Here is a 115,343-nt window from a genome sequence, read left to right as displayed (position 1 = left end):
CACTTCTATAGACTCCAGCGACTCCTTGGAATCGATAATAATGAAATCCTCTTCTTTAACATTAGTGGCTACTACCTCGTCGTAGAAAACATTAAAGTTCCGGATATAGTTAGTGGTTGGGATCAGGTCCATCTCGTCCTCCTTGCTGGCTTTAGGCTGCTGCCTTTGTGCCGGCTTCTGAACGATCTCTTCATCTTCCAGTACGTGAACTACTTGTTCCTGGGTAAGGTTACGGGTTGCCTTTTGTTCATCCTCCAGCGTATGGATGATCTTTTTGGACTCGGTATTTACGATCTCATCCTGCTGGTCTATATTAAAACCCGTGGCGATCACCGTTACAGCGATGGCTTCACCAAGGTTTTCATCTTCCCCTACACCCATAATGATATTAGCACCATGACCGGCTTCGATCTGGATGTGATCATTGATCTCTCCGATCTCATCTATGGTAATCTCCTGGGCGCCGGATACGATCAACAGCAGCACGTTTTTAGCTCCTGTAATCTTATTGTCATTCAGCAATGGCGAATCCAGTGCTTTCATAATGGCCTCGTTGGCCCTGTTAGACCCGGAGGATACCGCAGACCCCATAATGGCGGTACCGCTGTTAGACAATACGGTCTTTGCATCCCTGAGGTCAATATTCTGGGTGTAATGATGGGTAATTACCTCGGCTATCCCCCTTGCCGCAGTTGCCAGCACTTCATCTGCTTTGGAGAACCCGGCTTTAAACCCAAGGTTACCGTATACTTCTCTTAGCTTGTTATTATTGATCACGATCAGGGAATCCACATTGGCACGTAATTTTTCGATCCCTATCTGCGCTTGCTTACAACGACTCTTTCCTTCAAACTGGAATGGCATGGTAACGATCCCCACCGTTAAAACATCCATTTCCATGGCTAGTTTCGCGATGACAGGAGCAGCTCCTGTACCGGTTCCTCCACCCATCCCCGCGGTGATAAATATCATCTTGGTCGTGGTGTCAAGCATCTGCTTGATCTCTTCCATACTTTCCAGTGCGGCTTGTTCGCCCACTTCCGGGTTAGCCCCTGCTCCTAATCCTTCTGTCAGGGAAACTCCTAGCTGGATCTTATTGGGAACCGGGCTGTTCTGCAATGCCTGAGCATCGGTATTACAGATTACAAAGTCCACGCCGTTAATACCGGCCTGGAACATGTGGTTGATGGCGTTGCTTCCGCCTCCACCTACTCCGATCACTTTTATTACGTTGCTCTGATTCTTGGGCAAATCAAAGGCGATGTTGTCAAATTCGGTGTTGCTGCTCATGATCAATAATTTTGAGGTTTTTATGTGCTTCTGTGTATTCTGATTATTCTGCGTTATCTAAGAAATCTTTTAATTTCTCAGACCAACGATCAAAGACCGATTTCCTTTCCTTCCGGACTTCGGTCTGGGTACCTGATTCCATCGAGGTCTCCAGTACCATTTCTGTATCGAGCTCCTGCTGGGCCTCTTCAGCCTCCTGCTTCTTACGCCCCTGGTTTTTGACAGCATTCATCAGTAATCCGACGGCAGTGGCGTAAAGCGGACTTGCGATCTCCTCGTCAGAGTCGCCTGCCAGGTGCTCGTTCGGGTACCCGATGCGGGTATCCATCCCGGTGATATACTCTACCAGTTGTTTCAGGTGCTTTAACTGGCTGCCTCCCCCTGTGAGGACAATACCAGCAATTAATTTTTTCTTTTGTTCTTCGTGCCCGTAGTTCTTGATCTCCACGTAGACCTGCTCGATGATCTCCACTACCCTGGCATGAATGATCTTAGACAAATTCTTCAGGGTGATCTCTTTTGGCTCCCTGCCTCTAAGGCCGGGTATACTTACGATCTCGTTATCCTTGTTTTCTCCTGGCCATGCTGATCCAAATTTGATCTTCAGTAATTCGGCCTGCTTCTCAATTATAGAACATCCTTCCTTGATATCTTCGGTAATGACGTTCCCTCCAAATGGAATAACCGCGGTATGCCTGATGATCCCATCCTTGAAGATGGCGAGGTCCGTGGTTCCGCCTCCTATATCGATCAGTGCCACACCGGCTTCTTTTTCTTCCTGGCTAAGTACAGCGTCAGAAGATGCCAGGGGTTCCAGGGTGATATTTCCCAGGTCCAGACCTGCACTCTTGATACAGCGACCTACATTTTTTATCGAAGAAACCTGGCCTACCACTACATGGAAATTAGCTTCCAGCCTGCCTCCGTACATCCCCATAGGTTGCTTGATCTCTCCCTGCCCGTCTATGCGGTATTCCTGCGGAAGCACATGGATGATCTCTTCCCCGGGTAACATCACCAGCTTATAGACCTGGTTACAGAGTTTGTCCAGGTCGTCCTCGTTGATCACTTCTTCAGAGTTAGCCCTGGTGATATAGTCACTGTGCTGTAAGCTGCGGATATGCTGCCCGGCTATGCCCACCACTACAGAACCTATTTTTAAACCGGAATTAGCTTCGGCCTGTTCCACGGCCTGCTGGATAGATTGTATCGTCTGGGTGATATTATTGACCACCCCGCGATGAACCCCCAGGCTCTTAGACCTGCCGATCCCAACCACTTCAATCTTGCCATATTCATTTTCTTTTCCAATGATGGCAACGATCTTGGTGGTCCCAATGTCGAGTCCGACTGAATAATTCCCTTGTTCCATATGTTCTATATTTTGGTGCACACTACTTGATTGTTAAACTCCAGGCTTACGATATCGTATTCCTTTAATGTCCTGTCCTTAGCAGCCTTTGCATAAAAGGCCTTGAAATTGTTAAACTTCTTCTGAAGGTCCTCTACACCCCCCAGGTTAACTACAAAATTCTCCACCCTGAACTTCAGCTGGTAATTCCCTTCCTCGAGGATATGGATACCTATGACGTTCTTTCGCAGAAAGTCGTCCGTGTTAATGTATTTCAGGATTACATAGGCATCTTCTAAAGCTTTGCCTGTGATCTTACCTGTTATAATTGGTACGCGGGCTGAATGGTTATTCGATAAAGGCATACGCTTTCCCTCCTCATCAAGGTAATATTTGGTATATCCCTCTATGCGACCTATGGGTTGCCTTTGTTCGATCTTGGTTGTGAGTTCACCGTTTACGGTCAGAAAAACCTGGGCGTCTTTCACCATTTCGTTAGTCTCGATGACCTCCTCAATAGTATTCAAAGCTATATTTTCTTTAGGGACGTTTGAGAGACGGCCGAATTTTTGTATTAACAATTTATTAACCGTTTCTTCAGTGACATACAAGTTATCACTGCCGACAAAAGAGATCCGGATCCCCTCTACATTACGAGCAGCACTTCTGATCGAGGAAAAAGCGAAAAGACCTGTAACACAGATCATTAATCCAGCAAGCTTGAGGTAGTTCAGTTTAGCCTTCATATTCCAGTTCTTTTTGAATTTTTACAACTTCCAGTCCAATATCCCCGGCACCCATGGTGATCAGTATTTCGGGTTGCCTTTTCTTAATTTCAGTGATCAGGTCCTCCTTTTTAACCAGGCTTTTTTCATCCGTATCTACCTGTTCCAGTAACCAGGAAGAGGTGATACCGGGGATGGGTAATTCCCGGGCAGGGTAGATATCCAGCAAGAGCAGACTGTCAAACCTGGACAGGCTCTGCGCAAACCCCTCTGCAAAGTCGCGCGTACGGGAAAACAAATGGGGCTGAAATACCACCAATGTCTTCTTTCCCGGGTGCATTTCTGTCACCGCCTGGTAAACCGCATCGATCTCGCCCGGGTGATGGGCATAATCATCGATAAAAACCAGGTTGTCTCGCTTGATCCTGTAAGAGAACCGCCTGGAAACTCCTTTAAAAGTCTCCAGGGCTTTAGCCAGATCTTCCGCGGTCGGTCCCGCTTCAAGGGCCATGGCAAATGCCACCAGTGCATTGAGCAGGTTATGCCTGCCGGGCAGGTTGAAGGTGACCCCGGGAACCTCTGTATCAGGGGTATGGATATCAAAGTGATACCGCCCTTCTGAGATCTTTAAATTTTGTATGCTGTAATCGGCAGGCTCTTCAATTCCATAGGTAAGCCCTTTCATGGAGAGACCTTTCCTGACGAAAAGTTTTCCTCCCGGTTTCAGCTTCCCGGCGAATTCGTGGAACGATTGCACCAGTTGTTCCCCATCGCCATAAATATCTAAATGATCTGCCTCCATAGAGGTAACACAGGCTACATCAGGACTTAACCTCAGGAAAGACCGGTCGTATTCGTCTGCCTCTACCACGGAATAAGTTGTGCCTTCCAGGATGAAGTTGCTGTGAAAATCTTCGGATATTCCTCCTAAAAATGCCATCAACGGAACCTTGGTCTCCTTTAGTAAATGCGCCAGTATAGTGGAGGTAGTCGTTTTCCCGTGGGTACCTGCAACCGCAAAACAAAATGAATCCCTGGTCACCGCCCCGAGTACATCGGATCGTTTTTTTACATTGAACCCCCGGGCGGTAAAATATGCCAGCTCCTTGTGATCCTTTGGTACAGCCGGAGTATAAACCACCAGGGTAGTAGCCGCATCCCTGAATCTACCCTTGATCTCGGAAACCTCGTCTGTATAATGAATGATCATCCCCATCTCCTCCAACTCCCTGGTCAACGGGGAAGGAGTCTTATCATAACCCCCGACTTCTTTCCCGATAAAATGGAAATACCTCGCAAGGGCAGACATACCTATCCCCCCGATACCAATGAAATAGACGTTATGTATTTCCTTTAAATTCATATTGCTGTCGGCAGTAATTTTTCTATTTCGTCTGCTATTCTTCTTGTGGCATCCGGCATTGCCATCTTCCTGATATTATTCCCCAGCCTATGACGGTCTTCAGGGGAGCTCGCCAGCTTCCTGAATACGGCTTCAAACCTGCTGTCCAGCTCGCTTTCCCTGAGCATGATTGCGGCATCCTTATCCACCATGGCCTGTGCATTCTTGGTCTGGTGATCCTCTGCCACGTGGGGAGAGGGTATAAGAATCACCGGTTTTCCTACCAGTGACAATTCTGAGACTGCCCCTGCACCGGCCCGGGAAATGATCATGTCTGCCATGGCATATGCCAGGTCCATCCGGTTCAGGAAATCATAAACTTTTATATGCTCCGTTCCCAGGTCTTTATATGTTTCGTAATATCCTTTCCCGCATTGCCACACCAGCTGTATCCCCAATTCTTCTATGAGCCCCAGGTTATCAGCCAGAAGTTCGTTGATCCGCTTTGACCCCAGGCTGCCACCGAGCACTACCAGGGTGGTCCTTTCTGCTTCCAGGTTAAAGTACGCGGCTGCTTCCTGCTTGGAACCCGCTTCCCGGATCAATGATTCACGAACAGGGTTGCCGGTCTTTACAACTTTATCCGCGGGGAAGAATTTCTCCATCCCATCATAAGCAACGCAGATCTTTTCAGCCTTCTTGGCCAGCAACTTATTAGTTATCCCTGCAAAGGAATTCTGTTCCTGCAGCACACAAGGTATTCCCTTCCTGGAAGCCACCTGTAATACTGGACCACTGGCAAATCCACCCGTGCCAATAGCGACGTGCGGTTTAAATTCAGCTACTATGTTACCTGCTTTGATCAAGCTCTGTATCAGTTTTACCGGAAACATTAAATTCTTCAGACTGAGTTTCCGTTGCAGTCCTGTGATCCACAACCCCTTTATCTCGTAACCGGCCTGTGGCACTTTTTCCATTTCCATTCTCCCCTTGGCTCCTACGAAAAGGAACCGGGCATCCGGGTACCTCTTTTTCAACTCGTTGGCAATCGCGATGGCCGGGTAAATATGACCCCCTGTTCCTCCCCCTGATAATATGAATCTATAATTGCCCACTCAATATCTCTAAAGGGTTCGTCTCATCATTCTCTACGGTCTCTTCTGCCTTTTTCTCCCGTTTGATACTGGCGCTTAATATGATCCCTATGGCCAGGCAGGTCATCCAGATAGAGGTTCCCCCGCTACTGATCAGCGGGAGGGTCTGTCCCGTCACCGGGAACAGCTCAACCGCTACAGCCATATTGATCAGGGCCTGGAATACAATAGGAATGCCTACTCCTACTACGAGTAACTTCCCGAAAATACTTTCGTGCGCATTGGCAACCACTACTATCCTGAAAAGCAGCAGCATATAAAAGAACAAAAGGGCCAGTCCTCCCAATAATCCATATTCCTCAATGATGATCGCATAGATAAAATCCGAGGAACTCTGCGGCAGGAAATTCTTCATCACACTCTTCCCCGCGCCGTTACCCATGATACCGCCGGTGGCAATAGCTATCTTGGCTTTTTCGATCTGGTAATCCGACTCGGTATCCGCCGGGTCCCAGAAACTTTCTATCCTGCTGACCCAGGTATCGATCCGGTTCGGGATAAGATCCGGAACAGCTTTGGCCAGCAAAATGAATATGCACAACATCGCGATCCCGGCCCCTACCATTCCCAGCAGGTATTTAATTGGGTACCCGCCCATAAAACAGAGCACCATTACCATGAAAAATATGATGGCTGCAGTTGAAAAGTTTGCAGGTAGTATCAGCATGATCACCAGGAACACGGGGACCCACAGTGGCAAAAGGCTTTCCTTAAAGCTCACCACTTTATCTTTTACCTTGGTCAGGTACCGGGCCACATAGATCATCAGTACCACGGCTGCAAGGTTGGATGTCTGGAACGATATCCCCACCACGGGAAGGCGGATCCAGCGACTGGCATTGGCACCGTCAATAGTAGTTCCTTGCGCAAGGGTATAGACCAGGAGCACCAGTACTACCGGCATAGCGATAATAGATAGCCCTTTAAAGAAATGTGTTGGAATCTTATGGACCGCGAAGATAATTCCAAACCCAAGAAATAAGAGCATAGCGTGTTTCAGCAGGTATCCAATGGTGGTACCGGTTCCTACTACGTACACCAGGTTACTACTGGCACTGTACACAGGCAGGAACGAAAACAAGGCCAGCAGGGCCACCACGGCCCATATTACCTTATCTCCTTTTATGTTCTGGAATAATCCGGTCATGGTATTATAAATTCTTTACAGCTTCTTTAAATTGGTCTCCCCTGTCTTCGTAATTGTTAAAAAGGTCGAAGCTCGCACAGGCCGGAGATAACAAAACGGTATCTCCCCTTTCAGAGATTTTGTATGCCACTTTTACTGCTTCCTGCATGGCAAAGGTCTCCACCACCAGGTCTACGGCATTTCCGAAGGTCTCCACGATCTTTGAATTGTCCACTCCTAAGCAGATGATCGCTTTGACTTTTTCACGCACCAGCGGCATCAGTGACTTATAATCATTTCCCTTATCAATACCCCCGACGATCCAGATCGTAGGCCCGGTCATACTGTCCAGGGCGTAATAGGTAGCATTGACGTTCGTCGCTTTGGAGTCATTGATGTACTGCACATGGTGAATTTTCAACACCTTTTCCAGGCGATGCGGGGCTCCCTGGAAATTCTGAATACTCTGGCGGATAGTCTCCTTCCGGATACTTACCAGCTTAGCAACCGTAGCTGCAGCCATAGTATTCTTTAAGTTATGCTTGCCTTCCAGGGCCAATGCTTCGTTTTTCATATCAATAGTGTTTTCATTTGTCTTAATCCGTATGTTCTCTTTGTCCAGCCAGGCTCCCTGTTCCAGTTCCTTTTCAATGGAAAAAGGAAGTACAGTTGCCCGTACCGGGTGGTTTTCCAGCCAATTCACCGATACTTCGTCATCGGCGTCGTAGATGAAATAATCCTCTTCTTGTTGATTTTCGGTTATCCGGAATTTAGAGGCGATATAATTCTCAAACTTGTAATCGTACCTGTCCAGGTGGTCTTCCGAGATATTTGTGATCATGGCTATATGCGGCCTGAAATCTCTTATCCCGTCTAACTGGAAGCTGCTGATCTCTAATACGTAATAATCGTATTGTTCTTCAGCGACCATTTTTGCGAAACTATCCCCGATGTTACCTGCCATCCCGACATTTAAACCAGCCTCTTTCAGGATATGGTAGGTAAGCATGGTGGTAGTGGTTTTTCCATTACTACCCGTTATTCCGATCAGGGTCGCATCCGTGAACCTTGCCGCAAACTCGATCTCTGATATCACCGGGATCCCTTTAGCCACCAACGCTTTTACCAGCGGCACCTTATCCGGTATACCGGGACTCTTCATTACCAGGTCTGCCTCCAGGATCCTGTTTTCCGAATGTCTCTCCTCTTCCCAATCAACTCCAAGATGTATAAGAACGTCCTTATATTTTTTTGCTATCCTGCCCTTGTCGGATACAAATACCTCGAATCCTTGCTGCTTTCCCAGGATGGCGGTTCCCACACCACTTTCTCCTCCGCCAAGTACCACCAGTTTCTGCATCAGCGGACTTTTAGGGTCACAATGGTGACAATGGCCAGGAGTATTCCTATAATCCAGAACCTGGTCACGATCTTACTCTCGTGGTATCCTTTCTTCTGGTAGTGGTGATGCAGCGGAGACATCAGGAAGATTCTCCTCCCCTCCCCGAACTTCCGCTTGGTATATTTAAAATAGCTCACCTGTATCATCACCGAGAGCGACTCGGCAAAGAAGATCCCGCATAAAAGAGGGATCAGTAATTCTTTCCTTACGATCAGGGCAATTACCGCGATCACACCCCCAATAGTAAGGCTGCCCGTATCACCCATAAACACCTGGGCAGGGAATGCATTATACCAGAGGAATCCTACCAGGGCCCCCACGAAGGCAGCAATAAATACTACCAATTCTCCCGCTCGCGGGATAAAGAAGATGTCCAGGTAATCAGAGAAAATGATGTTACCCGAGACCCATGCAAATATTCCAAGGGTAAGTACGATTATGGCCGAGGTACCTGCTGCCAGCCCATCTATTCCATCGGTAAGGTTCGCCCCGTTAGAGACTGCCGTGACAATAAAGATCACGATGGGAATAAACAGTAACCAGGCATAATCCGTAGCTCCTTCACCCATCCAGCCCAGCAGCTCACTGTAATCCAATTCGTTGTCCTTGAAAAAAGGAACATTCGTCTTGATCGATTTGATCTCTTTTCCTTCAACCTGTTCTACGGTAAACCGTTCCGTGATCCGGCTGCTGTCATTATCTTTCATGGTCACCTCCGGGTGAAAGTAGAGGGTTGCCCCCACCATCAGCCCGAGCATCACCTGCCCCATCACTTTGAACCGCCCTTTAAGTCCCTGCTTGTTCTTCTTGAATATCTTGATGTAATCGTCGATAAAACCTATGGCCCCCATCCAGAGGGTAGTGACGATCAGGAGCAGGATATAGACATTATCCAGCTTTGTGAACAGTAAGACCGGCACCAGGGTAGACATGATGATGATGAGCCCTCCCATAGTAGGAGTCCCTGCTTTCTGCTCCTGGCCTTCAAGTCCAAGATCCCTTACGGTTTCACCGATCTGTTTACGCCGCAGCAAAAGGATGATCCGCTTTCCATAGACCGTTGCGAGGACAAGGGAAAGCAATACCGACATTGCCGCACGGAACGAGAGGAACTGGAACAGCGTAGCCCCGGGGAACTGGTATTGTTTTTCTAAGTATTCGAACAGATAATACAGCATCTTGTCAGTTATCTAGGTAACCGGGCTACAAGGAGCACCGGCCTGGTTTTTTATTTTTGCAATTCGGTCAGCATATCCCTGACCTTCTTAAAATCATCAAAGTCTACCCGGGTTCCTTTTGTCTCCTGGTAGGTTTCATGCCCCTTCCCGGCTATCAGGATTATGTCCAGTTCACTTGCCATCTTACAGGCTGTTTTAATAGCCTGCTCCCTGCTTTCAATAGCCAACACCTTGCGGGTATTCTGGGGCTCCACCCCGGCTTCCATGTCCTCGATGATCTTGGAGGGATCTTCTGACCGGGGATTGTCAGAGGTGAATATCACCTGGGTGCTTAATTCGGTTGCGATATGACCCATAACCGGACGCTTAGACTTGTCACGATCACCACCGCACCCCACTACGGTAATGACGTTTTCATTTCCAGTCCTCAATGCATTGATAGTAATCAATACATTTTTAAGTGCATCCGGTGTATGGGCATAATCAACTATCGCTGTAATCTTCTTATCGGATATAAAATACTGGAACCTCCCGTCCACGGTTTCCAGTTCACTGATCAGTCTCAGTATCTCCAGGGTCTCAAGCCCGAGAAGTTCCGCCGCGGCGTAAATGGCCAGAACGTTATATGCATTAAAGTGACCGATCAAACGGGTCCAGAATTCGTTTTCCCCGATTTTAAGCAACTGCCCACTGAATTGATTCTCCAGGATCTGCGCCCTGAAGTCGGCATAGGTTTTAAGGGCGTATGTGTGTTTTTTTGCACGGGTATTCTGCAACATGACAAAGCCGTTCTTATCGTCAATGTTGGATAAAGCGAATGCCGTCTTAGGCAGGTTGTCGAAGAGTAGTTTCTTGGTGTCCCGGTATTCTGCGAATGTCTTGTGGTAATCCAGGTGATCATGAGACAAATTGGTGAAAATTGCCCCCGCAAAATAAAGTCCCTCTGTCCTTTTCTGGGCGATCCCGTGAGAACTCACCTCCATAAAACAGAACTCCACCCCGGCTTCGTTCATCATAGCCAGGTGCTTGTTGATGACCAGCGCATCCGGGGTCGTATGGCGGGTAGCGTGTTCCTGGTCGTCTACCATGATCTTTATGGTAGAAATTAGGCCGACTTTAAAACCGGCCTTTTTGAAGAGTTGATAGAGCAGGCTGCTGACCGTCGTTTTACCATTGGTGCCGGTTACCCCGACCAGTTTCAGGTTTCTCGAGGGATTCCCATAATAATTGGCCGCCATCACGGCGAGAGCCGATTGCGTATTTTCTACCTGCACATAGGTCACCTCGTTCACCAGGTTCCCCGGTAATTCTTCGCAAACCACGGTGTTTGCTCCAGAGCTGATTGCCTTGTCGATAAATTCGTGACCATCTGCCTGTGTTCCCCGTATAGCCACGAATACATCGTCCATACCTACAGCCCTGCTGTCAAAACAAATGGCGTTCACCATTTTGGCCGTAGAACCGGTCACTGCCGAGAGGCGTACTCCGTATAGTATGTCCTTTAATGACTTCATGAAAGTTCCAGTACAATTTTTTTAACCTGCTTAAGGTCTGTCCCTTTGTTGACCGATTGTCTCCTAACTTTTCCATTACCCCTGACCTCTACCTCCAGCCCGAGGTTTTCCAGGATAGAGATAGCGTCCATACCACTCATTCCCTTTACATCAGGGACCTGGTTGTAGTCTTTCTGGACCTTGGCATAATAGGCCTCGTATTCTTCTTCCAGTTCCTTGGTAGTAGGATCCAGGGATTCCACTTCATCCACCATGGGGTTATTGGCATAGATCTTTTGAGCAACCGATTTAAATACCGGGCCGGAAACATCTGCTCCATAGTACCCTACACTTTTATCAGGTTCGTGGATCACTACGATACAGGAATATTTTGGGTTTTCAACAGGGAAGAAACCGGCAAACGTGGAGATGTATTTCAGTTTATCCGGGTCCTTGGAAACATAATTCTTCTGGGCGGTTCCTGTTTTCCCAGCCATTGAGAACTGGGAGGAGTACAGACCATGCCCGGTACCGTGTTTCTTGGAAACCACGTTACTTAAAAGTTGTTTTACCTTGGCTGCAGTTTCCTCGGAACAGATGGCAGGATTCAGCACTTCCTTTTCAAATACCTGTATGGTACGGTCCCACTCCCTTACTTCCTTTATTAACCTTGGCCTCAGCAACTCTCCCCCATTCGCAATGGCATTGTAAAATGCAAGGGTCTGCAAAGGAGTAAGAGAAACTTCATAGCCGTGCGACATCCAGGCAAGAGAAATTCCTGACCATCCTTTATCACCCGGCATACGAATCACCGGCTCGCCCTCCCCTTTAATAGGAAGACCCAGTTTTTCATGAAGACCCATACTGCGAAGACGGTTCACATAGGCTTTTGGGTTGTCCTTATAACCGTAATGAATCATTTTTGCGAAAGCCGTATTCGAAGAAACTTCGAATGCCTTTCCCATACTGATCTTACCATAGCCGCCGTGCTTAGAATCCCGGACAGTCCTGTCAAAAATTCTCCACCGGCCTTTTTCGGTATCGATTACGGTACTGGTATCAACCACCCCGTCTTCCAGGGCAGCGACCAGTGACATTAATTTAAAGGTAGAACCCGGCTCATGGGATTCCCCAATAGCGTAATTTAAACGCTCGTAATATTTTCCTTCTTCTGTTCTCCCAAGGTTAGAGATCGCTTTGATCTCCCCTGTTTCCGTCTCCATCACGATAACACTGCCGTGTTCTGCTTTATATTTTTCTAATTGCGAGAGCAGGGCGTGATGGGCGATGTCCTGTATGTTGATGTCGATGGTGGAGATAACGTCATAACCATCTTTCGGCTCAACCAGGTTATCAAAACCGATCGGCTTCCACTGGCCTTTGGCGATCTTTTGCTTCATCCGCTTACCCTCAACTCCTCTCAGGTATTGCCCGAAAGCACCCTCGAGTCCCACCCTGGTAGCGTAGCCGTTCTCATCAAAGCGTTCATATCCCACACTTCGTTCTGCGATCTTACCTAAGGGATGCTCGCGAACGGTCTTCTGCTCCACGATCACCCCTCCTTTATAGGGGCCCATATTGAACAATGGGAATTCACGGAGTTCCATATAGTCCGAATAATCCAGGTTCCTGGCGATTAAAGCATAACGGTTCTTATTGATCTTCGCCTTGCGAAGCAACCTTTCGTAATGAGCTGTTGGTTTACCCAGTAAGCCGGAAAGCGCCTTGGATAAAGGCTTTACCTGGGCCTCGAAATCGGAGTCTTTCACTGTAACCGCGTCAAAACGGATGGTATAGCGCGAAACCGATGTAGCCAGCAAACTCCCGTCATCAGAATACAGGTTACCCCGGTTAGGGGCAATCGTGAACATCTTCTCCGTGCGCTGCATGGCGAGGTCGCGGTATTTATCACCGTCCACCATCTGTATAGTGACCAGCTTAAATACCACGGCCAAGGCAAACAGGAAAAGGCTTCCTGCCACCAGGTACATACGGTTTAATATTTTTTTCTCCGTAACAGCCATTTAGCTCTTTTTAGCTTTTACCTTGATCTTCTTTGGAGGATTCTCAGAAGGCAATAACCCGTCTTCTTTTACGCTTTCGCGTATAGTGGATTCCAGCTTTAGTTTCTGCACATCAGAACGCATATCCACGAACTGGCTTCTCAATTCTTTTACTTCTTCGTTTAGGGCTGCCACCTTGTGCACTTTCCTGTCTGCGCTGTGCGCACTGGCAATCATGACGGTCGCCAGGAAAGATGTGAAAATGATGAATGTCCAGTTCTTGGGTGCATCACTGCTGATCAGGAATTTCCCCCTTAAAATGTCTACAATTCCCTTTTTCATGGTCAGTTATCCTTAAGATTCTATACTTACCGACAGCACCTATATATTAAGGTATAGCTGCTGTGCTTCCCGCCTATAATTTTTCCGCGATCCGGAGCTTTGCACTCCTGGCCCGGCTATTCTGCCTGATCTCCTCTGCCGAAGGAACGATCAGCCCTCCAACTTTCTTCATAGGAACACTAATATTCCCGTAGAAATCCTTTTCTGCCTCGCCCTCGAATTTCCCCGTCCGGATAAACCGCTTTACCAACCGGTCTTCCAGGGAGTGATAGCTGATAACAGACAGCCTGCCTCCCTGGATCAGTAATTCAGGGCACTGCAACAGGAACTCCCGAATGACCGCGATCTCCTGGTTTACCTCTATCCTTACCGCCTGGTAGACCTGCGCCAGGATCTTATGCTCTTTGTGCCCCGGGAGAAATCGCTTTAATACCTCCTTCAGGGCAGCAGTTGTCTTGATTGGCCCGGTTTCCCTGGCAACAACTATCGCCTTTGCCATTGCCCCGGCATTCCGTAACTCTCCATATTGAAAAAGCACATCACGGATAGCTCCTTCTTCGTAATCGTTGATCACCTCATAGGCCGACAGCGAACTGCGCTGACTCATCCGCATATCCAGGTCGGCATCAAAGCGGGTTGAAAATCCACGCTCCGGAATATCGAACTGGTGAGATGAAACCCCGAAATCGGCCAGGATCCCATTCACCTGCCGCACCCCGTAAAACTTCAGGAATTGCCTTATATGCCTGAAGTTCTCATGGATCAGCGTAAACCGCTCATCATCGATCTTGTTCTGCAAGGCATCCTCATCCTGGTCAAATGCGTATAATTTTCCACCAGGTCCTAACCTCTTCAGTATTTCCCGGGAATGCCCGCCGCCACCAAAGGTGACATCCACATAGACGCCATCAGGCACGATATCGAGACCATCAACAGAGGCCTCCAGCAAAACCGGGTTATGATAATTCATCTCCATCGTCACCCATTACTTCTTCGGCCAGGTCCGCAAAGTCCTCTGCAGTTTCCTCAATGACCTTTTCATAACTATCTTTGTCCCAGATCTCGATGATATTGATCGCCGAGCTCAGCACAACCTCTTTTTCTATCCCCGCAATAGACACCAGGTTCTTTGGAATCAATAACCTCCCGGTAGCATCTATTTCTACCGGCTTCACCCCTGCAGAAAACCTGCGGATGAAATCATTGTTCTTCTTCTTGAACCTGTTTTTCTTGTTCATTTTCTGCATGAGCTTCTGCCACTCTTCCATAGGGTAGAGCTCAAGGCAAGGATGAAAAACGGATCTTTTGATGACGAACCCCTGGTTGATAAGAGGGGCCAATTGGTTTTTCAGGGTAACAGGAATCATGACACGCCCTTTGGCATCGGCCTTACACTCATATGTCCCTATGAATCCTATCACTGAATTGGTTGGTTTACTAATTCTTAACTCAAAAATATGAAATTTATTACCACAATTTACCACTTATTACCACTTTGTTGATAAATTTCTGGCTCCCGGGCCTTCATCGACGTGATAATTCATGCAAAAAAGTTGGCGGAGAACTCTGGAAATTTTCGTTATTTTAAGGCAAGCGCAATCCCCAGTATTGCTTTTGAGAATAATTTGAGACAATTCGCATTACATGGAATTGCCTATATTTGCCAACTGACGCCAAGCTGACCTGCATGAAAGACAATTTTATTACCGATGGAAAATACAGGTATATAGAAATAGGGGAAGGTACCCCTATAATCATATTACACGGGCTCATGGGCGGACTGAGCAATTTCCACGGTGTAACTGACTTCTTTCCTGAAAAAGGCTACAAAGTCTTGATCCCGGAACTCCCTATTTACGAGATGCCGGTCCTGAAGACTAATGTCAAGAACTTCGCCAAATTCCTCGAGGGATTCCTGGAATACAAGAATCTACACGATGTTATCCTGTTGGGTAATTCCCTCGGCGGACATATCGGGCTGCTGCACACCAAGTTGTACCCGGAAATGGTCCGGGCGCTCTGTATCACTGGCAGTTCGGGACTCTATGAAAGCGCCATGGGGGACGGGTACCCGAGACGGGGAGATTACGAGTTCATCAAGAAGAAAGCTGAAAATGTCTTTTATGATCCGGCCATAGCCACCAAAGAGATCGTAGACGAGGTCTTTGCCACGGTAAACGACCGGAATAAGATCATACGGACCCTTGCCATAGCCAAAAGCGCAATTCGTCACAATATGGCAAAGGATCTTCCCAAGATGAAAACACCGACCTGTATCATCTGGGGTGAGAACGATTCCGTGACCCCGCCAAATGTGGCAAAGGAATTCCACGAGCTATTGCCTGATTCAGACCTGTACTGGATCGAAAAATGCGGACATGCACCCATGATGGAGCATCCCGATCAATTCAACGAGCTGCTGTACAGCTGGCTCAGGAAAAGGAATTTCTAAACTCCTTAAAAAAGTATATGAAGATCAAGTCGGCCGACTTTGTAATGAGTAACTCCAACGTGCTCAAATGTCCCAATGAACCCCTGCCGGAGTACGCTTTTATCGGGCGTTCCAATGTAGGGAAGTCGTCATTGATCAATATGCTCACCGAACGTAAATCACTGGCAAAAACTTCTGGCAGACCTGGGAAGACCCAGCTGATCAACCATTTCAAGATCAACAACAACTGGTTCCTGGTAGACCTTCCTGGTTATGGATATGCACGGGTTTCCAAGAAATCCAAAAATACCTTCCAGAAGTATATCACCGATTATTTCAGGAAACGCAAACAACTGGTGAACGCCTTTGTTCTGGTTGATATCCGCCATGAGCCACAAAAGATCGATACAGAATTCATGAGCTGGTTAGGCCTGGAGGGCATCCCTTTCTCCATCATTTTCACCAAGGCAGATAAACTTAAACCAAGTGAAAAGGAAACTAAAGTTGCTGCCTACCTGGATCATCTTTTACAAGAGGCCTGGGAAGAGGCACCGGTCTATTTTATCACCTCCTCCAGCAGCTACGAAGGCAGGGAAGAGTTGCTGCAATACATAGACAGTATCAACAAAGCTTTTTACGAGCAGACTTCATCAAACTAAGCCTTTATTTCAGCAATAGCTCATAGGCAGATTCGATTGTCTGGCTTTCCACACCCACCCGGATTTCCGTAATTTTATATAAAGGATTCAGCGAACGCACAACGCCTGGATCGCAATAAAATAAGGAGATATGAAAAAGGATCTACATACTGCCGCCAGCCGAGGACACGCAAACCACGGATGGCTCAACAGTTATCACACCTTCAGTTTTGCCAGTTATTACAACCCGGAGCGAATGAATTTCGGGGTACTACGGGTGCTTAACGATGATGAAGTGGCCCCGGGCATGGGTTTTGGCACCCATCCCCATAAGAATATGGAGATCATTTCTATCCCGCTCCAGGGGGACCTGGAACATAAAGACAGTATGGGCAACACCGAAGTGATCCGGGAAGGAGATATACAGGTGATGAGTGCCGGCACCGGCGTTCGTCACAGCGAATACAACAGGAACAAGGACAAACCGGTGAAATTCCTGCAGATATGGATAATCCCTAAAGCAGAGGATGTTGTGCCCAGGTATGACCAGATCACGCTCCGGCAAGAAAAATTAAAAAACCGTTTTTACCAGGTCTTGTCCCCTACTCCCGATGATGGCGGGGTCTGGATCCACCAGGACGCCTGGTTTCATATTGGGCATTTTGAAGCCGGGCAGGATGCCCGGTACGACCTCAAGAAAAAGGATAACGGCCTTTACGTCTTCGTTCTGGAGGGAAATACTGCTGTCGGTGACACCCGGCTCTCCAGTCGTGATGGGCTCGCGATACAGGAGACAGACAGCGTGGATTTCAGCTTTCCCGGGGCTGCAAAGATCCTCCTGATGGAAGTACCTATGAAATTGTAGGCTTATTTCTTCAGTTCAAGCTTTTCCGCAAAATAATCACAGAAATCCTTCATGGTTGCGGTCATCTTATCGTCCTGTGTTGCTTTCATGAACGTATCCGCCATAGAAACAAGGGTCTGGTGAAAGAACACCTTCATCTCGTCTACCGGCATATCTTTGGTCCACAGATCTATTTTCAGGGACTCCTGGTTCTTGCTATCCCAGACAGACAATAACATTGCCTTTGCCTCTTCATTGGTTATTCCTCCGTCTTCGGCAGACCAGGTAAGGGTTTCCGGAACCCTGTTCTCATCTAACCCCACTTTAAGCGTGATTTCAGAGGTGTGTAACTTTCCCATGCTTTATTTCTTTGGTTTATAATTGGATTCTTTAAAAATCTGCTCTCCCGGGAGCGATAACATCGTTTGGAGATCCAGCTTTTCTTTCTCCATGAATGCCCTTACGATCTGCCAGCCAATATACCTGCCCAGCCGACCCGGTGATTCATTATCCAGCTCCAGCCGGAACTTGGAGAAAGGTGCCGGGTCCAGGAAACGCGGACCGAGCTTGGGGTCTGTGCTGTAAAGCAGTTCTCTCTCTATAAAGTATCTCCAGATCTGCTCTTCATTAGCCCTGGCCCACTCCATTTCTTCAGAACTATACCCGATCTTTTCCTCATCTGAGGACATTGGCATCATCCGGTCCTTAAGGTAGAGTTCTTTCCCGTAATACACCATCCTGGAAAGAAAAGACCGGTCGCGGGGGCGTGGCACTACACGTTTCGCAAAGGCAGCAGCTACATCACTGACCAGGTATTCCTTATCCAAACTTTCCGCAATATAACGATCTATCCCGCCGTAGAACCTGTGCTCCTCCCCCAGGTAATTATCCAGACCCAGTAATAACAGGCTGTCTGTCAAAATGACCCGGTTAGCATAGTCCACATCCGAAATCACGGTGACCACCTGGGGCACCGTGAACCCGGGAAAATAATAAACCGCATGCTTGAAAAACAATTCCAGTTCCTCTTCAATGGGTTCAAAATTCCGGAATGCCAGGTCTACCTCACTGAGCAATTCGCGCTGCAGGGTATCGCTCATTTTGGCGATCCAAACAGAATCTGTGTACTGCACAGGAAAAAGATAAGGGTATTTGGCTTTCAGTGTCGGTAACTCCCCGGCACTTGCTGCGGCGAATTCCCGATCAAAACGATGTACCACAAGATCTACCGGGATCTCTTGCACCTCTTGCTTCACATGTGCTTTATCGGTTTTGCAGCTATGCATGAAACATATCAAAGCAAGAAGAGACAATAAGGTTCTATACATCTAAACTATTCTGTTTTAAGTTTTAATATTAAGCGTGCAGGGGTTATTTTTACGGGGGTAAAGTTAATTGTTTTCACTGTAAAACCGACCTCAATGCAAACCAAAAAAGTAGTTGACCATATAACCGACTGGCTGCGATCCTATGCCGAGCAAGCCGGAATGAAAGGATTCGTTATCGGCGTGTCAGGAGGAATAGATTCTGCCGTCACCTCAACGCTTTGCGCCAGAACGGGATTAGACCTCCTCTGTGTAGAAATGCCCATCCACCAGGGAGAAAACCAGGTTACCCGTGCCGATGACCATATCAACTGGTTGCAAAAGAATTTTCCGAATGTCAGGCGTCAAAAAGTGGAGCTGACCCCGATCTTTGACGAACTCGTCGACGCCCTGCCCGACGTGGAAAAGGAAGAGGATCGGTTTATGTCCCTGGCCAATACACGGGCTCGCCTCCGCATGACAACTTTATACTATTTCGCTGCTTTGGAAAAATACCTGGTTGCCGGTACAGGGAATAAAGTAGAGGATTTTGGGATCGGTTTCTTCACTAAGTACGGGGATGGCGGTGTGGATCTGAGCCCTATTGCCGATCTCCTGAAAACCGAAGTATATGCCCTGGGCGAGGAACTTGGGATCATTGAATCTATCATGACAGCCGCACCCACAGACGGGCTTTGGGGAGACGACAGAACCGACGAAGATCAGATCGGTGCAAGCTACCCGGAACTGGAGTGGGCCATGAGAATGAAGGACGAAGGGAAAAATTCATCGGATTTTTCGGGCAGAGAAAAGGAAGTTTTTCTTATATTTAACAGGTTTCATTCGGCCAACAAACATAAGATGGTTCCCATCCCTATTTGTAAGATTCCGGATGAGCTAAAATGACCGCTCACCTAAGAATCAAGTGTTTAAAACGAATAAACCACCTGAAATTGGAGAGGTTTGGGAAAAAAATTACAATTTTACTGAAGAAACCAGGGAATTTAACGCCAAATCGTGTATTTCTGAACACCGTGAAGACGAGACGTTAAATTTTGCAAACACACCAAACATGATCAACGTATTAGTTGCTGACAATCATCCAATAGTACGTATGGGGATCAGGCAAATTCTTAGCGATGCCACTGACATCAGGGTCATCGAAGACGCTGCCACAACCACCGAACTTTTTGAAAAATTAGACGAACTGTCCCCCGACGTTCTTATCCTAGAAATGGATATTCCTGAAATTAACGGTATCGCCACGCTCCGTAAGATGAAACAGGAGCACCCGGACGTAAAGGTCCTGATCTACAGTGGTCAATCTGAAGATGTTTACGCCTTAAGTACCATCAGGGCAGGCGCCTATGGATACCTGTCCAAAACAGCCGAGCTGGAATATCTAACCAAGGCCGTAAGAAGGGTCAGTTCAGGAAGTATGTTCATCACCAACGAACTTGCCCAGAGGCTTGCTTTTGATGAAGGCACTCAAAAACCCCGGAGATTCTTCAGGAAACTCTCTACACGGGAAGTGGAAGTCCTTAAACTACTTGCCAGCGGTAAGAGAAATAAGGAAGTCGCCCAGGGGCTGAACCTCAACGAAAAGACTGTGAGCACCTATAAGGCGCGTTTAATGAAGAAGCTGAATGTAGATAATATGGTAGACCTGCTGCAACAGGCCAAAGCATTAGAACTATACTAAACCAAACATGCCAAAACTGGAAACCCGGTCTGTGACCGGGTTTTTTTATGGTAAAGATCCTCGTCAGGCTATAACCCTGTTGAGCTTCTTGTTCAGTAGTTTTGTCAGTTGAAGGTAATTGATGATCTCTTCCAGGATCTCGCGATGATCTTCCTCCCCCGATTCTGTATCCTTCTGCAGGGCAGCAATCCTTTTCTTGATCAGGTAACACCGAAGGGTAAGAATGGTTTCACTGACCAATTGGGCCACCCCGTTCTCCTTTTCCTTGGGATAGATATCTTTCCGCTCCCAGTCGTGCAGCATATATTTTTCTTCTTCCATCAGTATGGACGATATTTCTGCACTGAGGTTCTGGTCCAGCGTATTCAGGAAACTGTTCAGGGAGAATTCCTCGTTTTCATTCATTTCAGTGATCAGCCGGGCATAGATCTTCCGGAATTGCTCATGCGCCAGTTCGATCTCGTCGTCCTGCAGGTCCAGGTAGATCTTCTCAAAAACCCTCGCCTTATACTGCTCGGGTTCCAGGACCAGGTCACCTTCTTCATTTTCCTTAAGCACCAGGTCTTCAAATTCCTGCTGTTGCTTCCCGTACAGGAGTAAAACTTCTATGATCTTCCGCTCCAGTTCGTACTGCACATCTACCTTATCTGCCGGGGCATCGTCCCTGACTACCTGGAAGGATTTTTGTTCTTCCCTGGCTTTCTTAGCCGCATCCGCCCCGTGTTTCTTTCCCATCTGTGCCAGGGTGTTGAACAAGACCGCTTCGGAAATGTTCATCATAGACGCACATTCCTGGATGTAAATTTCGCGCTGTATGCGGTCGGGAATCCTGGAAATACTCTGTACGATCTCCCTGACCGTGTCTGCCTTCTTAATCGGGTCATTAGCTGCTTCTTTCGCCAGGAGCGAGGTCTTAAACTGTATAAAATCCTTAGCTTCTGACTTCAGGTAATCCTTCAGTTCATCATCTGAGTGCCCCCGTGCAAAACTATCCGGATCTTCTCCATCCGGGAAGGTGACCACCTTTACATTCATCCCCTGCTCCAGGATCAGGTCTATACCCCGCAGGGAGGCCCGCTGTCCTGCTGCATCCCCGTCAAATAGTACGGTGATGTTCCTGGTCAGCCGGTTGACCAGGCGTATCTGCTCCGGGGTAAGGGCGGTACCGCTGGAAGACACTACGTTCTCTACCCCGCTTTGGTAAAGCTGGATCACATCCGTATATCCTTCCACCAGGTAGCAGTTATCTTCCCTGGCTATAGCCTGTTTTGCGAAGTTAATACCGTAAAGTACCTTGCTTTTGTGATAGATATCGCTCTCCGGGGAGTTCAGATATTTCGCGGCTTTTTTATCGTTTCCTAAGATCCGCCCCCCGAACCCGAGGACACGTCCACTCATGGAGTGGATGGGGAACATCACTCTCCCTTTGAACCGGTCAAAGGTCTTCTTCTCCCCCGATACGCCATCCTTCACGATCGTAAGACCGGTCTTTTCCAGGTATTCCAGTTTGTAGCCGTCGCCCAAGGCCGTCTTAGTAAAAGCTTCCCACTGGTCCGGGCTGTAGCCCAGGCCAAACTTCCTGATCGTATCATCAGAGAACCCGCGCTCTTTGAAATAGCTCAACCCTATGGCTTTGCCCGTTTCGGTCTTCCACAGCACCTTCTCAAAATACTGCTGGGCATAGGTGGTAACCAGGAACATGCTTTCCCGCTCGTCTGCCTGTTCCCGTTGCTCATCTGTCTGCTCGGTTTCCTCTATCTCTATCCCGTATTTCTTTGCGAGGTATCTTATGGCTTCGGGATAAGTGAAATGTTCGTGTTCCATAAGAAACGCGACGACGTTCCCCCCTTTCCCGCTACTGAAATCCTTCCAGATCTGTTTCACCGGGGAAACCATGAAACTCGGGGTGCGCTCATCCGTAAAGGGACTCAGTCCCTTGAAATTGGAACCCGATTTTTTAAGATTGACAAAATCACCGATCACCTCCTCTACCCGGGCGGTTTCATATACATTATCTATGGTGGTCTTTGAAATCAAATCTCGGCGTTTATGGGTATGGTAAAAATATAAAAACTGCTTCTAAGGCAGCTTTCCTTTGGAGGAATAAAATTATCCGTACAATATCTTAATTTCGCATTAACCATTGTAAAAATTCATTAGAAATGATCCTGTTCCTTGGGGTACGTCCCGGCAAAAGTGAGATCATCCAGCTCCAGGGTGTTTCCTGCCCGCATTGCGGCAATACGCAAACCATGGCATTACACAACACCCCGCATTATTTCCACCTTTTCTGGATCAAGATCTTTCCCGTATATACAAGTCGTCTCGTTGAATGCAGCCATTGTAAACGGGTGTATTACAAAGAGGAATTCACAGAAGAAATGAAACAGGCTCTCCCATAAGACCGGAGCTGCTATTTTTTTCGATCCACCACGTAATTCACCATCAGCTCCAGCGCAGACCTGTAGGGAGATTCGGGATATGCAGACAACAGTTCTAACGCCTCCTCCTTAAAACCGTTCATTTTCTCCTCCGCGTAGGCCAGGCCACCGTTTGCTTTTACAAAGGCTATCACTTCCTTTACCCTTTTCTTATCCTTGTTATATTTTTTAACCGAGTTGATCAGCCACTTCCGGTCCTTATCATCACAGGTATTGAGCACGTAGATCAGCGGGAGGGTCATTTTCTGTTCCTTGATGTCTATTCCCGTGGGCTTTCCGATCTTTTCTTCCCCGTAGTCGAACAGGTCGTCCTTGATCTGGAAAGCCATCCCGCAGAGCTCCCCGAATTTCCGGAAGGTTTCCACGTGTGAAGTACCCGGTTGCACGGAACAGGCGCCCAGGCTACAACAGGCAGCAATCAGGGTAGCAGTCTTCTGCCGGATGATCTCGTAATATACTTCTTCGGTAATGTCCAGTCTCCTGGCTTTTTCTATCTGCAGTAATTCCCCTTCACTGATCTCCCTGATAGCTACGGAAATGATCTTTAAGAGGTCAAAGTCATCGTGGTCCACGGATAGGAGCATGCCTTTAGACAACAGGTAATCCCCGACCAACACGGCGATCTTGTTCTTCCAGAGGGCGTTGATAGAGAAGAATCCCCTGCGTTTATTGGAATCGTCAACAACATCGTCATGAACCAGCGAAGCCGTATGGATAAGCTCTATGACCGATGCTCCCCGGTAGGTACGTTCGTTGACCTGGCCATCGTTCAGCAGTTTTGCGGTAAGAAAGACAAACATGGGGCGCATCTGTTTCCCCTTGCGGTTCACGATATAATAGGTGATCCGGTTCAGTAAGGCCACCTTGGAGGACATGGAATCATAGAACTTCTTTTCAAAAAGTTCCATCTCCTTGTTTACCGGCTCCTTGATTTGCTCTACGACGTTCAACAGACTTGTTTTATGAACTCAAAAGTAGGTAAAAATAAAAAGGTTCCGGGCATTGCAGAAGGGCTTAGGATTTATTGGCAAGTTGACCACATGCCGCATCGATATCCTTCCCGCGGGACCGCCTCACCGTGACCGTGATCCCGTTGCGTTCAAGGGTATGCACATAAAGGTCTATGGCGGCATTGGATGCCTGCCGGAAATCGTCCCCGTCCTCTATGGGGTTATATTCTATCAGGTTAACCTTAGAGGGTGCGAACTTACAAAAGGCCACCAATGCATCGGCGTCTTCCTGCCGGTCGTTGATGCCTTCCCAGACCACATACTCATAGGTGATCCTGCTTTTTGTCTTGGCATACCAGTATTCCAGCGCTTCCCTGAGATCTGCCAGGGGAAAAGTGGAATTGAAGGGCATGATACTGGTGCGGATACTGTCTATGGCTGAATGCAGGGAAACCGCCAGTTTAAATTTCACCTCCTCATCGGCCAGTTTCCTGATCATCTTTGGCACTCCCGAGGTGGAAACCGTGATACGTTTCGGGGACATCCCAAGACCTTCAGGAGAGGTGATCTTATCTATTGCCTTCAGCACGTTATTGTAGTTCATCAGGGGTTCTCCCATTCCCATGAAAACGATGTTGCTGAGCGGCCGGTCAAAATACAGCCTGCTTTCATTGTCGATGGCCACCACCTGGTCATAGATCTCATCCGGGTTCAGGTTACGCATCCGCTTCAGCTTTGCCGTAGCACAAAACCTGCAGTCCAGGCTGCAACCCACCTGGCTGGACACACAGGCGGTAGTCCTGCTGCTGGTGGGAATAAGAACCGACTCCACCACAAGGTCATCATGCAGCCTGATCGCGTTCTTGATGGTGCCATCATTACTGCGCTGCATCTTATCTACCTTGATATGGTTGATCACGAAATTATCGGCCAGCATTTCCCTCGTCGCTTTGGAGAGGTTCGTCATCGCTTCGAAGGAGTGAGCCGATTTCTGCCACAGCCATTCATATACCTGGTCTCCCCTGTAAGTATGGTCTCCCTGGTCCTTAAAAAAGGTCCTTAACTGATCCCTTGTCAGCGCCCGTATGTCTTTCTTCACTTGTGTGTCCACTTCATTGGCTTTTTCAGACCAGGGAAGGCCTGTTCAGGGGGGCGTTCCCCCGGTATTATTAATCGATAATAAGCATGGCATCCCCGTAGGAATAGAACCGGTATCCTTCCAGGATAGCCTCCTTGTACGCCCGCTTCATAAGGTCGTGCCCCATAAAGGCTGAAACCATCATCAGGAGGGTAGATTTTGGCAGGTGGAAGTTGGTCACCATGGCGTTGGCGATACTGAAATCATAAGGAGGGAATATGAATTTATTGGTCCATCCTTCAAAAGTATTCAGCATATGCTCAGAAGATACAGCACTTTCCAATCCTCGCATTGCGGTGGTACCCACGGCACAGATTCGGCGTTTATTCTTCTTTGCGTTGTTGACGATCTCTGTCGCTTTCTCATCGATCACCAGCTCCTCGCTGTCCATCTTGTGCTTGGAAAGGTCTTCTACCTCAACAGGGTTAAATGTCCCCAAACCAACGTGGAGGGTAAGCTCAGCGAAGTCGATCCCTTTGATCTCCAAACGTTTCAACAGGTGTTTGGAGAAATGCAATCCGGCCGTTGGGGCAGCTACAGCTCCTTCGTATTTGGCATAAATGGTCTGGTAGCGATTTTCATCTTCCGGTTCAACTTCCCTTTTGATATACTTAGGCAGCGGGGTTTCACCCAGCTCCCTGAGTTTACGCCTGAAATCGGTATACGATCCATCGTAAAGGAAACGCAGGGTTCTTCCCCTGGAAGTGGTATTGTCTATCACCTCGGCCACAAGGCTTTCATCTTCCCCGAAGTACAGTTTGTTACCAATCCGGATCTTCCTTGCAGGGTCTACCAGCACATCCCATAATCTTTGCTCTTCGTTCAGTTCGCGCAACAGGAATACCTCGATCCGCGCTCCTGTCTTTTCCTTGTTTCCATATAACCTGGCAGGAAACACCTTGGTGTTGTTCAGCACCATTACATCACCCTCGTCAAAATAATCGATCAGGTCTTTGAACATCTTGTGCTCAATTTTACCGCTTTTTCGATGCACTACCATCAGTTTGGATTCATCCCTGTTCTCTGATGGATATTCCGCCAGTAATTCTTTAGGCAACTCGAAGTTAAAATGTGATAATTTCATAGATGTTTTCTGAAATAGGGTTATGGAAACTATTCAAATGGCAAAATGCGCCCGACCCCGTGAACTAATTTAATTCCCGGAGTGGAGGCCGACATGCTGAAGCCTTAATATTTCCTGTACAAATTTTGATAATGATTATAGCGGCTGCAAATATACGACCCGGGAACAGGGGTTGTCAAGTAAATAGCCATTTAAATCTGAATCATAACTCACGGAGACCGAATCCTAATGCCTGCAAATCACTCCAGTAATCCGGGTACGACTTCTCTACCACCCCCGCATCTGCTATTTGTATCCGGGTTTTCAGAGCAAGGGGAGCAAAGGCCATGGCCATACGATGGTCGTTATAGGTAGCTATGCTTACATCGGCTTTAATTCCGGAAGAAGGCTTCAGATCAAGGCTGTCCCCGGTTATTTCCACTTCAGCTCCCAGTTTCCCGAGTTCGTTCTGTAGGGCTACCAGCCTGTCGGTTTCCTTGATCTTGAGCGTATGAAGGCCCGTGAGCCTGCAACCCAGTCCCAGGCCAAAACAGGTCACCGCTATGGTCTGGGCGATATCAGGTGCATTCGCCAGGTCGTATTCCAGCACCTCTGCTGGCTTTTGCTCCGTCCGCATTAAACGCAGGGAGTGGCCTTTAAAACGGGTTTCCACGCCAAAATCCCTGTAGATCTCTTTCAGGACGCTGTCGCCCTGTAAACTCTTTTCATGGTAAGAGGACAGCACCAGTGCCGATCCCGGTTCCGCCAACGCAACAATGCTGTAAAAGTAAGAGGCCGAACTCCAGTCCGACTCTACCACCATCTTTTTAGAATTCACGCTTGATGCGGCGCCAACCGTTATGGTTGAACCCTCGAATTTATTCGGAATACCCAGATGATCCAGGAGCGAAAGGGTCATCCGGATGTAAGGGACCGATGTGATCTTACCTACGAGCTCCAGTTCCAGGCCATCTTGCAGGGAGGGTGCGATCAGCAGCAGGGCAGATATATACTGGCTGCTGATATTTGCGGGCAGGCTGGTTGCTTTTCCCTCCAACTTTTTGCCTTTGATGTGTAAGGGGGGAAATCCCTCCTTTTCGGCATAACTGATATCGGCTCCCAGGGATCGCAGCGCATCTACCAGGATCCCGATCGGTCTTTCGGTCATCCGTTGGGAGCCGGTAAGCAGAACATCTGTCCCGGGTTGGGAGGCAAAATAGGCTGTCAGGAACCGCATGGCGGTACCGGCGTGATGGATATCCACTGTCCCGTTCTTTTTCCGCAGGCCTTCCTGCATTACCGTGGTATCGGCAGAATTTGAAAGATTCACGATCTGCAGCCCGGGGAACAAGGCCCCGAGCAGCAGCAGCCGGTTCGATTCACTTTTGGAGCCGGTAATACTGACCTGGGCTTTCAGGAGGTGGTTATCGGGTCCGGTTAATGCTATGTCCAAAGCAGATTTTTTTATTGGATTAATCAATGGTGTATAGATACAAACTAAAAACCACTACCTCTTCCGGGGTAGTGGTTCGTAAAATGTATTTATTTCAATTTCTCGTTATTCTGGTGACGGTCGTGGTCGCGTTTGGTTTTCAGGTCCAGCTTTTTATCAAATGCTTGTTGCAGGTCTATCCCCGTCTGGTTGGCAAGGCAGAGCACTACGAATAGTACATCCGCCAATTCTTCCCCCAGGTCCTTTTCCTTATCGCTGGGCTTTTCACTTTGTTCGCCGTAACGCCTTGCAATGATCCTGGCCACTTCCCCTACCTCCTCGGTAAGTTGGGCCATATTGGTGAGCTCGTTAAAATATCGCACCCCATGGGCCTGGATCCATTTATCTACCGCCAGCTGCGCTCCCTGTATGTTCATCCGAAGTAATTTTAGTTAAAACTACTTGTTCTGCCTCTTTTTCGATAATATTTTTAAAGAATTTTTTGATAACAGCGTATTCCATGGACGGAATTACTACCCGGTTTATTTTTATATCGGCGACTACCTGCAAATGATTGTCTGAAATCTTCCCCACCCGGTATATAAAACTGCCTGTATCATTTGGTAAGGCGTACTTAACACTCTCCGGGTAGCTACTGATCTCGAATCCTTCAGGAATACTGATATTTAACATGTATTTCTCCTGCCAGGGATAATTAAAGTCGATTGGATAATTCCTCTCCTCTCTTTTGAACGGGTTGGTGGTCAGGGCATGATAGAACAGAGGGGCAAAATAGATCTTATCCCCGGCGACATTAGCCTGGTTCTCCATTATGAACTCCAGGTTTTCCATGACGGGCTTCCCTACTGCCTTACTGTTCTTCACATCGTATTCGACCACCTCCAGGCCTTCCTGTTCGTTTTCAAAATCCTCCAGGTATTCCTCTTCACTTAAGCTGTTGTTTGAATTCCTGAAGCCATAAGCCCTGTATTCCGTATGAACGATACGCATCTTCCCACTGATGTCTCCACCAGCATCCATTTCCACGTTAATATTGTAGATATCCGCAGACGGCCTGGTTGGAAAAAGGGATACGGAGAGAATAGTTCCGTCCTCCTTCACCAGTTTTCCATCCCAGTTCAGTGCAGGGGTGCGAATAAGGTTGGGTTTGGTATAGGAGTTAGCGGCATCTAACAGTATCCTGGCCCCATCCACTTCGGCTGCGGCGATCACGTAATTAAAACCATCCACTGTAGGAAACAAGGGTATCCCATTATCCCGGGTACTGACAAGGACAGGGTTGGCCTCTATCCCTGCCGACCTCAGCATGGAAATTAGCATCAGGTTAATATCCGCGATGTTACCGCTTTTCTCCTCGTAGGCCTCTTTTACGCCTTTATCTGTAAAATATCCATTATAACTATTCCAGGTCATATGCTCTTGCACGTGCTTAAAAACAGCAGCCATCTTTTCCTTTTCGGAAGATGCATCTGCGATCAACCCGGGAAGTACATCCTTGTAATAGCGGTCTATCTTCATCTGACGACCAAAATTGTCACTGTCATAGATGGTTTTAACGACTTTTTCCCAGGAAGTAGAGAAGTCTTCCATGGCGGAGCCAGGGAATCGAACCTGCTGCAGCTCGTAGCTAATTACACTTCGATAATTATCCATGTCGTTCACGAAAGGTTCTTCCTCCAATGCCGGCACCTCCTTCATACTGAAAGTGGTAGTATTAATAAAGTAATCGACAGAATTATTCCTCATTGTAGAACCACCGGGGTTCATTCCACCCCTAGTTGTTGTGGTAGTCGTGAAATTTATTTTCCCGGATTCCTTGCCATAAGACGGATTGATTCCCAAGTATCCTTTCATCTTAGTCTTGAAAGAATAATATTCCGGGATTGCGATCTTGATATGCTGTTCCCGGATGGGAATATCATACTGCAAAACAATATCATCCAAGCTATAGGAATAGGGGGAAATAACGTTGTACTGGTATTCTATAACACTCCCCTCTTTTACCTGGGGCATGGTAAAAGTTTCCTCTTTATAATACTTATTGACATCCCGGGAAAAGGTATCGGACCCTTTAAGCTTGGTTTTCTCTACCTCGCCATTTACAAGGTTATAGGTGTATCCCTTGAGTTTCGAGAGCGACTCTTCCTTGCTTTTACCCTGGTATAGCCTTTGAGCAATGGTTGCATAATCAAAGCCTTCCTGGTCATAGATCTTAATTCGCTCATGCACAGCGGTAATTACCTGGAAACCGGTAGCTTCATTGTAATGATATCGAACGTCCAGGTCACGATAAAGTACAGCGGCAGGGGCAGTAGAATCATTCGGGTAAATTTTTTCTTCTAATTCTTCACTGGTTATTTTCCCGAACTTAATATCCTGGGCATACCCGAAGGCGGCACACAACATGGCCAGGGTAAGAAAAAACTGCTGTCTGGGTCTCATAAATAATGGTTTTGGTTGGATTGATTATATTTTTTTCAATACAAGATGCGCACTGTCATTCCGGGCGACTTTTTTCCTGAATTCACGGTAAGTATTATATTTAGCGGGTTCATAGGAACCTTCCTTCACAAGCAGTTTTCGTCGGTACTGTAGCTGGTGTTTAGTTTTATCGTATTCGATTTGTGCTTCATATTCACCAAACTCATTACGGATGGATTCAAATTCCGGCATAGCTTCAATTTCAAAACCGGGAGGTAGTTGAATGCTGAAGACATCTTCATCCAGGTAACCCCTGGAAATTTGGAAGGGCAGTTTTCGGTTCCTGACCCGGTCCGGTACATTGGTATTCCTGTTAAATGCATTGGGATTCAGGAATAACAGCTGCCCACTCTGGTTAGCATAATTTTCAGCCTTAAGGGTAACTTTCTCCTTAAAGACAATAGTCTCCTTATCGTTACTCATTACTATATCAGTGACGGAAAGGTTGTTGATATACGACCAGTATTTCTTATAATATTTCTGCTGCTCATCATAGGCCTCGTTCTCCAGGGTGAAATGGTTATCGTACTGTATACCCCTGGTTGTTATCTCAACATTGCCAATAATATTTCCCTGCGAATCCAGAGTATAATCTGCTTCGGTATTTTGATAATTATCTTCGTTCCTGTACACCGGGGTACGCGTAAGTTCTCCTCCTTCAGGTTTCATTACCAACACGGTCCGGTCGTCGGTGAAATCACCCAGGAACCCAAAAGGATGTACCTGTGAGGTACAGTCTATCCAATGGTATCCCGATTCGTCCGGAATTGCAAGGATCACGTGGTTACCTTGTTTCAGGTCGGCAAAATCCTCCATAAAATCAATTTTCTCAGGGCCGGCTTCCACATGGGTGTAATATGCCGGGACTCCTACGGCTGCCAGGAGTGCCATAGTATAATTGGAGAGACCCTTACAATCTCCATACTTAAGTCGGTCAACCTCTGAAGCACTTATCGGTTGTATTCCCCCGATCCCTACCTGCACGCTGATGTAGCGGGTATTCCTCTGCACAAAATCATATATGATCTTCGCTTTTTCAACAGGGTCATTTTTACCCTTAGTCAGTGTTCTTACCTGGGTGAGTGTGGCGTCTGAAAGTTGATCACGACCTTGCAGTATGGTGTTATACATCCACGCACCTACTTCTTTCCAATCCCTCATCTGCCCGAGGTAGTCTTCATACTGAAAGGATTCCATACGCACTTGTACCATAGGCATCCACTCCAAGGTGGGAGGAGTAAAGGGTTCCTCTTTAATTGCTTTAATCCCCGTAGCCGTGAATGCAATACTGCCCGGGTTTTCTGTCCGCTCAACTTCTATCCCCTCAAGATTCAGTTCCTTCAGTATTGGTTTTAATTCAGGGGAAGCATAATTGATCTTAAAATGACTTTTCTCTATACTCTGATGAAATAAATGAAAGAAGGTCCAGGTAGGAATAAAAGCCGTGTTCTTCGTAGCAAGTTCGTAAGTGAATTCTATAGTATAAGGGTACTGGGTGGGGGTGTATCTCAGGTATTTAACGCGATTGTCTGAATATAATGTTCCCCCGGGAACTGCACTTACATCCATAAAATCCTTCTCTTTTACCTTCTCGATCTCTTTGCCGTAAGCATCATAGATAATTGCCTGTATATGCTTGATCTTTGTAGAATTATCGTAGCCCGCATACGCCATCACCTGTTCATTTCCATGCTTATTTTTAACGGTTATGACCCGCTTTTCTTCAATGGTCATCTCGTCCAGAGCATTGATATTCACTATCCTTTCTTCCAGCCGGACAATTGAATGGGCATTTTCAGCAAGATCAGCTTTTAATAAAAGAGATTGGTATTCAGAGGTCTGGGCCTGCAGATACAGGCAACTTCCGATGAGAAGCAGGGATAAATAGAGGCGCATTAAGGTGGGTTTGGTTGGCTTTGCAGGGCACAATATGAATATTTTCCTACAAAAAACCCAAAAAAAATCGATTAAATACGCTATTCTCGTTGTCTGGTGTCGATTATTATCGTGACAGGACCGTCATTAAGTAATTCCACTTTCATATCCGCCCCGAAGCTGCCCGTGCCTACTTTTTTACCCAGATCATCCTCGAGCTGGCGAACGAATTGTTCATACAGGGGGATGGCTGTATCCGGTTTGGCCGCCCTGGTGTAAGAGGGTCGGTTTCCTTTCTTGGTCGAGGCGTGCAGGGTGAATTGGCTGACCACTATGGCATCCCCATCCTCCTCTAACAAGGACCTGTTCATCACCCCATCCTCATCATTAAATATCCTGAGGTTAGCAATCTTTCGGGACAACCAGGTGATATCTTCCCGGGTGTCTGCTTCCTCTACCCCCAGCAGGATCAATAGCCCCCCTGAGATAGCAGAAATCTGTTCTCCTTCTACCGTTACCCCGGCACGGGAAACGCGCTGCACTACTGCCCTCATACTCCCTGGTAATTATCCTGCCGGTGGGTGTCTTCTTCCCCGGTGACCATGGCGACATAACTCTTATAACGACTCCATGCCAGTTCATCATTATCCAGAGCCTCTTTAACCGCACACTGGGGTTCATCGAGGTGCAGGCAATTATTGAACTTACAGTGTTCTTTCAATTCGAAGAATTCCGGGAAATAGTCCCCGATCTCTTCTTTCTCCATATCCACAAGTCCGAAACCTTTTATCCCCGGGGTATCTATGATACGGATGTCGTCTTCCAGGTCGAACATTTCGGCGAAGGTAGTGGTATGTTGTCCCTGCATGTGCTGGGCGGAGATTTCAGCAGTTTTGAGCGCCAGGTCCGGTGCTATATAATTTATGAGGGTGGATTTCCCTACCCCGGAATGGCCGGCAAACATACTGGTCTTTCCTTTCATCATCTCGCGTACTTTATCCACGTTCTTACCGGTCTTCGCAGAGATCCCGATACAGGTGTAGCCGATATCGCGGTAGAGGGCTGCCAGGTATTTAATCTCCCCCAATTCTTCAGGGTCATAGACATCAACCTTGTTGAATAATAACACGGCAGGCACATCATAGGCCTCTGAAGTGGCCAGGAAGCGGTCTATAAAGTTCGTATAGGTCTTTGGATTGTTCAGGGTCACCACCAGGAAGACCTGGTCCAGGTTTGCGGCGATTATATGGGTCTGCTTAGAGAGGTTTACAGACTTCCGGATAATATAATTCTTACGGTCCTCTATTTCTGTGATGATCCCGAAAGTCTCGTCCCCGGCATCTTCAAGCATAAAGGAAACTTCATCGCCTACAGCCACAGGATTGGTACTCTTGATCCCCTGTATCCGGAACTTTCCCTTGATGCGGCAATCATAGGTTTCACCCTCCCTGGTTTTGACGGTGTACCAACTGCCGGTCGACTTGTAAACGGTCCCTTTCATGTTCTTATATTTCTCTGCAAAGAAACAATTTTAGCATTAAACTATGGAGTATATTTGACTGTAAATAAGCTCATTCACTTATAATCTGACAAGCCAATGAAAAAATTAATGTTAATCAGTTGCCTGTTCCTGTTGGCTGGCGTAGATGCCATGGCCCAGCAGTACAAGGTCATCACCAGTGTAGAGTCTATCATTCCCAGCGGCCTTGGCCGATCGCGGATCATCAACGCCCAGGAAGAGAAAGACTACAAGGAGTTCACCAGCGTCCAGACCGAAGATGACAACTCGCGGAACAAATCTGACCGGGATGAGATCCGGGTCCGGAATTTCGAGGAAACCAAGCTGCTGAACTTCTTCAACATCGGTGGTATCCGTTTCCAGAACATCGCAGCTAATGACGCAATGCTGAGCTCTATGATCAACAGTATGGTAGCTGACGGATGGGAGCTCGCCTTTGTGACCAGCGCCGTGGAAAGCGACGCAGGAAAAGAGGACGGGCAGGGGATCTTTATCACCCGCTACATCTTCCGCAAGTAAACCCATAGAATCCCTTCCCCGGGAACACCCGGGGAAGCATGGGATCCAATTAGCACCACCTGCAGGAAACCATATCTATTTCTGCACTACCTCTGCTTTGGCAGCATTGACGATCTTCTCCTGGTGGTTGATGGATTCCTGGTGGATTGCCTTGAACATTTTTAAAACAAATTCTTCACTAAGCCCCTTACTCTCGCCTTCCAGGATCATTTTACCCAGGATGGCATTCCAGCGGTTGGTCTGCAGTACGGCGACATTCCGCTGTTTCTTCAGTTCCCCGATCTGGTCTGCTACCTTCATCCTTTTTCCAAGGGTCTCGATCAGCTGGTTATCCAGGATATCGATCTGGGCGCGGCAGTTGCTCAGGCTGTTCTTGTATTCGGTTTCTTCGTCAGTCTCTTTACGGATACGGAGGTCTTTCATGATCTGTACCAGTTTCTGTGGCGTAACTTGTTGTGCAGCATCGCTCCAGGCATTGTCCGGATCGTGATGGGTCTCTATCATCAGCCCGTCGAAATTGAGATCGAGCGCGGTCTGGGATACATCAAAGATCATGTCTCTCTTCCCCGTGATGTGTGATGGGTCATTGATCAAAGGCAGGTCCGGGAAGCGCGTCTGCAATTCGATCGCCAGCTGCCATTCCGGGATATTCCTGTATTTGGTCTTTTCATAGGTAGAGAAGCCGCGGTGGATCACCCCAAGTTTCTTTATTCCCGCCTTATGAAGCCTTTCTACAGCCCCAAGCCAAAGGGAAAGGTCAGGGTTTACAGGGTTCTTCACCAGGACGATCTTATCCGTTCCCTCAAGGGCGTCGGCGATCTCCTGAATGATAAACGGGCTCACGGTAGAACGGGCCCCTATCCACAGCAGGTCCACATCGTGCTCCAGGGCCAGGTCTACATGGGTCTTATTGGCAACCTCCGTAGCGGTCTTCAACCCTGTCTCTTCCTTGACCTTCTTCAGCCACTTTAAGCCGATGGCGCCTACCCCTTCAAAGTTCCCGGGACGGGTACGCGGTTTCCAGATACCTGCACGGTAATAATTAACATCGGTATCCTTGAGCTCATGTGCAATGCGCAACACCTGCTCTTCTGTTTCCGCGCTGCATGGTCCTGCGATTACCAGGGGATGGGATAATGCCATCTCATCTAACCATGATCTTAACTCTTTTGAATTTTCCACTACATCTGATTTTAAATTGTAATTCCGTTATATGTTGATCTCCTCCCGGAGCAAATTCCATTATTTCACTTTGTTCAGGGGTATCCCGTCCAGGATCTCCCTGATCTTATTCGTATTGTCCATCTCCCGGTAAATGCCATCAAAATCGTCGGCCAGCATCTGGGCCTTGAACCCTTCCAGGTTGGCTATATATTCATTCAGTATTTCCAGGACGTATTCCTTGTTCTGCCGGAATATTGGCGTCCACATGGCCGGGGAACTCTTCGCCAGCCGCACTGTACTTTCAAATCCACTGCCTGCCATATCAAAGATGTCCCGTTCGTTCTTCTCCTTTTCGATTACCGTCTTCCCAAGCATAAATGAACTGATATGGGAGAGGTGGGAAACATAAGCAATATGCTTATCATGGGCATCGGGGTTCATGTACCGTATTCTCATTCCCAGGTCCCTGAACAGGTCCAGTGCTCTCTCCTGTAATTTGAAGGCCGTTTTCTCAACTTCGCAGATGATATTGGTCTTCCCCTGGTACAGACCGGAGATGGCTGCGGAGGGCCCGCTGAACTCTGTACCGGCAATTGGATGACAGGCCAGGAAGTTCCTCCTGTTGTCATGATCTTCCACCGCCTTGCAGACCAGGTTCTTGGTAGAACCTGCATCCAGTACCAGGGTCTGTTCCCCTATGGAATCCAGGATAACCGGTAACTCGCGGACCAGGGCATCTACCGGTATACTGACCAATACCAGGTCTGCCTTCACCAGGTCCCCGTAGGTGGCAGCTTCGTCTATCAGGTCCATGGACAATGCCTGCTGCAGGTGTTCAGGATCAGCATCGATCCCAAAGATACGACAGCCAGGCCTTATCTGCCTGATATCCCGGGCGTAAGACCCCCCGATCAGTCCAATTCCTATGATGAATACATTCATGTTTTCTCTTTCTCTATATTCTTTTTATTGCTTCTCTGATCTTTTCTTCTGGGACGCACAGTGAGAAACGGATATAGCCCTCCCCGCAACTTCCGAAAATGGTTCCCGGTGCGATGAACAGGTGCTTTTCCAGAAGTATCTTGTCTATGAATGCTTCTGAATTACCTGCCCCTTCGGGCAATCGCGCCCAGATGAACATGCCCACGGCTTCAGGGTCATACGTACACCCTAATTTATCCGCCAGCTGGCATAGCAGCTGCCTGCGCTTCTGGTAAATGGCATCCAGCTGTTCAAACCAAATTTTTCCACTGTTCAGTGCAGCAATTGCTCCTTTCTGTATCCCGTAGAACATCCCTGAATCCATATTGCTTTTCACCTTGAGAATTGCATTGATATGCTTATCGTTCCCCAGGACCATTCCTACTCTCCACCCGGCCATATTAAAGGTTTTACTCAGGGAATTCAGTTCCAGGGAGATTTCTTTAGCCCCTTTTACAGACAAAAGGCTCAGCGGATCTTTCCCCAGCACAAAACTGTAAGGATTATCATTGACCAGCAAGATGCGGTTCCTTTTGGCAAATTCGACCAGGGCTTCAAATTGCTCCCTGCTCGCCATGGCCCCGGTAGGCATATGGGGATAGCTCACCCACATCAGTTTTACCTTTTGCAGGTCCTGCTTTTCCAGGGCCTCTAAGTCCGGGAACCATCCCCGTGACTCGGACAACTCGTAGGTCCGGGCCACCGCCCCTACCAACCTGGTGACAGAACTGTATGTCGGGTAACCCGGGTTAGGGATCAAAACCTCGTCTCCTGCATTCAGGAAAGCGAGACTGATGTGCATGATCCCTTCCTTAGACCCCATAAGGGGCAGGATCTCTTTGGCAGGATCCATATCGACCCCAAATTTCTCGGTATAGAATCGCGCTACTGCCTCCCTCAGTTCCGGGAGCCCCTGGTAACTCTGGTACTGGTGGGCACCGGGTTCTGTCATGGCCGTGGTAAGGGTTTGCAACACTTCCGGCGAGGGAGCAAGATCCGGGCTGCCGATCCCCATATTGATGATAGGTTTACCTTCACTGATCAATTCCCTGACCTCCCGCAGTTTCCTGGAGAAGTAGTATTCCTCTACGGTATGTAAACGATCTGCAGTACTAATCATGGTTTTGCATTTTTATATTCTCCAAGTACCCTGAAATCCTCGGACATGATTCCCAATAAGGCCTTGGCCTTTTCAAAATTCCTGTACTCTTCAAAGGTTACATCCACGAAAAAGGCGTATTTCCACGGGGATTCAATAACCGGGAGGGATTGGATCTTGGTCAGGTTCAGGTTGCAATCGCTCATAACGTTCAGCACCGTTGCAAGACTTCCTCTTTTATGATCTGTAATGAACCTCAGGGAAGCCTTGTTGATCTCTTCCTTAGGCCATTCCTTGTTCCTTGTTTTGACGATGATAAAGCGCGTAGCGTTATTCTTGATGGTCTGTATCTCGTCTTCAATAATCGATAGCCCATACAATTCTGCTGCCATCCTGGGGGCTATTGCGGCGATCCCTTTCAGCTGTCCCTGCTGGATGCGACGGGCCGTTTCGGCCGTATCCACATCTTCTACCAGTTTCAGATGCGGATGCCCTCCCAGGAAGTCCATACACTGTAAGAGTGCCATAGGGTGCGAATGTACTTCGGCGATCTCCTCCAGGCTTTGGCCATTAAGACCCATCAGGTGATGATGGATATTCAGGTAGTGCTCCCCTATGATATGCAGCTGGTGCCTGTAAACAAGGTTATAGTTAGGCAGGATAGAGCCGGCAATCGAATTCTCTATGGCCATTACCCCCTGGTCCGCAGTACCATCCAGGAGATGACCCACTAGCGAATCAAAAGACATGCACTCAACCAGTTCTATGCCTTGATCAAAATACTGGCTAGCCACCTGGTGGTGGTTAGACCCTTTAATTCCTTGTATTGCAATTCGTTTTCCCACTTATTACTTGTAATCTGTTGTGTCCTTTCAGCACGTTGCTAATTTCCGGTGACGGTAAAAAAAAAGTCCCGATTTTTATCGGGACTTTATCATATAGTGTATTACCATATACTAGAACAGTCCCGCACCTCTTTGGTAAAAGAAGTAAAAATAGAAACGGTTCCAGAAATACGTGCGTGTCATAGTCGTTGTAATCTCTGACTAAGGTACTTATTAAATTTACATGACCATCTTTTGCTATGTTTTTTTTTGAATTCCGGTTTCATCCTGACATTTTTTGAAATATCTATTATAAAAATACAGGGGTATTGAGAATAATGGAATACAGCGGTAGGTATAAAAACCGGCTAACCGCTGCCCGCTTTTGTTTATTTTTGTTCAAAACAGGTATATATGTCATTATCGGTACAGCAGCTCGAGAAATCTTACGGCTCACAGAAAGCCCTTCACAACGTGAGTTTTGAAATTGCAAAAGGAGAGATCGTTGGCTTCCTCGGCCCTAACGGTGCAGGTAAATCGACCCTGATGAAGATACTGACCACCTATCTCCCGGCCGACAGCGGCAGCGCGACGGTGAACCAGCACGATGTGCAAAAGGAGCAGAGAGCGGTCCAGAGATCTATCGGATACCTGCCAGAAAACAACCCATTGTACCCGGAGATGTACGTGCGCGAATACCTGCAGTTCAATGCCGAAGTCTACGGTGCTTCCAGGGACAGGATACAACTTGTTATTGAGCAGACCGGGCTGCAGCCCGAAGCCCATAAGAAGATCGGGCAACTCTCTAAGGGATATAAACAAAGGGTGGGACTCGCAGCTGCCTTGCTACACGATCCGGAGGTCCTGCTGCTGGATGAGCCGACAACCGGCCTTGACCCCAATCAACTACAGGAAATACGAAAACTGATCAGGGAGATCGGTAAGGAGAAAACGATACTATTATCTACGCACATCATGAAAGAGGTAGAAGCGGTTTGTGACCGGGTACTGGTACTGAACAAAGGCCGACTGGTAGCGGATAAAAAGCTTGCAGACCTGCGGGATAAAGATGAGCAGATCATTGAAGTGGAATTTGATTACCGGGTAGAAGAAGTGCTGCTGCAAAAATTACCCCATGCCAGGGAAGTGAGAAATACCGGTGGGTTTGTCTACGAGATCGTCTTCAGCACCCAGCAGGATATGCGCCCGGCGGTTTTCGATTTCGCCCATGACAACCGCTTAAAAACCCTGCAGCTGAGCAGGAAGAACAAGAACCTGGAAAGTCTCTTCAGCGAATTGACACAGGCCTGAATCAGGCGTTGGACTCCGTACTGAAAACATATTCCTTGCCCTCATACGTACAACAGATCCGGCTTTTGAACGATCGTGCCGGCACCCCGGTGGGGTACCAGTTCTTGCCGTTCTGCACCACGATCAGCAGCCCGGACTCTTCCCCGGCCGCACAGAAATTCTCGAGCGGTGGTTGCTTGTGGAACAATGGAATACCGGAGGCCTTATGGATCTCCGCGTATAATTTTGCTACATCAGCTGTCACCATCCCCATTTCGCTCAGGTATAATAAACTGTCTGGATTAAAGGCATGATCTGACCGGGTGGGCTGTTCAAACCTGCCAATACATTCCAGGATATTTCCATTATTATCGTAGAAATAGAAAGAACGTGCATCCCAGGAAGTGAATTCCGCGAAAGGAGCCCCGGGTTGAACCGGGATAATTTCTGCCCTGTCCCCTATCCACTCAAATGCCTCTTCTACCTGGTTATGAGGGATCTCGAAAGCAAAGTGATAGACAGGGTCGGGATCCCGGGTCTCTTCAAACCTGAGAAGGGTCTCCCCTGCCCGGATTACCATGTGGTCTTTAGATTCCACCACAGCCAGGCCTAATTGTCCCCTGTAGAAATCCAGGGTGGCATCCAGGTCGTTACTTTGCAGGTGTACTTCTGTGAGCCTCATGTTTAGGAAGTTTCTTGCTCGATGTATTCTTTCAGCCTGCCTTGTATAAAATATTCCCAGCCGGCTTTGCAGCTGGCACTGGAGAATTCGGGGATCTCCTGTGGAAAGGTCTCAATTCCCCAGTTCAGTACCCGGACAAGGGTGCCATCCCCATCTTCTTCCAGTTCAAAAGTGACCAATCCTTCCCCGGGGTAGTCCGGGTAGTTCCAGGTATAGGTGATACGTTCGCCGGGAACGACTTCGGTAACCTCCCATTGGTGGCGGAAGATCCGCCCCCCTGATGTAACATCAAAATCGGTGGAAAAACCAATGACCGGTTTAAAATCCACGATCTGTTCAAAGTACCATTGTACCATTTCTTCATGGTTAGTGAGGGCAGACCAAACTTTCTCCCGGGGTGCATTAAGGGTTTGTGAGACGATTATAGGTTTCATTCGCGATTTGGATTTGATTAAAAATACGAAAGTTATGACTAGGCCAGGGGTGATATTTCCCTGAAAATCGCGTTGATCCCCGACTCCAGGTGATTTTCCACCCCGGGATTGGTACAATTGACCAGGATCACCACCACCACCCTTTCTTCAGGATAGACGCGGAAAAGACTATAGGCCCCTACGCTGTTACCGGTATGCCCATAGAAGTCCCTGCCTTCACTATCCCGGCTGACCTCCCAACCCAGCCCGTAATAGGTAGGTTTGCCGTCTATAGTATCTGAAGTGAGAAATTCCGTTTGCAACCCGGAGTATTCCAGTTGCCCTGTACGGTATGCCTCGCCCAGCCGGGCAATATCGCCCACTGTACTCAGGTATCCCCCGCCGGCAAGTTTATAACGGTTATCCACGGGAACTGCCTTCCTGAAACCACTGAAATTGCGGGTGTAGAAGGTCGCGGTATGCTCCGGCAAATGTCCCGGAATCTCGGGACAGGTATGTACCATCCCCAGCGGCTCCAACACCTCCCGGGACACATAATCCCGGAAAGGAATTCCGCTCACCACCTCCATCACCCTGGAGAGCAGGACCCAGTCAAAGCTGTTATACAGGTATCCTTTCCCGGGTTCAAATTCCAGGGGGTCGTCCTGGAATACCTGTAATCCTTCGGCTATACTGTAGGGTTTATCCAGGGCGTATTCCTTTCCCTTATAAGTTCGTATACCGGCAGTATGGGAAGCCAGTTGGCGAATGGTAAAGTCAAACTGTTTGGGCGGGTAAGCAGGGAGGTATTTATAAAGGGAATCATCCAATCCAATCTTCCCTTCACCGACCAGTTTCAGCAGGGCAGTTGCCGCAATAGGTTTGGAAATACTGGCCACCCTGAAAACGGTCCGGGCGGGATTTACCGGGGTGGCGGAATCTATATCTGCCAGGCCGAACCCGGCTTCCAGCATAGTAGCTCCATCCTGCAAAACCTTGACAGCCATCCCGGGGAGTTTCCCATCCCTGGCCAGGGCTTCAAATAGTTGAACTTTCTCCATCAGTTTCTAAATAAGCTGTTACACCATTGACCATACGCTCCGGGCGATTAGTCCATATAGACCAGTTTCCCGGTAAAAAGTTGTTCTACATCAACAGTACCGGGCCGGTTATAGATGAGGGCATTCCCTGTACCCCTCAGCGTTCCCGACAGTATATTAACCGGGTGCACCAGGATGTCATTGCTCCCGCGATGATTCAATTGTACCTGGGAGGCCAGGAGCTCCTGGGCTTCTACCCGGGAATCCCCGGCAGCAATAGTCACCCTGAATACCTCTGCCTCCCCGCGCAATGAAAAATAGGCTAAGCCGTTGGATACAATTGAAAGTTCACCTACATCGAGCTCCAGGTCAAAAGAGCCATCCGTGGTTTCGGCTTCCGGGTTATTAAAACTTTCGGACAGCAGGGAGAGGGATTCATAAGGAAGAACGCCCTGGCTTTCTACCGGGAATCCTGTACTGCTCCTTATGCTCCTGAGATCGGGAGATGTCACGGTGAACACAGTGGTCCCGTAAGCCCTGAAATAGTTGCAATCATTGCCATCTCTCAGCTGTAACACCCCGTTCACGACCCTGGCCGTCACCTCCTGTCTAAGGCTGGCCCCGGTCTGCAGCTCCACCTTTTGTATTTCCCCGTAACGTACCACCAGCCGGATATTTTCATACACCTCGACCTGGTCAAAGGCACTGACATCCAGCTCTTCGGAAAGAATATCGCCCGTTGCCTGTATACAATCCGGGGCATTCTCCGAGTTACATGCCGAGAGGAGAAATAAAAGGATAATACCGGGAATTGTCCCGGCAATCCATCTTACTATGTGATGCTGGCTTTTCATATGCGTATCCCGAATCCAAGTTCTACCGCTTCGGCTTTGGCGGCATGTGATTTTAAACTGAGGGTAGCGTAGTACCGATCACCAAAATATCGCTTTAGTCCTACCCTGTTATACACCCGGCCTTCAAAATCGAAAGGATAATAAAGATAATACCCCAACTGCGTGACAATACTCATCCTGTTGATATAGAGTTCGTGCCCTGCAAAGATACCTACCCTCTTATAATCAGTGTCCGGATCTACCTGCAGCTCCGGGAAGGAGGTTGATTGAAAGCGAATCAGTTTTTTAAGGAAGTTGGAGAAGAAAATATCTGTTCCTAGTTGTACTGAACTGACACGTCCCAGGCGCTTCTCTGCAGAGACGGTAAAAATATAGAAAGGAAACTGCCCGGACCCGATCACATCGCTTTCATTGATCCCTGTACTGAATGCCAGGTTGTATGCCATGTCCCGGTCTGTCTCCCCGGGTTCCGTTATTTTATATTCCCTTTTCCCTTCAGCATCCAGGTCATAGACCAGTCCTGCATTAAAGGCAATGGTATTCGTGGAAGTATTGGGCGCTTTTACATTGGCATTCGAATAATGAACCAGGGATAATCCTGCCTTTACTCCAAGGGTACCCAGCAGCCGCATTTTCCGGTAATTGAGCATAAGGTATGTTGAGCTCATGAAGGCCGTGCCGTAGGCGTTATTCCTGAAATTCTCCTCCCGGTCATAGGGGTTGGTATTGTACGCAATGCCCTGTCCTACCCGGAACTGCAAGGCCCGGTTCAGCAGGTAGAAATTATAATGGGCATACAGCCCGTAGTTCTCGCCCAGGACGGAGTTGCGCATATCCTGGTAAATAAAGGAATACCCGACATCCGGGTAATTGAAGGTGCTGTGCCAGGCCTGCTCACCATAGGTTTCCCGGTTAAAGGCCAGGATAAGCCCGGAAGGGTGAGACCTGATCAGGTGGCTGATATCCGTGTTATGCAGCAGGATAGAGCCATAGAACACATCCGTACCGAGGGTGTAAGCGGGAGAAGCTTCCTGCTGCTGGGCAGAGAGCAGCAAACACTGGAAGAACAAGACGATAAGGAAGCGGTTTTTCATGAGGCATAAAAGTAGGAAAAACAAGGGATTCGCTGCCTACCGGATTCAAATTGGAAATGTCTTTAGAACACTGCTTCCGCTATAGCCTTGATATTGTCCGATTTACCCATAGAATAATAATGCAGTACGGGTACCCCGGCTTGTTTTAATTCGCGCGATTGCTCGATGGCCCATTCTATGCCCACCTGCCTTACCTGTTTATTATTCTTGCAGGCCTCTACGGCATCGATCAGCTCCTGGGGCAGGTCTATGCGGAAGACCTGGGGCAGTAACTGCAGGTGACGTTTTACCGCTACCGGTTTGATACCGGGAATGATGGGAACCGTAATGCCCGCTGCCCGGGCTGCATCCACAAATTCGAAGTATTTCTTATTATCGAAGAACATCTGGGTGACCACGTAATGCGCTCCCTCATCTACCTTTTGTTTCAGCCGCTTGAGGTCTGTCTGCAGCGATGGTGCTTCCATATGTTTTTCAGGGTAACCGGCCACGCCAATACAAAAGTCGGCACAATGATCCCGCTCTACCACTTCATGCAGGTACTCCCCGCAATTCAGTTTATGAATCTGTTGAACCAGGTCGGAGGCATAAGCATGTCCCCCGCTGGTGGGTTCAAAATATTTCTCTTCCTTCATCGCATCCCCCCGTAGTGCCATCACGTTCTGTATCCCCAGGTAGTGGCAATCAATAAGCAGGTACTCGGTTTCTTCCTTTGTAAAACCCCCGCATAATACATGGGGGATCGTATCCACGTTATATTTATGCTTGATAGATGCACATATACCAACGGTTCCCGGTCGCATGCGGGTCAGCTTTTTATCCAGCAGGCCGTCGCGGTCTATATAGACATACTCCTCCCGGGAGGTGGTCACGTCTATAAACGGAGGGTTAAATTCCATCAGGGGATCAATATTATCATATAACTCCTGGATATTATGCCCCTTGACCGGCGGAATGATCTCGAAAGAGAAAAGGGTTTCCCCTTTGGCGTTTCCTATGTGTTCTGTTACTTTCATCTGGGAATGCTTGCTTATTTTTATTTCTGATCGGTTTCTTCGGCCAGGTTAGGTGCCAGCCATTTCCTGGCCTCTTCCAGCGCTATTCCTTTCCTGTTTGCATAATCGGCGAGTTGCTGTTCCGTAATTTTCCCAACCCCGAAATACCGTGATTCCGGGTGTGCAAAGTAATAGCCGCTCACACTGGCCGCAGGCCACATGGCGAGGCTTTCTGTCAGGGTCACCCCTATCCTCTCTTCTACCTGCAGCAACTTCCAGATCGTCTTCTTTTCCAGGTGGTCCGGGCAGGCAGGGTAGCCGGGCGCCGGCCTGATTCCGCAATATTCTTCTGCGATCAGGGCATTGTTGTCCAGGCTCTCAGCAGCGCTGTATCCCCAGTATTTCTTGCGGACTTCCCGGTGCAGGTATTCTGCGAATGCTTCCGCAAGGCGGTCTGCCAGGGCTTTGACCATGATCGAGTTATAATCGTCCAGTTCTTCCTCAAATTTTGAGGCCAGCTCCTGGGTACCAAAGCCTGTAGTCACACAGAAGCAGCCAATATGGTCCCGGAGGCCACTGCTCTCAGGTACAATAAAGTCGGCCAGGGCAAAATTGGGCACCCCAGCCCTCTTCTTCAGCTGCTGTCTCAGGGTGTGGAAGGTGAGGGTATCACTCCCGGTTTCCTTACGCAGCTCTTCGGGCACAACTACTTTGATATCATCATCGGCTACCGTATTGGCCGGGAAGATCCCCCACACTGCTTTGGCCTTGAGCAGCTTCTCCTGCAGGATGCGTTTCAAGATCAGCTGGGCATCCTCAAAGAGTTCGCGTGCCTGCGCCCCTACCACTTCATCGTCGAGGATCTGCGGGTATTTTCCATGCAGGTCCCAGCTCCTGAAAAAAGGGGTCCAGTCAATAAATTCCAGCAAGGGCTCCAGGGCCTGGTTCTCCAGGACATGTATGCCGGGTTGCTCAGGCGCCACCAGGGAATCCTTTTCCCAATCAATACGGAACTTGTTTTCCCTGGCATCACGGATATCCAGGTACTCTTTCTGTTTGCCCCTCTTCAGAAATTTCTCCCTGAAGGATTCGTAATCCAGTTTAAGTTCAGATTTGTAGCGGGCCGAATGCTCTTTCTGAAGCAGGTCTCCCACGACGGTCACGGCACGGGATGCATCATTGACATGCACCACGGCCGAACTGTACTGCGGGTCTATCTTCACCGCGGTATGCGCCTTACTGGTCGTAGCTCCGCCGATCAACAAAGGCACCGTGAAGCCCTGCCGTTCCATTTCTTTGGCCAAAAAGACCATCTCGTCCAGGGAAGGGGTGATCAGCCCACTAAGCCCGATCACATCTACCTGTTCTTCTTTGGCTTTTTGAATGATCTTTTCCGGGGGCACCATTACTCCCAGGTCAACGATCTCGTAATTATTACACGCCAGGACCACACTTACGATATTCTTCCCGATATCATGGACATCACCTTTCACGGTCGCCATCAGGATCTTACCGTTATTTCCATTCCCCTGTTCTGCCAGTGGTAAGGATTTCTTCTCTTCCTCTATGTAAGGCAGCAGGTAAGCTACTGCCTTCTTCATGACCCTCGCCGACTTCACCACCTGGGGAAGGAACATTTTTCCACTTCCAAAAAGATCTCCCACCACGTTCATCCCCGTCATCAGCTGCCCTTCAATGACTTCGATCGGCCGCTTGGCATTTTGCCTGGCTTCCTCCACGTCTTCTTCTATATACTGGTCTATACCTTTAACCAGGGCCCTTGTGATACGGGATTGCAGGGGTTCTTCCCTCCAGCTGAGATCGGTCTTGTTTTCCCGGGCCTTGCCCACCACGGTCTCCGCAAATTCGAGCAGCCGTTCTGTCGCATCATCCCGCCGGTTAAGGATCACGTCTTCTACTTTCTCCAGCAGTTCTGGCGGGATATCGTCATAAACTTCGAGCATAGTAGGGTTTACTATGCCAATATTCATTCCTGCCTGGATGGCGTGGTACAGGAAAACGGAATGCATAGCCTCGCGCACGGGATTGTTTCCCCTGAAACTGAAGGATACATTACTGACCCCCCCGCTGACGCTGCAGTACGGTAAATTCTGGCGTACCCAGGCGGTAGCCTCGATAAAATCGAGCGCGTTCCTCTTATGCTCTTCCATCCCTGTGGCGACGGGGAAAACATTCAGGTCAAAAATGATATCCTCAGGCGGAAAATTCGCCTTCTCTGTCAGGAGTTCGTAAGAACGCTTCGCAATCTCTATCCGTCTCTCGTAATTATCTGCCTGTCCGACCTCGTCAAAAGCCATGACGATGACGGCCGCACCGTAACGCCGGATGAGTTTTGCCTGCCGCAGGAATTCTTCTTCTCCTTCTTTCAGGCTGATGGAGTTCACAACGCATTTTCCCTGCACCACCTGCAAGCCGGCCTCTATGATCTCCCATTTAGAACTGTCGATCATAATGGGAACCCGGGCAATATCAGGTTCAGCAACCACCAGGTTCAGGAACCGGACCATGGCTTCTTTCCCGTCGATCAGGCCATCATCCATGTTAATATCAATGATCTGGGCCCCTCCTTCTACCTGTTCCCTGGCAATTTCGAGGGCTTCTTCAAACCTGTCCTCTTTGATCAGCCTCAGGAATTTCCGGGACCCGGCCACGTTGGTGCGTTCCCCTACGTTTACGAAATTGCTTTCGGGGGTGACCACCAGGGGTTCCAACCCGGATAATTTTAAATAGCGCGGAGCTTCCGTGGCACCGGTTTTGGTATGTACTGCTGGATCTTTGCCCATATTACTGATGTATTACTTTATCAGACACCGGGCTAAAGGGTCTGGGTTTATATTGCGCAGAAAGTTCTGCGATGGCTTTGATGTGTTCGGGGGTGGTGCCACAGCAACCGCCCACTATATTCACCAGGCTCTTTTCCAGGTATTCCCTGATCTGGTCTGCCATTTGCCGGGCCGACTGATCGTAGGCACCAAAGGCGTTGGGAAGTCCCGCATTGGGGTGGGCAGAAACCGCTGCCCGGGTCCTTGCTGACAAGACTTCCAGGTGGGGTACCAGTTGACTGGCTCCTAGGGCACAGTTAAAACCGATAGAAAGAATCGGGATATGCGAAACGGAGATGAGGAAAGCCTCCGCGGTCTGACCGGACAAGGTACGCCCCGAGGCATCTGTTATAGTACCACTAATCATGACGGGGACATCAGAACCTTTTTCCTCTTTTACCTCTTCGATGGCAAAGAGGGCAGCTTTGGCATTCAGGGTATCAAAGACGGTTTCCACGAGAAGCAGGTCTACTCCTCCTTCCAGCAGAGCTTCTGCCTGTTCCCGGTATGCCACCTTTAGTTCCTCGAAAGAAACAGCCCTGAATCCAGGGTCGTTCACATCGGGCGACATACTGGCCGTTTTATTGGTAGGACCAATACTCCCTGCGACAAAACGGGGTTTCTCCGGATCCTTACGGGTGAATTCGTCCGCGACCTCGCGGGCGATACGAGCTGATTCGTAGTTCAGTTCGTATACCAGGGATTCCATCCCGTAATCAGCCATGGCAATACTGGTGCCTGAGAAGGTGTTGGTTTCCACGATATCTGCCCCCGCTTCAAAATATTTCCTGTGGATGTCTGCAATAGCATCCGGCTGGGTGAGGGAAAGCAGGTCATTGTTCCCCTGCAGGTCGCTGGGCCAGTCTTTAAAACGCTCCCCCCGGAAGTCCTTTTCTTCAAATTTATAGCGTTGAAGCATGGTACCCATGGCACCATCCAGAACCAGGATGCGTTTTTTTAAAATATCTTCTATCCTACTCATACAGCTAATTCTTAATGTATTTAGCAAGGAAAGGATATATCAAGACAGGGATGGGAACGGACAGGGAGTCCTTTCTTTTTGTTATCTATTCCCGTCTGTACGGGATAGAATGTAGCACCTTCTTTAAAGATAAAGGGTTGCTAAGGTTTCACAGGGTCTATTCCCTCCACCTTTCTTGATAACCTTTCAATGTGGTAATGAACTGGTACAAAGAAACAGTACGGCCTTTTTAAAAGCAAGAATTTGGCCGTTTATTTTAACCGGCCACTTTTATCCTGTGGCCGGTATCTGATAACTATTTGCCGAACGATCAGGCAAGGATACTCTGTACCACTTCTTTCTTGGCTTCCTTCACCGAACCGTCAAAACCGGTGACCCCTCCTACCGTGGTATATTTCATTACAAACCGCTTACCCGGATTGATCCTCTGGTAAGCACTCTGGCACATAACCGCGGCCTCGTGGAAGCCGGAAAGGATGAGCTTTAATTTACCGGGGTAGGTATTCACATCCCCCACGGCGTATACCCCTGGAATATTGGTCTGGTAATCGTACGAATTATTGACCTTTATCGCATTCTTTTCGATCTCCAGCCCCCAATCCCCTATGGGCCCTAATTTCGGTGACAACCCGAAGAGGGGAATAAAATGATCTGCTTCTACGTAAGATTCTCCCCTGGCCTTATCGTTGTGCTCTACCACGACGGCTTCCAGGTGTTCATCCCCGTACAGCTTCTTCACCTCGGCTTCTGTAAATAATTTGATCTTGCCCGCCTTGGCCAGTGCCGCTGCTTTCTCTACAGAATCCAGGGCACCGCGGAATTCGTTTCTGCGATGTACAAGAGATACTTCTGCTGCAATATCGGACAGGTAAATAGACCAATCCAGGGCCGAATCCCCGCCGCCTGCGATCACCACCTTTTTGTCACGGTAGACCTCAGGGTCCTTTATCATATAGGCGACCCCTTTGTCTTCAAAATCATCTATATTCCCGATCGGGGGTTTCCGGGGTTCAAAAGACCCCAGTCCGCCTGCAATGACCACAACGGGAGCGTTATGGGCAGTCCCTTTATTGGTGGTTACCACGAAAGTTCCGTCTTCCAGGGTTTCCAGGTTTTGTGCCCGTTCGCCGAGGGTAAAGCCGGGGCTAAAGGGTTTTATCTGTTCCATTAAGCGATCTACCAGGTCCCCGGCCAGGATCTCCGGGTAGGCCGGGATGTCGTAAATGGGTTTCTTGGGATAGATCTCGGAGCATTGCCCTCCCGGTTGTGGAAGCGCATCGATGAGATGTGTTTTCAGCTTAAGTAATCCGGCTTCAAAGACCGTAAACAAACCGGTGGGACCCGCCCCTATGATGATGATATCTGTCTTGATCATAATATTTTTCTGTTCTTAATTCTCAATTCTGCTTATCCCGGAATACTTCATCCCCGACCAGGCTCCGGGTTACTTTGTTCATCTCTTTCACTTTATACTCAAAGTCTCCCTTCAGCTTCTTCCTGTAAGCGTTAAGGTTCAGGACCATCTGGTCTATTTCTTCCGGGATCACCTCCTCGAAGAATTGTCTTAATCTCTTGGCAGTCGTGGGCGAGGTTCCATTAGTAGAGATAGCCACCTTTACATTACCCTTGGTCACGATCCCGCCCATGTAGAAATCGCAGTAAGGGGGATTATCTGCGACGTTCACCAGCTTATCGCGTTCCCTGCATTCCCGGTATACCCTTATATTGACCTCCGGCTGGTCTGTAGCAGCGATCACCAGGTGTTTGCCTTGCAGGTGGAAAGTTTGGTAAACGTCCTCGATGAGTTCTACGTTAAATTCCAGCGCCAGTTCCCTGGTCCCGTCCCTGAAAAATGGGGCAACCATGGTAACTACGGCATCCGGACTGGATTTAGTCAGGAAATGAAGTTTTTCTTCAGCCACGTTGCCCCCACCTACAATGAGAATCTTCAGGGTATTTGTCTTTAAGAAGACAGGGTATAAATTGTTTCTTTCTTTCATGCGTGTATCTCTTGGTGTATCCCGGAGGTCAGTGCTAACAACCCGGCGCGGTGGTTGACAACTTCCCCGAGAATTATGATGGCAGGGTTGGCGAGCTGTTTTTGCTTTACCACCTGCTCAATACTATTCACAGAGCCAATTCCAATTTTTTCATCCGGCAGGGTGCCGTTCTGTATGATGGCTAACGGCAAGTCGCCTTTCCCCTGCTCACGGAACAGTTCACATATTTCTCCCAGTTTGGACATCCCCATCAGGATGATCACGGTAGCCGATGATCTTGCTGCAAGTGCGACATCGGCCGAGATCTTGTGAGACCTGGTAGTCCCGGTGATCACCCAGAAACTTTCCGATGCTCCCCTTTTTGTTGTAGGTATATGCTGGGATGCAGGAACAGCGAGACAGGAGGAAATACCCGGAACCATGGCGACGGATAAACCTTCTTTCGCCGCATACTCCATCTCCTCCGCTCCCCGGCCAAAGACGAACGGGTCTCCACCTTTCAGCCTGACCACGTGGCCGTGAGACCTGGCCCTGCTGACGATTAGTTCGTTGATCTGTTCCTGCTGGTAGGCGTAACACCCTTTGCGCTTCCCGACAAAAATATGCTCCGCAGCCGGGGCGTACGCCAACAGTTCGGTATCAACCAAGGCATCGTACAGGATCACAGCAGCAGACTGCAGCGCCTTAATTGCTTTTATCGTGATGAGTTCTGTATCGCCTGGACCCGCACCGACAACTGTCAGCCTGGGTTGCACATCGGCAACTCCCCCGGGGATCAAATTTTCTTTATAAGTAATACTCTTCTCCATGGTTTCAGGCTTCTGTTAATTCGACTTCCCGGTACGCTTTCGCTTTCTCTATAAATGCTTCTGCCTGCTGCAGGTAGGCTTCGGCAAATTCCCCGGAAGGAGTGTTCTTATTGATCTGCAGAACGAGTTGTTCAAAGGAACCGCCCAGTTCAAGTTTCCCGGACTCGATAAAACAGCTATCAAAATCTTTGATGATGGACGCATGAGTATTGGTCTTGGTGTTTTCCGAGGTGAGCAATGCCTTTGCCGCATTCACCATGGCCGAATAACTGTAAAAGACAGATGCGGCCCATTTCCCGGCTTGCAGAGATTGCGCTGAATGTTCCAGTTTCTCCTCGCTTTCAAATAATAAGGTTGCCACCAGGTCGATGACCACTCCTGCACATTCCCCTACCCCGATAGCCTGTTCATAACGCTCTTCATTACCCCAGTCTATAAAATCTTCTGCGACCAGGTTATCCGTATCGGACAATGGTTTCAGGAATTCGTAAAAATACAGCTGGCCCTTTTCGGCATAGTAATCGTCGTAGCTCGCTCCCTTACCATGAGCTTCGTAATCATCCAGGATCAACCTCAGCGCAGCCGGCCCTCTTTTACTCGGGACCTTGATCACCTTATCGGCAAACCTCCCCCGGCCGTTCCCCAGGTTGCCACCCCCCAGCAATACCTGTAAGGCAGGCGCTACCTTTTTATCAGGGGTCCGGACAGACATGCCCTGGAAACCGATATGGGCCATATTATGCTGGCCACAGGCATTCATACAACCACTGATCTTAATGACCACATCCGGGTTGGCTGTATAGTGCGGGTACTCTGAGCGGATGACCCGCTCCAGTTCGGCAGCAATACCGGTACTGCTGGCAATCCCCAGGTTACAGGTATCTGTTCCGGGGCAGGCAGTGATATCAAGGGCCTTGTTATACCCCGCCTCTGCAAACCCGAGCTTCCGCAATTCTTCATAGAAGAAAGGAAGGGAATTCTCCGGGACATAGGGCAACAGGATATTCTGCCGTAATGACAGCCGTATCTCGCCCCCGGCGTACTGTTCTACCAGGTCTGCCAGTTGCCTGGCTTTATCTGTATAGAAATCACCTAGCATCACCTTGATCCCTATGGCAACATACCCGGGTTGTTTCTGGGTGACGAGATTGGTCTTTTTCCACAATTCAAAACCCTCTTCATCCTGGATTTCAACAAGTGGTGCTTCCCTGGACGGCTCTTTAACCGCTGGGTATGCTGCGGCATCTATTGGGTAATTCCGGTGGGGAAGGGCTGTCTGTTCCTCTTCCAACAGGGTTTTAAACCCTTGCAGTCCCAGGTCTTTCAGTAAGAACTTCATCCGTGCCTTAGCCCGGCTCTTGCGTTCGCCGTAACGGTCAAATACCCGGATAACACCTTCCATCAGGGGAATGATCTTGTCCGCAGGAAGGAATTCATATAGGGTATCAGCATGCCGGGGCTGAGAACCAAGTCCGCCTCCAAGCATTACTTTAAAACCTCTTTCCCCTTGCTGCAGCTTGGCGATAAAGCCAAGATCATGCATATAGGACAACCCGGTATCCCTGTCCGAGGCAGAAAAAGACACTTTGAACTTCCTGCCCATTTCCTGCCCTACCGGGTTTCTCAGGAAATATTCAAATACTGCCTGGGCATACGGGGATACATCAAAGGGTTCTTCGGGATCAATACCGGCCGTTTCACTGGCGGTTACATTACGAACCGTATTTCCACAGGCTTCCCTAAGGGTAACCTGGTCCCTTTCCAGTTCTGCCCATAGTTCCGGGGTGCGTTCCAGGTCCACGTAATGGATCTGTATATCCTGGCGGGTGGTGATATGCAGCCGCCCGGTCGAATATTCATCCGCTACATCGGCAATCCTCCTGAGCTGGTGTGCCGTGACCTTCCCGTAAGGAAGTTTGATCCTCACCATCTGCACCCCCTGCTGTCTCTGGCCATATACCCCCCGCGCAAGCCTGAGACTCCTGAATTTCTCCTCGTCAACTTTTCCCTCCTTAAACTCACGGATCTTGCGATCCAGTTCCAGGATATCTCGCTCTACTATGGGATTCTCTATTTCTGTTCTAAAACTTCTCATTTTACTCTATTTTTCCTATAAACTTAATAGGATATTAAAAACAAGAAAGGCACTGCCTGGTAAAAGGCGTTTACTCCTTTCAAATATCTAAATCAGTGGATGCAACCCGCCTGCCTAGCTGTGCAGACCACATTCCCGGTTCGCAAGAACTTTTGTCGGGTCAAAATAAGTATGCTCGTTAGGAAGGCCTGCTTCCTGCAAATAGGCATCCAGCTGGGCATCGTTCCAATGGTAGAAAGGACTCACCTTGAGCACTCCCTGTTTATCCAGGCTGAGGATGTCCAGGGTATCGCGGTGGGCGGTCTGACCCTTCCTGAGGTTGGTGAACCAGACATCAGGCCGGTGTTCTGCCATGGCCCTGCGGAAAGGTTCCAGTTTTACCTGTTCTGTAAAAATGACGTGCCTGGGATCTTCTACCTGCGGAATACCCAGCACCACGTCCCGGTGGGCGGTCGACTGTCTTGGCACATAAAGGTGAATATTCAGTTCTAACCTGGCAATTACCTCTTCTGCATGCCTGTAGGTCTGGGGGGTGTTATAGCCGGTATCGCACCAGATCACGGGGATATCCTTCTTTACCTCGGTCACCGCGTGCAGGATCGCCACTTCGTAAGGCCGGAAATTGGTGGTAACCACCGGGCTTTTCCCGTACGATATAGCCCAGGAGATAATTTCTTCCGGTGGGATCCCTTTGAACTGTGCGTTCAGACTTTTTAGCTGTTGATCAGAAAATCTCATAATACATTACTTTAAATAATACAGGTTTACCTCCCCCATTTGATCCGGTTCCAGATACGTTCATGTAAAAAATAGAGGGCCATCTTGGTGACCAGTTCCACAGCACCTATAGAAAAAGCCACGCTTAAGGTCCCGGTGATCACCCAGGAAATGATGATCGTATCTACAGTGCCCACGATCCGCCAGCTGATCGATTTTACAATGCTGCGTTTAGGATGTTCAGATGTCCGGTCTCTCCGGTAGCTGCTGGCCTTTTGCCTGCCTTGAATTAATTGCTCTGCGATCAAAATATTATATATTTAATTACCCTATAGATTTAATAGGATAAACAAAAATAGAATTAAAATGATATGTAAGCCTATTCCGGGAGAAGAATTTCCGGATTAGTCTATAGTTTTAGTAGATTAATAAAAGATATCCCTATAGATTGACAATTTTGCAAAGAAAGACATGGCAACAGAAGAATTTACGCCTCAGGTAAGTATATCGGCCAGGGTATTATTTCGGTACACCTCCAGGGCGCTGTCTCTGACCATCAGCATCAGTTTGTGGACAGAACACTCGTTCTCATCCGGGCAGTCGTCGCATTTCTCGTAAAAATTCAGACTAACGCAGGGGACCATGGCAATGGGACCTTCCAGCACCCGTATTACAGTCGTCATGGGAATCTCTGAAGCATCTTTGATCAGGTAATATCCGCCACCCTTTCCTTTCTTTGAACCAAGAAACCCGGTCTTCCTCAGGCTAAGCAAAATACTCTCTAAAAATTTTTGGGAAATATTCTCGTGTTCAGCGATCTCTGCGATCTGAACCGGCTCTTTATCCGGCCGGGATGCCAGGTATGTTAGGGCCTTCAGCCCATATTTGGTCTTTTTGGAAAGCATAGTACGAAGATAGAAAAAAATCCCGCTCCCGAACTATACCTTCCATTTCCGACCCATGGTTTCTTCGCTATTCCTCCCCTAAAGCCTGGGCGATATCTGCAATGATATCTTCTATATGTTCCAGGCCTACAGAAACCCTGACCAATCCATCTGTAATACCCGTCTCCTGCCGTTCTTCCGGTGATAACTTACTATGGGTGGTAGACGCAGGGTGGGTCACAATACTCCGCGTATCTCCCAGGTTGGCCGATAGTGACAGCAGCCGGATGGCATCAAAAAACCTGCGGCCGGCCTTGAGGCCCCCTTCCACTTCAAAGGCTACTACACACCCCCCTGCCTTCATCTGTTTCTTAGCCAGTTTATACTGGGGGTGTGATGGCAGGAATGGATATTTGACCCGCTTAATTTTCGGGTGTTTCTCCAAAAATTTCGCCAGGGCAAGGGCATTCTCACAATGGCGGTCTACACGGACAGCCAGGGTCTCCAGGCTCCTGGACAATATCCACGCGTTAAAGGGCGACAAAGCGGGACCGGTGATCCTTGAGAACCTGTAGATCTTATCGATCAGTTCATGGCTGCCCACCGTGATCCCAGCCAGTACCCTGCCCTGCCCATCCATCAGCTTGGTCCCTGAATGGATCACCAGGTCTGCCCCGAACTTTAAAGGTTGCTGCAGGTATGGACTCGCAAAGCAGTTGTCGACTACCAGCAGTATCCCGTGCTTTTTGGCCAGTTTCCCCAGCAGCTGCAGGTCCAGGATATCTACCCCCGGGTTGGTGGGCGACTCGGCATAGATCATCTTGGTCTCGGGCCGGATCAGGGCCTCGATCTCTTCTTCAGTGGCCGTGATCCCGAAATAATCGTGACTGATCTTCCACTTGGGCAGGAACTGGGTCAGCAGGCTGTGCGTAGACCCAAAGATGTTCCTGGATGACACCAGGTGGTCCCCGCTCTCCAGCAAAGCCGCAAAGGTGTTAAAGACAGCTGCCATTCCGGAGGCAAAGGCAAATCCATCCTCGGCTCCTTCCATCTTACATACCCGTTCAATAAATTCAGAACTGTTTGGATTGGAATACCTGGAATAGATATTCCTGTCCTTCTCCTCGGCAAAGGAAGCCCGCATATCCTCGGCATCCTCGAAGACAAAGCTCGAGGTGAGGTACACCGGGCTGGAGTGCTCCAGGAAAGAGGATCTTTCCATCTGGGTTCTTATGGCATTGGTCTCAAATTCTCTTTTTTTCATGATCTGTATTTTATCCATCTGTAATTTATCCTTTCTCGGCGATCCGCAGAATATCCCCGAATACGCCCCGGGCGGTTACCGCGGCACCTGCCCCTGCCCCCTGTATGACCAGGGGATGTTCCCCGTAGGATTCCGTGTAGATCTCGATTATCGAATCGGATCCTTTCACCTGCCCGAGGGCACTTTCCTGGGGTACGGACACCAGTTTTACATCCAGTTTTCCTTTTTCCTTTCGCAGGTCCCCGTGTAGTTCTCCCACGTACCGCAAGACATGTCCGGCTGGTTGTTGCTGTTTTATCTTGTTGTAATGTTCGTCAAGTTCGTTCCTCCTGGCCAGGAATTCTTCCACCTCGCCTTCTCTCAGGGCCGGCGGGATAAGGTTCTCAATATTGATATCCGGGAATTCGTTGTGCAGGTCGAGCTCCCGGGCCAGGATGAGGAGTTTCCGGCCAACATCATTCCCCGAGAGATCTTCCCGTGGGTCCGGTTCGGTCAGTCCGCGTTCCATCGCATCCTTAAGTACGTCGGAAAAACTGGTCTCCTCCTGGGAAAAATTATTGAAGATATAGCTGAGTGAACCGGAGAATACCCCTTTGATACGGGTAATGTTCTCCCCTGATAAATGGAGTAGCTTGATCGTATCTATTAGCGGCAGCCCCGCCCCCACGTTGGTTTCATACAGGTACTGTTTCTGGTGCCTGCCCAGTTCCTCCCTGAGGAGCTGGTAATAATCAAAGCCAAGGGTGTTGGCAATCTTGTTAGAAGAGACCAGGTCATACCCTTCTTCAACCAGTTCAAAATAGTGGGCTACAAAATCTTCACTGGCCGTGTTATCCACTGCGATCAGGTTCTCCAGGTGATGGTTCCGCGCGTATTGTTTCACCGCTTCCACGCTGTAAGCCACTCCTTTTTCCTCAATGTCTTTCCGCCAGTTCTTGTTCAGTCCTTCTTTATCCAGCAGTAATTTCCTGGAATTGGCGAGGGCGAAGACATTAAGGCTGATCCCTTTCCGCTTTTCGATCTTCTCCCGGGAATCCAGGATCTGGTCAACGAGGGTCCCCCCCACGTTACCATGACCGAAGATCGCGAGATTCACCTTTTTGGCGATCCCAAAGATCTGCCCGTGCATTACATTAAGGGCCTTGTGAAGGTCTGATTTTTTCAGGACCAGGCTGACATTCTTCCCCGTAACCGTATTGTTGAACAACAGGGGTACGACCTGGTTCTTGATGAGGGAATTATAGGGCTTGTGAAAGGTACTGAGATCCTGCCCGATGATGGATATCACCGAGACATCCTCGGTAATGGTGATGGTATTCACATCGCGGGACTGGAAGGCATCTTCAAACTCGGTTTCCAGCGCTTCCTTGGCGCGCCTCGCTTCGGAAGCAGCCACTACCAGGCCTATCCCCCGTTCTGAAGAACCCTGGGAGATGATTCCCACGTTGATATTCGCCTGTCCCAGGGCTTTGAAGATCCTGGCATCCACACCTACTTTCCCCAACAGTCCACGGCCTTCCAGGTTGATCAGGGCCTCGTTCTCTATTACCGAAAGTGATTTGATGCCCTCCGGGCCTCCTTTCGCACTGATCAGGGTTCCCTCCCCGTCCGTGTTGAAAGTATTCAGAATTCGTAGGGGGATATTCTTTTCCAACAAGGGGATAATGGTCTTTGCATGGAGGATAGTTGTCCCGAAATTAGCCATTTCGTTGGCTTCGCTGTAGGACAGGTTACTAATGATGCGGGCTTCAGGAACCAGGTCCGGGTTTGCCGTGTAGATACCATCCACATGGGTGTAATTCTGAAGCTCCTCCGCATCCAGGAAATTCGCCAGCAGGGAGGCCGTGTAATTGCTCCCGTTCCTCCCCAGGGTTGTGGTATCCCCATCCTTGTTTGCAGCAATAAAGCCTGTGATCACCGGCACGGCTCCGGGCTCTAGCTCCGCAAATTCGCGCAGCACCTGTTCTTTGGAGACCAGCTCGTTCACCTGGGCATTACCGTAATTGTCATCGGTCCGGATCAGTTTGCGTGAATCCAGGAATACAGCGTTCACTCCTTTCCCGATCAGTAATTTTGTGAGCAGGCGTGCAGAGATCAGCTCCCCGTATGCCAGCACCTGGTCTTTGGTCTTAACGCTGTAATCTCCCAACAGGGCCACCCCTTCCAGCAACTGGAACAGGCCCCGGAACTCATCAGTGAGCTTTACATTGCTGAAGGTATGCTGTTGATAGCGTTCAAAAGCTTCAAAGTCCTGCTTAAAATCTTTCCCGGCAGCGGCTTTCCGCAACATAATTTCCAGCTGGTCCGTGGCTTTTTCCCGGGCAGAGAGTACCACTGCGAGCTTCTGGCCGGCTTCCACTTTAGTAGTAATTATCCGGAGCACATTCCCTATACCCTCTCCATTGGCAAGGGAAACCCCGCCAAATTTCAGCACCTTGTAGCGTTGAATACTGGCCGGGTCCTCAAATATGGGTTTCAGCAACTGCTGAATCTGTTCATACTCCATCAGGAAGGCATCGTGCCCGTGAAGGGACTGGATCTCTCCATAGGTCACATTACTGTTGGTCTGTGCCAGCTGTTTAAAGGTTTCCTTATTTTCCTTCGCGGTAAAGAAAAGGTCCGAATCAACCCCTATGATATGGATATTGGTGTCACTGTCCTGCAAGCGGGTAAAGGCTTCCTCCCCGTCCCTGGTTATATCAATGGTCTTCAGGAGCTGGTTGGTAAGTTTATAAGCAGACAGCTGGAAACGCTCCTGCAGTTTTTTACCGTGATGCATCAGCCAGCTCTCTACGTTAAACTGCTGGGAAGCCTCGTCAGTACTGCGTTGAAATCGTTCCTTGAATGATTCCGGCGTCCTGTAGCACAACATGGCGTGCATACGCGCATCGTGGACGGGTTGCCTGGAATTGACCAGGAACTGCTCCTGGATCTGGCAATTGGCGATCAGCCAATCGGTCGATTTCCAGTCAGACGCCACAGGGATCAGGTGTTCGGTAAGACCGGGTTTCAAGGCGGCCATTTCCCAGGCGATTCCCCCGCCGAGTGATCCGCCGATCAGGGCAAACAATCTCTTTATCCCCAGTTGCTCCAGGCCGGTGAGGAAGATCCTGGCGATATCCCTTGCCACAAAATCCTTGTAATTCTCGATAACAAATCCATCATAACCATTACCGGGAATATTAAAGGCCAGCACGGTATATTTCTCGGTATTGATGCATTTGCCAGGCCCGATCAGTACAGACCACCAGCCGTCGTCACCGGTGACGTTCGAGTTCCCTGTCAGGGCATGGTTGACGAGGACTACCGGGGCCGTATGCAGTTCGCATCCGAACAACTGGTAAGAGAGCTCAATATCCTGTGTGCTCCCGCTATCGGTCCTGAAGGACGGTATGCTTAAATGATGTAACATATCTTTCTATCGTTTATAAGACCCTGCTGATACACAAATGCATATTGCAATGGGCCTGGAATCCCCCGCGTTCAGCACAGGGGTAATAAATATGTTATAAGAAAGATATGAAGGAAGTAAATCCCGTCAGCGTTATCTATTCCCGTCTGTACGGGATAGAATGTAGCACCTTCTCTGCAATGAGGAGCAGAGGGTTGCTAAGGTTTCACAGGGTCTATTCCCTCCACCTTTCTTGATAACAGATCAGTAAATAATTGAACTTATGTCTTACAAATATAGGTACGAAGCCGGATAATCCTAGTGATTTTCCAAAACTTCGAGACCAAAGGTCTGGCGGATAGGTTCTACCATATCCAGTTTTTCCCAGGTAAATAACTCTACGTCCATCTCGACCCTGCCGTTATAGGGCGACTCAAACACTTTATGCACCATTTTGGGCTCTTTCCCCATATGGCCGTAAGCTGCGGTTTCCAGGTAAATAGGGTTCCGCAGTTTCAGGCGTTTTTCGATGGCAAAAGGCCTCATATCGAAAAGTTGGGAAACTTTCTCCGCGATCTCTCCATCCTTGAGATCCACATGCGCTGTTCCGTAGGTATTGACAAAAATAGAAGTGGGTTCTACCACCCCGATCGCGTAACTTACCTGTACCAGTACTTCGTCTGCCACGCCGGCAGCTACCAGGTTCTTGGCTATATGCCTAGCTGCGTAGGCCGCACTGCGGTCTACCTTGCTTGGATCCTTCCCGCTGAATGCTCCTCCGCCGTGAGCTCCCCGGCCCCCGTAGGTATCCACGATGATCTTCCGCCCGGTAAGTCCGCTGTCCCCGTGGGGGCCACCGATGACAAATTTCCCGGTCGGGTTGATATGGTAAGTGATATTGTCGTCAAAAAGGGCCTGTACTTCTGGTGCAAGCAATGCCTTGACCCGCGGGATAAGGATCTCCAGCAGGTCGTTCTTAATGATCTGCAGCATGCGTACACTGTCCTTGTCAAAATCGTCGTGCTGTGTAGAGATCACAATGGTATCGATCCGCTGCGGAATATGGTCATCGGAATACTCGAGGGTCACCTGCGCCTTGGCATCCGGCCGCAGGTAGGTGATCTGGTCCCCTTCTCTCCTCAGGGCAGCCAGTTCACTCAGGATCTTATGGGAAATATCCAGGGCCAGTGGCATATAATTATCGGTTTCCTTAATGGCATACCCGAACATCATCCCCTGGTCACCGGCTCCCTGTTCTTCTTTCTCGCCACGGTCTACCCCCTGGTTAATGTCTTGTGACTGCTCGTGGATAAGCGAGATCACCCCGCAGGAATCACCGCTGAACTGGTACTCTCCCTTGGTATAACCGATCTTGTTGATCACATCCCGGGTAATGGCCTGCAGGTCTACGTAGGTATGGCTCTTCACTTCCCCGGCAAGGATCACCTGCCCGGTGGTCACCAGGGTCTCGCAAGCCACCTTGCTCTCCGGGTCAAATGCCAGGAAATTATCAAGAAGGGCGTCACTGATCTGGTCCGCGATCTTATCGGGATGTCCTTCACTAACAGATTCTGATGTAAATAAATAAGCCATACGTCAATACTTTATAAGGTAACGAGGCAGATCTGACGTAATAATGTAAAGGAGTTTACTCGCGTGAAGGAAACTGCTTTAGCATTTTATCCTGCCTCTTTCCCCAACCCCCATTGTAAAGGGTATCGCGGTGCGCGGGCAGGGAGGTTGCAATCAGTCAAATCCGTCCTCTCAATTCGCAGTGACAAAAGTACATATTTGGGTTCGAAATAAAAATTTTGAACCCCAGAATTTACCGCGCGCATTTCCGCGACTATTTTTTCGGGAACCCCGGATACTTTGTATATTGTGTCCCTTTATCAGAACAACGCATAACCCTAAATCGTTACATGGCCATGCATATTGCAGTTGCAGGAAATATAGGCTCCGGGAAGACTACCCTGACCAGGTTACTCTCTAAACATTACAACTGGGACGCCCAGTTTGAAGACGTGGTGGATAATCCTTACCTGGACGATTTCTATACCAGTATGGCACGGTGGAGTTTTAACCTGCAGATCTACTTCCTTAACAGCCGCTACCGGCAGATCCTCAAGATCCGTGAAAGCGGGAAAACTGTGATCCAGGACAGGACCATTTACGAGGATGCTCACATCTTTGCCCCCAACCTGCACGCCATGGGCCTGATGACCAACAGGGATTTTAATAATTACACCAGTCTCTTTGAATTAATGGAGACCTTTGTACAACCGCCGGACCTCCTGATCTATTTAAGAAGTTCTATTCCCAACCTGGTGAACCAGATCCATAAAAGAGGCAGGGATTACGAGAACAGTATCTCTATAGACTACCTCAGCAGGCTGAACGAGCGTTACGAGGCATGGATTCAAAGCTATACCAAGGGAAAACTCCTGATCATGGATGTGGATAACCTGAACTTCGTGGACGAACCGGAAGATCTCGGCTTTGTGATCAACAAGATCGATGCAGAGATCCACGGACTTTTCTAGTGGCCGGGATCTGCGATAAACCCTTTCTCAAAAGCATGTGAGAACAATTGTTTACTGTCTTCGGCAAGAAGCACGGGTACGGTTTCGTACGATTTAAATAACCCCTTTACCCGCATCATCCGCTTTCGGTGCTTTACACTCCTCAGGTAGATAGCCAGGATCCTTTCCGGGTAAGCTTCCGCGATCTCTATGTAGATATCTGCATCGTGCTCCCCGCTGTCCCCGATCAGGATAAAGTTCAGGTTCGGGTATGTTTCCAGGATATTCAGTATTTCTTTTTGCTTCTGTGGTTTCTCTACCACTTTCTTGCGGTTCAGGAAACTCTTAAAACTCCTCAACAGGATGGGTCCTTTAGGAAAGTTATGTTCTTTCAGGAACAGTTCCAGGTAGCGGTACAGGTTCCACGGACTATGGCTGACATAGAAGATAGGGTTAGAACCCTCCCCGGTCTTCCCCCTGTGCAGAAGGTGGTAAAACTGGGCAGCCCCGTCCAGGGGGGTCCGTTTTTCGGGTCGCTTGAAAACGGTATTGAAGATCACCTGCCACTTAAGGGAAGAGACCACGCCTGTATGCAGGATGGTATCATCAATATCACTGATCACCCCGAATTCAGCTGTGGCAGGGGGTATAAGGATTTCCCCGGGGAAACGGTTTTCACGGATCCGGGTCGGATCAACCCCGGAAGTATCATAGGTTACTTCGTAAGGCAACCATCCTTCCTCGTTGGCGTATTCCTCAAGGTCTTCCAGCTTTTCATCGGCCAGGTAATAGCCTTCCGAGTCGGTCCTGGCCTTAATGACCTTCCCATTCGGGAGGTGGATGTCTATTGGACTATCCCCTACTTCATCGGTCTCGAAACGTTTCCAGGTATTGATCAGCAGTTTCCAGAAGCCTTTATTGGAAAGATCTATATTTTCATCTTCGAGCGCTCGGCCCTTCGCATAGAAGTGGCTGTTGGTCCCGTAAGTCTGGAACGCAATGATTTGCAGGGGGTCTTGTTTTTTTTTAAATATCATTCTTAAAAGAAATGCCAGGATTCAGGCCAGAGCCACATGATCAGTAAACCTGCGGCTATGGATACTCCAAAGGTAATAGAAATCCATTTTGTCAGTTCCCTGCTTCCGAGGACCGCCGCCATTATCCCTTTGAACAGCAAATTAGACAGCGATGCCAGCAGGATCAGCCGCCACCCGGATTCCACCTCGAGGCTTCCTTTTTTCATCAGCTGGGATAAAGATAGGGTAATGGCATCCACATCGGTAAGACCACTGATGATAGAAACTACGTAGAGGGCATTATTACCGAACTCTTCCTTTACAAAGGCCACGGCCAGGAGAATGAGTGCATAAAGTAAGCCAAAGACCAATGCACTTTTAAACTGGGCGGGGTTAGAAGGTTCGGGCATCTCGTCCTGTTCCTGTTCCTTATTGATGAGGTAGAACATCCCTATACAGAGACCGGCCATAATTACAAACTCGGCCAGGATAGGGGTCATCAGGGATCCTAATTTTTCAGGCACCACCACGCTAACCTCTACCAGCACCCTAACCAGGGCAATGGCAGAAGCCGCAGTAATTATAAAGGCTGCCATCTTGCCAATATCGGCTGTCTCTTTGGTCTTCCTGGAATAACTGACCGTGGTCGCTGTACTGCTGATCAGTCCCCCGAGAATACCGTTAGAAATGATCCCCACCTTGGTCCCTACAAACTTGTAAATAAAATACCCCACCACACTGATCCCGACGATCAGGACGACCATCAGCCAGATATTATAAGGATTAAGCACATCAAAGGGGCCATAGGTCTCGTTGGGCAGGATAGGCAGCACCACCAGGGAAATACCGGCGAATGTCATGATAGCATTCAGCTCCTTTGCTTTCAAGTTCTCGATAAGTCCATGCAGGCGTTCTTTTACATATAACAGGATAGCCATTCCTCCCCCCATCAGCACCCCTATCGTCCGGTCACCCAGGACAAGGTACGCACCAATGGCATACATAAGCAGGGCAGCAACTTCCGTGGTCTGCCCGATATGCGCTTCATCTAGTTTCCGCAGTTTTATCACGTTCCCCATCACGAGGAAAGCAGTGATCGCCAATCCAAAAAATGGAACCAGGTAAGGATTGTCCAGGTTCCGGGTCAGGAACCCGGCCAGGGTACCCAGGATAGCGATGAGTGTAAAAGTACGCACGCCGGCGATCCGGTCATCTTCGGACTGCCGTTGCAGGCCATTGAGCATGCCAAGACCAAAGGAAATTCCCAGTATTATAAGGTCGTCGTAATTCATGAGAGAAGTTAATAATTCATGAGAGAAAAAGATACTGCAGCATAAAAAAACCCGCAAGCGGTCTTGCGGGTTTTTTTGACTGAAACAAAACTAAGCAAGCTTAGCTTTTCGTTTGTACTTTCTTCACTTCTGTAAGCAGTACTTCTTTTTTGACAGCTGTCTTTACTTCCGGCGCCATTTCGGTGCTTACAATTTCCTCGGATCCGGCTTCCAGGGCATCCTCGTAATGGATCGCCTGGCTGTCTGCAGCAGCCATCACCTCTTCCTGTGTCAATTCGTAAACAGCGGGGGCAGGTTGTACCGCAGCCATATCGTCACCTACTGCAATACTCGGGGCAATGACCAGGGCCACAACCGACATTAATTTCAGAAGGATGTTCAGGGAAGGGCCGGAAGTATCTTTGAACGGATCTCCAACGGTATCCCCAACTACGGCAGCTTTATGAGCATCTGTACCTTTACGGCCGTCAGCTTCTATCATCTTCTTAGCGTTATCCCATGCGCCACCTGCATTAGACTGGAAGATCGCCATCAGCACACCGGCAGAGGTAACTCCTGCTAAGAGGCCTCCCAGCATTTCTGCACTTCCGAGGAAACCAACAGCAACAGGAACGGCAATGGCCAGGATCCCGGGCAGAACCATCTCGCGGATAGAAGCAGTAGTGGAAATTGCCACACACTTCTGGTATTCTGCAACACCGTCTGCTTCGTGGAAGATCCTTTGCTCCTCCGGGGTGGCCTTAGAAATATCTGAATCGTATTTACGCATCAGTTCAAGCGCTGCTTTCAGCTCCGGGATATCCCTGAACTGGCGACGTACTTCGTTGATCATAGCCATAGCGGCACGTCCTACAGCATTCATCGATAATGCAGAAAAGACGAATGGGAGCATTGCTCCTACAAGCAGACCGGCCATGATATCTGGTCGTGATACATCGATAGAAGTAACACCGGCCACCTTCATAAATGCTGCAAACAAGGCCAGGGCAGTCAAGGCCGCAGAAGCAATCGCGAATCCTTTCCCGATAGCTGCAGTGGTATTTCCAACCGCATCCAGTTTATCAGTACGTTCCCTTACTTCTTTAGGAAGCTCAGCCATTTCGGCAATACCTCCTGCATTATCCGAGATTGGCCCGTAAGCATCCACAGCCAGCTGTATACCCGTGTTGGCAAGCATACCTACCGCAGCGATCGCGATCCCGTACAGTCCGGCAAAGTGGTGAGACACCAGGATAGCGGCAGCGATCAGGATGATCGGCACAGCCGTAGACATCATCCCCACTCCAAGACCGGCAATGATATTGGTGGCAGCACCGGTTTCTGACTGGCGTACGATGTTGATCACGGGTTTTTTCCCGGTTCCTGTATAGTACTCTGTTATCTTACCAACTCCAAGCCCGGCAACAAGTCCGGCTATAGTAGCCCAGAATACACCCATTGCACCAAATGGCAATCCTTCTACTGAGTCAGGGATCATCATCTGGATAATGAAATAAGAAGCGATAACCATTAAAATAGCTGATCCGAATTCACCTACGTTCAATGCAGTCTGGGGATTACCTCCCTCTTTAACACGCACGAAGAAAGTTCCGATGATCGACATAACGATTCCCAGGGCTGCAAGAACCAGGGGCAGGTAAACCGCTCCCAGTCCGCCAAAATCCGGGGTAAAGATATAGGCTCCCAGTACCATGGTTCCGATGATGGAACCTACGTATGATTCGAACAGATCAGCTCCCATCCCGGCAACATCACCTACGTTATCCCCTACGTTATCGGCAATAGTAGCAGGGTTAAGCGGGTGATCCTCGGGGATACCTGCTTCAACTTTTCCAACAAGGTCAGCTCCTACGTCGGCTGCCTTGGTATAAATTCCTCCACCCACACGTGCAAAAAGTGCGATAGAAGAAGCTCCCAGTGAGAATCCGGAAAGTACATTCAGTACCAGCGGTACTTTATCGGCACCTTCCCAGATATTCTGGTAGATCATGAACAATCCACTCAGCCCCAGCACGCCCAGGCCCACTACGCCAAGACCCATTACTGAACCTCCGGCAAATGCTACCTCCAGTGCTTTTCCCAGGGAAGTCCTGGCAGCTTGTGTAGTTCTTACGTTGGCCTTTGTGGCTACTTTCATCCCGATAAAACCGGCCAGTGCAGAGCAGATGGCCCCTACGATAAAGGATACGGCAACCATCCCGTGAGACCCGGTCTCGGCTTCGCCTTTAAAGTATAGCAGTATAGCTACGGCAAGGACAAATATTGATAGAATTTTATATTCGGCTTTTAAGAAAGACATAGCCCCATCGGCTATGTTTTTGGCAATTTTTGCCATTTTAGCATCGCCCTCATCCTGTTTGGAGACCCACGCATTTTTAACGAAAACAAATAGCAAGCCCAGGATCCCGAAGGCAGGCAAGAATTTCACAAAACTTTCCATGTTGATTAGTTATTTTTTGGTTTAAACGTGGGCTAAAGTAGTAAAACCGATTAGAATATGAAACAATAAATTTCCGCCCACGAAGCCGCAATTGCCTTGTTCCCTGATAACTGCAGCGCTCCGGGATCCACGGACAGTAAACTCAGAAACTGAAGCCGAAAGTGCCGGTAATGGCAAAGGTACGGGCATTTGGCTGGTCCAGGTAATTGCCACGGAAGTTAAAATCGATGCGGAAGATGCGGAAGATATTGCCCACCCCGAAGGAGTATTCCCAATAAACAGCATCATCGGGTGCCATCAACGGTATATTGGCCGGACTGCTCAAGGTCTTGTTAGCCTCAGACAACTCGCCCCAGACTCCCCTCAGGCCGACGATCTCCCTGAGATTGGCTTTCCTCAGCAGGGGGATCCTGGAGAAGAGGCGCCCGTTAAAATTGTGTTCCAGGTGAAGGGATGCGTAAGTATCGGTCACGAATTCGTAAAAATCCAGGTTTGGAAACGTATTGTACAAGGTAAAAAAGGTCTGGTTCCCCGGGATCACGTTCAGCATGCCCAGCGGCACTTCTCCAAAAGTCCTGCCTACTTCTACCGTAGACATCAAGCGTCCGATCCCCCCTACTTGCCAGGGTTGGGAATAGGAGAACTGCAGTTTGCTGTAGTTAAAATCACTTTGCAGGAAACCTTCCAGTCCCTGGGTATAATTCAGGAGCAGGGTACTGTAGGTATCATTGATATCACGCCGCTCTACCCCGTAGCCGATGGTCCTTTTCCCGGGGGTATAAATGAGGATGGTGGTAATATCAAACTGTTTTATTTCCGAGGCAATTCCGCCGGGGGATTCCGGGTCCAGGTACTCCAGGCTGAAGGCATCGGGCAGGGCTGATTCCAGCTGCCGGAAAGATCCCCCGAAGCGCACCCGGAAATTAAGCAGGGGCTCCAGTTCCAGGTTCAAGGTCGTTAGGTTGATCCTGGTCAGCCGGTCGTTAGCACCCACGGTAAAGACAGAGGAAGAAGCCACGCTGCGGCCCAGGACATCGTTGGTGGCAGTCAGGCTTAGGCCCAGCTGTTCCACATCCCGGCGGTTACCCCCAGAGAGGATAAGCCGGGTTCCGCGATCCAGGAGGAACTTGGCCGAGAAGCCGTGTTTCACCTTTTGATCCTCCAGGCCATATGCCAGGTATCCCTCCAGCCTCCAGGGATCGTTCTGCCCAAAATAGGTCCGCGCCCCTGCCCTGACACGGATACCTTCGGCATCGTTATATCCGAAGGTGCTGTAGAGGTCCCCGATATCAACATTCCATTTATCGATCTCCACGTACCCCGAACCCAGGATACTGACAATATCGTAATAGGTCCTGAAGCGGGGAACCGTTTTCAGGGTATCCAGCAGTTCGTAGATCCCCTTCTCATCCTTGTTCAACGATTCCAAACGGTTATTGGCCCAGAAAACGCTGTCCCGCTCAAAAATGAGGGGATTATAGGGGTCTGTCTTGCGCGAATAGAATTCCTTGGGCCGGGGCTCTTCAAATACGTAATTGTCGTACACCGTGGTCCGCTTGCCGTAGACGCCTCTCGACTTCTCTTTCTTGCTCAAACTGAAATCACTAAGCATATAGTCCCTCTTCAACAGGAATACAGAATCGTTCAGCACCTCGAAGTCCTGTTCTATATAGATCTCCTTTACCCAGTTAATGTTGGCACTCTTGGTCACTTCCAGGTTGATCTTCGCAATCGCAAAGGTGGTATCGTTCACCCAGAAATCACCTTTAAAGGTGAGCTCGTTCTTCCGCCTGGGGTAGTATACAATGTTGTAACACCATTTATCCCCGATATAAGCACTGTCTGCCAGCACGTAATTATAGGTGTCGATCCCGGTTCGCGAGAGCGGGCTGGTAAAACTTTTATCAAAGAATTTCAGGTAGTTGTTATAGATGTTGTAATCCGAATACAGGTCCTCTACAAAGGCTGTGATCGCCTGGTTATTGCTGAAACCGGAATTCTTGGAACCCAGCAGGTCTTCCTTCTCCAGGTCCAGGGTGTTATCCCCGTATACCCTGGCAAAGGTCTCGTTCAAAAAAAGCGGCAGGTAGGTCTTCCCCGTTATCCGCGAGGTATCCAGGTCCTGGAAAACGAATTCCATCCCCTTAAAAAGCTTGCTTTTGATCACGGAACTGTCAATGGTGTTCAGGTCAAATTCCAGTTTCTCGTACTTATCGTAGCGGTACTGCTCAAACATCCTGAGCCCGTTGATCCGTTTCTTGGCCCAGATCTTCTTCAGGATCTCTATAGCAGGGTTGTTCTTCTTGGATTGTTTGCCCACATAGACAATCACTTCGTCCAGTTGTTCACCGCCTTCTTCCAGCACAATTTCCAGGTCGTAGTTTGCACCCTTCTTCAGGGGAACCTGCCGGGTGGTGTAGCCGATAAAAGACACCTGGAGGGAGTCATAATCCGAATCGGATTCCAGGTAGAATCGCCCATCGTCGTTAGTAATGGTCCCTTCCCTGGAACCAGCGAACAGTACGTTGGCAAATGCAACCGCAGATCCGCCCTCATCCTTTACAATACCCGCCACCTTGGTCTGGGAGAAGAGGGAGACCGAGCTTAAGAACACCAGGATGCAGAACAATGATTTCTTCATAGTTGTCCGGAGCGGGATATACAGTACTTCCGGGAAGGGTCAAATGTAAACCATCCCTGCGGCTTGACTTACTAAACTTATCAAAAAAAAAGCTCCGTCCACCTTAGGTCAACGGAGCTTTTGATTCCTTACAGCGGATCGCTGTTATTTGTACATCACCTTTTTTACCGCGGCGATCACATCCTTGTGGTTAGGCAGCCATTCTTCCAGTAATACGGGAGAATAAGGCGCAGGGGTATCGGCGGTATTGATCTTTATGACAGGCGCATCCAGGAAATCGAATGCCTTGGACTGCACCTGGTAAGTGATCTCTGTTGCGACATTTCCAAAAGGCCAGGCCTCTTCCAGGATCACCAGCCTGTTGGTTTTCTTTACAGAGTTCAGGATGGTATCATGATCCATAGGACGTACGGTACGCAGATCGATGATCTCGCATTTTATACCATCCTTCTCCAGCTCATCCGCAGCTTTATAAGCCTCTTTGATGATCTTCCCGAAAGACACGATGGTAACATCGGTCCCTTCGCGGACCACATCGGCCACCCCCAGTGGAATGGTATATTCATCCTCAGGCACTTCTCCTTTATCGCCATACATCTGCTCGGACTCCATGAAAATAACCGGGTCGTCATCGCGGATAGCTGATTTCAGCAGCCCCTTGGCATCTTTAGGGTTAGAAGGCACCACCACTTTTAGTCCCGGGCAGTTGGCAAACCAACTCTCGAAAGCCTGTGAGTGGGTCGCAGCTAACTGGCCTGCAGAAGCGGTTGGTCCCCTGAAAACGATCGGGCAGTTGAACTGGCCTCCTGACATCTGCCGGATCTTAGCGGCATTATTGATGATCTGGTCTATACCTACTAAAGCAAAGTTAAAGGTCATGAACTCGATAATCGGCCTGTTCCCGATCATGGCAGAACCTACTCCGACCCCGGCAAAACCGAGTTCCGAAATCGGGGTATCTATCACCCTTTCCGGTCCAAACTCATCTAACATCCCTTTAGAAGCCTTGTAAGCGCCATTGTATTCGGCAACTTCCTCTCCCATCAGGTAGATGGATTCATCTTTTCTCATTTCTTCCGACATCGCCTCGGCTATGGCTTCTCTAAACTGTAATGTTTTCATCTTTCTGTGCGGACGCTTTAAAAATGTTGTTTCTTAAGAATGCGAACAAAAATAGAAAAATATCTAGCAAATACGCCGACACAGGCTTTAAAAAAAAGAAGATAATTTACTATGCACGCATAGTAATTTTCAAAATTAATGGCTATCTTAGCGGCCATACATTAAAAAACTATTGTACATGAAAATTCTGGTTTGCATCAGCAACGTACCCGATACAACTTCCAAGATCAACTTCACGGAAGGCGACACCAAATTTGACACTTCCGGCATACAATTCGTTATTAACCCCAACGATGAATTCGGACTCACCCGAGCCATGTGGTTCAAAGAAAAACAAGGTGCCACGGTGCACGTAGCTACCGTAGGAGAAGCCAGTACAGAACCCACCATCCGGAAAGCCCTGGCCATTGGAGCCGATGAGGCCATCCGCGTGGACGCTGCTCCTGCTGATGGATTTTTCGTAGCCCGCCAGCTGGCCGAAGTGGTCAAGAACGGAGGGTATGACCTGGTCATTGCCGGTCGGGAATCTATCGATTACAATGGCGGAATGGTTCCCGGGATCATGGCTGCACTGCTGGATATGAATTTCGTCAATACCTGTATCAGCCTGGAGGTAGATGGCAACAACGCCACAGCTGTCCGGGAGATCGACGGGGGAAAAGAAAAAGTTTCCACCACCCTACCCCTGATCATCGGCGGGCAGAAAGGCCTGGTTGAAGAAAGCGACCTGAGGATCCCGAACATGAGGGGAATCATGATGGCACGGCAGAAAAAACTGAACGTAGTACCGCCGGTAGATGCCACCCCTGCTACAAAGGAGACCCGTTTTGAAAAGCCAGCTCCCAAGGGAGAAGTTAAACTGGTAGATGCGGACAATGTCGGCGAACTGGTAGAACTACTGCATAACGAAGCCAAAGTAATCTAAAATATTGCCCGGGCTCCCTGTGGGGCCGGCTAAAAACACTACAACAAATTATGTCTATACTGGTATATACAGAATCAGAACAAGGTAAATTCAAGAAACACGCGCTGGAGGCGGCCTCTTATGCCTATGAAGTTGCCCATAAACTGGGCACCACTGTCACCGCTATTTCCTTTAACAACGAAGAGAACGATGTTTTGGGAACTTACGGGGTGAACAAGGTACTGCAGGTGAGTGACGACAAACTAAAGACCTTCAATGCCAAAGCTTATGCCCAGGCTGTTTCCCAGGCTGCTTCCAAGGAAGACGCCAGGGTAATTGTACTGAGCTCCAGCACCGATTCCAAATACATGGCCGGTTTGCTGGCAGGAATGCTAAAAGCCAGCTACGCACCTAACGTGGTTGCTGCGCCGGAAAGCACCAGCCCGCTGGTGGTAAAAAGAACTGCTTTCAGTAACAAGGGATTTGCCCTGACACAAATGGATGCCGATGTCAGCATCATCGGGGTTTCCAACAACGCCTACGGGCTCAAGGAGAACGCGGTTGATGCAACCGTAGAAGCATTTTCGCCCGAGTTGAAAGACGGTGCATTTAATGTGAAATCCGTAGAGGTGGACAAAGTTGTCGGGAAGGCAACCATCGCTGATGCCGAGATCGTCGTATCTGCAGGTCGCGGAATGAAAGGCCCGGAAAACTGGGGAATGATCGAGGAACTCGCCGATGTACTGGGAGCTGCCACTGCCTGCTCCAAGCCCGTATCTGACCTGGGATGGAGACCTCACAGTGAGCACGTGGGACAGACCGGGAAACCTGTAGCATCTAACCTGTACATTGCTATTGGTATCTCCGGGGCCATCCAGCACCTGGCAGGTGTGAGTGCTTCCAAAACCAAAGTGGTCATCAATAACGATCCGGAAGCTCCATTCTTCAAGGCTGCGGATTACGGGATCGTGGGTGATGCCTTTGAAGTGGTGCCTAAACTCATCGAAAAATTAAAGGAATTTAAAGCACAAAACGCTTAATTTTTGTTAATTTGTGCCCCTTAAGGGACTGCAAACTTCCGGCTTGTCCGGAAGTTTGACGCAGCCCCAATGTTGTATTGATGGATATGAGTTTAGTAAGGTTAAAAATAAAGGGGATCTCCTACAGCCAGACACAGAACGGGGCATACGCCCTGATCCTGAATGAAGTAGAGGGTGATCGGAAGCTGCCAATAGTCATCGGCGCGTTTGAAGCACAGTCTATCGCGATTGCGCTGGAGAAAGAGATCAAACCCCCAAGACCCCTTACCCATGACCTGTTCAAGAATTTTGCCGACCGTTTTGACATCGTCGTAAAGCAGGTGATCATCCATAAACTCGTAGACGGGGTGTTTTACTCCAGTATCATCTGCGAACGGGACAAGATCGAAGAGATCATCGATGCGAGGACCAGCGACGCTATCGCCCTGGCATTACGCTTCAATGCACCCATTTTCACATACAAGACCATCCTGGACAAGGCAGGTATTTTCCTGAAATTCTCTTCCAAGGACAAGGACAAGGAAGAGGGCGATGACAGTATTGTCGTTGACGAGATCCTGCAGGAAGGTGAAACCGTCGAAATTGATTCGGCCTCCTCTGCTCCATATAAAGAACTGACCCTGGAGGAATTACACAGGGAACTGGATAAGGCCGTAGCCGGGGAAGACTACGAAAAAGCGGCCCAACTTCGCGATGAAATTTCCAAACGCAAGCGATAATTAGCACCTACTGTATGAACCCAAGGGCCTGGCTTACTCTGTTATTCTTTGTCTTTTTGTTACCCATTTGCGCCCAGGACACCCTGGTGCAGGAAGCGTTGCCCCAGGCTACAGACAGTATCGCTGTCTTACAGGATGAGGGCAGTAAGATCTCTGCAGCGGTGCCCAACCAGGGCTTTACGGTGGAATCCCTCGGCCGCGGGATGCTGGGAATGCTGGCCCTGATCGGGCTTGCATTTATTTTCAGTGCCAACCGCCGGGCAATCAACTGGAAGACCGTCGGGATAGGACTGGGGATACAACTTTTACTGGCCATCGGCGTACTGAAGGTCTATTACGTTCAATTATTATTCAGCAGCATAGGACAGTTCTTTGTCAACATCCTGGACTACACCCTGGTGGGAAGCCAGTTCCTGCTCGGGAACCTGTTGGATGTGGACAACCCCAGCATAGGGTACATCTTTGCTTTCCAGATCCTGCCTACCATAATCTTCTTTTCAGCACTTACCTCGGTACTGTTCTACCTGGGTATCGTTCAGAAGATCGTAAAAGCTCTGGCATGGATGCTCACCAAATCCCTGGGTATCAGCGGGGCTGAAAGTCTTTCCGTGGCCGGGAACATTTTCCTGGGGCAAACCGAATCCCCACTGCTGATCAAGGCCTACCTGGAAAAAATGAATAAGTCAGAGATCCTCCTGGTGATGATCGGGGGTATGGCCACCGTGGCAGGAGGCGTACTCGCTGCTTATATTGGCTTCCTGGGCGGCACTGACGAACAACTGCGGCTGGAATTTGCACGCCACCTGCTGGCGGCCTCTGTAATGGCAGCACCCGGCGCAATTATTGTCTCAAAGATCCTTTACCCCCAGACAGAACCCATAGATACGGATATACAGGTATCCCACGAAAAAATAGGGTCCAATTTCCTGGATGCGATTGCCAACGGAACCACAGAAGGACTGAAACTGGCCGTGAATGTCGGGGCCATGTTACTGGTCTTTGTAGCCTTTATCGCCATGATCAATGGAATCCTGGGCTGGGTAGGCGATGTGACCACGCTAAACGGCTGGATCGCCGGGAATTCCTCTTTTGAACAGCTTTCCCTGGAAGCGATCCTCGGGGTGATCTTCTCCCCGCTGATGTGGCTGATCGGGGTTCATACCGAAGACATCATGCTGATGGGGCAATTGCTGGGAATTAAACTGGCAGCGAGCGAATTTATCGGGTACATCCAGCTGGCCTCCCTGAAAGACGCCAGCCAGGGGACACATTTCACCTATAGCAAGTCGATCATCATGGCCACCTACATGCTTTGCGGTTTTGCCAATTTTGCGTCTATCGGGATACAGATCGGGGGAATCGGTTCTCTCGCCCCGGGAAAAAGGAAGCTGCTGTCCGAATTCGGGATGCGTGCTGTCCTCGGGGGAACTCTGGCCTCTCTTTTATCGGCCACCATTGCAGGGATGATCCTCGGGTAAGCGCTTTACGGGCCACTCCCGGCCCGTTAATAATTTTTTATAACTAGCAACCGGAGTTTATCAGAAAAGGCTTTCCTATTCCTTATTTTTAGCCCGGGCGCCAGGCATATATTACCTCGGATCCCTTCAATTCAAAATACCCGTTCACTTATGAAAGCATACCACGACCTCCTGAAGCACGTACTGGAAAACGGAAATTTTAAGCAAGACCGCACGGGTACGGGTACCCTCAGCGTGTTTGGTTACCAGATGCGTTTTGACCTGGCTGAAGGCTTCCCGATGGTGACCACCAAGAAACTGCACCTGAAATCGATCATCCACGAATTGCTGTGGTTCCTGAAAGGGGATACCAACATCAAGTACCTGCAGGAGAACGGGGTGCGGATCTGGAACGAATGGGCAGATGAGAACGGGGACCTGGGGCCTGTTTACGGCGCCCAGTGGCGCAACTGGAACGGGGACGGAATTGACCAGATCAGGAACCTTGTCGATACACTGAAGAACAACCCGGACAGCAGGCGGATGATGGTATCTGCCTGGAATCCCGGGGTACTGCCGGATACTTCGGTTTCCTTCGCGGAGAATGTCGCGAACGGCAAGGCTGCCCTGCCGCCATGCCACGCCTTTTTCCAGGTCTACGTCTCGGACGGCAGGCTCTCCTGCCAGCTCTACCAAAGGAGCGCCGATATTTTCCTGGGCGTACCTTTCAATATTGCTTCTTATGCCCTGCTTACTTTAATGCTGGCCCAGGTCTGCGAGCTGGAACCCGGGGATTTCATCCACACCTTCGGGGATGCCCATATTTACAGCAACCACCTGGAACAGATCAAACTGCAGCTGAGCAGGGATCCCCGCCCCCTGCCCAAGATGCAACTGAACCCGGAAGTGAAAGACATCTTTAATTTCAAGTTCGAGGATTTCACACTGCTGGATTACGATCCGCATCCGCCCATCAAGGGAAAGGTTGCCGTTTAGCGTTCATCTCTGAATTAATAGAGCTCCAGGGGTCCTTCGGAAAATTCTTAACTTTAAGAAGATTCAGAAGTTATGCTTGCGACCGACACTCTACTGAGCTTTTTCAAGGAAACCCGGAAACATTCCGAAGCACTCTGTGCCCCACTGGAAACAGAGGATTACGTTGTGCAACCCATAGAAGATGTATCCCCGCCCAAGTGGCACCTGGGGCATACTACCTGGTTCTTTGAAGAATTCATCCTCAAAAAATTCGCCGAAGGATATACTGAATTTGATCCCGACTTTTCTTTTGTCTTTAATTCCTATTATGAGAGTATGGGCAAACGGGTGGTGCGTGCCAATCGCGGCAACCTCAGCCGCCCTTCCGTAAAGAAGATCTATGAATACCGCGAACATGTAACCCGGGCGATCAGTGAACTCTTCGAGGCAGACAGTACGCCTGAGGAATTACACGGGCTGATGGAGATCGGCATCCACCACGAGAAGCAACACCAGGAGTTACTGCTTACAGATATCAAATATATACTGGGCAACAACCCGCTTTTACCTGCCTATGCAACCTTTCCTATGGAATACGAAAGGGAATCCCATGAGCAGGACTGGATCGGGATGGACGAAGGGATCTACGAGATCGGGCATAAGGGAGATGAATTCTGTTATGACAACGAGCTTGGGGCACATAAGGTATACCTGAACGCTTACGAGATCTCCAACAAACTTGTGACCAACGGGGAATTCCTGGAATTCATTGCAGCCGGAGGCTACAAGGAGTTCAGTCACTGGCATGCCGAGGGATGGGACTGGGTGAATACCAAGCAGGTGCAATGCCTGCAGTACTGGCACCAGGTAGACGGCCGGTGGCATTATTATACCATGGAAGGATTAAAGCCGGTTGACCCGGAGGCACCGCTGACCCATATCTCTTATTACGAGGCCTTTGCCTTTGCGCAGTGGAAAGGATGCAGGCTGCCGACCGAATTTGAATGGGAAGCAAGCCAGGAATATTTTCCCTGGGGGAAGCGATGGGAATGGACAGAAAGTGCATACCTGCCCTACCCTGGCTATGAAAAAGCTGAAGGAGCCTTAGGAGAATACAACGGGAAATTCATGGTCAGCCAGAAAGTACTGCGGGGCAGTTCTGTGGCGACCCCTGAAAAACACAGCAGGCCGACCTATCGCAATTTTTTCCATCCCCCGCTCCGCTGGCAATATACCGGGCTGCGCCTGGCACGTTAACAACATAAAGAACACTATGCAACCACATACCCTATCCACATTAAAATCTCCTTTTGAAAGAGATGTATACCGGGGGCTCACGGATTACCCCAAGCACCTCTCGTCCAAATATTTTTACGACAAGGCAGGCGACCAGCTCTTCCAGGACATCATGGAGATGCCGGAGTACTACCTGACCCGCTGCGAGTTTCGTCTCCTGGAGACCAACCGGGCAGATATCTGCCGGCAGTTTGCCAAGGGAAGGCAACCTTTTAACCTCATTGAACTGGGGGCGGGAGATGGCAAGAAGACCAAGATACTGCTGAAGGAACTGCTGGAACAGCAGGCCGATTTTAAATACCTGCCTATCGATATCAGTGGCAATGTCCTGGAACAGCTGCAAAGATCGGTAGAAAAAGAAATACCAGGGGTGGCCATCCATCCGATGGAAGGAACCTATTTTGAAATACTGGAAAAACTGCAGGACGTAAAGGAGCGGAAGGTAATACTCTTCCTGGGATCCAATATTGGGAACCTGCTTCATAAAAAGGCCATTGAATTCCTGAAGGGGATCAGGCAGCTGATGGGGCCGGAAGACCTTCTTTTCATAGGGTTTGACCAGAAAAAGGATCCGCAGACCATCCTGGATGCCTACAATGATCCGGCCGGTATAACCGAAGCCTTCAATAAGAATATCCTGGTGCGGATGAACCGCGAACTGGACGCCAACTTTGAACCTGACAATTTTAAGCATTGGGAAACTTATGACCCGGAAACCGGTACGGCGCGGAGCTACCTGGTATCGACCAAAAAACAATCGGTTTACCTGGGCAAACTAGACCTGCAGATCACCCTGGAAGCCTGGGAGAGTATTCACACAGAGATTTCGCAGAAGTATGATCACCGCACGGTACAATGGCTGGCAGATGAGGCGGGACTCGGGATAGGACAGGTGTTCGAGGATCTCGACGGCTGCTACAAGAACTATATTTTCACGGGAAAATAGGGAATAAAAAACGGGGCTGATCGCCCCGTTAATTCTTTCTTTTCAGTTGACATCAGAGTTCCAGTACCCCGTTCTCAGTACCTGCGAAATCATTCCACTGGTAACGATCGGCTTCCCCGTCGTTGACATAGGCACCGTCCACAAGATATTTAAACTCGTAAGTGTTGTCTTTAGGAAGATCAAAAGTACCTTTAAACTTTCCGTTCTTTAATTTCTTCAATGCACTCCCTTTTGGGTTCCAGTTATTGAAATCTCCAACCACTGCCACTTTAGATGCGTCTTCTGCAGGCAGGGTAAATGTCACTTTGCATACCGGTTTAGTCTTGAGGTATTGTTTTGTAATAGCCATGATATAATATTATTAATTGATACAGGTTGTTTTCAAATTGCAGAAGCAAATGAATACATAAAACTCTTAATACACAATTGGTTAACAGAGAATTATCAATTTAATAAAAATTGACGAACAATGAAAATTCCTTCTCAAAATACAGGCGCGGAATTCAGGATATGTCAATCAGGATCCGGACTGATCCCAAAGCCCGGCAATACGGTCTATATCTTCCCTGGTGTTATAGGCATGGAAGGCAAGCCGTATTCCGCCTCCCCGTTGACTGCACATCACATCCCGGGATACCAGGAATTCGTATAAAGCTGTATCCCCTCTAATATTGAAAATAGTGCTGTGGACGGGGCGAGATTGTACGGTGCCTGAGAGTAATCCCCGGCTTCCGAATACTTCGCTGGCATGCCGGGACAAATCCCGGTTATAGGCCTCTATGGCCGGCATGCCGGCCTGCTGCAGGAACTGCAGGGAAAAATTCAGGCTTCCGAAACAAAGACTGTCCAGGTGTCCGGGTTCAAACTGCCTTGAAAAAGGGATCTCATCCTTCCGGTCCAGGTTGGCGCCGGAGGCGTTAAAACCGGTGACCAAAGGGTTCAGTTTTTGCATGGAGTTTTCGCTGAAAAGCAGGAAACCGTTGCCTGTTCCCCCCAGCATCCATTTGTAACCACTGGCCCCTAATACATCGATGCCGCTCTCCCGGAAGTCCAGGCTGAAGGCGCCGCAGAATTGCGTACCATCGGCAATGACCAGCAAGTCCGGGTATTTTTTCTTAAGATCCCTCAGGAAATCCATGCTGATCATCACCCCATCCTGCCACTGTACCAGGCTCAGGGCGAGGATATCGATCTTTCCTGCGGATACCAGCTCTTCTATACGCTGTTCCAGGTCTGCGGCCACAGGCACAAAGGTTACGCGAAAGCCCCGCTTTTCAAAGGGCCAGTTTACGGAGGGGTAATCATTCTCCAGCAGGAGTACCCGGCTGTTCTTATCAAGCCCTTCCAGCAGGAAATTGAGCCCGATGGAAAAATTGGGCAGCAGGGAGACCCTCCCGGGGTCTGTATTAAAAAAATTCGCAATGGTTTTCCGGGTCTCCGAGATGAGGGAAAGACTTTCTATCTTCATACGCCCGCCCCCAACCAGGTAGTCGAGGTCATGGTCCTGCCGCCATTCCTGCAATCCTTCGGACATTAGTCCGAAGGCGGCGGTATTGGCATAGGTATAATGTTCCAGGATCGGGAAATGTTTTCGTATCATACAGCGGTAATATATGGCCGCAAGGCAGAGAGGGATTATCTTTATCTTTGTTACTAAATATAGGGATAAGCATGTTCAACAAAAATAAAAAGGAAACAGAAATCGCCCACGAACAACACGAGCAGCTGGAATATGCCCATCACCGGATCCGGCAGAAGAAACGGTTGTACCGTCATTTTGTGCTCTTCCTCATCGGAAGCGTCTTCCTGGTACTGATCAACAAGATCCTGAAGTACGGGGAAGAATATGACTGGTTCATCTGGGCGATCACCTTCTGGGCCTTCCTGTTCATCGTGCACCTGATCAACGTATTTGTCACGGATAAGTTCATGGGCAGGGACTGGGAACGAAAGCAGCGGGAGATCCTGGTGCGGAAACAGCGGGAGAAGCTCGCCCGCATGCAGAAAGAGATAGAAACCGATTTTCCCGAATCACAAATCAATAAAAGAACAGAATAGTGGGTGTATACACAATGATCGCCGCAGTGGCGGACAACAATGCAATAGGCAAGGATAACGATCTGCTCTGGCGGCTTCCGGACGACTTTAAGCGTTTTAAAGCCCTCACCACCGGGCACAAGATCATCATGGGCAGGAAGACCTTTGAGAGCTTCCCCAAGCCGCTTCCCAACCGTTTCCACATCGTGATCACCCGGGACAGGGAGTACAAGATAGAGCACCCGGAATGCCAGGTGGTACATTCCCTGGAAGAGGCCCTCGAAGTTACCGCCTCTGAGCCCGTAACCTATATTATAGGCGGAGGGGAGATCTACAAGATGGGGATGCCCTATGCAGACAGCCTGGAGATCACAAGGGTACACGGGGAGTTTGAGGCGGATGCCTTCTTCCCGGAGATCGACCCGGAAGACTGGACGCTGCAGGCCGAGGTGTTTCACCCGGCAGATGACCGGCACGATTATTCTTTTACCTACAGGACCTTTACCAGGAAACGGTCATAAAAAGATCAGAAATCACGGTGTTCGACAATGATATCCCCGGTGACATCCCTTAACAGGGAGCGCAACACCTCTGTGCCGGTATTGCTGTAGAATTCCGGTTTCCCCGGCTGCCCTGTTGTGGCAAGCATATTATTCTTCTCAAGGATATTCCGCGTCTGCCTTGCCACGGCTTCCCCACAATCGATGATACGGACGCCTTCGGGCAATAACTCCTTCAGCACGGGGACCAGGTAGGGATAATGGGTGCAGCCCAGTACCAGGTAATCTATGCGGGCGGCTATCATCGGCGACAGGTATTTTTTCAATAACTCCCGGGTTTCCGCGGAATTTTCTTTCCCGGCTTCTATCAAGGGCACCAGCCCTTTTCCTTCCTGTTCCATGATAGTTATACCGTTGCCATGCAGCCTGGAGGTATTATGGAAGAGGGCGCTGCTGAGCGTCCCCTTGGTGGCCAGCACCCCAACCTTTTTAGTATTTGATTGCAGGGCAGCGGGTTTAATGGCAGGTTCTATCCCGATAAAAGGCAGGTCATAATGGGCCCTTAAGTGGTCTATAGCATTCGTGGTGGCGGTATTACAGGCCACTACGATCATTTTACAGCCCATACCCAACAAGAATTCGGTATTCTTGACGCTGAGCGCCAGGATCTCTTCCGGGCTGCGTTCCCCGTAGGGAGCATTTTTGCTGTCTGCAAGGTAGATAGTGTGTTCTGAAGGAAGTAAAGCATGGATCTCCTTCCAAATGGAGGTCCCCCCTATCCCGGAGTCAAATATTCCTATCGGCCTGTTGTCCATGTATTGCTTGTGTACTTTGTAAAAATAAAAAAACCGCCATGATTGGCGGTTTAATTTTTTAACGGATGGGGTTCCTTAGAATCCCAGTTCTTTCTTTACGTCAGGAAGAAGGTCTTTTCCTTTGGCAACGATAACTCCGAGTCCCGGGCTGGCGTCGATCACGTAGTCATACCCTTGGGCCGCTGCAACTCTTTCAATAGCTGCCTTGGCTTTCTTGGAGATAGGCTCAAAGAGCTCTGCCTGCTTTTTCTGCAGTTCCTGCTGGGCAGCTTGCTGAGCTTCGCCGATATTCTTTTCAAATCCCTGCAGCTCCTGTGCTCTCTTCTGGTTCTCTTCTTCTGATTTAGCCGCTGCTTCGTTCTGGTACTGGGTGAATTTATTCTTCAACTCGGTCATGGAAGATTCGATATCTGCCCTGTACGTTTCCTGAAGCTTCTTAAGCTCTCCTTGTGCCGCCTTCATTTCTGGCATAGATGACAACAGTTCGTTGACATTGATATGCGCAACCTTGCTCTGGGCATTTACAAAACCTGTAGCGGCTACAAAAAACAATAAAACGGCTGCTACTTTCATTACGTGTTTCATGATTTCTAGTTTACTTTTTGAGTGTTAATTTTAAGATATTTAATTTGGGTCTTTAGTTGTTGTACTGTCTGTTTCCACGTTATTCCTCTGGGCTTCCCGTGCTTTTAACCTGGCTTCCCTTTCTTCCAGTAATTTCTTTCTTCGTTCTTCGTAGGCTTTCTTACGTTCCTCCCGGATCCGCTGTTGTTCGGCCCTTCTTTCTTCTACTGTCTTCGCTCTTGCCTCTGCTGCCTGTTCTGCACGTTCCTGTCTTTCCTGCAGGGCTTCACTTATTTCTTCCTCTTCCTCATCCTCTGCTTCCAGGTCGGCTATCCTTTTCGGATCTATTTTCTTCTCTTTGGGTTTGCTGACCTTCCGGGTGCGGGCAATTCCGCGAAGCACCAAATCACTGATATCGTGCCTTTTTTCGGAGTACAACATTACAACATCCGCAGATTTATCAAAAATAAAATCATACTTTTTATTGGCCCCGATCTGCTGTACTTCATTGAAAACCTGGTCCTGTATCGGCTGTATCAGCAACCGTTTCTGGAGCACCAGGTCTCCCTGTGGTCCAAAGCGGTCCTGCTGGTAATCCAGCAGTTCCTTTTCCAGGATCTGAATCTCTTCTTCCCGCTCTGCGATCAGCTCCTCCGTCAACAGCACTTTTTCGGCCATCAGGTCTTTCTTCATCTGCTCTACCACGTTGCGCTGCTCCTCGATCTCCAGTTTCCATTTCTGGACCTTTTTAGCCAATTGCTCATTGGCTTCACGATACTCTTCAACATTCTCAAGGATATACTCCATGTCTACATAGCCGATACGAACACCCCTCTGTGCCATCGCATAAAACGAGAGAAAAATCAGCAGGTATGTCAGAAGAACTTTATGTTTCATTTCTGAATTCTTTTAGTACATAGAAAATATCGTGCCAAAAATAGTATTTATTTATAAATGAGCCTGTTAGGTTTTCCAGGGCAATTAAAACTGCTGTCCTATGATAAAGTGGGTCTGCCACCCGCTGGGCCCTGATCCTGACGACTGTGGCCTGAGATCCTCATCAAACCCATACCCGAAATCAATACCCAGTAATCCAAAGGCAGGCATAAATATCCTTAACCCTACTCCGGCCGATCTTTTAATCAGGAACGGATTAAACTCCTGAAAATTGTTGAAGGAATTCCCGGCCTCTGTAAATACCAGCCCGTAAATAGAAGCCGATGGCTTCAGGGTAAGCGGGTAGCGCAGTTCCAAGGAGTACTTGTTGTACACTATACCTCCTTCCTGCTGCCCGGTAAGGGGATCCACAGGGGTAAGGGAGTTATTTTCATATCCACGCAGCTGAATGGTCTCACGGCCATCCAGGGTGAAGTTCCTTCCAAGCCCGTCTCCTCCAAGGAAGAATCGCTCAAATGGCACTTTCCCGACATCGCTGTTGTAGTTACCGAGGAAACCGAATTCCACGTTGGTCCGCAGCACCAGTTTATCCACCAGCCTGGTGTACCAGTCCCCGGCGAATTTAACCTTGTAGTATTCCAGCCAGTTGAATCGTTCCTGGTCTATGCTCTCCAATTCATTTCTTTCAGCTTCGTTCAGGGTAAGTCCCTGCTGCTGTCTTTCAAGCTGTAAAGCACTTAGTTCCTGGCTGCGATCCTTGAGGGCGGCAAAATCCTTGTCGCTGAACAGCGAATATGGCGGTGTGAACTTTGCACTGATCTCGAAATTGGACCCGGTGATCGGGTAGATACGGCCCGGACCGGCTGAACTCCTGGAGATACCAATGGTATAAGCCAGGGAATTGGATTTACCGTTACCAAAGTTAAAGAGCCCGGTACGGTAGTTCTGGAAATCGTATAACTGGTAGCCTACAGCATGAGATACTGTAAAGAAATCATCTGGCCATTGCACGCGTTTTGCAAGCCCCAGGGAGATCCCGGTAATAGAGAACTGCTGGTCTTTATTTACTTCTACCCGCCCGCTGTTGCTGAATGATGCCAGGAACTGCTGGGTACGGGATAAGGACATATTAAAACGGACCGGTTTCTTTCCACCAAGCCATGGCTCGGAAAAATTCAGGCTGTACACCCTGAAAGTACGGCTGGCCTGCAGTCGAAGGGCAAAGGTCTGTCCGTCCCCCATTGGGACCGGCTTATAGGCCTCCCCGTTGAACAGGTTCTGGATAGAGAAGTTGCTGAAAGACAGTCCGAGTGTCCCGATAAAACCTCCTCCACCGTAACCACCCTGCAGCTCGATCTGGCTGGAGCCAGATTCCACAAGGCTGTACTTCAGGTCTACGGTCCCGGAGTTAGGATCGGCGTTCTGGATATCCGGCTTGATCTGTTCGGCGTCGAAGAAACCGAGTTGCCCCAGTTCCCGTACAGAACGAATAATATTGTCTTTACTGTATTTCTGCCCGGGACGGGTCCTCAGTTCCCTGAAGATCACGTGGTCATTCGTTTTGTCGTTCCCCACCACGGTCACATGGTTAAGGAAGGTTTCCTTTCCTTCGATAATACGGATCTCAAAATCGATGGTATCATTGGCGGCAGAAACCTCGACCGGGTTGATCTGTGAGAACAGGTAACCGTTGTTCTGGTACAGGTTGGTCAGGTCTTCCCCATCAGGTTTGGAATCATCCGCAATACGTTTGCGCAGCAGCACCCCGTTATAGGTGGCCCCTTTCTTGATCCCCAGGACCTGGCTCAGCTGCCGGTCTGTGTAGACCGTATTCCCGACGAAGTCGATATCCCCGAAATAGTACTTATCTCCTTCTTCTACTGTGATCTTTACATCGATCAGGTTTTCGTTTACCTTGATCGTGGTATCGGACAATACCCGGGCATCCCGGTAACCGTTCTCGGCATATTTGTCGATCAGGGAGGTCAGGTCTTCTTCGAAATCGTCCCCGATGAACTTGGATTTCTTCCAGAAACGACCAAATTGCTTTTCCTTGGTGTTTTTAAGCGCTTTGCGAAGCCTTTTGTCAGACAGCTCTTCGTTGCCTTCGATGATGATATCGCGGATCTTCACTTTCTCACCCTTGTCTACATTGATGAGCATGCGTTCCGTATTGGTATCTACGGTGTCCTTGGCCGTGATGATATTAACCTTGGTGTTCAGGTAACCCTGCTTGCGGTACTTGTTCTGCAGATAATTCTTGGTATTAGCGATAAGACTCTTAGTGATCTTCTTACCTTTCTTGAGATCGGTATCCTTGATGATCTCGTCTGTCTTTCGTTGTTTGATCCCGTTGATGGTCACGGCAGAGAGCGTTGGCCGTTCCTCGATCTGCAGCTCCAGGAACACCTGGTCTCCCTGTACGTCCGTAATATAGAACGAGATGTCCGAGAAAAGTTCCAGACCCCATAACTTCTTGATCACCTCGCTGATCTTATCACCCGGAAGGGTGATGGGCTCCCCTACCCTTAAACCGGTATAGGTCTTTACGGTCTGCTCGTTATAGCTCTGCAGGCCGGTTACTTCCAGCCCACCAAGAATATATTGCTTACCGTCCTCATAGGAAGTCTCCTGGGAGTATGTTAAGGTCGTAATTAGAAGGAGTAATAGGGTAATGAAGTGTTCAAGAGATATGTACTTAGTCATACCGCTAGATGAGTTGTTCGCTTGTTTTTCCAAATCTTCGTTCTCTGTTCTGGTAATTTATAATTGCCGCTACCAAATGTTGCTCATCAAAATCGGGCCAAAATACATCAATAAAATATAACTCGGCGTAGGCAATCTGCCACAGTAAAAAATTGCTGATCCGGTGCTCTCCGCTGGTACGAATAAGCAGGTCTACGTCTGGTAAATTGTGCGTGTAAAGATGAGTATTTATAATTGTTTCATCAATGTTTTCGGGCGAAATTATATTATTTTTAACTTTGGTACTTATTTGCTGAACCGCCTGTTTTATTTCCTCCCGCGCTCCGTAGCTGAGGGCGAGGGTAAGGGTCATGGCATCGTTCCCCGAGGTCTTTTCCATAACCTCCTCCAGCTCTCTCCGGGCTTTTTTGGGAAGGGCATCCATATTGCCTATGGCATTCAACCTTATATTATTCTTATGCAGGGTTTTAAGCTCTTTCCTGAGTGAAGCCACCAGCAGTTTCATCAGGGTGTCCACTTCAATTTTCGGGCGATTCCAGTTTTCCGTGGAGAAGGCGTAAAGGGTAAGGTACTCTATCCCGATCTTGGCGCAATTCTCCACCGTTCTCCTTACAGCGTTCACCCCGTTCTCGTGACCAAAAATACGCATCTTGCCCTGCTGTTTTGCCCACCTGCCGTTACCATCCATAATGATGGCCAGGTGCCTGGGTAAACGTTCTCGGGAGATGTCTTCTATCTTATTCATGCCTATATGCTACTCAAAACAGTCCTGGCAGGGTTTCCTGCCAAAGGTATAAGTTACAGTAATTCCGGAAAAGACGTACCAATCGTCGCTAAATATATTCCCGAACCTAAACTGTTCAAAATTAGATCCTTCCGGGTTGCTGCCGTCCAGGTTATCTGTAAAAGTATACCTGGCGCCAATCTCTGCCCCGATGATGATAAACTGGTTCAACCTGCTCTTGGCCCCAACCGTCATCGGGATAGCAAAAGCCCCGTCTTTCTGATTGATATCCCGGAACTGCCCGGTATCAAAATAGTGATACCCGTAGCGGAAATAGGTGACCCCTGTATATAAATAGGGGGTAAATGCCGGCCCCAGCTTATGCAGGTTGTATTCCACGAAGTTAACTTCGAGCCCTGCGGAGGCTTCCAGCACGTTATTTTCTACCACGTATCCCCGTTGCTGCCGGGCAAACTGGTCAGACTTGGCATCATCCATGGTGAATGAACCATGGATAAGGCTTGCCCTCCAGGCGTAGCGCTTACTTTTATTCCATTTAAAGATTCCGCCAAAGGCAGGCCCGTTAGGCGAAATAAAAGTGGTTCGCCCCACGTCCCCTATAGCGTTGGCCCCGCCACCAAAGAGCCCAACCTCGTAGGTCTGTGCGCTCGCGGCCGAAATTGCCATCATCCATAAGAGAACTGTGAGTTTCTTCATCAAATGTCAAAAGGGTGCAAATATAATTATTTCAGGCAAGGGTGCAACCGGCATCTGGTCATCCCACCTGTTTGCTTAACAGTGATTAGCCTTATTTATTGTTTTGAAAAGCACTCAATTACGGCGGTCCTGGCCCCAGAGCAGCTTATTGCGGAGGGTCTTCAGGAAGCTCTCGGAAGTATACTCGATCATGCGGATCGAAAAATCAGCCCTCCTGATAGTGATCTCTCTCCCGTTCTCTATGGTAGCGATACGGGAATCCAGGGAGAGCAGGTGCTGGTCTTCCCGGCCGGAGACTTTCAGCCGGATAACTGTATGATCTGCGATCACCAGTGGCCTGGCATTAAGGTTGTGTGGAGCAATGGGGGTAATTACCAGCGACTTGGCCCAGGGAGTGATCACCGGCCCGCCACAGCTCAGGCTGTAGCCTGTTGATCCCGTAGGCGTGGCAATGATCAGGCCGTCTGCCCAGTAAGAGGTCAGGTATTCATCATTCAGGTAGGTCTCTACCGTGATCATGGAGGTGGTATCCTTCCTGCTGACGGTAATCTCGTTCAGGGCAAAATTAAAGCCATCAAATTCCGGGATCTCCTCATCGGAGAGCACTTCCACCAGGCTGCGTTCTTCAATGGTAAAGGCCCCGGCAACGAATTCCTGCACCACCTTCCGGACGTCTTCCTTCTTAAAGGTAGAGAGGAAACCCAGCCTGCCGGTGTTGACTCCTACGATGGGGATGCCCAGGTCCCTGACATAGGTAATGGCGCGGAGGATGGTCCCGTCCCCACCAAAACTCACGAACATATCAAAGTCCGGATCAAGCCCCCTGGAAGCATTAAAGGTGGATAGTGGCGGAAGGCTGTCTCCGTGTTTCAGGAGTTTGTAAAAATCTTCCTCGATACACACCTCTGCCTTGTGCTGGCGGAGTTCATCCAGGATCTCCTGTACATATAAAAGGGTATTATTCTGGTCGGCCTGGCCGTATATGGCAATTTTCATGGGGAATCAGACATTTAGGTATTTATCCAGGTAGTCCGATCGTTGTTTCAGGTCTTCCAGGAACTGGTCGTCCATATTGCCAAATAGTATAGTGTAATTATAGCGACGGAAAGACTGCAGCACCTCGTTGATATTCCCGGAGCTGATCTTTATGGTAGTCTGCACGATGTCATTCTGGTAATCTGAAATAAATGCACCGATAAGTTTGGCATTGTTACTTTCCACGATCTGGGCAATCTCACTGAAGGAATGATCCTTTGCCCCGGTGGCAACCACCAGCAGTGCGCCCGGTTCATTAAAGAAAGGGGTCTCTACCAGGAAATCGAGTACTTCCCCGAGATCGTAATACCCTATTACCGAAGCCTCCTGGTCCAGGACCGGCATCAGGTTCGCCTGGTTGTCGGCGAAGAGTTTAAGAATATCCAGCCAGGAAGCATCCTGGGGCACGTAAAAGGTTTCCAGGCTGTTCCGGTGGTCGGCCAGCTGGCCCTTTTCCCCGATGGTCCGGAAATCCTCTTCGGACAAGACGCCGAGGAACTTCCGATCCTCTACTACAGCGACATGCGAGTACCCAGAACCCCTGAAAAATTTCACCACGTCCTGTAAGGGAGCGCCAATGTCAAAGACATCGAGATGGTCTGATATGTGTTCTTGTATCTTCATCATGGTCTGTTCTATTGCAAAATAACAATTTTAAAGGTCAAAAGGTGTGCCTAATTTGTATTTTTGTTCGGCGAATCGCTTAAGTGTAAGGAAATGACGAAATTAAGTGTAAACATTAACAAAATTGCCACTTTGCGCAATGCAAGAGGCGGGAATGTGCCCGATGTAATACAGGCCGCGAAAGACCTGGAACGGTTCGGCGCACAGGGAATCACCATACACCCCAGGCCCGATGAACGACACATCCGTTACCAGGATGCGCGCGACCTGAAACCGGTTGTAAAGACCGAACTGAATATAGAGGGTAACCCCATTGATAAATTTACCAACCTGGTCCTGGAAGTTATCCCTGCCCAGGTGACCCTGGTCCCGGATGGCCCGGATGCCATCACCTCCAATGCCGGCTGGGATACGGTAAAGCACAGGGATTACCTGAAAGACGTGATCGCTACTTTTAAAGCGAAAGGCATCCGCACCTCTATCTTTGTCGATCCCGATCCAGAAATGGTTGCGGGCGCAGCGGAGACCGGGACAGACCGGGTGGAACTCTATACAGAATCCTATGCGGTGGCCTACGCCAAAGGCGATAAGGATGCCGTCCTCCCCTTCGCCGAGGCAGCCAGGATCGCCCATGAACACGGACTTGGCGTGAATGCAGGGCACGACCTCAGCCTGGACAACCTCGCCTATTTTAAACAACATGTACCCCACCTGCTGGAAGTATCCATAGGGCATGCGCTGATCAGCGAAGCGCTGTACCTGGGGCTGGAAAAGGTGGTAAACATGTATTTAGAACGTCTTAAATGAAACAACTGTTACACTCACAAATACTCGGGGAAGGCAGCCCGCTTTTAATCCTGCACGGTTTCCTGGGCATGTCTGATAACTGGAAGACCCTCGGGAATAAATATTCCCGGAAAGGAATGCAGGTCCACCTGATCGACCAGCGGAACCACGGCAAGAGTTTCTGGTCAGACACCTTTAATTATGAGGTCATGGCCGACGACCTGGACCATTATATGCAGGAGCACGGCATAGGGAACGCCATCGTGATGGGGCACTCTATGGGCGGGAAGACCGCCATGCAGTTTGCCTGCACCCGGCCGGAGAATGTAAGCAAACTTATCGTGGCCGACATCGCCCCGAAATTCTACCCGCCTCACCACCAGGAGATCCTGGAGGCACTGAAAAGCCTGCCCCTGGACGAATTTGAATCGAGGACGGATGCAGATGAATACCTGTCTGAACGGATCAAGGACTGGGGTACCCGGCAGTTCCTGCTGAAGAACCTGAGCTGGGAAAAGGACGGCAGCCTGGGCTTTAAATGCAACCTGGAGGTGCTGGACGAGAAGTACGAGGAGATCGGGGAAGCCATCGGCACAGGATTTACCTACGATGGCCCTACCCTCTTCCTGAGAGGAGACCGGTCAGAATATATTTCACCGGCAGACAGCGACGACATCCGGAAACACTTTCCCAAAGCTACTGTGGCAACCATAGATAATGCGGGGCATTGGCTGCATGCTGAAAACCCTAAGCAGTACTTTGACGTCTCCATGAATTTTATCGGGAAGGATCAGTAATCCTTCTGACAGGACATGGAAAGCAGCGGTTTTTTAGCTACTTTTAGTTACTTAAACCAACGTTATGAAACTCATTTTAAGATTACTGTTAAACGCCCTGGCCGTTATTATCCTGGCCAATATATTACCGGGCGTAGGGGTGGAATCTTTCTGGACTGCGATCTGGGTAGCTATCGTACTCAGCCTGCTGAACCTGATCGTTAAACCTATACTGGTGGTACTGACTCTCCCGGTGACCATTCTCACCCTCGGGTTGTTCCTGCTGATCATCAATGCCCTTATCATCCTCCTGGCAGATTACCTGGTTCCCGGGTTCGCTGTAAACGGTATTTGGTGGGCCTTGTTATTCAGCCTTTTATTATCCCTCTTACAATCCATACTGCATGGTCTTTTAAAGGAGGATTAGCACAGCTGTAGTTATTTCAATCTCACGTACTTAAAACTTGCTGCGCTCTTTAAAAAATACTATTTTTGCATCCCCTTTTACAGATCCCTCATAGAAAGATCTGTCGGGAAAGGCGCCCGGAAGGGCTGAATTTGATAAGAACCAGCTGCCGAAAGCAGCGGGGAACCTAATGAAAGTGGATCTCAGATAAATTAAAAGAATAGATGAACATTACGAAAGAGCAGATAGACGAGTTGAATGCCATTGTGAAAGTCGCTATCACCAAAGAAGATTACCAGGACCGTGTTGAAAACATCCTGAAAGATTATCGCAAACAGGCGAATATTCCAGGCTTCCGCAAAGGACAGGTTCCCATGGGATTGATCAAGAAACAGTACGGGAAAGCCGTATTGGTTGATGAAGTCAACAAACTATTACAGGACAACCTGAACAAGTACCTGACCGAAGAAAAACTGGATGTACTTGGGAACCCCCTTCCCAAGCAACAGGATAATTTTAACTGGGACAGTGAGGAATTCGCTTTTGAGTTTGAACTGGGCCTTGCCCCTGAATTCGAAGTGGAGTTAAAGACCAAGAAGCCGGTAACTCACTACAAGATCGTTGCCGACCAGAAGATGATCGACGAGCAGGTAGAACGTATCCGTAAGCAGTACGGGAAACTTATCAGCAAGGAAGAAGTAGGGAAAGAAGATGAAGTTCGCGGTACTTTCAGGAATGAAGAAGCCGAGATAGACAACAACGCTACCCTGGAACTGAAAAAGATCAGTGACAAGAAAGCGATCAGTGCGCTGACCGGGAAGAAGGTCGGGGATACTGTAACCCTTTCTACCAAAGGACTTTTCAAAGAAGATTACCTGTTGGCCGGAGCCCTCGGACTTTCTAATGATAAAGTAGAGAACCTGGATGTAAAGGTTGACTTCACTATCGAAGAGATCAACGAAAGGCAACCTGCGGAACTGAACCAGGAGTTGTTCGACAAACTTTTTGGCGAAGGGAAAGTAAGCAGCCAGAAAGAACTGGAAGAGCGCATCAAGGAAGATTCTGAGAAGCAGTTTGAACAGCAGGCTGACCAGAAACTGCTTAACGATGTCACTGAAAGACTGATCGAAACCACTGAATTTGACCTGCCGGCCGAATTCCTGAAGAAGTGGATACAGACCACCGGGGAGAAAGAGCTAAGCATAGAGCAGGCCCAGGAGGAATACGAAAAGTCTGAAAAAGGTCTTCGTTACCAGCTGATCGAAGGTAAGATCCTGAAAGATCACAACATCGAACTGCAGTTCGAGGAGCTGAAGGATTTCACCAAAGGATTTATCAAGGACCAGATGGCACAGTACGGGCAGATGAACCCTGAAGAGGAAGAACTGGACCGTATCGCGGCCCGTGTTCTCTCTAACCAGGACGAGGCAAAACGCCTGTCTGAGCAGCTGATGAGTGAAAAACTCCTCGCCCTCTACAAAGAGAAAGCGAACCTGAAGACAAAAGAGGTTAATTACGAGGATTTCGTTAAGGAAGTCTACGGTTAATCTACAGCGTAATCACAGGAACTGCCGCACTTATAACGAGTTGCGGCAGTCTTGCTTATAGCGGTTTCAAATTTGCAGAGGTCAGCTAGGAATACCACTAAATTCCCTATCTTTACAAGGCCGGAAGCACCATTTCTGGCACCTTTTTTTTGATTAAAGACAGACAATACACTATGGATTTCACAAAAGAATTTAAGGATTTCGCCATCAAGGACCAGGGAATCAACAGCATGTACTATGACAAAATGATCAGCAGCATGTACCCTGTAAATATGACTCCCAACATCATCGAGGAAAGGCAGTTGAATGCCATCGCGATGGACGTTTTCTCGCGGCTGATGATGGACAGGATCATTTTCCTGGGAACGGGGATCAGTGACCAGGTTGCGAATATCGTACAGGCGCAATTACTGTTTTTAGCCAGTGCAGATTCTTCTAAGGATATCCAGATATATATCAACTCGCCCGGGGGAAGTGTCTATGCCGGGTTAGGGATCTATGACACCATGCAGTTCATCAAGCCCGATGTGGCAACGATCTGTACAGGGATGGCCGCCTCTATGGCCGCCGTACTGTTATGTGCAGGGGAGAAAGGAAAACGCAGCGGTTTAAAACACTCCAGGGTGATGATCCACCAGCCGATGTCCGGCGCACAGGGACAGGCCAGTGATATCGAGATCGCAGCCAAGGAAGTGCTGAAGATCAAAGACGAGTTATACCATATCATAGCCAAGCATACCGGCCAGAAATTTGATAAGGTTCATGACGACAGTGATCGTGATTACTGGATGGGAGCCGAGGAAGCTCTGAATTACGGAATGATCGATGAGATCCTGGAAAGAGAAAAGAGCTAATATAAAGCATTAAAGTCCTGGTTTACAGGCGTTAAATTGAAGAGGAAATGAACCAAAACGAGGAAAATCCCGTTATGGTTCTGAAAGTGAGCAGAAATTATGGCTAAGGAAAATTTAGAATGTTCCTTTTGCGGTAGGAAAAAACCGGAAACAAACTTACTCATTGCAGGTCTGGATGCGCACATCTGTGACCGATGCATAGAGCAGGCACACGGTATCGTGGCCGAAGAATCCAGGCAGTCCAAGACGGACGACCTGTCTTCTGAACTGGTCCTGAAGAAGCCTAAGGAGATCAACGAATTCCTGGACAGCTTCGTGATCGGGCAGGAACGCACCAAGAAGGTACTTTCCGTAGCGGTGTACAACCACTACAAGCGATTATTACAGCCGAGTTCCAAAGAAGACCAGGTAGAGATACAGAAGAGTAATATCGTGATGGTAGGGCATACCGGTACAGGGAAGACCCTGATGGCAAAGACCATCGCCAAGATGCTGAATGTACCCCTGGCCATCGTGGATGCCACTGTACTGACCGAAGCCGGTTATGTAGGGGAAGATGTGGAAAGCATCCTGACCCGGCTCTTACAGGCTGCGGATTACAACCTTGAAAAGGCAGAACGGGGTATTGTGTTTATCGACGAGATCGACAAGATCGCGCGGAAAAGCGACAACCCTTCCATTACCCGGGACGTATCCGGGGAAGGTGTGCAGCAGGGATTACTGAAATTACTGGAAGGAACCACGGTTAACGTTCCGCCGAAAGGAGGACGGAAACACCCGGACCAGAAATTTATCGAAGTGAATACCGAGAACATCCTCTTTATTGCAGGGGGTGCTTTTGACGGGATAGAGCGCATCATTACCAAGCGCCTGAACATGCAGGCCATTGGCTACAGTGCTGCCAAAAAAGGAGAAGAGCTGGACGAAGGTAACGTACTGCAGTACATCACTCCTAAAGATCTGAAAGAATTTGGCCTGATCCCGGAGATCATCGGCCGACTGCCGGTACTGACGCATATGAACCCGCTGGATGAGAAGACCCTGAGGGCCATCCTGACCGAACCCAAGAATGCCATCATCAAACAATACCAGAAATTGTTCGATATGGATGGGATCAAGTTCACCATCACGGACCAGGCACTGGATTACATTGTGGAGAAGGCAATAGAATACAAGCTAGGGGCGCGAGGATTGCGTTCCCTATGTGAAGCTGTCTTTACCGATGCCATGTTTGAGCTGCCAAGCAGCGACGAGACCACCTTCCACGTGACCAAACCGTACGCCGAGAAAAAACTGACGCACGATACGGTCAAGCAGTTAAAAGCAGTATCCTAAAGTTTCTGATACTGCCTGTTCAGTAATGAATCCAACAGGTCCTTACAAATCTTCTGAATGATCTTTTCGTCAGAATAAAGCTGGTGCCCAAACCCGGGGATTACCTCGGTGGGTACCGCCAGCCTGGCGATCCATTCATCAGAGGGCCTCAGGTAGTGATCATTAGCACCGTATACCAGTTTTACCGGGCAATCGGGCATATCTGTCTGCGCACTGAGATCCAACGGGGATACAGCGGTCAATGATTTCATCGGCAATCCCATCCTGCCGGCTTTCCACGCAATGTTACCACCGGCGCAGAAGGTGAGGTAGTGCGAAGACACATCCTCTTTCTTCAGCAGGTGGGCAACCGCCGTGTCTATGCCGCCTTCCATGAAAGCTGCTTCTATATTTTCAAGGGTTTTAATAGGAACATCTATGTTTGCCAGTTGCTGGCTGTCATAGTATACAATGTCATAATATTGCTGCAGGTATCCCAGGTAGGATGTGATCCACAGTCCACTTTTCGATCCGAGCATGTCGGATAATATAACGAGTCTTTCTGCCATAATTAAATAAAATTTGGAACTTTGGGGGTCAAGTTAGTACCACAAGTTAGGACATATGTGTCCCTTCGACATATTTATTGGTTCATCTGAAGCAATTCATCGACATATACCCGGTCATTAGACAATCGTGGTATCTTGTGTTGACCTCCCAGCTTGCCTTTAGACTTCAGCCAGTCGTAGAAAAGGTTCGGCCTGGCAATGTGGATCTTAGGCCGGTTCAGGGTCATATTATTATAGCGCTTGGCCTCGTAATCAGAGTTCAGGGATTTCAGAGCATTGTCCAGGACCTCGGTAAAATACTCGATCTCTTCCGGGGCTTTCCGGAATTCGATCAGCCACTCGTGGGCTCCTTTTTCTTTCCCGGACATAAAAATCGGGGCCACGGTATAATCCGCGATCTCTGCCCCCGTTTTCTGGCAGATGGTCTTCAGGGCTTCCTCTGTATTCTCTATGATCAGTTCTTCCCCGAAGACATTAATATGGTGTTTGGTCCTGCCGGTGATCCGGATGCGGTAGGGGTCTGTAGATGTAAAGCGGACCGTATCCCCTATTTTGTAGCGCCATAATCCTGCATTGGTAGTGATGAGGATGGCGTAATTCTTCCCGACCTCAACTTCCCAGAGAGGCAGTGCACGCTGTTGCAGGGTTCCGTAGGTATCCATGGGGATGAATTCGTAGAAGATTCCATAGTCGAGCATCAGCAGCAGGTCGTCCGCGTTATTCCGGTCCTGGATCGCAAAGAAACCTTCTGAAGCGTTATAGATCTCGTAATACCGGAACTTCTTCCTGGGCAACAGTTTATGGTACTGGTCCCGGTAGGGAGTAAAGCTGACGCCCCCGTGGAAATACACTTCCAGGTTCTCCCAGACCTCGAAGAGGTGGTTCTTGCCGGTCTCCTCGAGCACCCTGTTCAGGAGTACCAGCATCCAGGAAGGCACCCCTGCCAGGCTGGTAACATTTTCCTGTATACTTTCACTGATGATGGCCTGCATCTTGGATTCCCATTCGCTCATCAGGGACACCTTGCTGCTGGGCGTACTGCTCATCTCTGCCCAGAAGGGCATATTATCTATAAGGATGGCACTAAGGTCACCGAAAAAGGTACCGTTGTCTTCGTACAGTTCTTTACTACCCCCCAGCCGGAGACTCTTGCCGGTGAACAATTGGGAGTTCTCGTTATTATTAAGGTAGAGGCACAGCAGGTCTTTGCCCGATTTGTAATGGCAGTCCTCCAGGGCTTCTGTACTTACCGGGATAAACTTGCTTTTTGCATTGGTGGTACCACTGCTTTTGGCAAACCATTTGATCCCCGTCGGCCAGAACACATTGTGTTCTCCCCGGCGGCTGCGCTCTATCATGGGCTCGGCCTCTTCGTAAGAGAGGATAGGAAGGCGTTCTGAGAATTGGCGGTAATTGGTAATGGTGTCAAAGCCGTATTTCTTTCCCACCTCGGTATCCCTGGCATAGTCTATCAGCTGCTGTAACACCTCCTGCTGTACCTCGGCCGGGTACTTCAGGAAAAGTTCTATCTGGTGATAGCGCTTTTTTAAGAGCCAAGACGCAATAGAATTGAACAACGGGATGGTCATTTTTTTCGGTATTTTAGCAGCTGTCGTTGCGGCATAAAAGTAGTATTTTCCAACTGATTTAAACAATAAAACACGAATGCAATACGAAGGGGTCTTACGCAAGATGCAGACAGAAATAGGCAACCCAATCCAGTATTTCCTGGTTTTCGAGGACAGTTTTATCCACATGAACCAAATACTGGACAAGGAGCTGGAGATCAGTTTCATCAAATACCAGTGCCTGAATTGCGGGGAAGACCGGCCCATTTACCGGCAAGGCTGCTGCAGGTATTGCTTCTTTGAGATCCCGTCTGCCGGGGACTGGATCATGAAACCGGAACTGAGCACAGCCCACCTGGACCAGGAAGACCGTGACCTGGAATACGAAAAGAAGGTACAGCTGCAACCCCACGTGGTGTACCTGGCCAATTCGAGCAACGTAAAGGTCGGGGTAACCCGTAAGAGCCAGGTCCCCACGCGGTGGATAGACCAGGGAGCCCACGAGGCCATCATTATGGTAGAGGTGCCCAACCGGTACCTGGCCGGGATCACCGAGGTGGCGCTGAAGGATCATGTCTCTGATAAAACGAACTGGAGGCGGATGCTCACCAACACCCTGGAAGACCTGGATCTGTCTGAGTGGCGCGAGCGGCTGAAACCCTATATCCCGGAAGAGGTTGCCGATTACTATATGAGCGATGCCGAGGAGCTGGAGCTACACTTCCCGGTATTGCAGTACCCCAGCAAGGTAAAGTCCCTGAACCTGGAAAAGAGCCCCCAATACAAGGGAACTTTAAAAGGGATCAAAGGACAATACCTGCTATTTGATGACAATACCGTATTTAATATCCGCGGTAGTGAAGGCTATTATGTAGGCCTGAATTTTCAATAACCGAATTATATGTCCCAAGAAAAGTCCAAAAAAAGTAAGATCCCTTTCTATGCTTCGCTGGGGATCATCATTTCCCTCTTCGTCCTTTATTTCCTGGTACCCTCTGTACGGGAATTCCTGACCCATGCCTGGGATGTACTGACGAGTGAAGACGAAGCGAGGATCAAGGAATGGATCTCCGGCTTCGGTTACCTGGGGCCTTTGGTCCTGGTGCTGGCCATGGTCTTGCAGATGTTCCTCATCATTATACCCACTGTATTACTGATGGTTGTATCGGTACTAGCCTACGGCCCGGTCTGGGGAAGCCTGATCATCTTTGTCGCGGTGGCCTGTGCCTCCAGTGTCGGGTATTTTATCGGGCGTTTCCTCGGGGAAGGTAAAGTGGGAAAACTGATTGGCGGCAAGACCGAACGGAAGATCAGTAAATTCATAGAAGATTATGGTTTCTGGGCCGTAGTGATCACCCGGCTGAACCCTTTCCTGTCTAATGATGCGATCAGTTTCGTGGCCGGGATTCTGCGCATGGGATACCTGAGGTTCATGGGGGCTACCCTGCTCGGGATCGCCCCGCTTACGATCTTCCTGGCTATCATAGGACAAAGCACCCAGACCCTGAAAACCGGGTTGCTCTGGGGCTCGCTGGTCAGCCTTGCAGGCTTTGCGGCCTACGTCTGGTGGGATAAGAAGCGTAAAAAGGATCAGGGCTGAACCGAATCTTTCTTCGTTTTTGTCGTATCCTTTTTCTTCTTGTTCAGTATGCCACCCAGGATATCCCTGGCTGCATCTTTTACCGGGTCTTTCTTTACCGCCTGGGAATCGCGTTTTACACTGTCCTGAGGTTTCTTACCGAGTACATTACCCAGCACCCCTTTCACAGCCTGGGCAGTAGAATCTTTCTTCGTAGCCGTACTGTCTTTCTTCCCGGTGATCAGGCCCCCGATCAGGTCTTTGGCCTTATCCGTTCCCTTACCGATCAGTTTCTGTTTCTCGATCTCCACCAGCCGTGCCGTGAGTTGTTTCACCCCGCCGGCCAAGTCTGTGGATACCTGGGGGTTGGCATAAGTACCTTTCATGGTAGCCACCACGGGGATGGTCAGGTTCTTTAACTGCTGGTCATCTATCCGTGCGATCAGGTTGTTCACCTCTTTCCCCAGGTATTTGGCAGGCACCTGTATGGTCGCGTTGTATTCCAGTTCCTTATTAAAAGTATGCTGCCCGGCAACATCGATGGCAATATCCTTATACTTCACGGTAAAAGGTTTTACACGTACAAGCCCGTTCTCAAAACTCAGGGCAGTCTTCAGGTCGCGCAGGTTCAGGCTATCCAGGTTCAGGAAATTCAGTTTACTGTCAAGCAGGGCCAGTAATTTTTCCTTTTCGGGATCAATACTGGTCTGCAGCAATTCGGCCAGCGCATTCCCGGTCAGGGTAGCCAGGTCCGGGGTCATCTCCTCGGTCAAGAGACCGTTGAGATTAAGTGTCGAGTTCAGTCTGCCCTGCAGTGCATTGGCCACCGGGGCCAGGGCACGCAGCAGTTCTACCTGCTTAAAGGTCTCGGCTATACTGAAATCGGCTATCCCTAATTGCATATCGAAAACGGGGCGGGCCTCCTTGGTGGATACATTCCCGCTAAGGTTCAACCGGCCTCCCAGCAGGGAAGAGGTCAGTCCGGAGAGGGTAGCCTTCTGGTCGCGGATAGCCAGTTCCCCGCTCATGTTCTTCAGGTTCAGGTTATCGTAGATCACCGTATTGGCCCTGGCCTGCAGGCTCACATCCAGGAATGATGGAATTTTCAGGGCAGCGGTCTTAGGCTTTTCCCCTTCCCCACCTGAAATCGTGGTTTCTGCGGTCATAAAATCGCCCAGATCAAAGGTATCGGAGTTCAGGGTGAACTGCCCGCGTATGGGCTGGTCATTGAACATGAAACCAAGCAGGTTGCGCAGGGAGCCCTGGACAGCAAAGTCGGTATTCCCTGTCTTCCCTTCCATTTTTTTAAGGCTGACCACCGTGGGGGTGAAATTCATTTCCATGCTACTGATGGCTACCGGGTTTTTCAGCTCGGCGGAGCTGTACTCAAAATTGCGCAGGCTGGCGGTACCACTGGTCTTGGTATTCTGGTACTGTTTCTTCTCGATGGAAGCCATATCAAAAGCGGTACTCACATCGGCCCGCAGCAAACCTTTCAGGTCTTTGGCCGCAGGGAGGGGATATGCCTTGCTGATGTTAGCCAGGTTCATATTGGCGTCTATATCAGCTGTTACCCTGGTATTACCCAGCAACTCGGTGATGTTAGAGGTCATGGTGAAATAGTCCTGCCCTATCCGGAAGGAGGCTTTCTTTATATCCACGAAGGTATCTTCTGATATCCCGCTCGTATTCTTCACGGCTGCATCGATCACGATATCGCTGACCCCCATCGGCAGGTCCGGGTATTTAAAGGAAGCATTATCCGAATTGATCTGGATGTCAAACTGGGGGATGTAGGTATCATCCACCTTTCCGGCTATGGTACCCTCTACCATGAAATCCCCGGAGGTGGTTACCTGGTCCAGGTTTTTAGCATATTCTTCGGGCATCACGCCCAGGAAATTCTTAAAGTCCGAGGACGGGGTTTTGAACTTCAGGTCAACCTGGTTGTACTCTTCAAAGAGCTGTACATAACCTTCAAATACCAGCGGCAACTGGTTGACCATGGCCTGGTTCTCCAGGAAGGTATATTTGTCCTTTTCCAGGTCTATGCCTATCAGCGCCTCCAGCTGCAGTTTACTGCGATCAAGGTAGTTCACACTGTCCATCTCGAAGGAGAGCAGGGCATTGGTATTGGTCTGCAGCTTTGACTCCACCAGAGAGAGGTCCCCGCTTCCTGTATGTGCTATCTCGTCCAGACGCATCCGGATGCCTGAAGAGCGGTCCAGGTATGTGACCGTAGCATTATCGATGGAATATCCCTGCAGCTCGAAGGTAAAATCAGCAGCAGGTTCATCGCTCTCCTTGGTGATATCGTAATTGGCATTTTCATCCTCATCGAGTACAATGTACAGTCGCGCCCCGTCTACCGACATCTTGCGGACCGAATAAGCTTCACCCGCACCTTTGAACAGTTCGCCCAGCCCCATTGTCATAGAGGCTTCGGAAGCGTAGAAAAGGGTATCACCTTTAAAAGGCTCGGTGGTATTGATGATCCGCATTCCTTTAAGGCTGAGTTCGGCATTGGGGAAACTGCTGATCAGGCTCAGGTCTGCATCGTCAAAATCAAAATCGGCATTGATACTGCTGTTCACGTTGTTGCGCACCAGCGTCCCGATCTTGCTTTCCAGGAAGATGGGAATGGCAACCAGTATACCGATGATCACCAGCAGGGTGATCCCAACGATCTTAAGAATCTTTTTCTTCATAGTACAATATTTTTGCCCTGTTTCAGAACTCCAGGTCTATCTCCTGTTCGGGAGAAAGGTTGAATCTTTTGCGAAAAATATACACGAAAATATACAAGAAAGGGGTATCAATAAATGCAATTAATACCTTGAAAGCAAAACCACTGAGGACAAGGCCGTAGAACAGCTCCCAGGGGAGAACCCCGAAGATACAAAGCAGTCCTACCACCAGGAAAGTGTCTATAAACTGGGAGGTAAAGGTAGAGAAGTTGTTCCGCAGCCAGAGGTATCGTCCCCTGGTCAGTTTTTTCCAGAAATGGTAGATGGCAATATCCACGTACTGGGCACAGAGGTAGGCCAGCATGGAGGCGAGTACGGCAATGGGTGATAGGGCAAATACACTTTGGAAGACCTCATCATCGATGGGCGAGTTCTCAATGGCCGGCACCTGTTCCGCCACCAGGATGATCCCCATGGAAAATACAGATGCAAAGATCCCTGCGGTAACCACCTGGTTGGCTTTCTTCTTCCCGTAGATCTCGGAGATCAGGTCAGTGATCAGGAATGTAAGGGGGTACGGCAGTATCCCCACCGAGAGCTCGAACAGGGGGGCATCAAAGAAGGTCAGATCCCCGAAGGGATACCAGTAAAAGAATTTCTGGAAGATCAGGTTAGAGACCACCAGGGACGTAATAAAAAGTGCCCCAAGGTATAGGTAGATCCGGAAGGCAAGTTTCTTGTCCTTGCTGTTCATCCTTATTTGATGTTAAGCGAATAGGGCATCCTGGCCTGCACTCCTTTGGTACGCGTGGCACGGCGAACTTCCTGCATTATGCTGTACAGCTCATCCCCCATCTCGGCCTTCAGGGCTGCCTCGGTAATACGGCTTTCTGCCCCACCAAGGTCTTCCATCAGCCGCGCAAAACCGGATTTGAATTTCGGGTATTTCTTTACACTGAACTCGGATAACTCGGCCAGCTCGGCGGCACGTACAATGGCCATATCCAGTCCGCCAAGGGCATCCACCAGTCCAAGCCGCTGTGCATCCACCCCGCTCCAGACCCTGCCTTGTGCCAGGCTGTCTACCTGGGCGAGGCTCATGTTCCTGCCGGCAGCCACCCGCCTGAGGAAGGTCTGGTACACCTCTTCTATGCTTTCCTGTACCACTTCCCTGAAATCATCGGTCATGGGTTCAAAGAGGGAATATTCCACCGAATTCTTATTGGTGCCCACCTGCTCTGCATTGATCCCGATATCTTCGGCCAGTTCGCTGATGTTGGGAATTGTGCCAAAGACCCCGATAGACCCTGTGATGGTGGTTGGTTCTGCGAAGATCTCGTCAGCACCAGCGGCGATGTAATAACCGCCGGAAGCCGCGACGTTCCCCATGGAGACCACAACCGGTTTCACGGCCTTGGTCAGTTCTACCTCGCGCCAGATAATATCGGAAACCAGCGCGCTGCCCCCGGGTGAATTCACCCGTAAAACCACGGCCTTAATGTCGTCATCTTCCCGGGCTTTTACCAGGGCCTCGGTCATGATTCCCTGCCCTATCATATCCGGGCCACCTTCCCCGTAGAAGATCTCGCCCTGGGCGAAAATAACGGCAACCTTATCTTTTCCTTTATAGATCTTCTTTTTCTTGGCGTCTTCCATGTAGTCTGCCATGGAGATATAGTTCTGGTCATCGTCTATTTCGGTGCCCGTTTCCCCTTTAAGCATGGCTTCGTATTCGTCATAGTAGCGGGTGCCATCTATCAAACCATTGGCGATGGCATATTCCGGCATCCGTGCTCCCAGGGTATCCGCGATATTATTAAGCGTAGCGGCATCGAGCTGCCTGGACCCGGCAATATCCCCGACCATCTCTGACCAAAGGGATTCCAGCAGTTCCTCGATCTGCCGGCGGTTAGATTCGCTCATATTATCCGACATAAAAGGTTCTACCGCGCTTTTATATTTCCCGTGGCGGATCACTTCTATCTTTACCCCTGATTTTTCCTGCAGGCTTTTCAGATAGAGCACTTCGGCAGAGAGTCCCCGGAAATTCATCATCCCGACAGGATTCAGGAAAACACTATCGGCCACACTGGCCAGGTAATAATCAGGTTGCATATAGAAGTCCCCGTAGGCGTATACGAATTTGCCGCTTTCTTTAAAATCCTCCAGCGCATCGCGGATGGCCTTGACCTGGGAGAGTCCCCCCATGATCATGTTACTGCGGATACTGATCCCTTTGATCTTCTCGTCATCAGCGGCAACCTGTATGGCATGGATGATCTCATCGAGGCCAATACTCTGTTCAAATAATCCTGCAAAAGGATCGGCAGCGTCGTTACCGGTATAATCACTGATGGGGTATTCCAGGTTGAGTTCCAGGACCGAATCTTTCTTGACGGTTACCGATTCCTCAGCACTGGCCAGGGAGACCAGGATCAGGAACATGACAAAAATAATTCCAAGGGCCATTAAGGTTCCGAGGATGGAGGCCAGGAGGTTACGTAGAAAATTCATAGCAGGTGGCTAAAGTTTGCAAACAAATATAACCAATCCGCCAAGTACAGGATTTTTTTCTCATCAAATTTCCAACTTCAACTATAAGCAGGGGCAATATACCCGGGTTATACCACTTTTTCCCCGGGATTAAAAAGGCTATCAGAAGTTATTAACCGCCATGGGATAATGCCCTGCATTTTTTTAGATTTGCATCCTTATGACTCCTAAATCTATCCTCTACCTTGCTATTGGCAGCAACGAAGGCCAAACGCTCAACAACCTGCAGCAGGCGGTATTTGCTATCCGGCGGGAGCTCGGGGAGATCACGGGAGTATCTAAAGTATACCGAAGTGCCTCCTGGGGTTTTGACGGGCCGGATTTCCTGAATGCCTGTGTCATGGTGCAGACCGAATTACCCCCTACTGCGGTGATGGAGACCATCCTGCGGATCGAAAAACGGTTGGGACGGCAGCGGAAAACCGAGGAAGGCTATGAATCCAGGACCATTGATATAGACCTCTTGTATTACGACTACGAGGTTATCAACCAGGAAGGGCTGACGATTCCCCATCCAAAACTGCAGGAAAGAAAATTTGTACTGAGACCACTGTCAGACATCGCCCCGCAATTCTACCATCCCGTACTAAACAAGGATACCAGGAACTTACTGCAACAGTGCAAGGATAAGATCGTACCGGAAAAGACAGATCATAAATTATACTGGAGCAGGGCCCAATTATTTGCCCAGGTAGATTTTATGGCCATAGAGGGAAACATCGGGGCGGGGAAAACCACCCTGGCCAAGAAGATCTCCGAGGATTACAATGCCAAACTGGTACTGGAGCGTTTCGCGGACAACCCTTTCTTACCCAAGTTCTACGAGGACCCGGCAAGGTATGCTTTCCCGCTGGAGATGTCTTTCCTGGCAGAACGCTACCAGCAGTTCGTGGATGACACCACGCAGTTTGACCTCTTTAAGAATTTCATGATCAGTGATTACGACATCTTTAAGTCGCTCATCTTTGCCAAGGTGACCTTACAGGAAGAGGAATTTAACCTGTACCGGAAGATGTTCAATTTCATGTACAAGGAGGTGAAGAAACCCGGGGTCTATGTGTACCTGTACCAGAAGACGGAGCGTTTACTGGACAACATTAAGAAACGGGGACGGGATTACGAGCAGCAGATTCAGCCTGATTACCTGGATAAGATACAGCGGGGGTATATGGACTTCCTGCGGAGCAACCCGCAGCAGAACAGCCTGATCCTGGATGTGAGCGACCTGGATTTTGTGACCAACCGCGACGATTACGACTACATCCTGGACCAGATCCAGGCGCATTTGACCAAGATCTAAAGGATCTTCAAGGGTCGCCCGGACCCCGATTTAACAGTGGATTATTTGGATTTCAGCCCTGATTTGTCTTTCTTGCATACCTGCTAAGCAACTAACTGGCTCAAATATACCAGCACCCCGGCCCACAAGCCGGGGTTTTTTATTGGAGTTTGGACCAGAGGTCCCAGACCACCACACCTGCACTGACCGAGATATTGAGGGAGTGTTTGGTCCCGAACTGGGGGATCTCCAGCACCCCGTGACAAAGGTTGACCACTTCCTGGGACACCCCTTTTACTTCGTTCCCAAGCACCAGCGCGTACTTCCTGTTCTTTTCCACCTGGAAATCATTGAGGAAAGTGGCGTTCTCTGCCTGTTCCACGGCCATGCATTGGTATTCTGCTTTCAGCTCCCGGACCAGGTCTGCGGTGTTTTCCCGGTATTCCCAGGCCACACTCTCGGTAGCGCCCAGGGCGGTCTTATGGATGTCTTTATGAGGAGGCCGGGCGGTAATGCCGCAGAGGTATACTTTCTCGATCAGGAAAGCATCGGCGGTACGGAAAACGGAGCCAATGTTGTTAAGGCTTCGGATATTATCCAGGACGAGTACCAGGGGAGTTTTCTCGGCCTCTTTGAATTCTTCCGGGTCTAACCGCTGCAGTTCGCTGTTCTTTAATTTTCGCATATTGTTCATTCAGATTGTAAAAAACTTCTCATTTTCTGGTGGGCGGCGGGGAATACAAATACCCGGCCCAACAGGTTCAAAATTAATAAAGGGGGGAGTCTTACCCCCGCCCCGTGTTCAAGTTAATCGTTCTCACTGCATAAAACCGGCAGTCGCAAGTATACGTATTCTACCGGGTCCATCTTCCGGGTCCATCTTCGTCGAGGGGGATCTGACCCCCACCCCAGGTTCAAGGTAAACGCCTTCACTGCAGAAAACCAGCAGTCACTAGTATACGTATTCTACCGGGTCCATCTTCCGGGTCCATCTTCGTCGAGGGGGATCTTACCCCCACCCCAGGTTCAAGGTAATCGTTCTCCCTGTATAAACTATGCAGTAAATCATCCAATAAATTTTCCCCCACAGTGCTGGATGGGGGGCTCACAGCCCCACCCCGGGCTCAAGATATACCTCTTCCCTGCATAAAACCAGCAATAGCAAGTATACATATTCTACTGGGTCCATCCTCCTCCAGGGGGTTCTGATCCCCGCCCCAGGTTCAAGGTAATTGTTCTCCCTGCAGTAAACATGCAGTATAGAGATTAATTTTTGACACTGCTTCTGCGTGAACATGGGGATGCTTATCCCCTCCCCGGGTTCACGGCAAAGGCTTACCCTGCACAGAACCAGCAGAAAAAATCATCCTTTTCCTGGGCCCTCGCGGAGGGCCGGGGTTCTTAACCCCGCCCCTTGATCAAGATAAGTGATCCCGGTGCATAAAACATGCAGGGAAGGGTACGACTCCTGCATTTTTCACCCCGAGCTGATCACCACCCCTGCAGGGGGGTTAAGTTATCCGAAAATATCAACAAAAGTTCGGTGGCCACAGGGAAAATAGTAATTTCGTCAAGGCACAAAAATAACTTAAACCCATCGTTTTGGCTAATTCAGGAAAAACAAAGAAGGTCACCCCCTTAATGCAGCAGTACGGTACTATTAAACGCAAGTACCCCGATGCGCTGTTACTCTTCCGGGTGGGGGATTTCTACGAGACCTTCGGGGAAGATGCCGTAAAGGCGGCCCGTATCCTGGGTATAGTCCTCACCCACCGGAATAACGGGGGCGACCAGACCGAGCTGGCAGGTTTCCCTCACCATTCTCTGAACACTTACCTCCCAAAACTGGTGAAAGCCGGGGAGCGTGTGGCGATCTGCGACCAGCTGGAAGATCCCAAGCAGACCAAGACGATCGTAAAAAGGGGAGTTACCGAACTGGTGACCCCTGGGGTAGCCCTGAACGATGACATCCTCAGTGCCAAGAGCAACAACTTCTTATGCGCGGTCCATTTTGGCAGGAAAACCTATGGCATCTCTTTCCTCGATATTTCCACAGGGGAATACCTCTGCTCGGAGGGGAATGCGGAGCAGGTGGATAAACTGCTGCAGAATTTTGGTCCGACAGAAGTGCTGATCTCCAAGACCCATAAGAAAGAATTTGCCCAGAACTTTGGGAGTGAACACCATACCTTTTTCTGCGAAGACTGGATCTTCCAGGAAGATTACGCCAATGAAACCCTGAACGGGCATTTTAAGACCAGTACTTTAAAAGGGTTCGGCGTAGACCACCTGGCCCATGGGATCATCGCGGCCGGGGCGATCCTGCATTACCTGTCCGAGACCCAGCACCGGCAATTGCAACATATCAGCAGCCTTAAAAGGATAGCAGAGGAAGAATATATCTGGATGGATAAGTTCACCATCCGCAACCTGGAACTGTACCACAGTCCGCATGCCCAGGCCATCACTTTATTTGACGTGGTAGACAAGACCATCTCGCCCATGGGCGGGCGTTTGCTGAAAAGATGGCTGGCCCTGCCATTGAAAAACCTGGAAAAGATACAAGCCAGGCATGAGGTGGTCGCGGCCCTGAAAGAAGACCTGCCCTGCCTGGACCAGACCCGGAACCAGATCAAAAGGATCGGGGACCTTGAACGACTGATCTCCAAGCTGGCTACGGGGAAGATCAGTCCGCGCGAGGTCGTTTACCTGAAGAATTCCCTGGAAGCCCTGGTACCTGTTAAAGCACAACTTGGGCAGCACAGTCACGCAGCCCTGCAGCAACTGGCCGGGCAGCTGGAGGAATGCGAACCCCTGCGGAGCAAGATCAAGGAGGTCCTCTTTGAGGATGCCCCTACCCAGGTGCAGAAAGGAGGAGTGATCGCCACCGGTTTTTCCGAAGAACTTGATGAGCTGAGGAACCTGGCTTTCCGTGGGAAAGACCTTTTGGACGAGATGCTGAAGCGGGAAACGGAACGGACCGGGATCACATCCCTGAAGATCGCCTCTAACAACGTATTCGGATATTATATCGAGGTGCGCAATACCCATAAGGACAAGGTACCCGAGGAGTGGACCCGGAAACAGACCCTGGTAAATGCCGAGCGCTATATCACCGAAGAACTTAAGGAATACGAAGCCAAGATACTGGGAGCCGAAGAGCGCATCCTTGATCTGGAGCAGCAGCTGTTCTCCCAATTGCTGGTCTGGATGCAGGCTTATATAGAGCCCGTACAACAGAATGCACGGGCGGTTGCAAGGCTGGACTGCCTCTGCGGATTTGCCCAGTTGGCGGTAGAGAACAATTACGTGCAGCCTGTATTGAACGAGGGTACGGAACTCAAAATAAGTAATGGCCGACACCCGGTCATTGAAAAGCAGTTACCCCCGGGAGAAGCCTATGTACCCAACGATGTAACCCTGGACCGGGAGCAGCAGCAGATCATCATGATCACCGGCCCGAACATGAGTGGTAAGTCGGCCATTTTACGGCAGACCGCCCTGATCGTACTGATGGCACAGATGGGAAGTTTTGTGCCGGCAGAGGCAGCCGAGATCGGGTACGTGGACAAGCTGTTCACCCGGGTGGGCGCCAGCGATAACATCTCTATGGGTGAATCCACTTTCATGGTAGAGATGAACGAGACCGCCAGTATCCTGAACAATATCTCTGATCGCAGCCTGGTATTGCTGGATGAGATCGGGCGGGGTACCAGTACTTACGACGGAATTTCCATAGCCTGGGCGATCACGGAGTACCTGCATGAGCACCCGGCGAGGCCCAAGACCCTGTTCGCGACCCACTACCACGAACTGAACGAGATGAGCGCCACGTTTGAACGCATTGCCAATTACAACGTAGCAGTCAAGGAATTAAAAGACACGGTGCTGTTTATGCGGAAACTGCAGCAAGGCGGAAGCGCTCACAGTTTCGGGATCCATGTGGCCAGGATGGCCGGGATGCCGCAGCAGGTGATCCACAAGGCCGGGCGTATCCTTAAGAAACTGGAGAAAGACCACAGCAGCGAGGCTTTGTCTGAGGGATTGAAAGCAGCGAACGACGAGCTGCAACTAAGCTTCTTTAACCTGGATGATCCTTTACTGGAGCAGATCAAGGAAGAGATCCTGAGTACGGACATCGATACCCTGACCCCGGTGGAAGCTTTGATGAAGCTGAACGAGATCAAGCGGATGCTGGTGAGGAAGAAACAGGCTAATTCATAAGATATTTGGCCAGTAAATACGGGGAAACCAAGGGCTTGCAGAAAATCGAAGAAAAGTTCTTTACTTTTTACAGAATTGTATTAAATTTGCGTCCGCATCTGATAAGGATGCCAAGCTCTTATAATTAACGCGAAAATAGTTTCCCGTACGTACGGGAGTAGAGCGCCAGGAGTAAAGCACTTCGTACGTTCGTTATTTTTCGCAACCATGCGAAAATAGCTCAGTTGGTAGAGCGCCACCTTGCCAAGGTGGAGGTCGCGGGTTCGAATCCCGTTTTTCGCTCGACCGGGAAAACGCTGCTTGCCAGCGTTTTTTTGTTCAGGCTCGAGTGGTGGAATTGGTAGACACGTTGGACTTAAAATCCAATGACCATTGCGGTCGTGCGGGTTCAAGTCCCGCCTCGAGTACAAATAGAAGGAAAAGCCGCAGCGAAAGCTGTGGCTTTTTTCGTTCCCGGGACCGCGCCAAGCTTGCTTGTGCGTGGGAAACTGGAACGGAGAAAGCGGCACGGAGTGCCGGCTTTTCCTTCTTGAAGCTGACGTTTCGGGACTCGCGAATTCCGAAGGAATGAGCAATTCCCGCCCACTTCGGGGTCGGGCAGGCCCACCAATTCAGTCCTTGCTCCTCTCCGCTTTAAAAGAAAATTAAAAGGGGTAAAGCGGCACGGAGTGCCGGCTTTTCCTTCTTGAAGATGACGTTTCGGGACTCGCGAATTCCGAAGGAATGAGCAATTCCCGCCCACTTCGGGGTCGGGCAGGCCCACCAATTCAGTCCTTGCTCCTCTCCGCTTTAAAAGAAAATTAAAAGGGGTAAAAGGGCCTGCAATGCCGGCTTTTCCTTCTTGAAGATGACGTTCGGGACTCGCGAATTCCGAAGGAATGAGCAATTCCCGCCCCCTTCTGGGTCGGACAGGTCCACCAATTCAATCATTGATTCTCCCCGCTTTAAAAGAAAATTAAAAGGGGTAAAACGGCAGGCAATGCCGGCTTTTCCTTCTTGAAGATAACGTTGCGGGACTCGCGAATTCCGTAGGAATGAGCAATTCCCGCCCCCTTCGGGGTCGGGCAGGCCCGACAATTCAATCCTTGCTCCTCTCCGCTTTAAAAGAAAATTAAAAGGGTAAATCGGCACGGAGTGCCGGCTTTTCCTTCTTGAAGATGACGTTTCGGGACTCGCAAATTAAGAAGGATAAGGAAATGCCATTGCATTTACAAGTATTAATCCTTTTATTTTCAGGAAAGTACGGCACAAAAAACCAACTAAAACCCTTGTGAAAAAACAGAGTTTTTTCATACCTTTAAGTACTTCCTCCGATTTATACTATTTCACATCACAACTTAAAGAATCGTCTGACCTTTCAGGATGGGCCTTTCATACCCTCTGCGGTTGTGTGCCAGTACGAATTTATAACCTTGTTAAACTGGTACTCTTATGTCTACCGATATAAAACCGACCGATATTAAATATGCCTTCCTGGAGCAACCCCAAGTGGCAGAACCTGTACAGATTGTTAAAGATCGCCACAGGGAACAGGCACCAATCCTGGTCGATTACCTGATACCCGTATTAAAGGGCAAGGATAAGAAGTTATACCTTTTCCTTGTTGCAGTTTGGTTTGTTTCCCTTATTATTTTCTTTGAGTACTGGTTAAGGCCGGGTCATGTCATTACACCTTTCCGAACGGTACTCAACACCCTTCTGCTGGTGTATTCTTTCCTCTTACCCGCCTATTTTTTCTTTTTTGTTGCCAAAATGAAAAAAGTGAACCCCGAAATTGATATTCCCCGGGAATGGGAAGTTGCCATGATCGTTACCAGGTCTCCTTCAGAGCCTTTTTACGTGGTAAAAAAAACCCTGGAAGGAATGTTAAGTCAGGCTACAGCCCATGATACCTGGCTGGCTGACGAAGATCCCAGCCCGGAAATCATTCAATGGTGCAGACAGAACGGGGTTAAAATTTCGTGCCGAAAGAATGTTGAGGCTTACCACAGGGCTACCTGGCCGCGGAGAACCAGGTGCAAAGAAGGAAACCTTGCTTATTTCTACGACAAATTTGGATATGACCTCTATGATTTTGTCGTGCAACTGGATGCCGACCATGTACCCGGCAAGGATTACCTGAAAAATATTTTGAAACCATTTGTAGCTGAAGAGGTGGGATATGTGTCTGCACCAAGTATTACCAACTCCAATGAAAAAATGAGCTGGTCTGCCAGGGGCAGGTTATATGCAGAAAGCATTATGCACGGACCTTTACAGGCCGGTTATTCCCTTGATTATGCCCCGTTGTGCATAGGTTCTCACTATGCTGTGCGGACCAGGGCATTAAAAGAAATAGGCGGGCTTGGACCGGAACTTGCGGAAGACCACTCTACCACCCTTATGTTTAACGCCTATGGCTGGAAAGGGGTTCATGCCCTTGATGCCATCGCATCCGGGGAGGGTCCCCCTTCGTTGAGGGCATGTATTTTACAGGAGTTTCAGTGGAGCCGGAGCCTGGCTATTATACTTACCTCCTTATTACCCAAATACTGGAAGTTACTTACCCTTAAAGCACGACTGCAATTTTTATTCTCAGAATTGTGGTATCCCATCTTTGGTTTCACCATGCTGATAGGGTACTTGTTTCCCATTATTGCAGTCATCCAGGGGAAGGCATGGGTTTCTGTTTCCTATTTTGAATTCATGACCTACTCCGTACCACTGGTCATAAGCATTTTTGGCATAATTCATTTTTTAAAAGCAAAGGGATTATTAAGACCCCATACCGCACCCTTGTTCAGCATGGAGGCGACAGTATTCCAGATCATCCGGTGGCCCTGGGCACTCTATGGCACCATCAGCGGGATTATCGCAGGTCTTGGAGGAAAAACCCCGCCTTTTAAAGTGACCAAAAAAGGAAATTTTGCAGAAGAAGATATTGGATGGCCCATCTACATTCTTTATGCGTCACTAATAGCTTTCCCTGCCCTGGTCTTGTTCTTTGATCATGGTGAAAAGCCCGGAGGGGCAGACGGGTATTATTTTTTCATCATCATTAACCAGCTTATGTACCTGGCCGTGCTCTTTTACATGGTCTTACAACAAAAGCGGGAATATAAAATGGCAACTTTAAATCCAAGCTGTTGAAAAGATCAAATATACATATCTGGACTACGATTGCATTGCTTGCCATACCGGTGTGTATGGTATGGCTGAACGGGTATAAGGCCATAGACGCATTATTATGGAGCAAGCCGGCACATGCCCCGGTTATGCTCGCGCAGGATAATACCGAATTAAACCCTTCTTTAGAATTCGGGATTTATGACCCATATCATAGCTGGAGGGATTCGGCCACCACATGGAATTACGAGCAGTTTTACTTGCACTGGGTCAACTTTGATCCAGCAGCTATTCAACGGGAAATAAAAAGAGTACTGCAAAGAGAAACCAAGGCTATACTGGTGGTGGAGCCCTGGAGCAAGTACCAGACCCCCTTATTTAATGATATAATAGCAGGCAGGTACGATGTGGAGATCGATAAGATCAACCAGGTCTTACAGGGCTTTAAGGACACTTTATATATCTGCTGGGGCCATGAGATGGACCAGGACCTGACTACCCGGTATGATTGGTCTTCCAGGGACAGTGCCGGGTATAAAGCAGCATATAGATACGTGCATTCCAGGCTGAAAGAAAACCCTGTGAAATGGATCTGGGCCCCGGTGGGTAAGGACAACTGTAACGACTACTGGCCCGGAAATGAATATGTAGATATGGTAGGGCTTCCCATTTATTCGCTGCCGGATTTTGATTATGCATATTATGGCCGGATCCGGTCGTTTAAAGAAGCTTTTGGCGAAAAGTATACCCTGGTGAAGGGTCACGACAAACCGGTCTTCCTGGTCGAATTTGGGGTGTCGGGGTCTGATGATTTTGAAGCGTACTGGGTCAGGGAAGCCTTTGATGCTTTTAATACGTTCCCTTTGCTAAAGTCTGTAGTGTTCTTTAACAGTAAGGATATAGAAGGCGCATGGGGGACTGCTTATGAAACCCCTGACTGGTCCATAAACCAGGAACTGATCGCTGCCTTGATTGACAATTATCGCCATTCTGATTGAACGGACAATTATATACCCCGACCTATTCGCATTGCTATCTGACACTACATAACTCACTTCTTTCAGTTTAGGTCGGCAGTCACCTCCAGAACCCTCCTATGCCCCGAATACCAATCAACAAAGCACTTTTCTGCTACCCAAATAAATAATAGGCTAAAGGTTAGTTCAAGATAACGTAGCAAACACTTTAACAAGGGGCCTCTTAGCCCTCCCCGCTACCAAGTTAACTCGCTCCACTGCAACTTCCTTGCAGTTGAAAAATTAGTTTCTGCTTATCTTGAAAGGATGAAAAAGCCAACAATTATCCTGTCTTCTTTAGACCATCGCGGGCAGAAGATGATCCGGATCAGCTATACTTTTGAAAAGCAGCTGGCCGCCTATGTGAAAGCGTTCCCGGGGGTCCGGTGGAGCAGGACCTACGGTTGTTACTATCTCCCCTACTCTTACAACCGGAAGAACGAGCTATTCCATTACCTGGTTGCCGGTGGCTACTGGGTAGATTATGAACAGTTGAACAGGAAGCAGGCCGGGAAACCTGTTGAACCAAAGACACTGAGGGTGCTTTCTGCAGAGAACCAGGCCAGGCTGGAACGCTACCAACAGTACCTGCGAGGTTTACGAATGAGTGACAGCACGGTGCAAACCTATGGCTCGTTCGTGTTCACTTTCCTGGAGTACCTGGGTGACAAACCCTTATCTGCCATAGACAATACCAGTGTAAGGTTGTTCGTGGAAGAGTTGGTGCGGAGGAAGAAATACGGTATCAGCAGCCACCGACAATTGATCGGGGCACTGAAACATTTTTCGGTCCTGTTCACGGAAACCAGGATAGACAATCCCGAGCTGGTACGACCCAAACGTTCCAGGCTCCTTCCTACCGTACTCAGCCAGGAAGAAGTAATGCGATTATTGCAGCGCACCCCAAACCTGAAACACCGGACGGTTTTAGCCCTGATCTACTCGAGCGGTCTGCGCATCAGCGAACTGCTGAACCTGGAACTGAAGGATGTGGACCTGGAACGGAAGCAGCTGCGGATCCGACAGGCCAAGGGTCGAAAAGACCGTTACGTAGTACTGGCCGAGAGTTTTATCCCCTTACTGATGAACTACCTGAACAGTTACCGGCCGACGAAATACGTCATCCAGGGCGATGGCGGAGGGCGTTACAGTGGCAGCAGTGTGCGCGCATTTCTAAAACGCAGTTGCCAGAGGGCAGGGATCCTTAAGAAGGTAAGTCCGCACACCCTGCGCCATTCCTATGCCACCCACCTGGTGGAGAACGGGGTCAACCTGAGGCACGTGCAGGAGCTGCTGGGTCACTCCAAACCGGAAACCACTATGATCTACACCCATGTAGCCCGGAGAGACCTGCTGAACATCCGCAGTCCATTAGACGATGCGGTCCTGAAGCTGCTGAAGGACGATAAAAATCCACCTCACCTCTCATTATCCGGCGATCTGTAGAAATTATTTTCTATTTTAGTCCGCATATAACACGTTGTGTATAATATTTATGATAGTCCCGAATATTGAGATTGTTTCAATTGCTGTTATTCTACTTATAGCAGCCCCCATTTTATGGTATAGCCAAAGGAATAGTTCGAAGGGGTCTTTCACTTTCTCACAGTTAATAAAGAACCTCAATCACTCCTTAAAATTTCAATTTTTAATTGGGCTAATTTTAGCCCTAATTGCCTTAATTTTCAAAATTGCCAGTGTAGAGCCTATTGAGTATTTTGCCGGAATTCTCTATACCTATCTTGTTGTTGGTCTATTCTTCTATTTGCCAACTTTAGGGATGCTAAATCTTATTCTTCTTCTTGGTAAATGGATAAACAAATAAATACTATACACAACAACGGGTATGCCCAATAGCTTGCCCTCTCACTTCTATCGCATTTTTACTCTATATTTAAATCCTGAACCTGGTTAGGCGTAGTGCACCAGATCCACTACTGCGCATACCCGTAACCGTTGCCATACATTTTGAAGAAAACACTTTTCATATTACTATTTCTTGGAATTGGAATTAATTCCTGCTTCTCTCAATCTGTATCGGAGAAACGATTCGGACTGTTCGAATTTGATTCTACCATTCACGAACGAATCTATCGATTTCAAATTGAGGACTATCAAATCCTAGAACTGATTGAGTTTAAAAAAGATTCATTTGAAGGAACATTAACCCACTTGGTTTGGAAAACCAATCGAAAAGAAATAAGAAAAGATAGCATCGTTCAAAAAATTGCTATACCAGCTTTAACCGTTAAAATGTTGATTTCAGATTTAGAAGGCAATGGGTTTGAAAATTTAGAGGACTGCAATAAAGTCGAGGACTGTATAAGCGGATTAGATGGGACCACAACCTCGTTTACAACAATAAAAAGGGGAGAAACCAATACAGCATCTTACTGGGAATTGGAATCTGATTATTATTACAATCAAAGCAAAGTTAAATTACCGGCAGAAGTCATAAATGCAAGAAAACTGATTTCAATAATCAACAAAGAATTTGACTTGGAAGAACAATTTCAAAACTTTTTGAACCGACTTCCAAATGGACGTTATTCGTATAGTATGTTGATAATGAATAAAGTATAAAAAAACGTATGGCAACAACGGCTATGAGCCATAGCTTATTTCCGGCACTCCAGAATATTTGCTCTATATTTAATACCTAATTAAATGGGTTAGCGCTTTGCGAAAGCCAGTTGTTTGGGAAAGACCAGGGAATGGTGTTCTGCACAAGAGAACTCATTGTCTGATAGCTAGGGATCACCTAGGGCCGGACCCAAACAACTGTCTAAAGTCGCTACGGCGCATAGCCCTGACCGTTGTAAGCAATTTTTCATGGCGCATGGTAGTCTACATCAATTCAAAGCATTTCTCGCGCGAAGAAATGAAAGGGCTGCTAAATCCAAATC

Annotated in this window: 100 protein-coding genes, 2 tRNA genes and 2 riboswitches (1 of these 104 running past the window's edge); of the genes, 34 read left to right on the top strand and 68 right to left on the bottom strand. The window is 49.0% G+C overall.

From position 1 onward, the window contains the following. The 13 genes from ftsZ to mraZ form a co-directional block, all read right to left on the bottom strand. Positions 1 to 1,290, bottom strand: the 5' portion of a protein-coding gene (gene ftsZ / locus CLV82_RS06750; RefSeq protein WP_133643574.1) for a cell division protein FtsZ. Its footprint begins 642 nt before the window's first position; the window shows 1,290 of its 1,932 coding nt (coding positions 1-1,290); the start codon lies at positions 1,288 to 1,290; its stop codon lies beyond the left edge, outside the window. A gap of 43 nt (positions 1,291 to 1,333) precedes the next feature. Continuing rightward, positions 1,334 to 2,662 carry a cell division protein FtsA gene (gene ftsA, locus CLV82_RS06745; RefSeq protein WP_133643573.1) on the bottom strand — a complete coding sequence of 443 codons (1,329 nt, stop codon included), beginning with the start codon at positions 2,660 to 2,662 and terminating at the stop codon, positions 1,334 to 1,336. A gap of 5 nt (positions 2,663 to 2,667) precedes the next feature. Beyond that, entirely contained in the window at positions 2,668 to 3,387 is a 720-nt protein-coding gene (locus CLV82_RS06740; protein ID WP_133643572.1) for a cell division protein FtsQ/DivIB, read from the bottom strand. Beyond that, the gene (gene murC / locus CLV82_RS06735) at positions 3,377 to 4,729 is read right to left on the bottom strand and encodes a UDP-N-acetylmuramate--L-alanine ligase (protein WP_133643571.1); all 1,353 of its coding nucleotides are present in this window, start codon (positions 4,727 to 4,729) and stop codon (positions 3,377 to 3,379) included. Before murC ends, CLV82_RS06740 begins: the two co-directional genes overlap by 11 nt. Further along, positions 4,726 to 5,823 (bottom strand): undecaprenyldiphospho-muramoylpentapeptide beta-N-acetylglucosaminyltransferase, encoded by a 1,098-nt coding sequence (gene murG, locus CLV82_RS06730; protein ID WP_133643570.1) that lies wholly within the window; start codon positions 5,821 to 5,823, stop codon positions 4,726 to 4,728. The genes murC and murG overlap by 4 nt, the downstream gene beginning before the upstream one ends. Further along, positions 5,810 to 7,009 carry an FtsW/RodA/SpoVE family cell cycle protein gene (locus CLV82_RS06725; protein ID WP_133643569.1) on the bottom strand — a complete coding sequence of 400 codons (1,200 nt, stop codon included), beginning with the start codon at positions 7,007 to 7,009 and terminating at the stop codon, positions 5,810 to 5,812. The genes murG and CLV82_RS06725 overlap by 14 nt, the downstream gene beginning before the upstream one ends. A gap of 4 nt (positions 7,010 to 7,013) precedes the next feature. Then, positions 7,014 to 8,348 carry a UDP-N-acetylmuramoyl-L-alanine--D-glutamate ligase gene (gene murD, locus CLV82_RS06720; protein ID WP_133643568.1) on the bottom strand — a complete coding sequence of 445 codons (1,335 nt, stop codon included), beginning with the start codon at positions 8,346 to 8,348 and terminating at the stop codon, positions 7,014 to 7,016. Then, entirely contained in the window at positions 8,348 to 9,568 is a 1,221-nt protein-coding gene (mraY, locus tag CLV82_RS06715; protein WP_133643567.1) for a phospho-N-acetylmuramoyl-pentapeptide-transferase, read from the bottom strand. Before mraY ends, murD begins: the two co-directional genes overlap by 1 nt. 50 nt (positions 9,569 to 9,618) lie before the next feature. Then, positions 9,619 to 11,082: a UDP-N-acetylmuramoyl-L-alanyl-D-glutamate--2,6-diaminopimelate ligase gene (locus tag CLV82_RS06710; RefSeq protein WP_133643566.1), complete on the bottom strand. Its 1,464-nt coding sequence runs from the start codon at positions 11,080 to 11,082 to the stop codon at positions 9,619 to 9,621. Further along, on the bottom strand, positions 11,079 to 13,085 hold the full coding sequence (locus CLV82_RS06705) for a penicillin-binding protein (protein ID WP_133643565.1): 2,007 nt from the start codon (positions 13,083 to 13,085) through the stop codon (positions 11,079 to 11,081). Before CLV82_RS06705 ends, CLV82_RS06710 begins: the two co-directional genes overlap by 4 nt. Further along, positions 13,086 to 13,406, bottom strand: coding sequence for an FtsL-like putative cell division protein (locus tag CLV82_RS06700; protein ID WP_133643564.1), 321 nt, complete (start codon positions 13,404 to 13,406; stop codon positions 13,086 to 13,088). A 73-nt stretch (positions 13,407 to 13,479) separates the two neighbouring features. Continuing rightward, the gene (rsmH, locus tag CLV82_RS06695) at positions 13,480 to 14,376 is read right to left on the bottom strand and encodes a 16S rRNA (cytosine(1402)-N(4))-methyltransferase RsmH (protein ID WP_133644474.1); all 897 of its coding nucleotides are present in this window, start codon (positions 14,374 to 14,376) and stop codon (positions 13,480 to 13,482) included. Then, on the bottom strand, positions 14,363 to 14,827 hold the full coding sequence (mraZ, locus tag CLV82_RS06690; protein WP_133643563.1) for a division/cell wall cluster transcriptional repressor MraZ: 465 nt from the start codon (positions 14,825 to 14,827) through the stop codon (positions 14,363 to 14,365). The genes rsmH and mraZ overlap by 14 nt, the downstream gene beginning before the upstream one ends. 266 nt (positions 14,828 to 15,093) lie before the next feature. Here mraZ and CLV82_RS06685 point away from each other — a divergent pair, with 266 nt between their 5' ends. The 3 genes from CLV82_RS06685 to CLV82_RS06675 all read left to right on the top strand — a co-directional run bounded on the left by CLV82_RS06685 (position 15,094) and on the right by CLV82_RS06675 (position 17,340). Then, positions 15,094 to 15,858 carry an alpha/beta fold hydrolase gene (locus tag CLV82_RS06685; protein WP_133643562.1) on the top strand — a complete coding sequence of 255 codons (765 nt, stop codon included), beginning with the start codon at positions 15,094 to 15,096 and terminating at the stop codon, positions 15,856 to 15,858. Between the two features lie 17 nt (positions 15,859 to 15,875). Then, a complete protein-coding gene (yihA, locus tag CLV82_RS06680; RefSeq protein WP_133643561.1) occupies positions 15,876 to 16,496 on the top strand; it encodes a ribosome biogenesis GTP-binding protein YihA/YsxC in 621 nt (206 codons plus the stop codon). Between the two features lie 130 nt (positions 16,497 to 16,626). Continuing rightward, positions 16,627 to 17,340: a pirin family protein gene (locus CLV82_RS06675; RefSeq protein ID WP_133643560.1), complete on the top strand. Its 714-nt coding sequence runs from the start codon at positions 16,627 to 16,629 to the stop codon at positions 17,338 to 17,340. Between the two features lie 2 nt (positions 17,341 to 17,342). Here the strand turns inward: CLV82_RS06675 and gldC are convergent, their stop codons facing one another. Beyond that, a complete protein-coding gene (gene gldC / locus CLV82_RS06670; RefSeq protein ID WP_133643559.1) occupies positions 17,343 to 17,678 on the bottom strand; it encodes a gliding motility protein GldC in 336 nt (111 codons plus the stop codon). 3 nt (positions 17,679 to 17,681) lie between these two features. After that, positions 17,682 to 18,647 (bottom strand): gliding motility lipoprotein GldB, encoded by a 966-nt coding sequence (gene gldB / locus CLV82_RS06665; RefSeq protein WP_133643558.1) that lies wholly within the window; start codon positions 18,645 to 18,647, stop codon positions 17,682 to 17,684. Between the two features lie 93 nt (positions 18,648 to 18,740). Here gldB and nadE point away from each other — a divergent pair, with 93 nt between their 5' ends. Further along, positions 18,741 to 19,529 (top strand): NAD(+) synthase, encoded by a 789-nt coding sequence (gene nadE, locus CLV82_RS06660; protein ID WP_133643557.1) that lies wholly within the window; start codon positions 18,741 to 18,743, stop codon positions 19,527 to 19,529. A 166-nt stretch (positions 19,530 to 19,695) separates the two neighbouring features. Further along, a complete protein-coding gene (locus CLV82_RS06655) occupies positions 19,696 to 20,325 on the top strand; it encodes a response regulator (protein WP_133643556.1) in 630 nt (209 codons plus the stop codon). Positions 20,326 to 20,388: 63 nt separating this feature from the next. On the opposite strand, the gene dnaG is transcribed toward CLV82_RS06655, so the two are convergent. After that, positions 20,389 to 22,362 carry a DNA primase gene (dnaG, locus tag CLV82_RS06650; protein WP_133643555.1) on the bottom strand — a complete coding sequence of 658 codons (1,974 nt, stop codon included), beginning with the start codon at positions 22,360 to 22,362 and terminating at the stop codon, positions 20,389 to 20,391. Between the two features lie 125 nt (positions 22,363 to 22,487). On the opposite strand from dnaG, the gene CLV82_RS06645 reads away from it, so the two are divergent. Next, complete coding sequence (locus CLV82_RS06645; protein WP_133643554.1) at positions 22,488 to 22,727, top strand: zinc-ribbon domain-containing protein; 240 nt, start codon at positions 22,488 to 22,490, stop codon at positions 22,725 to 22,727. A gap of 11 nt (positions 22,728 to 22,738) precedes the next feature. Here CLV82_RS06645 and CLV82_RS06640 read toward each other — a convergent pair whose 3' ends face one another. The 9 genes from CLV82_RS06640 to rsgA form a co-directional block, all read right to left on the bottom strand. After that, positions 22,739 to 23,716 (bottom strand): polyprenyl synthetase family protein, encoded by a 978-nt coding sequence (locus tag CLV82_RS06640; protein WP_133643553.1) that lies wholly within the window; start codon positions 23,714 to 23,716, stop codon positions 22,739 to 22,741. Positions 23,717 to 23,780: 64 nt separating this feature from the next. Next, complete coding sequence (rlmN, locus tag CLV82_RS06635; protein ID WP_133643552.1) at positions 23,781 to 24,827, bottom strand: 23S rRNA (adenine(2503)-C(2))-methyltransferase RlmN; 1,047 nt, start codon at positions 24,825 to 24,827, stop codon at positions 23,781 to 23,783. A gap of 58 nt (positions 24,828 to 24,885) precedes the next feature. Next, complete coding sequence (gene queA, locus CLV82_RS06630; protein ID WP_133643551.1) at positions 24,886 to 25,938, bottom strand: tRNA preQ1(34) S-adenosylmethionine ribosyltransferase-isomerase QueA; 1,053 nt, start codon at positions 25,936 to 25,938, stop codon at positions 24,886 to 24,888. Between the two features lie 202 nt (positions 25,939 to 26,140). After that, positions 26,141 to 27,370: a 3-phosphoshikimate 1-carboxyvinyltransferase gene (locus CLV82_RS06625; protein WP_133643550.1), complete on the bottom strand. Its 1,230-nt coding sequence runs from the start codon at positions 27,368 to 27,370 to the stop codon at positions 26,141 to 26,143. An 89-nt stretch (positions 27,371 to 27,459) separates the two neighbouring features. Beyond that, entirely contained in the window at positions 27,460 to 27,786 is a 327-nt protein-coding gene (locus CLV82_RS06620; RefSeq protein WP_133643549.1) for a nucleotide pyrophosphohydrolase, read from the bottom strand. After that, on the bottom strand, positions 27,752 to 29,812 hold the full coding sequence (locus CLV82_RS06615; RefSeq protein WP_133643548.1) for a DUF3857 domain-containing protein: 2,061 nt from the start codon (positions 29,810 to 29,812) through the stop codon (positions 27,752 to 27,754). The genes CLV82_RS06620 and CLV82_RS06615 overlap by 35 nt, the downstream gene beginning before the upstream one ends. A gap of 24 nt (positions 29,813 to 29,836) precedes the next feature. Next, entirely contained in the window at positions 29,837 to 31,747 is a 1,911-nt protein-coding gene (locus tag CLV82_RS06610) for a DUF3857 domain-containing transglutaminase family protein (protein ID WP_133643547.1), read from the bottom strand. 80 nt (positions 31,748 to 31,827) lie between these two features. Further along, a complete protein-coding gene (gene dtd, locus CLV82_RS06605) occupies positions 31,828 to 32,280 on the bottom strand; it encodes a D-aminoacyl-tRNA deacylase (protein ID WP_133643546.1) in 453 nt (150 codons plus the stop codon). Beyond that, positions 32,277 to 33,227, bottom strand: coding sequence for a ribosome small subunit-dependent GTPase A (rsgA, locus tag CLV82_RS06600; protein WP_133643545.1), 951 nt, complete (start codon positions 33,225 to 33,227; stop codon positions 32,277 to 32,279). Before rsgA ends, dtd begins: the two co-directional genes overlap by 4 nt. A 96-nt stretch (positions 33,228 to 33,323) precedes the next feature. Between rsgA and CLV82_RS06595 the strand changes: the two genes are divergently transcribed. After that, the gene (locus CLV82_RS06595; RefSeq protein WP_133643544.1) at positions 33,324 to 33,764 is read left to right on the top strand and encodes a hypothetical protein; all 441 of its coding nucleotides are present in this window, start codon (positions 33,324 to 33,326) and stop codon (positions 33,762 to 33,764) included. Positions 33,765 to 33,839: 75 nt separating this feature from the next. On the opposite strand, the gene CLV82_RS06590 is transcribed toward CLV82_RS06595, so the two are convergent. Genes CLV82_RS06590 through CLV82_RS06575 form a run of 4 tightly spaced genes read right to left on the bottom strand, consistent with a single transcriptional unit; the run spans position 33,840 to position 37,853 of the window. Continuing rightward, on the bottom strand, positions 33,840 to 34,946 hold the full coding sequence (locus CLV82_RS06590; RefSeq protein WP_133643543.1) for a bifunctional 3-deoxy-7-phosphoheptulonate synthase/chorismate mutase type II: 1,107 nt from the start codon (positions 34,944 to 34,946) through the stop codon (positions 33,840 to 33,842). Positions 34,947 to 35,006: 60 nt separating this feature from the next. Next, positions 35,007 to 35,870 carry a prephenate dehydrogenase gene (locus CLV82_RS06585; protein ID WP_133643542.1) on the bottom strand — a complete coding sequence of 288 codons (864 nt, stop codon included), beginning with the start codon at positions 35,868 to 35,870 and terminating at the stop codon, positions 35,007 to 35,009. Positions 35,871 to 35,883: 13 nt separating this feature from the next. Continuing rightward, positions 35,884 to 37,029, bottom strand: a complete 1,146-nt coding sequence (locus CLV82_RS06580) for a pyridoxal phosphate-dependent aminotransferase (RefSeq protein WP_133643541.1) — start codon at positions 37,027 to 37,029, stop codon at positions 35,884 to 35,886. Next, entirely contained in the window at positions 37,026 to 37,853 is an 828-nt protein-coding gene (locus CLV82_RS06575) for a prephenate dehydratase (protein WP_133643540.1), read from the bottom strand. Before CLV82_RS06575 ends, CLV82_RS06580 begins: the two co-directional genes overlap by 4 nt. A gap of 393 nt (positions 37,854 to 38,246) precedes the next feature. Between CLV82_RS06575 and gldA the strand changes: the two genes are divergently transcribed. After that, positions 38,247 to 39,143, top strand: a complete 897-nt coding sequence (gldA, locus tag CLV82_RS06570; RefSeq protein WP_133643539.1) for a gliding motility-associated ABC transporter ATP-binding subunit GldA — start codon at positions 38,247 to 38,249, stop codon at positions 39,141 to 39,143. A 1-nt stretch (position 39,144) separates the two neighbouring features. Here the strand turns inward: gldA and CLV82_RS06565 are convergent, their stop codons facing one another. The 18 genes from CLV82_RS06565 to metK form a co-directional block, all read right to left on the bottom strand. After that, on the bottom strand, positions 39,145 to 39,804 hold the full coding sequence (locus CLV82_RS06565; RefSeq protein ID WP_133643538.1) for a VOC family protein: 660 nt from the start codon (positions 39,802 to 39,804) through the stop codon (positions 39,145 to 39,147). 2 nt (positions 39,805 to 39,806) lie between these two features. Further along, positions 39,807 to 40,238, bottom strand: coding sequence for an SRPBCC family protein (locus tag CLV82_RS06560; RefSeq protein WP_133643537.1), 432 nt, complete (start codon positions 40,236 to 40,238; stop codon positions 39,807 to 39,809). Between the two features lie 38 nt (positions 40,239 to 40,276). Then, complete coding sequence (locus CLV82_RS06555; RefSeq protein ID WP_133643536.1) at positions 40,277 to 41,278, bottom strand: serine hydrolase domain-containing protein; 1,002 nt, start codon at positions 41,276 to 41,278, stop codon at positions 40,277 to 40,279. Positions 41,279 to 41,325: 47 nt separating this feature from the next. Further along, the gene (locus CLV82_RS06550; protein ID WP_133643535.1) at positions 41,326 to 42,111 is read right to left on the bottom strand and encodes a head GIN domain-containing protein; all 786 of its coding nucleotides are present in this window, start codon (positions 42,109 to 42,111) and stop codon (positions 41,326 to 41,328) included. Beyond that, positions 42,108 to 43,205, bottom strand: a complete 1,098-nt coding sequence (locus CLV82_RS06545) for an acyloxyacyl hydrolase (RefSeq protein ID WP_133643534.1) — start codon at positions 43,203 to 43,205, stop codon at positions 42,108 to 42,110. The genes CLV82_RS06550 and CLV82_RS06545 overlap by 4 nt, the downstream gene beginning before the upstream one ends. Before the next feature lie 62 nt (positions 43,206 to 43,267). After that, a complete protein-coding gene (gene metF / locus CLV82_RS06540) occupies positions 43,268 to 44,221 on the bottom strand; it encodes a methylenetetrahydrofolate reductase [NAD(P)H] (RefSeq protein ID WP_133643533.1) in 954 nt (317 codons plus the stop codon). 20 nt (positions 44,222 to 44,241) lie between these two features. After that, positions 44,242 to 47,004 (bottom strand): methionine synthase, encoded by a 2,763-nt coding sequence (gene metH / locus CLV82_RS06535; protein ID WP_133643532.1) that lies wholly within the window; start codon positions 47,002 to 47,004, stop codon positions 44,242 to 44,244. A 1-nt stretch (position 47,005) separates the two neighbouring features. Then, positions 47,006 to 48,025 carry a homocysteine S-methyltransferase family protein gene (locus CLV82_RS06530; RefSeq protein ID WP_133643531.1) on the bottom strand — a complete coding sequence of 340 codons (1,020 nt, stop codon included), beginning with the start codon at positions 48,023 to 48,025 and terminating at the stop codon, positions 47,006 to 47,008. 78 nt (positions 48,026 to 48,103) lie between these two features. Beyond that, a riboswitch (SAM riboswitch) is annotated at positions 48,104 to 48,210 on the bottom strand. Positions 48,211 to 48,335: 125 nt separating this feature from the next. Further along, positions 48,336 to 49,400 (bottom strand): NAD(P)/FAD-dependent oxidoreductase, encoded by a 1,065-nt coding sequence (locus CLV82_RS06525; protein ID WP_133643530.1) that lies wholly within the window; start codon positions 49,398 to 49,400, stop codon positions 48,336 to 48,338. A gap of 22 nt (positions 49,401 to 49,422) precedes the next feature. Then, positions 49,423 to 50,025 carry a precorrin-2 dehydrogenase/sirohydrochlorin ferrochelatase family protein gene (locus tag CLV82_RS06520; RefSeq protein WP_133643529.1) on the bottom strand — a complete coding sequence of 201 codons (603 nt, stop codon included), beginning with the start codon at positions 50,023 to 50,025 and terminating at the stop codon, positions 49,423 to 49,425. Beyond that, on the bottom strand, positions 50,022 to 50,834 hold the full coding sequence (gene cobA / locus CLV82_RS06515; RefSeq protein ID WP_133643528.1) for a uroporphyrinogen-III C-methyltransferase: 813 nt from the start codon (positions 50,832 to 50,834) through the stop codon (positions 50,022 to 50,024). Before cobA ends, CLV82_RS06520 begins: the two co-directional genes overlap by 4 nt. A gap of 4 nt (positions 50,835 to 50,838) precedes the next feature. Further along, positions 50,839 to 52,929 carry a HEPN domain-containing protein gene (locus CLV82_RS06510; protein ID WP_133643527.1) on the bottom strand — a complete coding sequence of 697 codons (2,091 nt, stop codon included), beginning with the start codon at positions 52,927 to 52,929 and terminating at the stop codon, positions 50,839 to 50,841. 114 nt (positions 52,930 to 53,043) lie between these two features. Continuing rightward, the gene (locus tag CLV82_RS06505; protein ID WP_133643526.1) at positions 53,044 to 53,667 is read right to left on the bottom strand and encodes a phosphoadenosine phosphosulfate reductase domain-containing protein; all 624 of its coding nucleotides are present in this window, start codon (positions 53,665 to 53,667) and stop codon (positions 53,044 to 53,046) included. Between the two features lie 26 nt (positions 53,668 to 53,693). After that, positions 53,694 to 53,954, bottom strand: coding sequence for a DUF2061 domain-containing protein (locus CLV82_RS06500; RefSeq protein ID WP_133643525.1), 261 nt, complete (start codon positions 53,952 to 53,954; stop codon positions 53,694 to 53,696). A 186-nt stretch (positions 53,955 to 54,140) separates the two neighbouring features. Further along, on the bottom strand, positions 54,141 to 54,551 hold the full coding sequence (locus CLV82_RS06495; protein WP_133643524.1) for an RrF2 family transcriptional regulator: 411 nt from the start codon (positions 54,549 to 54,551) through the stop codon (positions 54,141 to 54,143). 67 nt (positions 54,552 to 54,618) lie between these two features. After that, positions 54,619 to 55,794 (bottom strand): trans-sulfuration enzyme family protein, encoded by a 1,176-nt coding sequence (locus CLV82_RS06490; RefSeq protein WP_133643523.1) that lies wholly within the window; start codon positions 55,792 to 55,794, stop codon positions 54,619 to 54,621. A gap of 25 nt (positions 55,795 to 55,819) precedes the next feature. Beyond that, positions 55,820 to 59,206: a bifunctional aspartate kinase/homoserine dehydrogenase I gene (thrA, locus tag CLV82_RS06485; RefSeq protein ID WP_133643522.1), complete on the bottom strand. Its 3,387-nt coding sequence runs from the start codon at positions 59,204 to 59,206 to the stop codon at positions 55,820 to 55,822. A 129-nt stretch (positions 59,207 to 59,335) separates the two neighbouring features. Then, a riboswitch (SAM riboswitch) is annotated at positions 59,336 to 59,448 on the bottom strand. A gap of 55 nt (positions 59,449 to 59,503) precedes the next feature. Beyond that, positions 59,504 to 60,778 carry a methionine adenosyltransferase gene (gene metK, locus CLV82_RS06480; RefSeq protein ID WP_133643521.1) on the bottom strand — a complete coding sequence of 425 codons (1,275 nt, stop codon included), beginning with the start codon at positions 60,776 to 60,778 and terminating at the stop codon, positions 59,504 to 59,506. Positions 60,779 to 61,113: 335 nt separating this feature from the next. On the opposite strand from metK, the gene CLV82_RS06475 reads away from it, so the two are divergent. Beyond that, entirely contained in the window at positions 61,114 to 61,728 is a 615-nt protein-coding gene (locus CLV82_RS06475) for a deoxynucleoside kinase (RefSeq protein ID WP_133644473.1), read from the top strand. On the opposite strand, the gene CLV82_RS06470 is transcribed toward CLV82_RS06475, so the two are convergent. The 5 genes from CLV82_RS06470 to CLV82_RS06450 all read right to left on the bottom strand — a co-directional run bounded on the left by CLV82_RS06470 (position 61,725) and on the right by CLV82_RS06450 (position 70,218). Next, the gene (locus CLV82_RS06470) at positions 61,725 to 62,744 is read right to left on the bottom strand and encodes an App1 family protein (protein WP_133643520.1); all 1,020 of its coding nucleotides are present in this window, start codon (positions 62,742 to 62,744) and stop codon (positions 61,725 to 61,727) included. The genes CLV82_RS06475 and CLV82_RS06470 overlap by 4 nt on opposite strands. 2 nt (positions 62,745 to 62,746) lie before the next feature. After that, positions 62,747 to 64,015, bottom strand: coding sequence for an MgtC/SapB family protein (locus CLV82_RS06465; RefSeq protein WP_133643519.1), 1,269 nt, complete (start codon positions 64,013 to 64,015; stop codon positions 62,747 to 62,749). A gap of 100 nt (positions 64,016 to 64,115) precedes the next feature. Continuing rightward, a complete protein-coding gene (locus tag CLV82_RS06460; RefSeq protein WP_133643518.1) occupies positions 64,116 to 66,455 on the bottom strand; it encodes a sodium-translocating pyrophosphatase in 2,340 nt (779 codons plus the stop codon). Between the two features lie 142 nt (positions 66,456 to 66,597). Then, the gene (locus CLV82_RS06455; protein ID WP_133643517.1) at positions 66,598 to 69,096 is read right to left on the bottom strand and encodes a DUF5686 and carboxypeptidase-like regulatory domain-containing protein; all 2,499 of its coding nucleotides are present in this window, start codon (positions 69,094 to 69,096) and stop codon (positions 66,598 to 66,600) included. 144 nt (positions 69,097 to 69,240) lie between these two features. Beyond that, complete coding sequence (locus tag CLV82_RS06450; RefSeq protein ID WP_133643516.1) at positions 69,241 to 70,218, bottom strand: pyruvate dehydrogenase complex E1 component subunit beta; 978 nt, start codon at positions 70,216 to 70,218, stop codon at positions 69,241 to 69,243. A gap of 178 nt (positions 70,219 to 70,396) precedes the next feature. Here CLV82_RS06450 and CLV82_RS06445 point away from each other — a divergent pair, with 178 nt between their 5' ends. The 7 genes from CLV82_RS06445 to egtD all read left to right on the top strand — a co-directional run bounded on the left by CLV82_RS06445 (position 70,397) and on the right by egtD (position 77,555). Then, complete coding sequence (locus CLV82_RS06445) at positions 70,397 to 71,143, top strand: electron transfer flavoprotein subunit beta/FixA family protein (RefSeq protein ID WP_133643515.1); 747 nt, start codon at positions 70,397 to 70,399, stop codon at positions 71,141 to 71,143. 50 nt (positions 71,144 to 71,193) lie between these two features. Next, positions 71,194 to 72,162 (top strand): electron transfer flavoprotein subunit alpha/FixB family protein, encoded by a 969-nt coding sequence (locus CLV82_RS06440; protein ID WP_133643514.1) that lies wholly within the window; start codon positions 71,194 to 71,196, stop codon positions 72,160 to 72,162. Between the two features lie 86 nt (positions 72,163 to 72,248). Beyond that, positions 72,249 to 72,881 (top strand): bifunctional nuclease family protein, encoded by a 633-nt coding sequence (locus CLV82_RS06435; protein WP_133643513.1) that lies wholly within the window; start codon positions 72,249 to 72,251, stop codon positions 72,879 to 72,881. Between the two features lie 14 nt (positions 72,882 to 72,895). Next, positions 72,896 to 74,359 (top strand): NupC/NupG family nucleoside CNT transporter, encoded by a 1,464-nt coding sequence (locus CLV82_RS06430; RefSeq protein WP_133643512.1) that lies wholly within the window; start codon positions 72,896 to 72,898, stop codon positions 74,357 to 74,359. 150 nt (positions 74,360 to 74,509) lie between these two features. Continuing rightward, positions 74,510 to 75,334 carry a thymidylate synthase gene (locus tag CLV82_RS06425; RefSeq protein WP_133643511.1) on the top strand — a complete coding sequence of 275 codons (825 nt, stop codon included), beginning with the start codon at positions 74,510 to 74,512 and terminating at the stop codon, positions 75,332 to 75,334. A 72-nt stretch (positions 75,335 to 75,406) separates the two neighbouring features. After that, a complete protein-coding gene (gene egtB, locus CLV82_RS06420; protein ID WP_133643510.1) occupies positions 75,407 to 76,570 on the top strand; it encodes an ergothioneine biosynthesis protein EgtB in 1,164 nt (387 codons plus the stop codon). Positions 76,571 to 76,586: 16 nt separating this feature from the next. Next, on the top strand, positions 76,587 to 77,555 hold the full coding sequence (gene egtD, locus CLV82_RS06415) for an L-histidine N(alpha)-methyltransferase (protein ID WP_133643509.1): 969 nt from the start codon (positions 76,587 to 76,589) through the stop codon (positions 77,553 to 77,555). A 52-nt stretch (positions 77,556 to 77,607) separates the two neighbouring features. On the opposite strand, the gene CLV82_RS06410 is transcribed toward egtD, so the two are convergent. Both CLV82_RS06410 and CLV82_RS06405 read right to left on the bottom strand, forming a co-directional pair. Further along, complete coding sequence (locus CLV82_RS06410) at positions 77,608 to 77,904, bottom strand: isoamylase early set domain-containing protein (RefSeq protein ID WP_133643508.1); 297 nt, start codon at positions 77,902 to 77,904, stop codon at positions 77,608 to 77,610. A gap of 168 nt (positions 77,905 to 78,072) precedes the next feature. Next, positions 78,073 to 79,155, bottom strand: coding sequence for an aminotransferase class V-fold PLP-dependent enzyme (locus CLV82_RS06405; protein ID WP_133643507.1), 1,083 nt, complete (start codon positions 79,153 to 79,155; stop codon positions 78,073 to 78,075). Between the two features lie 71 nt (positions 79,156 to 79,226). On the opposite strand from CLV82_RS06405, the gene CLV82_RS06400 reads away from it, so the two are divergent. Further along, a complete protein-coding gene (locus CLV82_RS06400; RefSeq protein ID WP_133643506.1) occupies positions 79,227 to 79,613 on the top strand; it encodes a 2TM domain-containing protein in 387 nt (128 codons plus the stop codon). A gap of 14 nt (positions 79,614 to 79,627) precedes the next feature. Next, positions 79,628 to 80,113, top strand: a complete 486-nt coding sequence (locus tag CLV82_RS06395; RefSeq protein ID WP_133644472.1) for a dihydrofolate reductase — start codon at positions 79,628 to 79,630, stop codon at positions 80,111 to 80,113. A gap of 5 nt (positions 80,114 to 80,118) precedes the next feature. Here the strand turns inward: CLV82_RS06395 and murI are convergent, their stop codons facing one another. The 8 genes from murI to CLV82_RS06355 form a co-directional block, all read right to left on the bottom strand. Next, entirely contained in the window at positions 80,119 to 80,907 is a 789-nt protein-coding gene (gene murI / locus CLV82_RS06390; RefSeq protein ID WP_133643505.1) for a glutamate racemase, read from the bottom strand. Between the two features lie 75 nt (positions 80,908 to 80,982). Continuing rightward, on the bottom strand, positions 80,983 to 81,492 hold the full coding sequence (locus tag CLV82_RS06385; RefSeq protein WP_133643504.1) for an OmpH family outer membrane protein: 510 nt from the start codon (positions 81,490 to 81,492) through the stop codon (positions 80,983 to 80,985). 39 nt (positions 81,493 to 81,531) lie between these two features. Continuing rightward, positions 81,532 to 82,368, bottom strand: a complete 837-nt coding sequence (locus tag CLV82_RS06380) for an OmpH family outer membrane protein (protein ID WP_133643503.1) — start codon at positions 82,366 to 82,368, stop codon at positions 81,532 to 81,534. 84 nt (positions 82,369 to 82,452) lie between these two features. Next, on the bottom strand, positions 82,453 to 85,074 hold the full coding sequence (locus CLV82_RS06375; RefSeq protein WP_133643502.1) for a BamA/OMP85 family outer membrane protein: 2,622 nt from the start codon (positions 85,072 to 85,074) through the stop codon (positions 82,453 to 82,455). A gap of 4 nt (positions 85,075 to 85,078) precedes the next feature. Then, positions 85,079 to 85,819 carry an isoprenyl transferase gene (locus tag CLV82_RS06370; RefSeq protein WP_133643501.1) on the bottom strand — a complete coding sequence of 247 codons (741 nt, stop codon included), beginning with the start codon at positions 85,817 to 85,819 and terminating at the stop codon, positions 85,079 to 85,081. Between the two features lie 9 nt (positions 85,820 to 85,828). Then, on the bottom strand, positions 85,829 to 86,515 hold the full coding sequence (gene porG, locus CLV82_RS06365) for a type IX secretion system protein PorG (protein ID WP_133643500.1): 687 nt from the start codon (positions 86,513 to 86,515) through the stop codon (positions 85,829 to 85,831). 114 nt (positions 86,516 to 86,629) lie between these two features. Next, entirely contained in the window at positions 86,630 to 87,511 is an 882-nt protein-coding gene (locus CLV82_RS06360; RefSeq protein ID WP_133643499.1) for an NAD kinase, read from the bottom strand. 6 nt (positions 87,512 to 87,517) lie between these two features. After that, positions 87,518 to 88,177: a CBS domain-containing protein gene (locus CLV82_RS06355; protein ID WP_317128273.1), complete on the bottom strand. Its 660-nt coding sequence runs from the start codon at positions 88,175 to 88,177 to the stop codon at positions 87,518 to 87,520. 90 nt (positions 88,178 to 88,267) lie between these two features. Here CLV82_RS06355 and CLV82_RS06350 point away from each other — a divergent pair, with 90 nt between their 5' ends. The 6 genes from CLV82_RS06350 to clpX all read left to right on the top strand — a co-directional run bounded on the left by CLV82_RS06350 (position 88,268) and on the right by clpX (position 93,878). Continuing rightward, a complete protein-coding gene (locus tag CLV82_RS06350; protein WP_133643498.1) occupies positions 88,268 to 88,981 on the top strand; it encodes a pyridoxine 5'-phosphate synthase in 714 nt (237 codons plus the stop codon). Next, entirely contained in the window at positions 88,978 to 89,757 is a 780-nt protein-coding gene (locus tag CLV82_RS06345) for an alpha/beta fold hydrolase (RefSeq protein WP_133643497.1), read from the top strand. Before CLV82_RS06350 ends, CLV82_RS06345 begins: the two co-directional genes overlap by 4 nt. A 64-nt stretch (positions 89,758 to 89,821) precedes the next feature. Further along, positions 89,822 to 90,163, top strand: a complete 342-nt coding sequence (locus CLV82_RS06340; RefSeq protein ID WP_133643496.1) for a phage holin family protein — start codon at positions 89,822 to 89,824, stop codon at positions 90,161 to 90,163. A gap of 203 nt (positions 90,164 to 90,366) precedes the next feature. After that, positions 90,367 to 91,689, top strand: a complete 1,323-nt coding sequence (gene tig, locus CLV82_RS06335; protein ID WP_133643495.1) for a trigger factor — start codon at positions 90,367 to 90,369, stop codon at positions 91,687 to 91,689. Positions 91,690 to 91,862: 173 nt separating this feature from the next. Continuing rightward, positions 91,863 to 92,543: an ATP-dependent Clp endopeptidase proteolytic subunit ClpP gene (gene clpP / locus CLV82_RS06330; protein ID WP_133643494.1), complete on the top strand. Its 681-nt coding sequence runs from the start codon at positions 91,863 to 91,865 to the stop codon at positions 92,541 to 92,543. A 99-nt stretch (positions 92,544 to 92,642) separates the two neighbouring features. After that, entirely contained in the window at positions 92,643 to 93,878 is a 1,236-nt protein-coding gene (gene clpX / locus CLV82_RS06325) for an ATP-dependent Clp protease ATP-binding subunit ClpX (RefSeq protein ID WP_133643493.1), read from the top strand. On the opposite strand, the gene CLV82_RS06320 is transcribed toward clpX, so the two are convergent. Continuing rightward, positions 93,875 to 94,396, bottom strand: a complete 522-nt coding sequence (locus CLV82_RS06320; RefSeq protein WP_243744160.1) for a dienelactone hydrolase family protein — start codon at positions 94,394 to 94,396, stop codon at positions 93,875 to 93,877. The two genes, clpX and CLV82_RS06320, sit on opposite strands and share 4 nt — an antisense overlap. Before the next feature lie 104 nt (positions 94,397 to 94,500). After that, positions 94,501 to 96,015 carry a GH3 auxin-responsive promoter family protein gene (locus CLV82_RS06315; RefSeq protein ID WP_133643491.1) on the bottom strand — a complete coding sequence of 505 codons (1,515 nt, stop codon included), beginning with the start codon at positions 96,013 to 96,015 and terminating at the stop codon, positions 94,501 to 94,503. A 76-nt stretch (positions 96,016 to 96,091) separates the two neighbouring features. On the opposite strand from CLV82_RS06315, the gene CLV82_RS06310 reads away from it, so the two are divergent. Continuing rightward, a complete protein-coding gene (locus CLV82_RS06310; protein ID WP_133643490.1) occupies positions 96,092 to 96,886 on the top strand; it encodes a DUF2797 domain-containing protein in 795 nt (264 codons plus the stop codon). 9 nt (positions 96,887 to 96,895) lie between these two features. Then, a complete protein-coding gene (locus tag CLV82_RS06305; RefSeq protein ID WP_133643489.1) occupies positions 96,896 to 97,594 on the top strand; it encodes a TVP38/TMEM64 family protein in 699 nt (232 codons plus the stop codon). Here the strand turns inward: CLV82_RS06305 and CLV82_RS06300 are convergent. The 3 genes from CLV82_RS06300 to sppA are packed head-to-tail and all read right to left on the bottom strand — an operon-like array spanning position 97,585 to position 102,774. After that, positions 97,585 to 100,281 carry an AsmA-like C-terminal region-containing protein gene (locus tag CLV82_RS06300; RefSeq protein ID WP_133643488.1) on the bottom strand — a complete coding sequence of 899 codons (2,697 nt, stop codon included), beginning with the start codon at positions 100,279 to 100,281 and terminating at the stop codon, positions 97,585 to 97,587. The two genes, CLV82_RS06305 and CLV82_RS06300, sit on opposite strands and share 10 nt — an antisense overlap. A gap of 22 nt (positions 100,282 to 100,303) precedes the next feature. Further along, entirely contained in the window at positions 100,304 to 101,014 is a 711-nt protein-coding gene (locus tag CLV82_RS06295) for a queuosine precursor transporter (protein WP_133643487.1), read from the bottom strand. 2 nt (positions 101,015 to 101,016) lie between these two features. Beyond that, positions 101,017 to 102,774 carry a signal peptide peptidase SppA gene (gene sppA, locus CLV82_RS06290; RefSeq protein ID WP_133643486.1) on the bottom strand — a complete coding sequence of 586 codons (1,758 nt, stop codon included), beginning with the start codon at positions 102,772 to 102,774 and terminating at the stop codon, positions 101,017 to 101,019. 199 nt (positions 102,775 to 102,973) lie between these two features. Here sppA and folK point away from each other — a divergent pair, with 199 nt between their 5' ends. Beyond that, complete coding sequence (folK, locus tag CLV82_RS06285) at positions 102,974 to 104,113, top strand: 2-amino-4-hydroxy-6-hydroxymethyldihydropteridine diphosphokinase (protein WP_133643485.1); 1,140 nt, start codon at positions 102,974 to 102,976, stop codon at positions 104,111 to 104,113. A gap of 139 nt (positions 104,114 to 104,252) precedes the next feature. On the opposite strand, the gene CLV82_RS06280 is transcribed toward folK, so the two are convergent. Then, positions 104,253 to 104,777, bottom strand: a complete 525-nt coding sequence (locus tag CLV82_RS06280; RefSeq protein WP_133643484.1) for an RNA methyltransferase — start codon at positions 104,775 to 104,777, stop codon at positions 104,253 to 104,255. A 956-nt stretch (positions 104,778 to 105,733) separates the two neighbouring features. On the opposite strand from CLV82_RS06280, the gene mutS reads away from it, so the two are divergent. The 7 genes from mutS (at position 105,734) to CLV82_RS06245 (ending at position 115,020) form a co-directional block, all read left to right on the top strand. Beyond that, positions 105,734 to 108,316 carry a DNA mismatch repair protein MutS gene (gene mutS, locus CLV82_RS06275; protein ID WP_133644470.1) on the top strand — a complete coding sequence of 861 codons (2,583 nt, stop codon included), beginning with the start codon at positions 105,734 to 105,736 and terminating at the stop codon, positions 108,314 to 108,316. Between the two features lie 209 nt (positions 108,317 to 108,525). Continuing rightward, a tRNA-Gly gene (locus CLV82_RS06270) sits at positions 108,526 to 108,598 on the top strand. Positions 108,599 to 108,638: 40 nt separating this feature from the next. Then, positions 108,639 to 108,723: transfer RNA gene (locus tag CLV82_RS06265), tRNA-Leu, on the top strand. A gap of 1,024 nt (positions 108,724 to 109,747) precedes the next feature. Continuing rightward, positions 109,748 to 111,445, top strand: coding sequence for a glycosyltransferase family 2 protein (locus CLV82_RS06260; RefSeq protein ID WP_133643483.1), 1,698 nt, complete (start codon positions 109,748 to 109,750; stop codon positions 111,443 to 111,445). Then, complete coding sequence (locus CLV82_RS06255; protein ID WP_133643482.1) at positions 111,442 to 112,419, top strand: glycoside hydrolase family 26 protein; 978 nt, start codon at positions 111,442 to 111,444, stop codon at positions 112,417 to 112,419. Before CLV82_RS06260 ends, CLV82_RS06255 begins: the two co-directional genes overlap by 4 nt. 285 nt (positions 112,420 to 112,704) lie before the next feature. After that, positions 112,705 to 113,883 (top strand): site-specific tyrosine recombinase/integron integrase, encoded by a 1,179-nt coding sequence (gene xerA / locus CLV82_RS06250; protein ID WP_133643481.1) that lies wholly within the window; start codon positions 112,705 to 112,707, stop codon positions 113,881 to 113,883. A gap of 522 nt (positions 113,884 to 114,405) precedes the next feature. Further along, entirely contained in the window at positions 114,406 to 115,020 is a 615-nt protein-coding gene (locus CLV82_RS06245; protein WP_133643480.1) for a hypothetical protein, read from the top strand. The last annotated feature ends 323 nt before the right edge of the window (positions 115,021 to 115,343 follow it).

The sequence above is a fragment of the Zeaxanthinibacter enoshimensis genome (assembly GCF_004362865.1).
Lineage (GTDB): Bacteria > Bacteroidota > Bacteroidia > Flavobacteriales > Flavobacteriaceae > Zeaxanthinibacter > Zeaxanthinibacter enoshimensis.
This window is presented reverse-complemented; position numbering and strand designations above follow the sequence as displayed.

Bases quoted from the DNA above. Each gene is read 5' to 3' on its own strand.
- ftsA (WP_133643573.1), bottom strand. From the start codon at position 2,662: ATGGAACAAGGGAATTATTCAGTCGGACTCGACATTGGGACCACCAAG.
- CLV82_RS06740 (WP_133643572.1), bottom strand. From the start codon at position 3,387: ATGAAGGCTAAACTGAACTACCTCAAGCTTGCTGGATTAATGATCTGT.
- murC (WP_133643571.1), bottom strand. From the start codon at position 4,729: ATGAATTTAAAGGAAATACATAACGTCTATTTCATTGGTATCGGGGGG.
- CLV82_RS06725 (WP_133643569.1), bottom strand. From the start codon at position 7,009: ATGACCGGATTATTCCAGAACATAAAAGGAGATAAGGTAATATGGGCC.
- murD (WP_133643568.1), bottom strand. From the start codon at position 8,348: ATGCAGAAACTGGTGGTACTTGGCGGAGGAGAAAGTGGTGTGGGAACC.
- mraY (WP_133643567.1), bottom strand. From the start codon at position 9,568: ATGCTGTATTATCTGTTCGAATACTTAGAAAAACAATACCAGTTCCCC.
- CLV82_RS06710 (WP_133643566.1), bottom strand. From the start codon at position 11,082: ATGAAGTCATTAAAGGACATACTATACGGAGTACGCCTCTCGGCAGTG.
- CLV82_RS06705 (WP_133643565.1), bottom strand. From the start codon at position 13,085: ATGGCTGTTACGGAGAAAAAAATATTAAACCGTATGTACCTGGTGGCA.
- CLV82_RS06700 (WP_133643564.1), bottom strand. From the start codon at position 13,406: ATGAAAAAGGGAATTGTAGACATTTTAAGGGGGAAATTCCTGATCAGC.
- rsmH (WP_133644474.1), bottom strand. From the start codon at position 14,376: ATGAATTATCATAACCCGGTTTTGCTGGAGGCCTCTGTTGATGGTCTC.
- CLV82_RS06685 (WP_133643562.1), top strand. From the start codon at position 15,094: ATGAAAGACAATTTTATTACCGATGGAAAATACAGGTATATAGAAATA.
- yihA (WP_133643561.1), top strand. From the start codon at position 15,876: ATGAAGATCAAGTCGGCCGACTTTGTAATGAGTAACTCCAACGTGCTC.
- CLV82_RS06675 (WP_133643560.1), top strand. From the start codon at position 16,627: ATGAAAAAGGATCTACATACTGCCGCCAGCCGAGGACACGCAAACCAC.
- gldC (WP_133643559.1), bottom strand. From the start codon at position 17,678: ATGGGAAAGTTACACACCTCTGAAATCACGCTTAAAGTGGGGTTAGAT.
- gldB (WP_133643558.1), bottom strand. From the start codon at position 18,647: ATGTATAGAACCTTATTGTCTCTTCTTGCTTTGATATGTTTCATGCAT.
- nadE (WP_133643557.1), top strand. From the start codon at position 18,741: ATGCAAACCAAAAAAGTAGTTGACCATATAACCGACTGGCTGCGATCC.
- CLV82_RS06655 (WP_133643556.1), top strand. From the start codon at position 19,696: ATGATCAACGTATTAGTTGCTGACAATCATCCAATAGTACGTATGGGG.
- CLV82_RS06645 (WP_133643554.1), top strand. From the start codon at position 22,488: ATGATCCTGTTCCTTGGGGTACGTCCCGGCAAAAGTGAGATCATCCAG.
- queA (WP_133643551.1), bottom strand. From the start codon at position 25,938: ATGAAATTATCACATTTTAACTTCGAGTTGCCTAAAGAATTACTGGCG.
- CLV82_RS06620 (WP_133643549.1), bottom strand. From the start codon at position 27,786: ATGAACATACAGGGAGCGCAGCTGGCGGTAGATAAATGGATCCAGGCC.
- CLV82_RS06615 (WP_133643548.1), bottom strand. From the start codon at position 29,812: ATGAGACCCAGACAGCAGTTTTTTCTTACCCTGGCCATGTTGTGTGCC.
- CLV82_RS06610 (WP_133643547.1), bottom strand. From the start codon at position 31,747: ATGCGCCTCTATTTATCCCTGCTTCTCATCGGAAGTTGCCTGTATCTG.
- dtd (WP_133643546.1), bottom strand. From the start codon at position 32,280: ATGAGGGCAGTAGTGCAGCGCGTTTCCCGTGCCGGGGTAACGGTAGAA.
- rsgA (WP_133643545.1), bottom strand. From the start codon at position 33,227: ATGAAAGGGACCGTTTACAAGTCGACCGGCAGTTGGTACACCGTCAAA.
- CLV82_RS06595 (WP_133643544.1), top strand. From the start codon at position 33,324: ATGAAAAAATTAATGTTAATCAGTTGCCTGTTCCTGTTGGCTGGCGTA.
- CLV82_RS06585 (WP_133643542.1), bottom strand. From the start codon at position 35,870: ATGAATGTATTCATCATAGGAATTGGACTGATCGGGGGGTCTTACGCC.
- CLV82_RS06580 (WP_133643541.1), bottom strand. From the start codon at position 37,029: ATGATTAGTACTGCAGATCGTTTACATACCGTAGAGGAATACTACTTC.
- gldA (WP_133643539.1), top strand. From the start codon at position 38,247: ATGTCATTATCGGTACAGCAGCTCGAGAAATCTTACGGCTCACAGAAA.
- CLV82_RS06565 (WP_133643538.1), bottom strand. From the start codon at position 39,804: ATGAGGCTCACAGAAGTACACCTGCAAAGTAACGACCTGGATGCCACC.
- CLV82_RS06560 (WP_133643537.1), bottom strand. From the start codon at position 40,238: ATGAAACCTATAATCGTCTCACAAACCCTTAATGCACCCCGGGAGAAA.
- CLV82_RS06555 (WP_133643536.1), bottom strand. From the start codon at position 41,278: ATGGAGAAAGTTCAACTATTTGAAGCCCTGGCCAGGGATGGGAAACTC.
- CLV82_RS06550 (WP_133643535.1), bottom strand. From the start codon at position 42,111: ATGAAAAGCCAGCATCACATAGTAAGATGGATTGCCGGGACAATTCCC.
- CLV82_RS06545 (WP_133643534.1), bottom strand. From the start codon at position 43,205: ATGAAAAACCGCTTCCTTATCGTCTTGTTCTTCCAGTGTTTGCTGCTC.
- metF (WP_133643533.1), bottom strand. From the start codon at position 44,221: ATGAAAGTAACAGAACACATAGGAAACGCCAAAGGGGAAACCCTTTTC.
- metH (WP_133643532.1), bottom strand. From the start codon at position 47,004: ATGGGCAAAGATCCAGCAGTACATACCAAAACCGGTGCCACGGAAGCT.
- CLV82_RS06530 (WP_133643531.1), bottom strand. From the start codon at position 48,025: ATGAGTAGGATAGAAGATATTTTAAAAAAACGCATCCTGGTTCTGGAT.
- CLV82_RS06525 (WP_133643530.1), bottom strand. From the start codon at position 49,400: ATGATCAAGACAGATATCATCATCATAGGGGCGGGTCCCACCGGTTTG.
- CLV82_RS06520 (WP_133643529.1), bottom strand. From the start codon at position 50,025: ATGAAAGAAAGAAACAATTTATACCCTGTCTTCTTAAAGACAAATACC.
- cobA (WP_133643528.1), bottom strand. From the start codon at position 50,834: ATGGAGAAGAGTATTACTTATAAAGAAAATTTGATCCCCGGGGGAGTT.
- CLV82_RS06510 (WP_133643527.1), bottom strand. From the start codon at position 52,929: ATGAGAAGTTTTAGAACAGAAATAGAGAATCCCATAGTAGAGCGAGAT.
- CLV82_RS06505 (WP_133643526.1), bottom strand. From the start codon at position 53,667: ATGAGATTTTCTGATCAACAGCTAAAAAGTCTGAACGCACAGTTCAAA.
- CLV82_RS06495 (WP_133643524.1), bottom strand. From the start codon at position 54,551: ATGCTTTCCAAAAAGACCAAATATGGGCTGAAGGCCCTAACATACCTG.
- CLV82_RS06490 (WP_133643523.1), bottom strand. From the start codon at position 55,794: ATGAAAAAAAGAGAATTTGAGACCAATGCCATAAGAACCCAGATGGAA.
- thrA (WP_133643522.1), bottom strand. From the start codon at position 59,206: ATGTTACATCATTTAAGCATACCGTCCTTCAGGACCGATAGCGGGAGC.
- metK (WP_133643521.1), bottom strand. From the start codon at position 60,778: ATGGCTTATTTATTTACATCAGAATCTGTTAGTGAAGGACATCCCGAT.
- CLV82_RS06475 (WP_133644473.1), top strand. From the start codon at position 61,114: ATGCATATTGCAGTTGCAGGAAATATAGGCTCCGGGAAGACTACCCTG.
- CLV82_RS06470 (WP_133643520.1), bottom strand. From the start codon at position 62,744: ATGATATTTAAAAAAAAACAAGACCCCCTGCAAATCATTGCGTTCCAG.
- CLV82_RS06465 (WP_133643519.1), bottom strand. From the start codon at position 64,015: ATGAATTACGACGACCTTATAATACTGGGAATTTCCTTTGGTCTTGGC.
- CLV82_RS06460 (WP_133643518.1), bottom strand. From the start codon at position 66,455: ATGGAAAGTTTTGTGAAATTCTTGCCTGCCTTCGGGATCCTGGGCTTG.
- CLV82_RS06455 (WP_133643517.1), bottom strand. From the start codon at position 69,096: ATGAAGAAATCATTGTTCTGCATCCTGGTGTTCTTAAGCTCGGTCTCC.
- CLV82_RS06450 (WP_133643516.1), bottom strand. From the start codon at position 70,218: ATGAAAACATTACAGTTTAGAGAAGCCATAGCCGAGGCGATGTCGGAA.
- CLV82_RS06445 (WP_133643515.1), top strand. From the start codon at position 70,397: ATGAAAATTCTGGTTTGCATCAGCAACGTACCCGATACAACTTCCAAG.
- CLV82_RS06440 (WP_133643514.1), top strand. From the start codon at position 71,194: ATGTCTATACTGGTATATACAGAATCAGAACAAGGTAAATTCAAGAAA.
- CLV82_RS06435 (WP_133643513.1), top strand. From the start codon at position 72,249: ATGAGTTTAGTAAGGTTAAAAATAAAGGGGATCTCCTACAGCCAGACA.
- CLV82_RS06430 (WP_133643512.1), top strand. From the start codon at position 72,896: ATGAACCCAAGGGCCTGGCTTACTCTGTTATTCTTTGTCTTTTTGTTA.
- CLV82_RS06425 (WP_133643511.1), top strand. From the start codon at position 74,510: ATGAAAGCATACCACGACCTCCTGAAGCACGTACTGGAAAACGGAAAT.
- egtB (WP_133643510.1), top strand. From the start codon at position 75,407: ATGCTTGCGACCGACACTCTACTGAGCTTTTTCAAGGAAACCCGGAAA.
- egtD (WP_133643509.1), top strand. From the start codon at position 76,587: ATGCAACCACATACCCTATCCACATTAAAATCTCCTTTTGAAAGAGAT.
- CLV82_RS06410 (WP_133643508.1), bottom strand. From the start codon at position 77,904: ATGGCTATTACAAAACAATACCTCAAGACTAAACCGGTATGCAAAGTG.
- CLV82_RS06405 (WP_133643507.1), bottom strand. From the start codon at position 79,155: ATGATACGAAAACATTTCCCGATCCTGGAACATTATACCTATGCCAAT.
- CLV82_RS06400 (WP_133643506.1), top strand. From the start codon at position 79,227: ATGTTCAACAAAAATAAAAAGGAAACAGAAATCGCCCACGAACAACAC.
- CLV82_RS06395 (WP_133644472.1), top strand. From the start codon at position 79,628: ATGATCGCCGCAGTGGCGGACAACAATGCAATAGGCAAGGATAACGAT.
- murI (WP_133643505.1), bottom strand. From the start codon at position 80,907: ATGGACAACAGGCCGATAGGAATATTTGACTCCGGGATAGGGGGGACC.
- CLV82_RS06385 (WP_133643504.1), bottom strand. From the start codon at position 81,492: ATGAAACACGTAATGAAAGTAGCAGCCGTTTTATTGTTTTTTGTAGCC.
- CLV82_RS06380 (WP_133643503.1), bottom strand. From the start codon at position 82,368: ATGAAACATAAAGTTCTTCTGACATACCTGCTGATTTTTCTCTCGTTT.
- CLV82_RS06375 (WP_133643502.1), bottom strand. From the start codon at position 85,074: ATGACTAAGTACATATCTCTTGAACACTTCATTACCCTATTACTCCTT.
- CLV82_RS06370 (WP_133643501.1), bottom strand. From the start codon at position 85,819: ATGAATAAGATAGAAGACATCTCCCGAGAACGTTTACCCAGGCACCTG.
- porG (WP_133643500.1), bottom strand. From the start codon at position 86,515: ATGAAGAAACTCACAGTTCTCTTATGGATGATGGCAATTTCGGCCGCG.
- CLV82_RS06360 (WP_133643499.1), bottom strand. From the start codon at position 87,511: ATGAAAATTGCCATATACGGCCAGGCCGACCAGAATAATACCCTTTTA.
- CLV82_RS06355 (WP_317128273.1), bottom strand. From the start codon at position 88,177: ATGATGAAGATACAAGAACACATATCAGACCATCTCGATGTCTTTGAC.
- CLV82_RS06350 (WP_133643498.1), top strand. From the start codon at position 88,268: ATGACGAAATTAAGTGTAAACATTAACAAAATTGCCACTTTGCGCAAT.
- CLV82_RS06345 (WP_133643497.1), top strand. From the start codon at position 88,978: ATGAAACAACTGTTACACTCACAAATACTCGGGGAAGGCAGCCCGCTT.
- CLV82_RS06340 (WP_133643496.1), top strand. From the start codon at position 89,822: ATGAAACTCATTTTAAGATTACTGTTAAACGCCCTGGCCGTTATTATC.
- tig (WP_133643495.1), top strand. From the start codon at position 90,367: ATGAACATTACGAAAGAGCAGATAGACGAGTTGAATGCCATTGTGAAA.
- clpP (WP_133643494.1), top strand. From the start codon at position 91,863: ATGGATTTCACAAAAGAATTTAAGGATTTCGCCATCAAGGACCAGGGA.
- clpX (WP_133643493.1), top strand. From the start codon at position 92,643: ATGGCTAAGGAAAATTTAGAATGTTCCTTTTGCGGTAGGAAAAAACCG.
- CLV82_RS06320 (WP_243744160.1), bottom strand. From the start codon at position 94,396: ATGCTCGGATCGAAAAGTGGACTGTGGATCACATCCTACCTGGGATAC.
- CLV82_RS06315 (WP_133643491.1), bottom strand. From the start codon at position 96,015: ATGACCATCCCGTTGTTCAATTCTATTGCGTCTTGGCTCTTAAAAAAG.
- CLV82_RS06310 (WP_133643490.1), top strand. From the start codon at position 96,092: ATGCAATACGAAGGGGTCTTACGCAAGATGCAGACAGAAATAGGCAAC.
- CLV82_RS06305 (WP_133643489.1), top strand. From the start codon at position 96,896: ATGTCCCAAGAAAAGTCCAAAAAAAGTAAGATCCCTTTCTATGCTTCG.
- CLV82_RS06300 (WP_133643488.1), bottom strand. From the start codon at position 100,281: ATGAAGAAAAAGATTCTTAAGATCGTTGGGATCACCCTGCTGGTGATC.
- CLV82_RS06295 (WP_133643487.1), bottom strand. From the start codon at position 101,014: ATGAACAGCAAGGACAAGAAACTTGCCTTCCGGATCTACCTATACCTT.
- sppA (WP_133643486.1), bottom strand. From the start codon at position 102,774: ATGAATTTTCTACGTAACCTCCTGGCCTCCATCCTCGGAACCTTAATG.
- folK (WP_133643485.1), top strand. From the start codon at position 102,974: ATGACTCCTAAATCTATCCTCTACCTTGCTATTGGCAGCAACGAAGGC.
- CLV82_RS06280 (WP_133643484.1), bottom strand. From the start codon at position 104,777: ATGCGAAAATTAAAGAACAGCGAACTGCAGCGGTTAGACCCGGAAGAA.
- mutS (WP_133644470.1), top strand. From the start codon at position 105,734: ATGCAGCAGTACGGTACTATTAAACGCAAGTACCCCGATGCGCTGTTA.
- CLV82_RS06260 (WP_133643483.1), top strand. From the start codon at position 109,748: ATGTCTACCGATATAAAACCGACCGATATTAAATATGCCTTCCTGGAG.
- xerA (WP_133643481.1), top strand. From the start codon at position 112,705: ATGAAAAAGCCAACAATTATCCTGTCTTCTTTAGACCATCGCGGGCAG.